The following is a 115,343-nucleotide window of genomic DNA, read 5'->3' as shown; positions in this document are numbered from 1 at the left end:
CGTCGCGGGCTCGTACACCAGCGCGTAGTTCTGGATCTTCACGTTGTCGCCGATCCGCACCCCGGTGCCGATGTACGCGCCGCGGCCGACCACGCAGTCGGTGCCGAGCGTCGCCTCTTCGCGGATCTGCGCGAGATCCCAGACGGCCGAGCGATCGCCGATGGTCGCGCTCGGGTGCACCTGCGCGGATTCCTGGACCCTATAATGCATTGGCTGCTTTCGATGGGTCGGCGACGTGCGCCGAGGCCTGACATGTCCCAGCGATCATACGGAAGGGCCTTCGGGGCCGCCCCGTTCCCGGCGGGCGTACGACGTTTTGCCCGGTCGTATGCGCAGGTGCCGCGGTGCATGACTCCCGAATCGCGGGTGGCTATCATGAGCCCTTCCCCCGATTCATCCTCCAGTGCCCGAAGGAAGAGTGGAACCGATGAAGGACAAGGTGCGGTTGCCCGCCGGTCGCCGGGTCGTGATGCTGGTCGACAACAGCATCGACGGGGACTCCCGGGTGCAGAAGGCCGCGAAGTCGATGGCCGAGGCGGGCTGGGACGTCCACCTCATCGGCCGCGCCGAAGGCAAGCGGGCCTCCCGCTTCGCACTGGGCGGCGCCACCGCCCACCTTCGCGTCGTCGGGCTCTGGCCCGGCCTCAAGCCCCTCCGGCAGCGCCTCGCGATCATGCGCTACCCCTTCGCCCACGTCAGCGTCGTCAAGGCCGAACGCGAATGGGAGCGCAGGCGCTTCCTGCGCACCGACCTCGCGCAGCGCCGCCTGCGCGCCGAGCTGCGCGCGCAGGGCCGCGGTCCTCGCGGGTTCGACCTGCCGGTCCTCTTCCACCGGTTGCGGGTCAAGCTGCAGGTGCGCTGGCTTCGCATGCGCCTCGACCAGACCAAAGCCCTCGGCGAAGCGCAGAAGGTCCGCCCCGACGGCGGCCTGGAGCGGTTCGAGACCGCCTACTGGAAGGCCCTGCTCGGCGACCGCTGCTGGCGCAGGCTCGACCCCTGGCCCCTGCGCTTCGAACTGGGCTTCGGGCCCCTCATCGACCAGCTCAAGCCCGACCTCATCCACGTGCACGACTACTGGATGATCGGGGTCGGCGTCCGAGCGGCCGCCCGCGCCGGCGCCAAGGGCCGCAAGGTCCCGGTGCTCTACGACGCCCATGAGTTCCTGCCCGGCGTCCAGCAGCGGAACCGGAAGTGGCAGGTTGCGAAGATCGCGCACGAGCGCGAGTTCGTGCCGTACGCCGACGCCGTCGTGACCGTCTCGCCGCGCCTGGCCGAACTGCTCGTCGAGAACCACCGCCTCGCCGAGCTCCCCACGGTGGTGCTGAACTCCCCGCCGCGCCCCGACCCGGCCCGCGCGGACTGGACCACCCCGGAGGGCTTCCGCGACGTTCGGCAGGCCTGCGGCCTGGACGCGGGGACGCCGCTCATGGTCTATTGCGGCTCCGCCACGCCGCAGCGCGGCCTGCACCTCATGGTCGAATCGCTCGCTCTGCAGCCCGACGTCCACGCGGCGTTCGTGATCGGCACGCTCACCGGGCCCTACGTCGACTCGCTGCGCGAACTGGCGGACCGGCTCGGGGTCGCCGACCGCGTCCACCTCATGCCGTACGTGCCCTACGACGTCCTCACCGCGTTCCTCGCCACCGCCGACGTCGGCGTGCACCCGCTGGAGACCGGCCTGGTGAACCACGAGGTCGGCCTGAACACCAAGTTCTACGAGTTCATGCACGCCGGCCTGCCGATCGTCATCAGCGACGTGAAGGTCATGTCGGAGGAGACCCGCCGCCTCGGCATCGGGGAGGTCTTCCGGTACGGGGACGTGGAGGGACTGGCGCGGGCCGCGCGGACCGTGATCGACGACCGCCCCCGCTACACCAAGCCCTTCGCCGAACCGGGCTTCCTCGACGAGTTCACGTGGGAGGCGCAGGCGGCCCGCTACGACGCGCTCTACCGCCGGCTCCTCGGCACGGCCCCCTCGGCGGTGCCGCAGCCGCGCTCGGACGAGTCCCCCGTCACCGCCGTCAACGGATCGTGACCCCGGCTCGGCGGCCCGGCCGCTGAAGGCGTCACCCGGGCGGGGGACCGCAGGTCGCAAGACGAGCGGTCCCGGCCGGTCTTTCGCCGTATTCAGTCCCCTTTGGATATCCCGCCTCCATAGCATGGGAGCGCCCGGCCGGGTCACCGCCGGGCTGACGGGGGAGGGAACAGCCGAATGACGGACCAGGAGCGCCCGAAGCAGGACCGCCGCGTCGTGATGCTCGTGCAGAACGACGTCGAAGGCGATTCGCGCGTGCAGAAGGAGGCCGCCTCGGCGGCCGCCGCCGGATTCGAGGTCTTCCTCCTGGGCCGCTCGCCCGACTCCCACCAGCGCGAATGGGACCTCGGCGGCGCCACGGTGCGGCTGCTGCCGGTCACCCGCGGTTTCGCGCGCCGCCCCCACGAACTGCGCCCGGCCTGGCTGCGCGACCCGCTCGCCTACCCGTACGGACCGCTCCAGCCCTACCGCGAACGCCAGCTGCGGGTCCGGTCCGCGCAGCTGCGTCTCGACGGCATGCAGTACGGACTCGACGAGCCCGGGCTCGCACCCGCAGCCCGGCTCCGCCGCCGCGCCGGGCTGCGGGTGCGGGGCGCCCTCCTGCGCGCCAACGAGAACTGGGTCCGGCTGCGCGCCGAGCACACGGTGCGGCTGCGGCTGCGCCGGCGCCAGATGATCTCCCGACTCGACCGGTTCACCACCTGGCTGTCGGGGCTGCTCCCGGGCGGCCCCGGGTGGCGCCGGTTCGACCCGGCCCTGTGGGACCTGGAGCTGGCCTTCGGCCGCGCCGTGCACGACCTCGAACCCGACCTCATCCACGCCAACGACTTCCAGATGCTCGGGGTCGGCGCCCGCGCGAAACTCCGGGCGGCCGCCGAGGGCCGCGAGGTCAGACTGGTGTGGGACGCCCACGAGTACCTGCCCGGCATGAAGCCCTGGAACGCCCACCCGCGCTGGCACCCCGCGCAGCTGGCGCACGAGCGCGAGTTCGCCGCGAGCGCCGACGCGGTCGTCACGGTCTCGGCGGCGCTGGGCGACCTGCTCCAGGACCGCCACCGCCTGGCCGAGCCGCCCGCGGTGGTCATGAACGCCCCCGGCGCGGCCGCCGCGGACGGCGCCGCGCCCGCGCCGAGCCTGCGGGCCGCGTGCGGGATCGGACCCGACGTCCCGCTCATGGTCTACAGCGGCGCGGCCGCGCCCCAGCGGGGTCTGGACCTCATGGTCACGGCACTGCGCTCGCTGCCGGACGTGCACAGCGCGTTCGTGGTCGCCAACCCCGAGGCGCCGTACATCCGCCAGCTGCTCGAACGCGCCGGGAGGCTCGGCGTCGCCGAGCGGGTCCACGCGGTCCCGTACGTGCCGCACACGCAGGTGGTGCCGTTCCTGTCCGAGGCCGACGTCGGCGTGATCCCGCTGCGCCGCTACCTCAACCACGAGATCGCGCTGATCACCAAGTTCTTCGAGTACTCCCACGCGCGGCTGCCGGTGGTGGTCTCCGACGTCAAGGCCATGGCCGAGACGGTCGCCGCGACCGGCCAGGGCGAGGTCTTCGCCGCCGACGACGCCGAGGGCCTGGCCCAGGCGGTCAAGTCCGTGATCACCGCCCCGGAGGCGTACCGGTCGGCCTACACCGCCGACCGCCTCGCCGAATGGAGCTGGGAGGCCCAGGCCGCCCGATTGAACGGGCTGTACCGGCGCCTGCTCGACGAGGTCCCGGCCGTGCCGTCGGCCCGGACCGGCCGGGCCGGCGCCAGTGGACGGAACGCCCCGCACTATCAGGACTTACACAGGCCCCGGATCCACAAGGCCTTGGAAGAAGATGATCCTTCCTATTCTTTGACTTGGTTTCCAATGTTGCGGCGCACGTGTTATGACGCTGTGACCTGATCCGGAACGCCGTGCGGTTACGCTGCACTCATGCTGCGTTCTGTCATCCTCGCCGCCGCCCGGTCATCGAAGATCGAGCGCCTCGTCGGCACCGCGCCGGTCACGCGGTCGCTCGTCCGCCGCTACGTCGCCGGCGAGACCACGGCCCACGCGGTCGCCACGACCCGCACACTCGCCGCCGACGGGCTGCTCGCCACGCTCGACTACCTCGGCGAGGACACCGTCGTCGTCGAGCAGGCCGACGCGACCCGCGACGAGTACCTGAACCTCCTGGCCGCCCTCAAGGGCGAAGGGCTGTCCCGGTCCGCCGAGGTCAGCGTCAAGCTCTCCGCGCTCGGCCAGCGCATCGACGCCGACCTCGCGTACGACCGCGCCCGCGAGATCTGCGAGGCCGCCGCCGACGCCGGGACCACGGTCACCGTCGACATGGAGGACCACACGGTCACCGACTCGACCCTGGAGATCGTCCAGCGCCTGCGCGCCGACTTCGAGTCCACCGGCGCGGTGCTCCAGGCGTACCTGCGCCGCACCGAGGACGACTGCAAGGCCCATGCGACGCCGGGGTCGCGCATCCGCCTGTGCAAGGGCGCCTACAAGGAGCCCGAGTCGGTCGCCTACCAGCGCAGCCTCGACGTCGACCGCTCCTATGTGCGCTGCATCAACGCGCTCATGGCCGGCGAGGGTTTCCCGATGCTCGCGACCCACGACCCGCGCCTGATCGAGATCGGCATCGACCGGGCCCGCTGGTACGACCGCGACAAGGACTCCTTCGAGTTCCAGATGCTCTACGGCATCCGCACCGCCGAGCAGTTGCGGCTCGCGGCCGAGGGCTACCGGATGCGCGTCTACGTGCCCTACGGCGACCAGTGGTACGGCTACCTCATGCGCCGCATGGCCGAGCGCCCCGCGAACCTCGCGGTCTTCGCCCGGTCACTGTGGACGAAGTCTTAGAAAGCTCGCAACGCGGGCCGGAACGCACCCCTGCTCCGGCCCGCGGCCGTGAGCAGCGTCGCAAGGGCCGTCACCGGCTGGACGCCCAGCGCACACGGCCTCCTCGCGTCTCGCGCGGGTAGCGATCGGCGACTACAGTTGCGAACGTGACTCAAGCCCCCGAGGACTTCACCCCGGACTCTTCCGAGCGCGGCCACCCCGGCGAATCCCGGCCCGCCCCGCACGGCCCCGCTCCTCTGGTGCCCGGCCAGCGGCCCGCGCCCGAGGCGCCGCGTCCCGCCTCCCCCGAACCGGTCCTCCCGCAGGCCGCCGAGGGCGGCGCGCCCATGCCCCAGGCGTCCCCGGCCGTGCCGATGCCCGAGCCGACCGCCCCGCCCTCGGCGCTCCCGATCGACATGGCGCCGCCCGGCATGGCCCACCCGGGCATGGCCCACCCCGGGCAGATGGGCCCGCGCGGACCCGTCCCGCCCGGCGCGATGCCGCCGGGCCCCGTCCCGGTCAGCGCGATGCCCCCCTGGCCCGGCCCGCCCCGGCCGCTCGCCTACTACGCGCCGCGCCCCGACCCCAAGCGCTCCCGCCTGGCCACCGTCTTCATCGTGGTCCTCCTGGTCGCCACCTCCGTGTTCGCCGGGGCGCTCGTCAACGGCTGGCGCCCGGCCATGCCCGCCGCCGAGACCGGCAGCATCGAGGGCCTCGCCGTCCAGCCCGGCGAGGGCACGGTCCCCAGCCCCGGACCGAACGCGCCCGAGTCGGAGATCCTCGCCTACCTCAGGGAGCAGGCCCAGCTCACGCTCGACGCCCAGGCCGAGTCGCTGCTCAACGGCAGCCTCGAGGGCTGGCTCGCGGCCTACGACCCGACCCTGCACGAGAAGATGACCGGCCGGTTCGACTCGCTCACGTCCATGCAGGTCTCCCGCTTCGACTACACGATCACCTCGGGCCCCCTGGAGGACGCCTCCGGCGCGGTGCCCCTCTACGACATCTCGGTCGCGCTCTCCTACTGCTTCGTCGAGCCCGCCGACACCTGCAAGGCCGCCGACATCGTCTTCGACACCCGCTGGCGCGCCGGGGACGAGGGCATGACGATGATCGAGGTCGCCGACTCCGAGTACGGGCAGGGCCCGCACCCGTGGGAGGTCACCGACCTGGTCGCGGCCGTCGGCGAGCGCACCGTCACCGCCGTCCCGGCCTCGATGGCCGCCCGCCTCGACGAGGCCCTGGAGGTCTCCGAGGCCGCCGCGGCGAACGCCGACGAGTGGGCCTACTGGGAGAAGCCCGACCGGTACGTCATCTACATCGCCAGCGACGAGGAGTTCGACACCTGGTTCGGCAGCGGCTGGGACTCCGAGGACGTCCTCGGCTTCGCCCTGCCCCTCACCGGCACCAACAACGGCGTGCGCGAGCCGTCGACCTACGCCACCGTCATGGGCGTCGACCGCACCGGCTGGAACGAGGGCCTCACCAGCGTCATCCGCCACGAGCTCGGCCACGCCGTGACCCTGTGGGCCGCGCCGTCCGAGCGCTACGCCGACGACACCTGGTGGATGGTCGAGGGCGTCGCCGAGTACATCGACCACGGCGACCGGGCCCTCGAGGACTACGACCGGATGTGGGACGTGCGCGACTACGTCGACCAGGGCGGCTGCGCGACCGACATCCTCCCGCCGGGCGAAGAGGACGACACCCTCGCCGGCTCGGGCAAGTACGGGTGCGGGTTCCTCGGCGTCCACTACGTCATCGACGAGTACGGGGTCGAGAAGTTCAGCGAGTTCTTCGGGATGACCGCGCGTGAGGGCACGCCTGCGGTCGACGCGGCCGAGACCGTCTACGGCAAGAGCTATGCCGATCTGATGGAGGAGATTACGGCCTTCATTGCCCAGACCGTGTGAGATCGGGTGTTGCCGGGTGGCGCGGACTGCCGTAACATGAGCAACATCCCAATCGAAATACATCAACGTCACGCTTAGTGACGACCGGCTTGTTTCGGTTCATATGGGCATTCGCGTCCACCGCACCTCTAATACATCACACAACCCCACGTCCTTGCATAAGTGCTCGCAACAGCCCTCGACAGAACGGTGAGACACATGAGCGAACCCGGGGACCTCCTCGACGAGGTCAAGTTCTTGACGGTGACGGAAGTGGCCGAGTTGATGCGCGTCTCGAAGATGACGGTGTACCGGCTCGTCCACAACGGTGAGATCGCGGCGGTGCGGGTGGGGCGCTCCTTCCGCGTCCCCGAGAGCGCCGTGAAGACCTACCTCTCCGAGGCCCTCCAGACCGACGAGTGACCTCGCTCGTCCTTCGAGGCCCCGCCACGCGCGAGCTGTGACGGGGCCTTCGGTCGGACTCGCCCGGCGCGGGGGCCGCCGGTAGCGCGAGTTAGGCTTGTCGGGCTCTAAGTATTGTCTAGTGAACATCTGTGAGGAAGCTCTATGGGCTCGGTCATCAAGAAGCGGCGCAAGCGCATGGCGAAGAAGAAGCACCGCAAGCTGCTTCGCAAGACCCGCGTTCAGCGTCGCAAGCTCGGCAAGTAGCCGAGGCGACCGGCTTCCGAGTACCTGCGGGTAGGCTGGCCACATGCCAGAGTTCGCAACTGTCGCGTTCGCCTTCGAGGTCCGTGGCGTGATCTCGCAGATCATCGGTTACGGGGGCGCGCTCCTGTCCCTGATCGCCTGCATCCACTGCGCGGTGCAGAAGCCCGACGCCTTCAGTGCCGTCGGCACCCTGTCGAAGGGCGCCTGGCTCGGGATCCTGGTCATCAGCCTGGTTCTCGCGCTGCTCTTCGGCGGATACGCCCGGTTGAACCTGTTCGCCCTCGTCGCCATCGCGGCCGCCCTGGTCTACCTCCTGGATGTCCGCAGCGGCATCAAGGACATCGGCGGCAGCGCCTACTGACGCGACGTCGCGGCGGACCCGGGTCCGGGCGATTTCTGACTTCAGCGAAAAGCCGCGCCGGCAATTGCCGGCGCGGCTTTCGGTGTGCCCGAACGCATTCGGTCTAGCGGACGACGCCGCGGGCCATCTCCCGCAGGCGCTTGACGCGCTCGGCGGTCGGCGGGTGGGTCGAGAACAGGCTCGTGAGGCCCCGGCCGCGCAGCGGCGACTCGATCATCAGGTGCGACTGCTCGGCGACGCGGCTGTCGGTGCGCGCCGGGAACCGGTCGACGCCCGCGGAGATCTTCTCCAGGGCGCTGGCGAGGGCCAGCGGGTCGCCGGTGAGGCGCGCGCCCGAGGCGTCGGCCTCGTATTCGCGCGAGCGCGAGACGGCCATCTGAATGAGCCCGGCCGCGAGGGGGCCGAGGATCATCGTCAGCAGCAGGACCAGCGGGTTGGGCCGGTCCTCGTCGTCGGAGGCGAAGAACGGCAGGAAGATCGCGAGGTTCGCGAGCATGGTGATGATGCTGGCGAGCGCCCCGGCGACCGAGGAGATGAGGATGTCGCGGTTGTAGACGTGCGACAGCTCGTGCCCGATCACGGCCCGCAGCTCGGCGGGCGTGAGCAGGCGCAGGATGCCCTCGGTGACGGCGACCGCGGCGTTCTCGGGGTTGCGGCCCGTGGCGAACGCGTTCGGCTGCGGCGTCGGTGAGACGTAGAGGCGCGGCATCGGCTGGCCGGCGCGCTGCGCCAGCTCGCGGACCGTCGCGTACAGCTGCGGGGCCTGCGCTTCGGTGACCGGCCGGGCCCGCATGGCGCGCAGGGCGATCTTGTCGGAGTTGAAATAGGCGTAGGCGTTCATGCCGACGGCGATGACCGCGGCGATGAGGATGCCGGTGGAGCCGCCGAGCGCGTAGCCGATCGCGATGACGAGCGCGGACATGGCGCCGAGCAGCACCGCCGTTTTGAGGCCGTTGTGGTGCTTCATGGTGGTTGGGTTTCCCTCCTGGTGGGAAAAGCAACGTCCTGGTTACGGCCAGTATTTCGCCACAAGCTGGGAAATTACTGCAAAACGGACGTGAACTCCAACACGAGCTGCGGCGCGAGGGAGGCCGCGAGGAGGGCGAGGCCGATTGCGGCGACCGCGATGGCGAAGCGGCCCCCGGCGAGGGTGGCGGGGCGGCCGAGGAGGAGGGTGCGCGCGAGCGGCAGGTAGTAGGCGAGCCCGACGACGGCCCCGGCGGCGACTATCACGGCGAGCCAGACGGCCGAGGAGGCGAGCACTTCGAGGATCGCGACCTTGGCGAACGTCCCCGCGAGCGCGGGCGGCAGCCCGGCGAGCCCGATGACGGAGAAGAGGAGGAGCGAGGCGGGCAGCGGCGCGGTGCGCCAGAGCCCGGTCAGCTCGGAGATGCGCCCGCCGTCGCCGAGCCGATCCGGTGCCGCAAGGGTCCGACGGTGCCCGGCGGTAAGACCCGAAACCGGGGCATCAGCCTTCAAATCGGGCACGGGGGGACCCCCGGCTTTCAAGTCTGCCTCGGGGGTACGACCTTCCTCCGAGGCGAGGAAATCTCCGCTTCCCGGGCGGACGGCGGTCAGGGCCGTGAAGGCCCCGGCTTCCAGGAGCACGAAGAGCACCGCGTACGCCAGCGCCGCCGAAGCCGCGGCCCCGGCCTCCTCCCGGCCGTCGGCCGTGGTGATGACCGCGAGCGGTGCGAGCACGTACCCGGCGTGGGCCACGCCCGACCACGCCAGCAGCGGCACCGTGCGGCGCTGCGCCAGCGCGGCGAGGTTCCCGACCGCGATCGAGGCGACGCTCAACGCCGCCAGCACGATCCCGGCGCTGCGTTGCGCGACGGGCGCGCTCGGGAAGCCCTCGGGCGGCGGAAGCAGGTCGCCGAAGGCCCCGGCGCCCGGAGTGAGTCCGAAGTGGACTAGCCAGACGATCGCGAGCGCGCCGCCGAGCTTGGAGGCGCTCGCCAGGTAGGTCGCGATCGGCAGCGGCGCGCGTTCGAGGACCAGCGGCGCCCATGCGTGGAGCGGCGCGGCGGCCAGCTTGAACGCCAGCCCGCCCAGGAGCAGCGCGACCCCGGCGGCCGTCAGGCCCGCGTCCGCGTCGGCCAGCCCCGCCGGGAGTCCGCCGAGGTGCACCGTTCCCGCGGCCGAGTACAGCAGCGCCGCGCCCATGAGCGCGGTCGCGGACGCGGTGATCGAGGAGATCAGGAACGTCACCCCGGCCTCGGCGCCGTCCCGTCCCGGTTTCGTCACCAGCACGTACAGCGGCACGGTCAGCGTCTCCAGCGCCACGATCAGCGAGATCAGGTCGCGAGAACCCGCGAGCGCGATGCCGCCGGACGCCGAGGCGGCCAGGAGGAACCAGTACTCGCCCGCCTGACGGCCGCTGATGCCCGCGACGAGGACCGTGACGGCGGCGAACAGCGCCGCCGCGCCCATCGCCGGGTCGTCGGCCACATAGGAGTGCCATTCGCCGACGTTGAACGCGGCCCGGTCGGGCCCGACGCCGACCCAGACCGCCGCGATTGCCGCGGCCGTGAGCCCGATCATCATGGCGGCCTTGGCGAACCGGCCCGCGAACAGCGCCAGTACCGCGGACGCCGCGGCGAGGTACAGCGGCAGCAGGGCCGCGTGGTCGATCGTCTGCACCTGCATCGCTCACGCCCCCGCGTTCATCGGGCGCGACGTGCAGCCTGGTGCGGGCGGGCCCGCGAGGCGGCCGACCGGCCGGGCAGTGTCCCGTGCCATCGTTTCGCCGTCCATCTACAGCAGCCCTTCCGCGAACAGGGCCAGCAGCGGGCCCGGCATCAGGCCGAGCAGCAGCGTCCCGGCCACGAGCGGGGACCAGACCGCGATCTCGGCCGCCGAGGCGTCGCCGATGCCGGCGATCGCGGGCGCGACCGGGCCGTGGCTGACACGTTTGAGCATCCGCAGCAGGTAGGCGGCGGCCAGGAACGCGCCGAAGGCCGCCACCGCGGCGAGCGCCAGCCAGGCGCCGCCGCGTTCGGCGGCGGCGTAGACGGTGAACGCCTCGCCCCAGAATCCCGCGAGGCCCGGCAGGCCCAGCGACGCGAGCGCCGCGAACCCGAAGAGCCCGGCGAGCATCGGTGCGGCCAGGCGAAGGCCGCCGAGTTCGGCGAGCCTCCCGGTGTGCGTGCGGGACTTGAGGGCTCCGGCGAGGAAGAACAGGAGCGGCGTGACCAGGCCGTGCGCGAGGTTCCCGAACAGGGCCGCCCGCACGCCCGCCTCGGTTCCGGCCGCGAATGCGAGAACCACGAATCCCATGTGGCCCACCGAGGAGTACGCGATGAGGCGTTTGATCTCGGGTAGTCCCAGGCACACGAGTCCGGCGACGATGATGCCGAGCGCGGCGAGCACCGCCAGTACGGGTGCGGCGTCGGCGGCGCCGTCGGGGGCGAGGCCTCCGGCGACGCGGATGAGGCCGTACGTGCCGAGTTTGAGCAGCACGCCCGCGAGGAGGACCGAGCCGACGGTGGGTGCGGCGGTGTGCGCGTCGGGCAGCCACGAGTGGAGCGGCCACAGTGGTGCTTTGACCGCGAATCCGGTGGCGAGCAGGGTGAACACGAGCAGCGAGACGTCGTCGGAGACGCCTCCGGCGGTGATGATCGCGCCGAGGTCGGCGGTCCCGGCGTCGGCGACGGCGACGAACAGGCCGGTGGCCATGAGGAGCGAGCCGGCGACGGTGAACAGCGCGAACTTGGCGGCCGCGTGGCGCCGGGCGGCCGGGTCGCCGTAGCGGTGGATGATCGCCCACATGGGCAGCAGGACCGCTTCGAAGGCGATGAAGAACAGGATGAGGTTGTCCGACAGGAACACCAGCGTTGAGGCGGCCTGCACGGCGAGGAGCAGTGAAGTCAGGGTCGGCGACGGCCGGGCGGTGCCGGGGTCGAAGCGGCCGGGGTGCAAGCGGCCCGATGCGGCGGGCACGCCGCGGGCCTGGTCCGCCGCCGGGAAAGGGCCCCCGGTTTCAACGGTAGCGGCGGGAACCTGAAGGGGAGCTGAAGTGTGATGTTCGGCAGTCGCAGTCGCAGTCGCAGTCGCAGTCGCAGTCGCAGTCGCTTCGCGCGGCTGCGGGGCCGTCTTGCCGCGCTCGATCACCGCCGCGTTGTGGACGCAGCAGAGGAGGCCGAGGAGCGCGGTCAGCAGGATCAGCGGCCAGGAGACGCCGTCCACGGCCAGCGAGAAGTCCAGGTGCAGTGAGGGGGCCCAGGCGGCGTCGAACTCGTGCCACCAGCCGCTGGTGAATCGGCCGCTGTCGAGCATCCGGGTGCCGTCGGCGCGCCCGAGCGGCAGCACCGCGGCCGCCGCGAGGCCGAGTGCGGCGGCCGCGACGCCGATCCAATGCGCGAACGCCTTGTGCTGCCAAGCCCAGACCAGCACCGCCCCGATGAGCGGAACGCCCACGGCCACAACGAGAAGTGCGCTCATGCGAACGCCCCGCTTCCCGCGGCGATCGCGGCATTCGGTCGCTGCTGGGCCCGTTGACTCGGCCCGGATCGGACGCTTGCAGCAGCAGCCGTCGCGACACGCGCAGCGCCGGGCCGACGGAGCGAGGTCTGATCCCGGTGGAGTGCAAGGCCCGCAGCGGACACCGTTGCAGCCGCAGCGCCGTGTCGACCGAGTGCGGTCCGACCTCGATGGAGCGAAGAACCCGCCGTGAATACCGCCGCATGCGATGTGTCGGGGCGGCGGAGCGAAGACCGATTCCGACGAGGTGCAGGGCCCGCGTCGAGTCCTGTCGCATCCGCAACGCTGAGCAGGCGGAATACGGTCCCATCTCGATCGGGGGCAAAGCTCGCGGCGAGTGCTGCTACCGCCGTTTTTGCTGCACCGTGTCGGAGGAGCGCGGGGCGATCCCGACGGGGCGCAGAATCCGCCCTGAATACCACCGCATCCGATGGGCCATGTCGACCGTGCGCGGACCGATTCCGACGGGGCACAAGGCCTTCCGCGAATACCATCGCATCCGCAGCGCCGCGGCGCCGGTCTCGAGCCTGCCCGGCCTCGACCGCGCGCACGGCCGCGCAGACTTCCGCGACTTCCCGCGCGCGAAGCCGTCGACTCGAAGGCAACGCTTCGCTCACCGCCCCCGCTTCACCGATCCTCAGCTCCACAGGCTCACTCCGATCGCCACGGCCGCGACGACCAGTGTCCCGGCCGCGCTCAGCCGCAGGTACCGCACGAGCCCGCCGCGGTGGCCCGCAACGGTCTCACGACCGGCCGCCACCGTCGCCCGCGCCGAACCCTCGACCACGGTCCGGTCGACCAGGCGCTCGTCCAGAGCCCGCGCCCCGGCGCCCGCCGCGCGGGCCATCGCCCGCGTCGCCTTGGCCGCCAACCGCTCCGCGTACAGCCCTTCGGCGAAGGCGGGCCGGGACCGGCCCAGAATGCGGGCCGGGTCGCGGTCGGTCACCCGCGTGCCCGATCGCGGCCGGTCGCGCCACCACGAGTCGCCCACCACGGCGAAGCCGCCGAGCGTCGCCAGCAGCAGCAGCGCCATCAAGTCCCAATGCAGCTCCGGCACCGCGAACGGCCCCGCGTAATACAGCATGCCGACGCCGACCGTGGCCGCCGTCAACGCCCACAGGCTGAACGACTCAGCCCAGGGAACGGCCGCCCGCTCGATGGCGCCCCGGCCGCGCCAGAACAGCAGCAGCCACAGCCTCGCCGCGTAAGCGGCCGTGAGGATGCTCGCGCCGACCCCGGCCCAGAACACGATCACGCCCGCCGGCGTCCCGGCCTCATAGGCCGCGCCGAGCACGGTCTCCTTGCTGTAGAAGCCGCCCAGCGGCGGCAGGCCCGCCATGGAGGCGAGCCCGATCGTCATGGCCCAGAACGCCAGCGGTGAGTCGCCCGGTCGCAGTCGCGTCGCGCGCAGCGACCCGTCCGTCCCGGCCAGCGCGATTACGACCCCGGCCGTCAGGAACAGCAGCCCCTTGAACGCCGCGTGCGAGACCAGGTGGAACAGCGCCGCGTCGCCTGCGGCGACGGCGACGCCCGCGAACATGAATCCGACCTGGCTCACCGTCGACCACGCCAGGACGCCCTTGAGGTCGCGGGCCGCGAGCGCGCACAGGCCCGCCCCGATCATCGTCACCGCCGCGACGAGCGCGACCACGAGCAGCAGCTCCGTCGGCCACAGCGGCAGGAGCCGGGTCAGGACGTACGCCCCGGCCGCGACCATCGTGGCCGCGTGGATGAGCGCGCTGACCGGCGTGGGCCCGGCCATCGCCGGCGGCAGCCAGATCTGGAGCGGGAACTGCGCCGACTTCCCGATGCAGCCGAACAGGATCAGCAGCATCGCCGCTCCGGCGCCCGCCGGCGGGTCCTGGATCTCGCTGAGCCGGAACGTCCCGGCGGACGCGCCGATCCACATCACCCCGAGCACGAACGCGACGTCGCCGAAGCGCGTCACCAGGAACGCCTTCGCGGCCGCGCCCGGCGCCTCGGGCAGTTTCGCGTAGTGGGCGATGAGCAGGTACGAGCAGGCGCCCATGACCTCCCAGCCGATGAGCAGCAGTACCAGGTCGTCGGCCGCGACCACCAGGAGCATCGCGGCGCAGAACAGGTTCACCTGCGCCCCGAACGCCGCATAGCGCGGGTCGTCGCGCAGGTAGGCGACCGAGTAGAGCTGCACGAGGAACGTCACGAACACGGCCGCCAGGGCCACGGTCGCGGCGGTGGGGGAGAGGTCGAGGGCGGCAGCGACGCGGATCGTCCCGAAGTCGGCGAGGACGAAGTCGCCCTTCGGGTTCGCGACGGCGCACGCGGCCGCGAGTCCCAGCGTCAGCGCGGGCGCGGCGACCGCGACGTACCGGGCGGGGCGCCGGTCCCGGATCAGGAGCCCGGCCAGGCCCGCCAGCGCGGGGCAGGCGACAAGAAGGAGCGTGAGCGTCATCGGCCGCCTCCGATGTCCATTTCGGACGATTCTCGTCCGGAATCGCGCTCGGCGGAAGGCTCGTCAGCGGTCTCGGCGGGCAGGTCGTCGGTGTCGATCGTCGCCCGCTCGCGCCACAGGTTGAGGATGAGCGCGAGGCCCACCCCGACCTCGGCGGCGGCGATGACCACGATGAACAGCGCGAAGCTCTGGCCGGTGAGGGCATTGTGGACGAGATCGGCGGTGACCAGCACCAGGTGCACGCCGCCGAGCATGAGCTCGGCGGCGGCCAGCTGCATGACGGCGTTGCGGCGCGTCAGCACGCCGTAGAGGCCGATCGCGAACAGCCCCACGGCGATCAGGAACCCGATCAGTGGATGCACGGGGTCCTCCCCGGAGGGATGAGATCGGTCGATCGGGACCACATGGCCTCATCTTGGACTACGGGGCACCCCGAAGTCCAGCGTCGAGACCGTGTTGATACTCGTCGATCCATATGCGGCCCCGCCTACCGTGGCGACCGCGGGCGGACCGGGCCTTCCGCCGGGCGCGGCCCGGCCCCGCGGCGGCGGGGTCGTTCCCGAAGGCGGTGGTGGGGTCTGCCCCACCCTGTATCCGCCAGGCTTCCTCATTGAGAGAACTCCTGTGTCCCAATACCGTTCAACGCATGAACAAGCCCGCACCCCTTCTGGTCCCGGCCCTGGTCCTGGGGGCCGTGTTCGCCGCCGTGCCCGCCCATGCCCAGGACGAGACCGACGTCGCGGCGGTCGCCGACCTCATCGACACCCGCATCGCCGCGATCCTCGACGAGCACGAGATCCCCGGCGGCGCCGCCGTGCTCGTCGTCGACGGGGAGCCGGTCCTCACCGAGGCGTACGGGGAGGCCGTCGTGGGCGGCGCCCCGTTCGCGACCGACACCGCCTACTACACCGGCTCCGTGGCGAAGCTGTTCACGACGGCGGCCTCGCTCCAGCTCGTCGACGAAGGGGCGCTCGACCTCGACGCCGATGTCAACGACTACCTCGACTTCGACGTTCCCGACACCTTCCCCGGCGACCCGGTCACACTGCGCCACCTGCTCACCCACACCTCCGGTTTCGAGGACCGCATCCTCGGCTGGGGCCGCTGGGCCCCGGAGGACATGCCCTCGCTCGCCGACTTCGCGGCGCAGGAGCAGCCCGAGCGCCTGCGCGAACCGGGGACGCTGATCGCCTACAACAACTACGACATGGTCCTCGCCGGCGTCCTCATCGAGGAAGCCTCCGGTCAGTCCTATGAGGACGTTCTCTCCGAGCGCCTGTTCACGCCGCTGGGCATGGACGACACCCGCGTGGTGCGCGAGGAACCCGCCAAGGGGGCCGACGCCGCCGAAGGCTACCGGTACGCCGATGGGCAGGTCGTCACCGCGGGCCGCATCGCCCCGGGGACCGCGGCCGGCCCCGGCGTCCTCAGCACCGCCGACGACCTGAGCCGGTTCATGGCTGCGCTCGCCCAGCGCGACCCGATCCTCGGGGAGGGCGTGGCGGAGCAGATGACCACCCGCCAGTTCGGCTCGGACGACCGCATGCCCGGCATCGGCTTCAGCCTCCAGGAGTTCGCCGGGCCCGGCGACGGCGTCTGGTTCAAGGCCGGCGACCTGCCCGGTTTCCACACGGCGCTCGCCGTGGTCCCCGACCGGGGCATCAGCGTGCACGTGGCGTTCAACGGCGCCGGCGAGTCGGCGGCCGCGACCTCGTTCGCGGCCGAGGAACTGGTGCGCGACGTCCTTGCCGCGCTCGGCGCCCTGCCCGAACCGCAGGCATTCGAACCGGTTGAGGACGACCTCGACCGCTACACCGGCGAGTACGTCAGCATCCGCACCGCGAGCTCCGACTTCACCGAGCTCGCCCGCGTCGTCGCCCCGGTCACCGTGGAGACCGCGGACGGCGGCCTGACCACGACCGGGCTCTCCTCCGACCCCGCTGCGGGCGAGCAGCGCTGGGTGCCCGTCGGCGACGGGCTGTTCCAGGAGCAGGGCGGCACCGCCACCATCGCCTTCACCGACTACGGCATCCTGCTGAGCAGCGTGGACCCGGCCGTTTCCTTCGCGCCGGTGCCCTGGTACAACGGTGCGCTTCTCCACCAGGTGGGCCTCGGTGCCGGCGGGCTGATCCTCGCCGCAGGCTTCCTCGCGCTCTCGGCGACCGCGGTGGTCCGGCTGGTGCGCCGCGCGCCGCGGCGGCCGGTCCTGCGCTCGCTCAACGCCTGGTCGTCCTGGCTCACGGGCGCCGCCGCGCTCGCGGTCCTGGGGCTCCTGATGTCCGTGGTCAGTGACGCGAACCTGCTGTTGCAGCAGGTCGTCACCGGCTCACCGGGTCTGACGGCCACCATGTGGGCCGCGCTCGCCGCGGTCGGCCTCGCCGCCGTGAACCTCGTCCTCTACGCGGCCGCCGCCGCCAAGCGGCAGTGGAGCATGTGGCCCGCGGTCGGCCAGGGCCTCATGGTCGCCGGGGGAGCGGCGTTCTCCGTGGTCCTCATCGCCCTGAACCTGGCGGTGCTCTGACGCAACGACCTGGGGCCCGGTGACCGCATGCGGTCACCGGGCCCCACGTCGTCTGGTGCAGGTTCGCGCACCCGCCGCCCACACCGCCGCCGGCGTCGCCACCCCGGCCGAACAACATCGGCACGAGAACGAGGTTGCCCCCAGTCGGTCAGCGCCAGCTCTCGCGGTGGCGGTCGAGGCCGTCGATGATGAGGTCGAGGCCGATCGCGAACTCGTCGCCGTAGTCGTACCCCGGTTTGAGGGCGTGCTCGGCGGCCATCGCGGTCAGGTGCGGGAACTCGTCGGCGGGGACCGTCTCCATCATTCCGACGGCGGCCGCTTCGAAGTCGCCCTCGTCGCTGATCGGCAGGGCGTTCTCCTGGATCGCGAACCCGTAGATGTAGCTGTCGAGCATCGAGAACGCATGCGCCGCACCGACAATCGTGAACCCGCCCGCGAGCAGGCACCCGATCACCGTGTCGTGGTGGCGCAGCGTCGCCCCGCCGGGGTCGACTCGGGAGTCCATGAGCCCGACCGCCCACGGATGGCGCTTGAGCGCCTCGCGCATCGACGCACCGCGCCGCCGCATCGCGGTCTGCCAGTCCAGGTCCCCGGTCGGCAGCTCGACCTCGGCGAAGACGAGGTCGACCATGCCGTCGAGCAGCTCGTCCTTGTTCTTGAAGTGGTGGTACAGCGCCATGGCCCGGACGCCGAGCCGGTTCGCGAGCTTGCGCGTGCTCGGCACCTCGCCCTTCGCCTCGTCCGCCATCGCCACCGCCGCGAGCAGGACCTTCTCCCTGCTGAGCGGGTCGCGCCGGACCGGTGGATCGGCTGGCTCGGTCACGCGCGTCTCCTGTTCATCGACTTGTTCAGCATTGTACTTTACACCGTACAGTTTTACTGTACAGTGTAAAGGCAGACTCACCCTTCGAACGAGGAGCACGACATGGAACCGATGGAATTCGTCCCGCAGACCGGCGCCGGCAAGCGCGTCTGCATCGTCGGCGCGTCCGGGAAACTGGGCCGCTACATGGTGCAGCACGCGCTGGACCGCGGCTACGAGGTCGTCGGCGTCTGCCGCGAGAAGAGCGTCCCCAAACTCGACGACTACGCCGACCGGATCACCGTGATCGGCGGCCGGACCAACGACCGCGAGGTCATCGAGCGCGCCGTCGACGGCTGCGACGCGGTCCTCTCAGTGCTCGTCCCCTGGGGCGTGCACGACTACTCCTCGGGCACGGCCCGGGCGGTCATGGACTTCGCGAAGCCCGGAGCGCGCCTCGTCTTCTCCTGCGGCTGGCACATCACCCGCGACGGCCGGGACAAGTACTCGCGGGGCATCAAGGCCGCGATCGCCTTCGCCAAGCTCATGCGGATCACCCGGCTCGTCGACATCGCCGACCAGTACCGCGCCGCCGACCTGATCTTCAACAGCGACACCCGCTGGACCCTGGTGCGCGGCTCGGACCTCGAAGAGGGCCCGGCCCAGGGCCTGCCGGTGTGGAGCCGCCACGTCGGCGACCCGGTCCTGGAGAGCAACATGACCCGGCGCACCGACTTCGCCCGCTTCATGGTCGAGGCGGCCGAGAACGACGAGCTCGTCCACGAGGCGCCCGCCATCAACGGCTGCAAGACCCCGTCGGCGCTCGCCCACGCGAGCGAGTCGGCCTAGCGCAGCAGCAGGTCCGCGAGGGCGAAGGCGAACAGCGCCACGGCCACGAATCCGTTCGCGGTGAAGAACGCCCGGTTGACCTTCGAGAGGTCGCCGGGCTTCACCACCGCGTGCTCGTACGCGAGGGCGACGGCCACGACCGCGAGGCCGATCCAGTACAGGAGGCCGTAACCGGTCAGCGTCCCGAACCACGCGAACGCCGCCCAGGCGAACACGTGGGTCACCGTGGAGGCGTGCAGCGCGGCCTTCACGCCCCAGCGGGCCGGGGTCGAGCGCACGCCGATCTCGCGGTCTACGCGGACGTCCTGGCACGCGTAGATGAGGTCGAAGCCGCCGATCCACAGGCCCACGGCCGCACCGAGGACGATCGACGGGCCCGAGCCCTCGAACGTGCCCGTCACCGCGAGCCACGCGCCGACCGGCGCGACCATCTGGGCCAGGCCCAGGATCGCGTGCGGGTAGTTCGTGAAGCGCTTCGCGTACGGGTAGACGATCAGCGGCGCGACGGCGAGCGGGCTCAGCACCAGGCACAGCGGATTGAGCAGCGCGGCCGAGGCGAGCAGGGCCGCCAGGCTCACCGCGCAGCCGACGTAGGCCGTGCGCAGGGACACCCTGCCGGTGACCAGTTCGCGCTGGGCGGTGCGCGGGTTCCGGGCGTCGATCTTGCGGTCGATGATCCGGTTGGCCGCCATGGCGAGCGTGCGGGCGCTGACCATCGCGATCGTGACCAGGACCAGCACCCGCCAGCTGAAGGCGTCCTCGAGGTGCATCACGGTGAGCGTGGACAGGTACGCGAACGGCAGCGCGAACACCGAGTGCTCGAACGCCACGAGTTTGAGGAAGTCCTTGACGTGATTGGGTTTTGCCGTTGTCGAAGGCACAGTGTTCACTCCGGTTCGGGGAGGCGAGCGGAGCGAGCGGACGGGCGGGGCGACGGGTGCGGGTCAAGGCCGTATTCTTTCCACCTTTTGTCCACTGTGGCTTTCACCGAGGAGCTCATGCGCATCGGCTCGGGCCAGCCCCTGGTGTAGCCCTCCTGGGGCCATTTCGCGGTCGCGTCGATGCCGGCCTTGCCGCCCCAGAACTGGTGGTACGACGCGTGGTCGAGGTGGTCCACCGGGCCCTCGGTGAGCAGCAGGTCCCTTGAGTAGTCCACATTGCCCAGTGCGCGCCAGGCCACCTCGCGGTAGTCGTGCACGTCGCAGTCGGCGTCGACGACCACGATGAGCTTCGTCAGGCTCATCATCTGGAGGCCCCAGATCGCGCTCATGACCTTCTGCGCCTGCTTGGGGAACTTCTTGTCGATCGAGACGATGACGCAGTTGTGGAAGACCCCCGCCGCGGGCATGTCGTAGTCGACGATCTCGGGGATCATGATCTTGACGAGGGGCAGGAACGTCCGCTCGGTGGCCTTGCCCAGCCCGTGGTCCTCCTGGGGCGGGGCCGAGGTCACGATCGTGTGGTAGATCGGGTTCTGGCGCATGGTCATCGCCTCGATCCGCATCACCGGGAACGGCTCCACGGGCGTGTAGAACCCCGTGTGGTCGCCGAAGGGCCCCTCGGGCAGGCGCTCGCCAGGCTCGGCCCAGCCCTCGAGGACGATCTGCGAGTTCGCCGGCACCTGGAGCGGCACGGTCAGGCAGTCGACCATCTCGACGCGCTCGCCGCGCAGGAACCCCGCGAACAGGTATTCGTCGATGTCCGGCGGCAGCGGCGCGGTCGCCGCGTAGGCCATCACCGGGTCGGGGCCGATCGCGATCGCGACCGGCAGCCGCTCGCCGCGACGCTCGGCCTCGGCGTAGTGGCTGGTGGAGTTCTTGTGGATCTGCCAGTGCAGGCCGATCGAGCGCTCGTCGTGCTGCTGGAGCCGGTAGAGGCCGACGTTGCGCTTGCCGGTCTCGGGGTGCTTGGTGTGCGTGAGCCCGAAGTTGTGGAAGACCCCGCCGTCGCCGGGCCACACCTGGAGGCCCGGGAGCATGTTCAGGTCCACGTCGTCGCCGGTGAAGACCACTTCCTGGCACGGGGCCTTGCGGATCTTCTTGGGCGGCACGGACTTGAGCTGCATGAGCTTGCCGAGGCCGTCGCGGATGCCGGCCCACCCGAGCGGGAGCTCGGGCTTGGCCAGCTCGCCGATGCGCTGCCCGATCTCGTCGAGGTCGGCGACCCCGAGGGCCTTGGCCATGCGCTCGGTCGTGCCGAAGAGGTTGATGGCCACGGGGATGGTGCTGCCGGCCGGGTTCTCGAACAGCAGCGCGGGGCCGTCCGCGCGGATCACCCGCTGGGTGATCTCGGAGATCTCCAGGTGCGGGTCGACCGAGGCCGAGATCCGCTTGAGGTCGCCGTCGGCTTCGAGGGCGGCCAGGAACGACTGCAGGTCGTCGTACGGGAACTTGGGTGCCACGAGGCCCATTCAATCACCCGGGGCGAGGGCCGCCCGCCACGGCCGATGCGGAGTGAACACGGTCCTTCGCACGGCGTTCACGGCCTGGTCACCGATACCATCCCAAACCCCCACCCTCCCGGGGGAAAGGTAGGGGCAATCCTTCCCCCGGGGTATGACGGGAACGGGCCGCCGCGGCACCGCTGTCCCCCGAAAGAGCGAGGTCGGGCCGTCTTGTCGGTGCCTCGAGATACGATTCTTGTGACACGTATTACGATACGGTACCGTATCGTTTCGGAATGGCGTAGTCTCGGTGGCGACACCACATCACCGTCGCGGTCGGCGCCGCGACGAGAACACCGCACAGCACGGCCCCCGGCCGGACGGCGCCTCTGCGCGCGCCGCCGCAGACCGGGCCCGGGCTGCCGAGCGGCAGGGACACCCGTCCGCCGCGACCAGCGCACTCGCGCTCTCAACAGAAGTGGAAACCCTGTGAGCGAAACCCGTTCCGTCCCAGCCTTCGAGGCCGAGACCGAGGACCAAGGACACCCCCGCCGGTGGGCGATCCTCAGCGTCCTGGTCATCAGCCTCATCGTCGTCGTCCTCGACAACACCGTCCTCAACGTCGCCATGAAGACCCTCGCCGAACCCGACCCCGTCGGCGTCGGCGCCACCCAGAGCGACCTCGCCTGGATGATCAACTCCTACACCCTGGTCTTCGCCGGCCTCCTGTTCGCCTCCGGCGTCATCGGCGACCGCCTCGGCCGCAAGAGAATGCTCATCGCCGGCCTCGTGGTCTTCGGCATCGCCTCACTGCTGTCGGCCTACGCCACCACCCCCGACCAGCTCATCTGGTACCGGGCCCTCATGGGCGCCGGCGCGGCGATCATGATGCCCTCGACGCTGTCGCTCCTGCGCAACGTCTTCTCCACCAAGGAGTTCCCCAAGGCCCTCGGCATCTGGACCGGCGCGGTCGGCATCGGCGGCGCCATCGGCCCGATCGTCGGCGGCGCGCTCCTGGAGCACTTCTGGTGGGGCTCGGTCTTCCTCATCAACGTGCCGATCGTCGTCTTCGGCCTCATCGCCATCATGATCCTCGCCCCCGAGTCCAAGGGCAGCCAGGCCAAGGCCGACTTCGTCGGCATGGCCCTGTCCATGATCGGCCTCGTCAGCCTCACCTACGGCATCATCGAAGCCGGCGACGCCGGCTCCTGGGCCGGCATCGAGGTCTGGGGCACCATCGCCCTCGGCGTGATCGTCCTGGTCGGCTTCGTCCTCTGGGAGCGGCGCATCCCGCACGCCTCCCTCGACATGAAGCTGTTCAAGAACCGGCGCTTCTCGGCCTCCTCGGCCATCATCACCCTGACGTTCTTCGGGATGATGGGCCTGATGTTCTTCATGACCTTCTACCTCCAGCTGCTCAAGGGCTACTCGCCGCTGGAGACCGGTCTGCTGTTCCTCCCGTTCGGCGCCTCGATGCTCGTCTTCGCACCCATGTCGAACTCCCTGGTGCAGCGCTTCGGCGCCAAGGCCGTCGGCATCGTCGCGATGCTCCTGGTGATCACCAACTTCCTGGTCACCGCGTTCGTCTTCGAGGCCGACACCCCCGTCTGGGTCGTCATCGTCCTGTTCGCCATCACCGGCGCCGGCATGGCCAACCTCATGCCGCCCGCGATGAACACGCTCATGTCCTCGGTCCCGAAGGAGAAGGCCGGAGTCGGCTCGGCGCTGGCCAACACCCTGCGCCAGGTCGGCGGCGCCCTCGGCGTCGCCGTGCTCGGCACGATCATGGCCCAGTCCTACCAGTCCGAGATCACCGAGACCGCGCCGCAGCTGTCGGACGAGGCCCGCGAGTCCTACGCCTCCACGTACGGGGCGCTGGAATCCGGGCTGGTGCCGCAGGAGACGGCCGGCCAGGTCGTCCAGGCCGCCAACGACTCCTTCATCACCGCACTGCACACCACCGCGCTCGCCGCGGTCGCGGTCGGCGTCGTCGGACTCGTCGTCATCGCCCTGTTCTTCCCCGGCCGCCGCCGGGGTGAGACCGACGAGACCTCGCCCGAGCAGGCCGCCGAGCCCGCCCTCGTCGAGGTCTGAGGAACAATGGAGTCATGCCTCCCGAGCTCAGCGCAGTGACGACCGGTCCCGACGAGTCCGCCGGGGCGGCCCCCGCCAAGGGCCGCCCCCGCAGTGAGGCGGTCAGCCAGTCGATCCTGGAAGCCGCCCTGGACCTCATCGCCGAGCACGGGACCATCACCGACGTCAGCGTCGAGGCCATCGCCGAACGGTCGGGCGTCTCGAAGGCCACGATCTACCGGCGCTGGCCCTCGAAGGAGGAGCTCATCGTCACCGCCGTCGAGCGGCTCAAGGCGCCGATACCGACGACCATGCCGCGGACCTCGCTGCGCGACGACCTGACCCACATCGCGAACAACATGCGCAAGACGTTCGGCGCGAGGGACCGCAAGGTCTTCAAGTGCATGATGACCGCGGTGAAGGAACCGGAGTACAAGGAGCACCACGACCGCATGGTCGAGCACCGGCGCCTCTTCGTCCGCGAGACCTTCGCCCACTGGGCCGAGCGCGGCGAGCTGGCCGACGACGTCGACCTCGACCTGGCCGTGGCCATGTTCATCAGCCCGCTCCTGACGATCTTCGTCTACGGGCACTACAGCGAGCTGAACCGGCCCGACACCGTCGAGCAGTTCGTCGGCACCCTGCTGCGCGGCATCGGCGGCCCGCTCTGCGAGTCCAGGGCCTGAAGCACGGGAGACACGCGGCCCCGGCCGGTCTGATGACCGGCCGGGGCCGCTTCCGTTCCCCTGCGGAGACCGGTAAAGACCGGGCCCCGCCGTCCCGCGGGGCCCGGTCACCGGAAGGAACCGAGGATGTGGTCTATGGGGGCCCGGCGATCCGCCTCCCGGAGAGCGCCGGGCCCATTGATATAGCAGCCGTCAGTTGACCGGCGGGTAGGCGTTCTCGAGGAGCTCCTGGAACTGCTCGGAGGACCAGTGGCCCGAGATCGGCATGTCGTCGCGAGCACCGGACGGGTTGTTGCCGTTGCGGATGTTGCCCTGGTAGTCGGGGTCGCACATCTCGTCGAAGCCCTTGCCCTCGTCGTTGTCGATCAGCTCCGAGGAGCCGTCCGACTCACCGGGGGGCTTGATCCACACGTAGGCGTCGATCCAGGGCTCGGGGTCGGCCTGCGGCCGCTCGCCGAGGCCGGCACCGGCCTGGTTGCACCAGTTGCCCTTCTGGAAGCGCTGGTCGAGCCGCGACTCGTCCACGAACGTCACCGGGTCGGTCGAGGTCGAGGTGCCGGTCGGACGGTAGTCGCCGCCCCAGCCGTTGCGGCTGGTGTCGATCAGCATGCCGATGTCCTCGTTGAACCCGTTGTCGATCAGTTCTTCACGCATGGCCTCCGTGAAGTCCTTCTCGTTGTTGAAGTCGTTCCAGTCCACCCACGGGAGGTTGGGGTTCTGGTTCAGCGCCTGGCCGCCGACGTTCTGGTTGACCGCCCAGTAGGGCTCTTCCAGCGCCGAGTAGTTCGCGGTGTTGGAGATGAAGCCGTGGACGTCGTCCGCGGTCATGCCGTTCTCGCCGATGAGCGAACCGAACAGGGCGGCGGACGCGTTGAAGTTGTCGTACTGCGCGTTGGTGTCGGCCCAACCGATCCAGCCGTGGTGGCCGGCGTCGATGTAGTTGTACGTGTTCGCCAGAGCGCCGAGCTCGGCGACCGCGTACGAGACGCCGTCGACGTAGTTGCCGTTGTTCTTCATGGTGTCGCAGTTGGCGGTCGCGGTCTCACGCGGCGACACGTTGGTCACCAGGTTCGGCAGCGAGTCGATCTCGATCACGTTGACGATCTTGAGGTCGGCGTACTTGGCCAGGCCCTGGATCTCCACGATCGGGTCGATGTAGTCGTTCTTGTACTCGTCGATCTCACCCGCGGCCAGTTCGCCGTTGGAGGCGAGCGCGGCGCAGTCGCGACCGGGGAGGTTGTAGATGACGATCTGGATGACGTCGGCGCCCTGCGCCACGGCCTCGTCGAGGTGGTCTTCGAGACCCATCGAGCCCGTGGTCGGGGAGTCGTTGCCGTAGATCGCGCTGGTGCGGTCGAGCCACACGCCCGTGGGCTGGTCGGCGACGGCGTCGCCGCCCGGCTCGGCCGCGGCGCGCTCGGACCACTGCGGGTTCACGTAGACCTGCGACCCGGAGTAGGGGTTGTCGACCTTGTCGCCGCCACCGGGGTTGCCCGGGTCGGTCGGCTCGTCGGTGGTCGGCGGCTGGCTCGGACCGTTGCAGACGTCGCCGTTGATGGTGAACGTCCCGGGGGCCGTGGAGGAGCCGGAGCCGATGAAGCCGAAGATCTCACGGCTCTGGCCGGAGCTGATGGAAGCGTTCCACCCGACGTCGCCGCCGGTGAACGCGGTGCCGCTCTGGCTCCAGTCGACGTTCCACGCGCTGGAGATCGTGGTCCCCGAGGGGAAGTTCCACTTGATCTCCCAGCCGTTGATCGGCTCGTCGGCGGTGACCACGACATTGGCCTGGAATCCTGAGCCCCAGCTGCTGGTGACGTTGTAGTCGACTTCGCAGCCTTCTTCGGCGAGTGCCTGGTTCGCCGAAGCGAAGGTCAGCCCAGTGGCAGCGAGCGCGGCGACGGCCACACCGGTGACGGCCAGTCTCCTTCGTCTTCGAGGTACGTGCATAGTTCGATGTCCTTCAGGGTCGAAGGGCCGCTGTGAATCGGCCCAGAACGGGTGTCCACCGAGGGAAGCGCTCCCAAGGTGTGCATTGATAATCTCCGATATATAGATGGACTGTCAAGAGGTAAGCCGGGATATTTCCAGCGTCGAGCCCGTATTCGCAGTGGATTCGAAGGCGCGGATCTGACCGGCAAGCGCTTGAATCAGTGAAAACGCTCCCGCGGAACCGGACGGTTCCCTTAGAAAAACTTCTTCACCGCAACGGCTTCCGCGTCGCCGGTATCCGCGGCGACCGCTTTCCCGGGCGCACGACGGCGGGGCCGCGCTCTCGCGCGGCCCCGCCGTCCTGTCACGGGCGAAGTGCCGGTTCGCCCTCAGCCTCCCTCAGCCCACCGGGGGATAGGCGTTCTGGAGGAGTTCCTGGAACTGCTCGGAGGACCAGTGGCCCGACAGCGGCATGTCGTCGCGGGCGCCGCTCGGGTTGTTGCCGTTGCGCGGGTTGCCCTGGTAGTCGGGGTCGCACATCTCGTCGAAGCCCTTGCCCTCGTCGTTCGGGATCTCCTCGGAGGCCCCGTCGGACTCGCCCGGAGGCTTGATCCAGACATAGGCGTCGATCCACGGCTCGGGCGAGGCCTGCGGGCGCTCGCCGAGGCCGGCACCGGCCTGGTTGCACCAGTTGCCCTTCTGGATGCGCTGGTCGATACGGGAATCGTCGACGAAGGTCACCGGGTCGGTCGAGGTCGACGGGCCCGTGGGCCGGTAGTCGCCGCCCCAGCCGTTGCGGCTGGTGTCGATGAGCATGCCGATGTCCTCGTTGAACCCGTTGGCGATGAGCTCCTCGCGAAGGGCCTCGGTGAAGTCCTTCTCGTTGTTGAAGTCGTTCCAGTCGACCCAGGGCAGGTTCGGGTTCTGGTTCAGCGGCTGCCCGCCGACGTTCTGGTCGACCGTCCAGTACGGCTCCTCGAGCACCGAGTAGTTCGCGGTGTTGGAGATGAAGCCGTGGATGTGGTCGGCCGTCATGCCGTTCTGGCCGATGAGCGAGCCGAAGAGCGCCGCCGAGGCGTTGAAGTTGTCGTACTCGGGGTTCGTGTCGCCCCAGCCGATCCAGCCGTGGTGGCCGGCGTCGATGTAGTTGTACGTGTTCGGCAGCGCGCCGAGCTCGGCCACGGCGTAGGAGACGCCGTCCTCGTAGTTGCCGTTCGACTTCATCTCGTCGCACTGCGGCGTGGCCGTCGCGCGGGGCGAGACGTTGGTGACCAGGTTCGGGAGCGAGTCGATCTCGATCACGTTGACGATCCTGAGGCCGGCGTACGCCGGGTCGCTCTGGATCGCCACGATCTCGTCGATGTACTCGGACTTGTACCGGTCGATCTCGTCCGCCGCCAGCTCGCCGTTGGAGGCGAGCGCCGCGCAGTCGCGGCCCGGCAGGTTGTAGATGACGACCTGGATGACGTCCGCGCCCTGGGCGACCGCCTCGTCGAGGTGGTCGGCCAGTCCCATCGAACCGGTCGTGGGGGAGTCGTTGCCCTCGATCGCGCTGATGCGGTCGAGCCACACGCCCGTGGGCTCGTCGGCGATCGCCTCGCCGCCGGGCTCGGCGGCCGCGTTGGCCGACCAGGTGGGGTTGACGTAGACCTGTGCGCCCTCGTAGGGGTTGTCGACCTTGGCCTGCGCGGCCCCCACTCCTTCGTCGGGGTTCTCCTCGGCGCCGGCGGTGTTCACCGCGACGGCGCTGACGGTGGCGGCCGCGAGCGTCGCCGCTGCGAGCGCTCCCAGGCGCCGCCCGCGCCTGCTCCTCGTGGTCTGCTTGCTTCGGTTGAGCGTCATGTGCCTTCCCTTGCTCGTGAGGCTGACGAACCGGTGGCGGCTCCGCAGGTACCGGGTGTACAGCGGAAGCGCTCCCAGTTTCACCGGACGCATCCGGATAACATCGAAGTTTGCCTATGTCTCACTGTGATGTCAAGGGTCTCGATACCGGAGAATCCAGAAAATTCCGATTAGCGGCTTAGATATCAACACAGGGTATTGATCCGACTTCGGAGCGTGGACAATTGCCCTAAATGGAACAAATCGGGTCCAAAATGGAGTGACGAAGGCATGACAGAAGCCCGCGCCCCCGATCTGAGGATCGGCGGCGCGGGCGTGCTCGATGGTCGATCGGCGCCGCCTGGCGGGCGGCGCCGAACATGCAAGAAGCCGGTCCCCGGTGCGTCCTGCCCCTGCCGTGTGCGGCTTCGGGGGCGGTGCGGGACCGGCTTGTGCCGGACGGTTTGCGGCTCGCGGTGGTCCTTCGCGAGACCCGATCGGCCTCGCGGTCTCCCGCGCGACCAGTCGATCTACTGTTGGGTGTGCCCTTCGAAAGCGGCCTGTGCTCCAGCGTCGCCTTCCAGCAGCGCGCGGACCTCGGATTCGCGGAACCGACGGTGACCGCCCGGTGTGCGAATGCTCCCGATCCGGCCGGCTGCGGCCCAGCGCGTGACGGTCTTCGGATCGACGCGGAACAGCGAGGCAACTTCGCCGGGTGTGAGTAGGCGGTCCTCGGTCTCCATGATTTCTTCCTCCCCGTGATGAAGACTCACTTCGTGCGTTAAACCCATTACACCACTATTCAGTCAAACCTGCCATGAGTTCTTGGACATACTTTCGGTCGGTAGGTTTTGCCTGAAAGTACCACGCGTATGTCAACGGCGCTCTGAGCCGATTCCGACGCTCTAGGAGTTCCCGGGTATGAGGTAGGCACAGGGCGCAAGTGGCAACTCTGGTTATCCTCAACAGGTGGACGAGATCGACCAGACCATCGTGAACCTCTTGCGCACCGACGGGCGTACCTCCTACGCCGAGCTGGCGCGCAGGGTCGGTCTCACCGCGCCCTCGGTGCAGGACAGGGTGACCAAGCTCGAGAAGAACGGCGTCGTCACCGGCTACCGGGCGGTGGTCGACACCGAGCTGATCGGCCTCGGCATCACCGCGCTCATCGGCATCATCCCCGACAACTCGGCCGACCACCAGGACATCTGCGAACGCCTTCGCGCCATTCCGCAGATCGAGTCCTGCTATTTCCTCGCCGGCGTCGAGTGCTATCAGCTCAAGGTCCGCGTGCCCAAGATGGGCGATCTGGAAAAGCTCATCCACCGCGTCGGCGCGATCCCCGGCGTCGCCCAGACCCGCACCACCATCACGCTGTCGACCAAGTGGGAGGACCGGCCGCAGCCGGTGCCGACGGACGGGGACGGGCATGGAGTCGATTGACCGCACCAGGAGCCGGCTCTGGACCAACTGGGCGATAACCACAGTGGAGGCCGACGCGAACCGGTCGGCCGACACGCACCTGCTCCCGTTCCCACTCCCGCCGGAATGGGGAGTGGACCTTTACCTCAAGGACGAGTCGACCCACCCGACCGGCTCGCTCAAGCACCGGCTCGCGCGATCCCTGTTCCTCTACGCGATCTGCAACGGCTGGGTCGACGAGGGCACGCCGATCATCGAGGCCTCCAGCGGATCGACGGCCGTGAGCGAGGCGTACTTCGCGCGGATGCTCGGCCTGCCGTTCACCGCGGTGATGCCGGAGTCGACCAGCCGTTCGAAGATCGAGCAGATCGAGTTCTACGGCGGCAGGGCGCATCTGGTGCGCGACGCGACGCGGGTGTGCGCCGAGGCCGAGCGGCTCGCGGCCGAGACCGGCGGCCACTTCATGGACCAGTTCACCTACGCCGAGCGGGCCACGGACTGGCGCGGCAACAACAACATCGCCGAATCGGTGTTCGACCAGATGCGCCTGGAGCGCCACCCGGTGCCCGCCTGGGTCGTCGTCGGCGCCGGGACCGGCGGCACCTCGGCCACCATCGGCCGCTATGTGCGCTACCGGAAGTACGCGACGAGCCTGTGCGTGGTCGACCCCGAGCGCTCGGCGTTCTTCGCCGGATGGCGCGACGGCGACCCGGAGGCGACCGCGAGCGGCTCGCGCATCGAGGGCATCGGCAGGCCGAAGGTCGAACCGTCGTTCGTGCCGGCCCTGGTGGACCGCATGGTGAAGGTGGACGACGCCGAGTCGATCGCGTGCCTGCGCTGGGCTTCGGAGCGGCTCGGGCGGCGCCTCGGCGGGTCGACGGGGACGAACCTCGTGGCGGCGCTGGCGATCATCGCGGAGATGCGCGGGAGCGGGCAGGGCGGGAGCATCGTGACGCTGCTGTGCGACTCGGGGATGCGCTACGGCGCCACCTACTTCGACGACGCATGGGTCGCGGCCCAGGGCATCGACCTGGCGGCCGCGGCCGAGAAGCTGGCCCCGCTGCTGCCGGCGTAGCCGGCGGCCGGGCCGTGGCGGCAGCGCGCGGCCGCACTCTTTCGGGTGACAACGCGGCCGCCGCGGCGGGTTCCTGTCGCACCCGCGCGGGAGGATCGGACTACCTTTCCCCGTGGTGGGCGGGGGGTGAGGACGGTATACGCGCGCGACTTCGGCGGGGCTTGTGCGAACGCTTGCAGCGGGTTACGATACTCGCCAAACAAATCGACAACCATCAGTACATCTATTGCTAAGTGCGGTCCCCCGGCAATCCCGGCACGGCCCGGGGAGCGCGCGGCGTCAGCGGTGCGGTCCGCCGCGGAGTTGAATCGTTTCATCTCCGCGGCGGCGAGTCGCCCTGCCGTCCTTCACCTCCCATCGACCGACCCCTCTCCTCACAGAGGCCGCGGCGCCGCTTCGGAACCGCTCGTCGTTTCGCAGCGCGGCGGCGCCGCGGTCTTCTCCTCTGAGCTCTGGAGCACACATGACACCACCCAAGCACCGCCCGAACCCGTTCGGCGCCAAGCTCTCCCGCCGCTCGCTCGGCGTCCTCGCCGGGCTCGGCGCCGGCGCGGCGGCCGGCGGCCTCCTCGGGTCCGGGGCCGCGAGCGCGGCCTTCACCCCCGGCGCCTGGTATCACCTCCAGTCCCGCTACTCCGGCCTCGTCCTGGAGATCGACGGCGCCTCCACGGCCAACGGCGCGCTCCTGGTGCAGCGCAACCGCACCTACGCGACCAACCAGCAGTTCCGCTTCGTCGCGGCCGGCGCCGGGTACTACAAGATCGAGGCCCGCCACTCCGGCCTCGCGCTCGACGTCTACGCCAAGTCGACCGCCAACGGCGCGAACATCGTCCAGTGGACGGCGAACACCGGCGCCAACCAGCAGTGGCAGATCATCGACGACGGCACCTGGCTGCGCTTCGTCAACCGCAACTCCGGCAAGGCCCTCGACGTCTGGGAATGGGCGATCGCCGAAGGCTCGCGCGTCTCCCAGTACGACAACCTCGCCGGGGTCAACCAGCAGTGGAAGCTCGTGCCCGCCGAGGCCGCGCCCGCCTCCGGCGTCCCGACGATCTACGTCGCCTCCGACTCCACCGCCCAGACCTACAACTCCTCGGCCTACCCCATGACCGGCTGGGGCCAGAAGCTCGGCGGCTGGATGGACGCCAACACCCGCATCGCCAACCACGCGATCGGCGGGCGCTCCTCGCGCTCCTTCATCGAGCAGGGCCGCCTGGCCGCGATCCTCGACGCCATCCAGCCCGGCGACTACCTCTACGTCCAGTTCGGGCACAACGACGCCGACTCCTCCAAGCCCGAGCGCTACACCTCTCCGGCGGACTACAAGCGGTACCTGCGCGACGACTACATGGCCGGGGCCGCGGCCAAGGGAGCGATCCCGGTGCTGCTCACCCCGGTCAACCGGCTCGACTACAACAGCTCGACCGGCCAGTTCAACACCTCGTTCGCGACCTACGCGGCGAAGGTCCACGAGCTGGTGAGCGAGACCGGCGTGAACCTGATCGACCTCGGGGCCCGCTCGCGCGCCTACCTCAACGCGATCGGCCCCGACCGCGCCAAGGACGTCTTCATGCACCTCGCGGCGGGGGAGTACCCGAACTACCCCGCCGGCCTGGCCGACTCGACCCACTTCCAGGACTACGGCGGCAACCAGATGGCGCGCCTCGTCGCCGAGGGGACGAGGGCCCTGAGCCGGCCCATCGCCGGCCACGTCCGCTGACACGGCGTTCCCGGATGCGGGGGCCGGTTCGGCCCCCGCACCCGCGGGACTGTCGGTCCCACCTGTCACCCTCGTATCGGGGGCCCCGCGGACCGGCTCCCGGTGCACTGCCCCTGCCCTGGTGACGCAGACATCGACATGTATTGACTTTCAGCGATCCGCTCGGTACCGTCCCTTTGGCAGTAAACGCTTGCCCAGTGATCCGTCGCGATATTGAAACGATTCACTCACGCTTGCCCCCGCAAGCCCCCTCCTCCTCACTACGGAAGTGAACATGAGGCCCATGACTCCTCCTCCACCCCACTCGTGGCGCCGCCCCCTCGCGGCGCTCGCCGCCGGGGCGACCGCGCTCGCGGGCGTCCTCGTCGCAGGCGCCCCCTCCCAGGCCCAGGACGACGACGGCATCACCGTCTACCTCGCCTCCGACTCCACGGTCCAGACCTACGACCCCTACTACGAGCCGCAGGCCGGCTGGGGCCAGGTCGTAGACCGCTACTTCGACGACGAGGTCACGATCGCCAACCACGCGATCGGCGGTCGCTCCTCGCGCTCCTTCATCGAGCAGGGCCGCCTCGACGCGATCCTCGAGCTGATCCAGCCCGGCGACTACCTGTTCGTCCAGTTCGGACACAATGACGCCACCGTCTCGGTCCCCGAGCGCTACACCTCGCCCGAGGACTACAAGACCTACCTGCGCGACCACTACATCGCGGGCGCGATCGAGAAGGGCGCCGTCCCCGTCCTGGTCACCCCGGTCTCGCGCCGCAGCTTCGACGCCGACACCGGGGAGTTCAACACCTCCTTCCCCGAGTACGTGGAGAAGGTCTACGAGCTGCACGAGGAGACCGGCGTCGCGATGGTCGACCTGTCGGCCTCCTCGCGCGCCTATCTGAACGAGATCGGCCCCGAAGAGGCCAAGTCGGTGTTCCTGCACGTCCCGGCCGGGGTCTACCCGAACCGGCCGGCCGGCACCACCGACGACACCCACTTCCAGGAGTACGGCGCCATCCAGATGGCCCGCCTGGTCGCCGAGGAGACCGCCGCGCTCGGACTCCCGTTGTCGGAGCACGTGGTCGACGTCGCGCCGCCGGCCGACGTCCCGCCCGCGCCGACCGGCCTCACCGCCGACACGGTGTCCAACGCGAGCGTCACCCTGACCTGGACCGCGTCCGAGGGCGCCGACGTCTACCGCGTCTACGTCCGCGAAAGCGGCGGTGCATGGCGCCTGGGCACCACCGCCACCGTCGGCGTCGGCCGCGTCTCGGCCCTGACCGAGGACACCGCCTACGAGTTCGCGGTCGCCGCCGTCAACGCCAAGGGCGAGTCGGACCGGTCCGCGACCCTCGCGGTCACGACCGCCAGCGCGGGCTGGAAGTTCGACTTCGGCCCCGCGAGCCAGACCGTCGCGCCGGGCTTCACCGAGGTCAACCGCGCCAGCGCGTACTCCGCCGAGCTCGGCTACGGCTTCACCACGGACATGTCGACGGCGATCGACCGCGACCGCGGCGTCGCCGGCGACCCGGTCGGCAGCGACTTCGTGGCCTGGTTCGGCGGGAGCTACGACTTCGCGGTGGACCTGGCCCCGGGGCTGTACACCGCTCGGGTCTTCACCGGCGACTACTCCGGTTCGGCCCGTTCGAACTTCAAGTTCGAGGGCGTCGACTTCGGGGCGGCGAACGCCGGGTCCAGGTCGATCCTGACGAAGGACTTCGAGGGCGTCGTCGTCGAGGACGGCCAGTTGAACGTGAACGTCTCGGGCCAGACCGGGCACTTGAACGGCCTGGAGCTGACCCGGATCGGCGACGTGCCGGACTCGGGCGGGAACGGCCCCGACGAGCCGTGCGCCGACTGCGCGGCGGCGGTCGAGGACATCGACCGCGCGCCGGTGGCCGTGGCCGTGGAGGACGGGGTCTACGTCGGCTGGCGCAGCCTCGCCACCGACGGCGCGGACCTGGCGTTCAACGTCTACCGCGACGGGACGCTGCTCACCGTGGAGCCGACCGCGACGACGAACCTGACCGACACGGGCGGCTCGCCGAACTCGACGTACTGGATCGCCACGGTCGAGGACGGCGTGGAGACCGGCTACACGGACGCGTTCTCGGTCCTCGGCGAGCAGTTCATCGACGTGGACATGGACCGCCCCGAGGGCGGCACGACCCCTGACGGCGTCGCGTACACCTACAGCCCCAACGACGCCACGGTCGCCGACCTGGACGGCGACGGGGTCTACGAGCTGATCCAGAAGTGGGACCCGTCGAACGCGAAGGACAACTCCAAGAGCGGCTACACCGGGAACGTCTACGTGGACGCGTACACGCTGAGCGGTGAGCGCCTGTGGCGCATCGACCTGGGCGTGAACATCCGCGCCGGGGCGCACTACACCTTCCTCATGGCGTACGACCTCGACGGGGACGGCAGGTCGGAGGTGGCGCTGAAGACCGCCGACGGCACGGTGGACGGCGCGGGGACCGTGATCGGCGACGCCGGTGCGGACCACCGCAACTCGGGCGGGTACATCCTGTCGGGTCCGGAGTTCCTGACGGTGTTCGACGGCGCGACGGGCGCGGCGCTGGACACGGTCGACTTCCAGCCCGACCGCGGCGACGTGGCGGACTGGGGCGACGGCTACGGCAACCGCGTGGACCGGATCATGGCCGCGGTGGCGTATCTCGACGGGAGCACGCCGTCGCTGGTGACCACGCGCGGCATCTACACGAAGATGGAGCTCACCGCCTGGGACTTCTCCGGCGGGAGCCTGTCGGAGCGCTGGGCGTTCCGCTCCACCGAGTGGGGTTCGCAGTATTCGGGCCAGGGCAACCACAACCTGTCGGTGGCCGATGTGGATGCGGACGGGCGCGACGAGATCGTGTACGGGTCGCTGACGCTCAACGACGACGGCACGGTCCTCCAGTCGGCGGGCCTGGGCCACGGCGACGCGCTGCACGTGTCGGACTTCGACCCGTCCCGCGAGGGGTTGGAGGTCTTCAGCCCCTTCGAGAGCATGAGCTCCTCGGGGAACCGGGCGGCGGCCTTCCGCGACGCGGAGACGGGGGAGGTGCTGTGGTCGGTGCCGGGCACGCGCGACACCGGCCGGGGCACGTGCGGGGACATCGACCCGGACCATGCGGGCGCCGAGTGCTGGACCGTGTCGACCACGGGCGCTTGGAACTCGCGGGAAGGGGCGCTGCACGCGGCCGACGGGACGCTGATCGGGACGACGATCCCGTCGGCGAACTCGATGGTGTGGTGGGACGGCGACCTGGGCCGCGAGATCCTGGACCACGAGTTCGACGAGCCGAACTACGTGCCGGTCTATCCGTTCGTCGCCGAGTGGGACCCTGAGACGGGCACGCAGGAGGAGATCTTCACACCCGACGGGGTGCACACGAACAACGGCACGAAGGGGAACGCGGTCCTGACCGCCGACCTGCTCGGGGACTGGCGCGAGGAGGTGGTCCTGCGCAAGGACACGAATGACGGGGTGCGGATCTTCACCACGACGATCGAGACCGAGTACACGATCCCGACGCTGATGCAGGACCCGCAGTACCGCCTGGCGGTCGCGTGGCAGAACATCTCGTACAACCAGCCGCCGTGGCCGAGCTTCTTCATCGGCTACGGCATGGAGGCGCCCGCGTGGCGTCCGATCGCGGCGTCGGCGACCCGGGACGCGGCGGCCGCGCCGTACGCGTCGGCCTCGTGCGAGGTCGACTACCGCGTGGTCGCGGACTGGGGTTCGGGTTTCGTGGTGCAGGTCAAGGTCACGAACACCGGTGACGCGTCGATCGGCGAGTGGGATCTGGAGTGGCGGTCGGGCGGGGTCGAGTCGGTCCTGGTCGACTGGGGCGGCGCGATCGCGATCGACGGGGAGGCCGTGCGCGCGGACCCGGCGTTCTGGAACTTCCCGCTCAAGCCCGGGCACACGAGGCAGATCGGCTTCCAGGGCACCGGCGACCCGGACGATCCGGGCATGTTCCTGATGAACGGCCAGGTCTGCGCCGTCGCTTAGCGACTGCTCCGAGGTGCGGCCCGGGCGCTCACGCGTCCGGGCCGCTGCGCGTCTCCTCCGCTTCGGCGTCGGCGTCGGCGTCGGCGTCGACCTCGGCCTTCGCTTCGGCCTTGACCTTCTTCTTCTCCTTGTCGAACTTGAAGAGCCGGCCGACGCCGTTGGGGATCGCGGCCCGCTCGTACAGGTCGATGGCCCTGCCGCGCAGGGACGTCGCGGTCCACGCGGCGGCGAGCAGCAGCATCAGGTTGAAGAGGTAGAGGAACACCAGGAGGCCGACGGCGGTGGTCACCGCCTGGTAGGCGGGCCGGTCGGAGACGTGGAGGACGTAGATGCGGCCGACGGTCTTGAGGATCTCCGTGCCGACCGCGACCGCGACGGACGCCCAGAAGACCCGCCGCAGCGGCATGACGACCCGCGGCAGGGCCTGGAGGAGCACGATCGCGAGGACCGTGTTCGCGATGAGGCCCACGACGACCGAGACCCCCCGCACCAGGAACGCGAGGTTCCCGGTGACCTCGTCCCAGTCGAGCCAGGCCAGGACCACTTCGGCCCCGGCGGTCGCGCCGATGGTGATCAGGAGCAGCACGGACAGGCCGATGAGGATGCCGAAGTCGATGGCCCACCGCAGGAACGGGTTGCCCGGCTGCGCCTCGATGTCCCATACCTGGCGGATGGCCGCGCGCACCGACTGGACCCAGGCGACCCCGGCGACCACCAGCGCGACGGCCGCGAAGATCGTCACGGACTGGCGCGAGCTCTCCAGGACGCCGATGTCGATGACCGGGAGGTTCGTCTCCAGCCACTGCTCGACCGAGTTGTACACCTCGGGCACGTTGAGCATGAACCCGAAGATCGCGAGGGCCAGGAGCGACATGGAGAACGCCGCGAAGAAGGCGTAGTAGGAGATCGCGGCGGCCAGCTGGCCGCCGTGGACCTCGAAGTAGCGCTCCTGGGCGCGCCAGGCGTGGTCGACCAGGTTGGACCGCCTGCGGGAGGCCAGGAGCACCCGGTCCCACCAGGCGCCCAGGTCAGGGAACTTCACGCGTTGATTCTGGCAGAGGCCGGGGCGGCGCGAGAGCCCGACGCGTCAGGCGCCGCGGATGACCCAGGCGTCGGGGTCTTCCAGGAGCTTGGTGACCGAGGTCGGGAGGTCGTCGCTCGCGACCGCGGCGAGGGACACCGATTCGAGGATGTTGCGCTCGGAGACGCGCAGGGCGATCCACACGTTCGTCAGCGCGGTCGCGGTCCCGGAGTAGGAGACCTGCTCGGGCCGTTCGCCGCGGACGCCCACGAGCGGGCCGTCGACGGCGCGGATGACGTCGGCGAGGCTGATCTCCCCGCCGGGCCGGGCGAGCTGGTGGCCGCCCTCGGAGCCGCGCTTGGAGGCGGCGATGCCGCCGCGGCGCAGCTGGAGCAGGATCGACTCCAGGAACTTGCGCGGGATGCCCTGGTCCTCGGCTATCTGCTCGGCCGAGACCCACCGGTCGCCGTAGCCGGCGAGGGCCACGGCGGCTCGCAGTGCGTAGTCGACGCGGGCGGACAGGCGCATGAGGACTCCCTACTGGTTCTTCGTCGCGTGGGCGACGTCTCCGACTCTATCTCCCGAAAGCGCCTGCCCCGGCGGCGAGCGAACGGACGGCGGTCGGATCGTGCGGCGCGGCCGGTCAGTCGTCGATGAGCAGGCGCAGGTACATGGCGGTCTCGGCGGCGGCGAGGTCCGGGTCGCCGGCGATGATCGCCTCGATCGCGCGCGTGTGGTCTATGTGCGGCTCTTCGGCCAGGACCGGGCCGAGTCCGGCCCGGACGGTCTCGCGCAGCGACTCGGCCAGCTCGGAGTACAGCTCGGCGAGGAGCTTGTTGTGGCTGGCCTCGGCCACGGCCTGGTGCAGGGCGATGTCGGCCGCGACGAACGACTCGGTGTCGCCGACCTCGTGGGTCGCCTCGCGCTCGGCCAGGAGGATGCGCAGCCTGGTGATGTCGGCCTCGTCGCGGCGGTGGGCGGCCAGGCGCGCGGCCTCGACCTCCAGGCCCCGGCGGACCTCCATCGCGTCCGAGGCGGGGCTGGCGGCGATGCGGCGGCGCACGGCCGCGGTGACCTCGGAGCGCCCGACGACGAACGTGCCGGCGCCCTGGCGGATCTCCAGGAGTCCGGCGTGTGCCAGGGCCCGGACGCCTTCGCGGATGGTGTTGCGGCCGACGCCGAGGAGCTCGGCGAGCTCGCTCTCGGTGGGGATGCGCGAGCCGAGGCCCCATTCGCCGTCGCTGATCTGCCGGCGCAGCTGATCGATCACCTGATCGACGAGGGCGGACTTGCGTGTCGACTGCAATGCCACTGGCGGACCTGGCCTCTCCGGAGCGCTTCCACGGTCAGCGGGGGGCTGCCGGGGGGTGCGTGTTTCCCAACACTAGAAGGATTAAAGCAGACAGCCGTCGCGATACCGTTGACAGGCCGTTAATTCATCCCATGAATTGACTCGATTCTATCCTGGCTGCTCACGACGCACCAATGCGCCCGCGAACCAGTTGGACAACGGTTTCCACCCCGCCGGACCATTGCCCGCCTCCCGATCCCGGTAGGAGCCACGTGACGACCGATGCCGCCCGCGCCCACGGCGCCGCCGACGAGTCCGCCGCGCCCGCCCAGCGGTCCGGGCCCGACGCGCGCCACCCCGACGAGCACCCGGCCCCCGCGCCCCGCGCCGAACTCGCCGACCCCCCGGCCGGGAGCGCCGCCGCAGCCGCCGGCTGGATGCTCGTCGCCGGGATCATCCTCGCCGCCTTCAACTTCCGCACCGCCGTGACCAGCGTCGGCGCGATCCTCGCCGAACTGCGCACGGGACTGGGCATGTCCGAGACCGTCGCCGGGCTCCTCACCACCCTGCCCGTCCTCGCCTTCGCCGGCCTCGGCGCCTTCGCGCCCCGCCTCGCCCGCCGCTTCGGCCCGCGCCCGCTCCTGACCGGCGCGCTCCTGACCATGAGCCTGGGGCTCATCGCCCGCGCCTGGGCCCCCAACACCGCCGTCTTCCTGCTGTGCAGCCTCCTGGCGCTCGCCGCCGGCGCCATCGGCAACGTCGCGGTCCCGGTCATCGTCAAGCGCTACTTCCCCCACCGCATCGGCGTCATGACCACCGCCTACTCCACGACGCTCGCCGTCGGGACCGCCGTCGCCGCCGCGACCACCGCCCCCGTCGACCACCTCACCGGCGACTGGCGCATCGCGCTGGCCGTCTGGGCCCTCCCGGCGCTCATCGCGATCGTCCCGTGGCTGCTGTGGCGCCCGTCCGCGGCGGCCGCCGCCGCGAACCCGATCGGGCGCCTGCGCGGCGTCAGCCGCTCGCGCCTGGCCTGGATGATGCTGGTGGCCTTCGGCTGCCAGTCGGCCATCGCCTACATCCTCATGGGCTGGACCACCACGATCCTCGCCGACGACGGCATGGACGCGGCCGCCGCCGGGTCGATGCTCGGCCTGCTCACGATCGTGCAGATCCCCGTCTCGGTCGTCGTCCCGATCCTCACCGTCCGCTGGGGCCCCAGGCCGGTCTTCCTCATCCTCATGGCCTGCTACCCGCCCGCCCTCGCCGCGCTCTGGATCGACGGCGGCGGCCCGCTCACCTGGACCGCCATGGTCCTGTTCGGCATCGGCACCTCGGTGTTCCCCCTGATCCTGACCCTGTTCGGGCTCCGGGCCCGCACGCCCGCCGGCACCAGCGCCCTGTCCTCGTTCGCCCAGTCCGGCGGCTACCTCATCGCCGGGTCCGGCCCGCTCGCGGTCGGCTGGGTCTTCGGCCTCACCGGCTCCTGGACCGTCCCGTTCACGGTCGTCGGCGCCCTCGCCGCGGTCCTGTTCTTCGCCGGCCTGTACGTCACGCGCGAGCGCTTCATCGAGGACGAGCTCCACCCCGCATAGCACTGGCGCCCACCAGACCTCCTGGATAGCGGACGAAAAGGGGCAAACGATCCCCCGCTCCCAGGCGCGAACCTGAGGCGTGCCACGATAGTGCTGTGGACCACACTGTCGTGGAAATCGGGAGGCGATCGTGACCGACGGGGAACTGTGGCTGCCGCGGCCTGACGCGGTGGAGACGACCAACATCGGGCGCTTCGGCCAGTGGCTGTCGCGCCGCGAGGAGCGCGACCTCACCTCTTATCCGGCGCTGTGGCAGTACTCGGTGGAGCACCTGCGCCCGTTCTGGGGCGCGGTGTGGGAGCACTTCGGCCTCGGCGGCACCGTCCCCGAGCACCGCGTCCTCGCCGACGAGGCCATGCCCGACACCGTGTGGTTCCCCGACGAGACCTTCAACTACGCGCGAGCCGTCCTCACCGCGCCCGGCGTGGGGGAGGAGGACGTCATCGTGCGCGCCTACTCCGACACCCGCGAACCGGTCGAATGGACCCTCTCGGACCTGCGCGAGGCCGTCGCCCGCGCCCGCGCCGGCCTGGTCGCCCACGGGGTGCGCCGCGGCGACCGCGTCGCGGCCTGGATGCCGAACATCCCCGAGACCTTCGCGCTCATGCTCGCCTCGGCGAGCCTCGGCGCGGTGTTCTCCAGCTGCGCCCCCGAGTTCGGCGCGAAGGCCGTCCTCGACCGCTTCGCGCAGATCGAACCCAAGGTCCTGGTCGCCGTCGACGGCTACAAGTACGGCCCCAAGTCGATCGACCGCACCGCCGACCTCAAGCGCGTCGTGCGCGGCCTCGAGGGCCTCAGCGCCTCCGTCACCCTGCCCTACCTGGGCTCGGGCGAGATCGAGGGCGAGACCTGGGACCGCTTCTGCTCCTACGACGAGGGCGTCGCGTTCGAGCCGCTCACCTTCGACCACCCGCTCTACATCCTCTACTCCTCCGGCACCACGGGCCTGCCGAAGGCGATCGTCCACTCGCACGGCGGCATGGCCATCGAGCACGCCAAGATGCACTCGCTGCACCACGACCTCGGCGTCGGCGACCGCTTCTTCTGGTACTCCACCACCGGCTGGATGATGTGGAACTACCTCATGTCCGCGCCGATCGTGGGCGCCGGCATCGTCATGTTCGACGGGATGCCCGACCCGGCCGGCATGTGGCGCCTCGCCGAGGAGTCCGGCACCACCTTCTTCGGCACCAGCGCGCCCTTCCTCATGGCCTGCCGCTCCCGCGGTATCAAGCCCCGCGAAGAGGCCGACCTGTCCAAGATCCACGGGATCGGCTCGACCGGGGCCCCGCTCCCCGCCGTCGGCTTCGACTACGTCTACGAGCAGATCAGCGCGACCGCGCAGCTCCAGTCCCTCTCGGGCGGCACCGACCTGTGCACCGGCTTCATCGGCGGCGCCCCCACCGTCCCGGTCTGGCGCGGCGAGCTCTCGTGCCGGTGCCTGGGCGCCGACGTCCAGTCCTTCGATCCCGAAGGGCACCCCGGGATCGGCCGCGAAGGCGAGCTGGTGATCGCCTCGCCGATGCCCTCGATGCCCGTGGGCCTGTGGGGCGACCCGCTCAAGCACCGCTACCGCGACACCTACCTCACCGACTTCCCCGGGATCTGGCGCCACGGCGACTGGATCACCATCACCGAGCGGGGTTCGGCGGTCATCTCCGGGCGCAGCGACGCCACCCTCAACCGCGGCGGCGTGCGCATGGGCACCTCGGAGTTCTACGCCGTCGTCGAGGCGGTCGAGGGCGTCGCCGACTCCCTCGTCGTGCACCTGGACGACCCCGGCCAGGACCGCCTGCTCCTCTACGTGGCCTGCGCCGACGGCGTCGAGCTCGACGAGGCGCTGCGGGGGCGCATCACCGCCGCGCTCCGACAGCAGCTCTCGCCCCGCCACGTGCCCGACGAGGTGCGCCAGGTCCCCGCGATCCCCCGCACGCTCAGCGGCAAGAAGGTCGAGGTCCCGGTCAAGAAGATCCTCAAAGGCGTCAAGCCCGAGGAGGCCATCGCCCGCGACGCCCTGGCCAATCCGGAGGCGCTCAAGTCGTTCCTGCGGTGAACGCCGTGCGGGAGGTGCCAGTGTGGACCGCAGTGCCGGTGCGCTTCTTGCGAAACCTGAGTGACACGGGACGGTTTAAGACCCGATTTCCTTCTGCGGCAAGGGAATTCAATTGGGTGTGTGCCCGCTCGCAGCTGTCGGGTAGTTAGTATGTTTCGTGTCGCCCCGGTCGGTTTCCCCCGTAGCCGCCGGGGCGGCGCTATGCCCGGCCCCGAGCGCGCAAACCGCCGCCGGCGCCTGTGCTCCAATGGTCGGCGTGACTGACGAGGAACCGGGTGCCGCAGACCTTCCCGCCGCAGACCCGGCCGCCGAGGACCGGGCCGCCGACGACGTGGGCGTCGGCCCCTGGACGGGCCCCTGGCCCGAGGGCCCGCAGTACGACCCCGACCTCCTGCGCCTGGGCGACCGCCGCAACGTGGTCGACCGCTACCGCTACTGGAGCCGCGAGGCCGTCGTCGCCGACCTCGACGACCGGCGCCACGACTTCCACGTCGCCATCGAGAACTGGCAGCACGACTTCAACATCGGCACCGTCGTGCGCAACGCGAACGCGTTCCTCGCCAAGACCGTCCACATCGTCGGCAAGCGCCGCTGGAACCGCCGCGGCGCGATGGTCACCGACCGCTACCAGCACGTCGAGCACCACGCCACGGTCGAGGACTTCGTCGCCTGGGCCCGCGCGGAGGGCCTCGAGGTCGTCGGCGTCGACAACCTGCCCGGCTCGGTCCCGATCGAGACCGCCTCCCTGCCGCGCAACGCGGTCCTGGTCTTCGGCCAGGAGGGCCCCGGACTGTCCGAACCGGTGCGGGAGGTCTGCTCGATGATCTGCTCGATCACCCAGTTCGGATCGACCCGCTCGATCAACGCCGGCGTCGCCAGCGGCATCGCCATGCACGCGTGGGTGAGGGAACACGTGTTCGCACAAGCCCCCCGGGACTAGAGCGTCCGGAATCCGACCCTCCCGAGACCCCCGATCGTCACACGGCGGTGGCACCCTTGAGAGGTGCGCATCGTCCCGTGCCGGATCCGAAGGCGGCGCCGGTTCGCCGCTTCGCACCCGCAGGGCGCGTTCGTGAACGACCGGTGTCGGATACCTGACGCTTCCCTACGGTAACGGGGGGCGATGCGCCCACATTGAGCCAACGGGAGATTACTTGGGGTAAGCTCCCGGAGGTACAAACGAATAGGTCATTCCGCTGGTAGACAGGCGGAGCCGGGCATTTGTTGCTTCGCCGGGCTACCCTGGCTCCCGGCATCGGCCGCGCGGCTCACACCGATGTGGTCCAACAGAAAACTGAAAGCCGAGTCATGCTCGTACGCTAGACTCGTGCCAGCCTGCGCCAGACGAAGGATCGGCCAGGACCCTTGACGGGAGGGGTGAGGAAGTTGAAGAAGTTTCTGACTTGGGGCGGACTTGCGTTCCTGGTGTTCTTTATTGCCTTCAGACCAGGCGAAGCCAGCGATGTGGTCGGGAACCTCGCAGGCGGAATCCTCGATGCCGCGAACGGATTCGCGGCGTTCTTCACGAACCTCGTGACCTGATAGCGACGGCAGCATGACCGATTCCGGTGCAGGCGGCTCGGGGGACAACAAGAACACCGAGCCGCTGGAACCCCCCAGTCCGCGCCCCCCTTCCGACGGTCCCGCCCCGGGCGCCGAGTCCCCCACGCGCGAATACTCCTTCCCCGCCGGCACCGCGCCCGCCGCCGCCGCGAGCGACATCGACGGCGTCCGCTTCGACGACGGCCTCGGCGTCGGCCTCCTCGCCGGCGTCCGCGCCCCCACCGTTCCCGACGTCCCCTCCCCGATCTCCGCCCGGTACCTCTTCCCGACCGAGAAGTACCGCGGCGAATGGCGCCGGCACTGGGTCCACCTCATGCCCTGGTACATCATCGGCACGCTCTCGACCTTCATCATGGGCCTCGCCTCCGGCATGATGACCAGGATGGGCGACGGCCGCGACACCGCGCTCACGGTCACCATCGTCCTGTGGCTGCTCATCCTCGGCTTCGTCGGCTGGAAGATCCTCGACTGGTACATGGACCGCTTCATCCTCACCAACAAGCGGATCATGCTCATCCAAGGGGTCATCACCCGCTCGGTCGCCATGATGCCGCTCGGCCGCGTCACCGACATGAAGTACGCGCAGACCCCCATGGGCCGCATGCTCAACTACGGCGAGTTCATCATCGAGTCCGCGGGCCAGGACCAGGCGCTGCGCAACATCCCGCACCTGCCGAACCCCAACGAGCTCTACCTCCAGATGTGCGAGGAGATGTACGAGCCCGAGGCCGTCGACGAGCGCGAGGCCGAGCCCGAAGAGGACCTCATCCCCGAGGAGCCGGTGCGCAAGGACGCGGAGGCCTAGAAGGGCCGCCGCAGCGCCCCGATCCCGACACCGTCGGACACCCGCCGATCACTCGGCGGGTGTTTCGCGCCCTCGGCGTCCGCGCCGCCGTGACGTCCGCTGCGCCCTGCGATGCCGGGACCCACCCGGTTGCACCTACTTCGTATACTCACCTTCTATACGACCCTCGGTTGCCGACCACACCCATCTTTTGGCAGAATTCCGCCCTACGGGGCAACTTTCCACCGGGGGTATGTCGTCTGTTGTTCGACCCCCCCAGGGAGACGCGTGAGCGAGGCCAAATCGTCCCAGGACGAGGAGTTCCGCGAGTACGTGGCGGCGCGCTCGGCTGCGCTGCACCGTGCGGCGTATCTCCTGACGGGGAACTGGGCGACAGCGGAGGACCTGGTGCAGACGACCTTGACGAAGACCTATTTGGCGTGGGGGCGGATCAGAACCACTGATTCGATCGACGCCTACGCCCGTCGCATCCTCTACAACACCAACGCCTCCTGGTGGCGCAAGCGCTCCAACCGCGAGAAGCCCACCGAGGTCTTCGAGGACCGCCCCGACCACTCCCGCGACTTCACCGAGCACTCGGCGATGCGCGACGCCATGTGGCGCCACATCGCCGCGCTCCCCAAGCGCCAGCGCGCGGTCCTGGTACTGCGCTACTACGAGAACCGCTCGGACCCGCAGATCGCCGAGATCCTCAGCATCTCGGTCGGCACCGTGAAGAGCCAGGCCTCCCGCGCGCTCGCGGGCCTGCGCAAGCGCCTGGGCACCCCCGCCGCGGCGCTCGGCCTCGCGATGGACTCGAGGGAGGCCGCGTGAGCGGGGACATCGAATCCCTCCTGCGCAGCGAGATGGCCCAGAGGGTCGACGCCGCGCCCGCCGCCACCGAGGATCCCGGCCTGGCCGACCTGGCGATCGCCGGGGCCGGCCGCATCCGCCACCGCAGGCGCGTCGCCGCCGCGGCGAGCGGCGCGGGCCTGCTCGTGCTCGGCGCGGCCACGTTCGTGTGGCAGCCCTGGGTCGCGCCCGACCCGCAGGAGGGCACGCTCGCCGCCGACACCAGCACGACCGAAGTGCAGAACGAGTTCGCCATGGAGTTCGTCGTCGAGGACGGCGACGGCCGCTACTCGGTGCTCAACAGCGAGGGCACCTCGGTGGCGATCGACGTGGCGAGTCCCGACTACGGCGTCTTCCGACTCGACGGCGCCTACATGGCCGAGACCGAGTCCCAGGTGGCCTTCACCGGCTTCGACGGCGCGGCGGGCGAGGTCTACGAGAAGCCGACCATGGAGACGTACACGCGTGTCAATTACGGCGGCACCCAGTTCGCGATGGTCACGCCGGACGCCGCGTACACCGTGGAGGAGCACCGGCTGCAGGACGTCACCCTCGCCGACAGCGCCGGGCAGGCCGTGGACGCGACCTTCACCACCGCCTACGCGCTCACCCTCATGGACTGGAGCGCCAGCACCGCCGTGTTCACGGCCGACCTGCAAGGGGTCAACGGCGGGGGCATCGGCGAATACCACTTCGACGAGCAGTTCAAATGGGGCCTGGAGTCGGTCGGCGCGGCCGGGTTCGAATCGGTGGCCGTCACCGACCTCGAGGACCCCGGCTACGTCTGCGTCGCCGACCTGGAGGCCGGCGTCGGCCTCGCCGACGACGGTGAGCAGTGCGGATCGCTCGACTCCGCGGTCATCCAGGACGAACTGGTCGCGACCGCGTCCGACGACGCCGCGCCCGAGCTGGTCCGCGAGTACGTCGAGTACAGCCAGGCGACGTACACGTTCCCGATGATCGAGGACTTCGACTTCGGCGAGTACCAGGAGCGGTACTTCGAAACCGGCCTGTACTGGACCGATCCGTACGGCCGCTGGGAGCTGACCGGGAACCTGGGCGACGAGACCTGGCTGCTCCTGGACGCGAGCACCGAAGAGGGGTCCCTGTCCGAGCTCACCCCGCCCGCGGGGGCCGTCATGCCGGTGCTCGACTACACCCGCTTATCCCGTCCGCGGCCCCGCTGAGCCGCACCTAACACGAGTGTCCGAATGCGGGGCTGTGACCTGGCGGACTTGACATACTCGCTGCGTGGGTGGACTCGAGTATTTTCTGACCGTCGCGGTGACGCTGTTCGTCATCATGGACCCGCCCGGCATCGTGCCGATCTACCTGGCCCTGACCGGGACCATGGATCAGCGCGAGCGCAACCGGGCCGCGCTCCAGGCGACGTGCCTGTCCCTGGGCGTGATCACGCTGTTCGCGCTCCTGGGGCAGCAGATCATCAGCTACCTGCACATCGACCTCGCCGCGCTCCAGGGCGCGGGCGGACTGCTGCTGCTCCTGGTCGCCCTGCAGCTGCTCACCGGCAAGGCCGACGACCCGAACGAGGCGGCCACGTCGAACATCGCGCTCGTGCCGCTGGGCACCCCGCTGCTGGCCGGGCCCGGCGCGATCGTCGCGGTCATCCTGTTCGTGAAGCAGGCGCCGTCCCATATGGACTACCTGTGGATCGCGCTGGCGATCGTCATCATCCACGTCGCGATCTTCCTGGTGATGCGCTTCTCGGGGTTCCTGGTGAAGATCCTGCGGCGCGGGGGCATCGAGGTGCTGACGCGGATCGCGGGCGTCCTGCTGGCCGCGATCGCGGTGCAGCTCATCGCCGATGCGGTGATGGGATACGTCGAACTCTTCGAAAGTTCTGCTGGAGCTGTCGGTTGGTGATCACTTTAGGGTTCAATTAACCCTATGACGACGATTCTCGATCTGCCCCTCCACCCGCTGGCGGTGCACGCGCCGATCATCCTGGTCGCCCTGCTGGTGCTGCTCGGCATCGCCTACCTCCTCATCCCCCCGCTGCGGCGTCTGCTCGGCTGGGCGGTGGCGGTCCTGGTGCTGGTCACCCCGGCCGCCGCGTACGGTTCGATCTTCAGCGGGCAGCAGCTCGCCGACTACACCTACCCCGACGGCTGGCCCGACGCCGTCCAAGCGCACCACGACAACGGCTACTGGCTCCTGTGGACGCTGATCGCCCTGATCCCGGTGTGGTTCCTGTTCGCCGGGCTCGACCGGGGGCGCCGGGCCGCGCTGCTGCGCAACGCCGACGCGCCGGCGCCGGCCGCGACCGAGGACGGCGAGGCCAAGGGCTCGGACGACCCGGCCGCGACCGGACGCAAGATCATCATGTTCGTCATCGGGCTGGTCGCGTTCGCGCTGCTGGTGCTGGCGGCCTGGTGGGTCTACAAGACCGGGCACACCGGCGCCGAGATGGTCTGGGGCGGAGCGGTCCAGTAGCGGCCTGCGACGAAGCGGCCCCGGCCGGGCGGATGCCCGGCCGGGGCCGCGGTGCGTCGCGGTCAGGCGCTGACGAGCCCGATGATGAGGACGGTGAACATGAGCGCCACCGTGACGAGCGTGACCCAGTGGGTGACGAGGCGGGCCCGCTGCTCGGCGGCGTTGATCGCCTCATGGTCCTGGGGCGGGAGCCGCCGGGGCTCGCCGGGCAGGGCCACGGCCTCGACCCGCCAGCCGGGAGGAGGGGGCACGTTCACGGGCGGGCCCTGATAGCCGCCGTCCGACCGGTCGCTCATGGGGAGAGCCTAACGCCGGGCAGGGCCGGGGCCTCAAGGAGCCGGATCGCGGGGCCCCCGAATCGAGGGTGCCCGAGCGGTGCGACGGTTCCGCCTCGGTGCGGAGGGCAGCGCTGACACCGCAGGGAGCCGGATCGCGGGGCCCCGGTTCTAAGGGTGCTCGTGGGGTACGACAGGACGGCGGTGGCCGGGTGTCCCTCGATCGAGGGACACCCGGCCACCGCCGTTCGTTGCTCGCTAGCCTTCGGTCGACTGGCGGTCGCTGCCGCCCGTCGGGCGACGGCGGCGGCGGCGCCTGCGGGCCGGGGCGTCGCCTTCGGCGCCGCCCTCGTCCTGCGGGGCGCGCTGCTCGGGCGCGGGCTTCGACTCGCTCGCGGCCGCGACCGCTTCGCCCTCACCGCGGATGCGGCGGCGCTGGCGCGTACGCGGCTCCTGCGGCGTGCTCTCGGCGCTCTCGCCGGCGGAGGACTCGCGGCCCGCGCCGCGGCTGTCGCCGCTGCGCCCGCCGCCTCGCCGGTCGCTCTCGCCGCGGCCCTTGCCGCGCGGAGCGCGGCTGCTGCGGGACTTCTTGCGGCTGTCGCCCTCGACGTTCTCCTCGCGCTCGGCGCTGAGGCCGTCGCGCTTGCGCATCTCGCTCGGCAGCGACGACGGCGCTCCCTCGGGGATGTCCAGGTCGGAGTAGAGGTGGTCGGAGGTGTGGTACGTCTCCGGCGGCGCGATGGCCAGGTCGAGGTTGTTGACCTTGACGATGATCTTCCAGCGCGGCAGGTCCTCCCACGTCAGGAAGGTGACGGCGATGCCGGTCGCGCCCGCGCGGCCGGTGCGGCCGACGCGGTGGATGTACGTCTCCGCCTCTTCGGGCGCGTCGTAGTTGATGACGTGCGTGATGTCGGGGACGTCGATGCCGCGCGCGGCCACGTCCGTCGCCACGAGCACGTCGATCTTGCCCGAGCGGAAGGCCCGCAGGGCCCGCTCGCGGGCGTTCTGGCCCAGGTCGCCGTGGACCGAGCCGACCGCGAAGCCGCGGAAGTCCAGTTCGTCGGCGAGCTTCTGCGCCGCGCGCTTGGTGCGGCAGAACATGATCGTCAGGCCCCGGCCGTTGGCCTGGAGGATCCGGGCCGCGACCTCGACCTTGTTCATCGCGTGGGTCATGTAGACGAGCTGGCGGGTGTTGTTCGCGGCCTCGAGGTCGGGCGCGGACACGTCGGCGGCCACGGTCATGGGCCGGTTCATGTGGCGGCGCGACAGCGACATGATCGTGTCGGGCATCGTCGCCGAGAACAGCATCGTCTGGCGCTCGGTGGGGAGGAGCTTGAGGATCTTCTCGACGTCCTCGGAGAAGCCGAGGTCGAGCATGCGGTCGGCCTCGTCCAGGACGCAGTGCGCGATCCGGTCGAGCTTGATGTGCTTGGACTTGTGCAGGTCGAGCAGGCGCCCGGGGGTGCCGACGATGATCTCGACGCCCGCCTTGAGCGCGTCGACCTGGGGCTCGTAGGCGCGGCCGCCGTAGATCGGCAGGACCCGGATGCCGCGGGTCTTGCCCGCGTCCTCGAGGTCCCGCGAGACCTGGAGGCCGAGCTCGCGCGTCGGGACCAGGATCAGCGCCTGCGGTCTGCCGTCGGCGCCCTCCTCGGCGGAGGTGATCTGGTCGATGATCGGCAGGCCGAACCCGAAGGTCTTGCCGGTGCCGGTGGGGGCGCGGCCGATGATGTCGGAACCGCGCAATGCGATCGGAATCGCGTACTCCTGGATCGCGAAGGCCCGTTCGATACCAAGCGCCGCAAGCGCTTCGACGGTTTCTTCGCGAACGCCTAGAGCCGCGAACGTGGGCCCGTCGTTCTTGGGCCGGTCATTGTTCACTTCGTTCACTCTGTTCACCTCGTGGCGGAGGACGTCACCAGATCCGGGGAACTCGGCGCCACATATAGTCTCGTTACACAGCGGCGACGACCGCCGGATTCGGAGAGTCGCCGCTTCGCAGGAGCGGTCCGGCGCTTCACGCCGGAGCCGCGTTGAGGACCGTTCGCACTGTGCTGATGCCCGGCTTGCAAGCATCGTCAAGGGGAATGCCCTGTGAAAGGCCGCGGTCGCTCCTGTCCATCGTACGCTCTCCGTGCGCCTTCGTCTCGGAGCGCCGCTCTGGACCCCCCTCGGGGGTGGCTGTTCTCACCCGAATGTGGCACTCCTGGCCTGCGAAGACGTGTCGAACCGTCCGGTTCGCGACAACCCGCGAAGGCGAAGGGCGCTCCGGGCCAGTGATAACCTGCCCCCGTGTCCGAGACAACTGATCCCGCCGCCGGAGCCGACGACCCCGTCCCCGTCGCCGCGGCCCCCAGTCGCGAATCCGTCATCGATCTCCTTGGGCTGCTTGCCCTCGGCGAGCTGCTCGCGTTCGAGCGGATGGTCTACGACGCGCGGCTGGCCCCCGACCTGGGGCGCAGGGCCGCCCTCTCCGAGGCGGCCGTCGGTGAGATTCGCAACTACCGGCTCCTCGCCGACCGCCTCGCCGAGCTCGGCGCCGACCCGGCCGCGGCGATGGCCCCGTTCAAGGAGGCCTTCCGCTCCTTTGACGCCTCCACCTCGCCGCGCGACTGGCTCGAAGCGCTCGTGAAGGTCTACCTCGGCGACGCCGTCGCCGACGACTTCTTCCGCGCCGTCTCCACCGGGCTGGAACCGGGCGACCGCACCCTCATCGAGACCGTGCTCGCCGAGACGACCGCCGCCGACTTCGCCGCCGAGGAGATCCGCGCCGCCGTCGAGGCCGACCCCTCCGTCACCGGGCGCCTGTCGCTGTGGGCCCGCCGCCTCGTCGGCGAGGGCATCAACCGCGCACAGGGCGTGGCCGCCGCCAACGCACGCCTCACCGGACTCATCGTCGGCGACGGCGGCACCCTCGACACGCTGCTGCGACGCCTCACCCGGGCGCACCAGGACCGCATGAAGTCGGTCGGCCTGAACAACTGACGGCGGGCCCCGCAAGGGGTGTTACCGAATTGAGACGGTTCGGCCGCAACGAAGCCGTTCTTCTCCCGCGTCTTGGGGGCGGAGGAGGACACAAACATGCGGCTCACGAAAAGCCATGTCGTCAGCGGGGTGCTCGCCCTGGCACTGCTGGGTGCGACCGGTACCGCCTGGTACTTCGCCGCGCAGGCGCGCACGCCGGCGCAGCGCGCGGAGGAGACATCCGAACCGGACGACAGTGTGATCACCGTCCGGGTCGACCAGGACCAGCTCATCGACACGATCGAATTCGACGCGGTGCTCGACCGGACCGGGGACTTCAGCGTCCAGGCCCCCGCCGCGCCCGAGGGGATCGAGACCGCGCTGGCCTCGGACATCCCCCTGAAGGTCGGCGACGAGGTCAAGGCCGGAACGGTCCTCTTGGAGGTCTCCGGCCGCCCCATGATCGCCCTCGAAGGCGACGTCCCGGCCTACCGGGACCTCCAGGAGGGCGACACCGGACCGGACGTCGAACAGCTCCAGCTCGCGCTGCAGCAGCTGTACGGGACCCCCAAGACCGGCACGTTCGACTCGCGCACGGCCTCGGACCTGAAGAAGCTCTACGACCACGCCGGCTACGACCACGCGACCACCAGTGAAGAGGTCATCACCGAAGAGGACGAGGGCGACGCCGGGACCGAAGGCGACGCCGGCGAGGAGGACGCCGAGGGCGGCGAGGAGAACACCGGCGGCGCCCAGACCGAGACGGTCGAGCGCGTCGCCCTGCCCGCCTCGGAGATCGTGTTCCTGCCGAACCTGCCCATGCAGGTCAGCAAGATCAACGCGGAGCAGTCCGCGCCGGTCACTGCCGAGGAGCCCGTGATGGTCCTCGCCTCGGGCGACTGGAAGCTCGAGGCCGAACTCGACGAGGAGACCGCCGCCGAGCTGACCGCTCTCGGCGGGGACGCCGAGCTCGAGTACGGCTCGGGCCCCCTCGAGGGCCAGGAGGTCGGCAACTTCGAGCTCGACGTCCGCGAAGAGGCCGGCGAGACCGACGAGTTCACCGGCGAGGAGGGCGAGGCGGTCGAGAAGACGTTCGCCGTCTTCGAGTTCGACGCCGACAAGGTGGAGGGCATCGACGACCTCGCCCCCGGCGAGGAGCAGGAGGTGACCCTCATCAGGGCCCGCTCCGCCGAGGACGCGCTCATCGTGCCGCTCTCCGCACTGTGGACGGACGCCGAGGACCGCACCATGCTCACCGTCCTCGAAGGCGAGGAGGGGAAGGAGCGCCACATCGAGGTCGACGTGACCCTGCGCCACGAGGGCCGCGGCGTGGTCGTCCCCGTGGAGGACGAGCTGAGCGAGGGCGACAAGGTCGTGATCGCCTGGCGCGACCGGGGCAACGGCTGATGGCCCGCAGGCGCCGCAAGCCCGAGACCGACACCGAGATGCTCGACTACGTTCCCGCCGAGGGAACCCCGGGCACCGTCCCCGACGGCGAGGGCGGCCCCGAGCCAGGGGGCCGCGCGGCCCGCAAGGAGGCCAAGCGCGCCGCCAAGGCCGAGCGGCGGGCCGCGAAGGAGGAGGCCGCGAGCCTTCCGAAGGCGAAGGGCCGCTTCGGAGTCCGCACCATGGGCATCGCCTACGAGGCGGTCCAGTCGATGCGCGGGCGCTCGATGCGCACCTGGATGACCGCGATCGGCATCGCCCTGGGCATCGCCGCCACGGTCGCCACCGTCGGCCTCTCGTCCACCTCGGCCAACGCCATCGCCGAGCGCTTCGACTCGACCGAGGCCACCCAGGTCACGGTCTCGTTCTCCGACAACATGAGGGACGCCGGATACGCGCCCACGTTGGAGTCCTCCGAGCGCGTGCGCGCCATCAACGGCGTTCTCGACGCAGGGATCTACTGCGCCGCAGGTGAAGAGCGCGCCGCTTCGCGCACCGAGGACCAGGACTACCTCCGCGAGGTGCCGGTCTTCGGCATGGAACCGGGCGCGATGGACGCGTTCGGCTTCGTCTTCACCCACGGAGCGGCCTTCGACGCCGGGCACGTCGCCCGCGACGACCGCGTCGCCATCATGGACGAATCGGCCGCCCGCGACCTCGGCTTCTCCTCCCTCGAAGGCGGGCCCATGGTCTACCTCGACGGCGAGGAGTACGCCCTCGTCGGCATCTACCAGGCGCCCGAAGGCGAAGCCAAGCTCACCGGCGCCGTCATCGTCCCGCCGACCCCGTGCACGGCGGCCGACGCGGACTACGACGCCGCCCAGGTCTTCATCCGCACCGACCTCGGCGCGGCCGACAAGGTCGCCGACACCGCGCCCACCGCGGTCTTCCCCGAAGGCGCCGAGAACCTCTCGGTGTCCAAGCCCTCGGACCTGCGCAGCTTCCGCAAGGGCGTCGAGAACGAGATGCAGGCACTCCTGCTCGGCCTCGCGGCCGTCTCGCTCGTGATCGGCGCGGTCTCGGTCTCCAACACCGCGCTCGTCTCCGTCATGGAGCGGCGCACCGAGATCGGCCTGCGCCGCGCCGTCGGCGCCGCCCGAAGGGCCGTCGCCATGCAGTTCGTGTGGGAGTCGACGTTCATCGGCCTCATCGGCGGCCTGTTCGGCACCGTCCTGGGCGTGAACGTGACCGCGTTCGTCTCGCTCTACCGCGACTGGCAGATCGTCTTCGACCCCGCCCTGTTCGCGGCCGGACCCGTCATCGGGGCCGTCGTCGGCGTGGTCGCCGGCGTCTACCCCGCCTGGCGCGCCAGCCGCATCCCCCCGGCGGTCACCCTGAGGGCCTGACGCTCGTTAGACCCGCGTGAACCTCGCCGAGGACGCCCGGGACCTGTTCCTGCCCGCCGCCTGCGCCTCCTGCCGGAGCGCGCCGGCGGCGGGCAGCGGCCTGTGCCCCGACTGCGCCGCCGAACTGACCGCGCTCCGGCCCCTGCTCGCCGCGCCGCTGCACGACGCCGTGCCCGTGGTCGCCGCCGGGCCCTACGAGGGGACGCTCGCCCACGCCCTCAACGAGTACAAGGAACGCGCCCGCCGCGAACTCGCCCCCGCCTTCGGCGCACTCCTGGGCCGCGCCCTCGCCGTCGTCGCCGAGGAGGTCCCCGGCGCCGTGCTCGTCCCCATCCCGCCCACCCGGGCCGCACTCCGCGCCCGCGGCTTCGACCACGTCGCCGCCGCCTGCGCGGGCATCCCCGGGAACGCGGCGGAGATCCGCCCCTGCCTGAGGGCCCTTCCCCGGCCCGACTCGGTCGGCCTGACCCCGCGCCAGCGGGCGCTGGCCGCGAAGCGGAGCCTGCGGGCCGCTCCCCGCCGCACCGCGGCCCTGGCCGCCGCCGGCAGGCCCGTGGTCCTCGTCGACGACGTCGTTACGACCGGGGCCACGCTCGCGGCCGCCGCCGCGGCCCTGCGGGAGGCGGGCCTGCGCGTCCCGGCCGCGATCAGTGTCGCCGCCGCATGAGAGCGACGAACGAGGTTCATGAGGCGGGGTCCGGGTACTCCCGCGAGTGTCGTCAAGACGACAGGCGTCGAGACGCCCATTCGACCGTGAATGCGAATGGTTATCCCGAGTCCGGTGAATACCGCGCGCACGCGCCCCCGGGCATTGGAGAATTCCGGTAGCCGAAGGGTCGACTTTCGGTGACCGAAGGGATAGTCTCGAAATCTCAGATCGGTAACGAGACGACAGAGGCCAGATGGCCCAGAGGTGAACGCCCCCTTGTCGAGAGGGGTTGCACTGCAGGTCGTCCCATCCGTGAGGGGAGGTAGCTCCATCCGCCGTACCGGAACTTCGGCTCCGGACCCAGCACACAACTTCGACAGCCTTTCCGCCTGGCAGGGCGAGAGGCACCTGGGAGGTTCAGAGGTGGACATCGTCGTCAAGGGCCGTAACGTGGAGGTTCCCGACCACTACCGCGAGCTCGTCGCGGAGAAGATCGAATCGAAGATCGCCAAATACCTCGCCCGTTACGACGGGGAGGCCATAGCGATCGACGTCGAGCTCTATCACGAGCCCAATCCCCGTCAGGCCGACCACGCCCAGCGCGTCGAGATCACATGCCGTCCCAAGGGAGCGGTCATCCGCGCCGAAGCCTGCGCCGGCGACTTCCGGTCGGCGTTCGAACTGGCGGTCACCAAGCTCGGCCACCAGCTCCGCAAGACCTCCGACCGCAAGCGCATCCACCGCGGCGGCACCAAGACGCCCATGTCGGTCGCCGAGGCGACCTCCAACGGCAACGGCAGCCGCGTCTCGCAGGAGGCGGGAACGCTCCTCGCCGAGCCCGACGGGCAGCACCCGCGGACCGAGGCCCGCTTCGTCTCCGAGGACGTGGACCACTACGAGGGCCTGGTCGAAGAGCACCTGCCCGGGCGCATCGTCCGCGAGAAGGTCCACCCCGGCGAGCCGATGACCGTCGACGACGCCCTCCAGAACATGGAGCTCGTCGGCCACGACTTCTACCTCTTCCACGACAAGGAGAGCGGCCGCCCCTCAGTGGTCTACCGCCGCAGGGCCTTCGACTACGGCCTCCTGCGCCTCGACCTCTGAGCAGACGCGAACGCCGAGCCGAACCGACTCCGCCGCGGCACCGAGCCCGCGGCAGCGAAAAAGGGGGAACTTGATTCCGCGGTCCGGATGCATTGAGGGGTGGTATTCGGACCAGCACTGAGGCCCCGGGCGCAAGCCCGGGGCCTCGGCCTGTGTTCGCGCTAGAGGGCCGAGCCCTCTTTCCACTCGTCGAAGGACAGGATCCAGTAGCCCCAGCCGTTGTTCCACGGCATCTCGCGCGGGGAGCCGACGACCTCGACCGGGTCGCCGCGCTGGGCGATCTCGTAGAACCACTTCGCGTCCGAGTCGCTGGCGTTCAGGCAGCCGTGCGAGAGGTTCGCCGAGCCCAGGCTCCCGTTCCACGGGGCGCCGTGGACGAACTCGCCCGAGGAGTTGATGCGGGTGGCCCACTTGACGTCCGTCGAGTAGTAGCCCTCGTCGCCCTCCTCCTTGCCGGGGGAGACCATCGTCTTGTCGGCGAACTTCTCCATCACCAGGTGCACGCCCGTGGCGGTGTAGTACTCCCACTCCTCGCCGTTGCCCCCGCTGATCGGGATGTTCTTGGCGACCTCGCCGTCGATCTCGACCGTCATGGTGTGGGTGTCCAGGTCCGCGTAGGAGATCTGCGACTCGCCGATGACCATCTCGGCGGTGTAGTCCTCGCCGCCCCACGTGTCGTCGCCGAGGAACTCGCCCTCGAAGCCGGCCGTGAACGTGACGGTCTGGTGCGGCTCCCAGTACTCCTTGGTCCGGTAGATCACCTGGTTGTCGCTGATCCAGTTCCAGGCGCCCTCGTGCTCCTTCTCCGACTCGACGGTGAGCAGGCCCTCCACGGCCGCCCGGTCGGGTGCGTCCTCGGTGAACGTGACGATGATCGGCGCTCCGACGCCGACCTCCTCGCCCTCGGCGACCGGGGTGACGTCGGCGACCTCGAAGCCCGAGCTCTCGCGCGCCTCAGTCGTGAACTGCTGCTCGAACTCGGTCACCGTGCCGTCGGAGCTGACCGCCTTCGCCACGACCGTGTGGGTCGAGCCGGCGTCGAGCACGCCGTCGGAGGTCCAGGTCGTCAAGTCCTCGGAGAAGGCGCCGTCGATCGTCTCGGCGCGGTCGGAGGTGACGTTGACCTCCTCGAGGATGCCGTCGACCACCGAGAGGGTGAACGGCGCGGTCGGGTCCTGCGCTTCGAGGACGGCGTCCAGCGAGACCACGGGGACGATCGGCGCGGGCGTGAACGTCCCGGTCTCGGGCGCAGCGCAGGCACCCGCCATGAGCAGCAGGGACAGCACCGCCAAGGCGCGCGCGGGCATGAGCTTCAAAGGGGGTTCCTCCACAAGGCGAAATGACGCAATCACTATATCCTCGACGCGTAGCGCTACCCGTTGGGTTGCACGTCAGTCGCTGGATAGTGCAGCCCACAGCAATGTGTCGCGCCGTTCGCCTACCAGCGTGGGCAATCCGCCCCTTTCGACCCCTTCCAACCGGAATCCAGCGCGACGCAGCACCGCCTGCGACGCCGCGTTGTGCACGTCCGTCCCGGCCCAGATCCGGTCGAGCCCGACCTCCCGGAACGCCCACCGCCGCACCAGCGACACCGCCCGCGTCGCGTACCCCCGGCCGCGCACCTGCGCGCGCAGGTCGTAGCCGACCATCCCGGTCCCGACCACGCGCGCCACGTCGTAGAGCCCGATCGTCCCCTGGTACCCCTCGCCGTCGTCGATCACCATCAGGGCGCTGCGCCCCCGCAGCCAGTCGACCGCGGCCCGCCACTCGCAGAACTCCCGCGCCTCGTCGACGCTCGGCGGCAGCGGCAGGGCCGCCCCCGCGTACACGTCCGGATTCGAACGGTGCCGCAGATGCGCCTCGAAGTCATCGGGCGCCAAGGGCCGCAGCGAGACCACGCCATCGCTGAGCGTCCCGCCCGGCAGGTCCGGCAGGACCCTCGGCGCCGGTCCGGGGCCGTCCCCGGGCACGAACCCGAGCGTCAGCGCCGCCGTGCCGTCCCACGCCCCGCACCGGGCGATCCCGCCGTCGGGCCGAAAGCCCGCGCGCATCGCCGACCGGATCGCCGCCTGGTCGCGCACCGGCGCGCGCACCTCGACCCGCCGCGCGCCCGCGGCGAAGAGGCCCGGTACGGCCGCCCGCAGCATCTCCGAGGCCAGCCGCTTGCCGCGCCGTTCGGGCGCGACCCAGAACCGGACGGACACGACGGCCGAACCCTCGAAGCCCAGCGCTCCCCAGGCCGGTTCGTCCTCCGGCCCGACGGCGACCGCGTCCGGCTCGAACCCGCAGTCGACCTTCTCGCCTTCGGCGGCCGGACGCAGCGCGAACGCCGTCGGCTCGACGGGTTCGAAGAAATTCACGAACCCAGACAAGCAGGTCGGCAGCGGTGCGTCAAGGTTTCGGATGCCTGGTTTGCGAGAGATGCCCGTCCCGGCCCGCGCCGCCGGGGCCCGGGCCGGCGCGGTCAGTGCAGCTCTTCGGGGAACAGGCTCCCGAACCACGAGTCGAGCCGGCCGTCCGCGCCGTGGCGGATGCGCCGCCTGACCCCCTCGACGGTGAACCCCGTCTTCTCGGCGACCCGGCGCGACGCCTCGTTCCCCACGACCGCGCGCCACTCGATCCGCTCCAGGCCCAGCTGCTCGAAGCCCAGGCGGCAGACCCGCTTCGCCGCGGCGGTCATCCAGCCGCGCCCCCGCGCCCACGGCGCGCAGAAGTAGCCCAGCTCGGCCTCGCCCGGCTCGCCCAGGAGGAGCTCGACCGAACCCGAGTAGCGGTCGTGCTCGTCGGCCAGCGCGAACAGCATCGAGTCGCCCCGGTCCCAGCGCTGCCGGGACTCGGGGAGCCAGCTCTCGGCGCTGGCGCGGGTGTACGGGTTCGGCAGGCTCACCCAGCGCTGGGTCTGCTCGTCCGCGCAGGTCGCGGCGAGGTCGTCCAGGTCGTGCTCCATGAGCGGCCGCAGCCGCAGCCCGGCCGCGTCGGTCGCCATCGGCCGGCGCTCGGCCATGAGGAACCGGGCCTGGCGCTTGAGGACGCCGTAGTGCTCGGGCGGGTCGTCGGCGCCGCGCAGCTCGCCGGGGAGGATGCCGCCGACCCAGCAGTCGCGGGAGGCGCCGCGCTGGTTGACGCCCGAGCGCGCGACGCCCTCGACGGTGAACCCGGTGCGGATCGCGGCCAGTCGCGAGGCGTGGTTGCCGACGATGGCGTCCCAGGCGATGCGCTTGGCGCCGAGGTTCTGGAACCCGAACTTCACGGCGGCCCGGATGGCCCGCTGGGCGACGCCGCGGCCTCGGGCCCACGGCGCGGTCACGTAGGTGATGGTCATTTCGGAGGGGAACGACTTGGTGAGCGCCATCGATCCGACGAGGGAGCCGTCGGCCTCCACGACCGCCCAGCGGGGGTTGCCGCCGTGCCAGTGGCGCACCTGCGTCCCGACGAACCGGTCGCGCGCCGGACCCGCCCACGGCAGGGGCATGACGAGGTACCGCTCGATGAGCGGGTCGGCGTAGATCCGGGCCAGATCGGGCATGTGCCGCTGCTCCCAGGCCACGAGGCGCAGGCCCTCGGCCTGGAGGGTGACGGGTTCCATAGGCAACGATTGTGCCGCACCGGCGGCGTCCGGGCCAGTCACCGCCTACGCGTACTATTGAGCGGGAAATCCACCCGATTTGGTCAAGACGTTGCTGGGGGCTGATCTTCCGTGTCGATGTTCGAGAAGGTGCTGCGAGCCGGTGAGGGCCGCGCGCTCAAACGACTCAATGCGATCGCCGACGCGGTCGACTCCCTTGAGGACGAGTACGAGGCGATGACGGACGCGGAGCTCCGCGCGCTCACCGACGAGTACAAGGAACGATTGAAGGACGGCGAGACCGTCGACGACCTCATGCCCGAGGCGTTCGCGACGGTCCGCGAGGCGGCCAAGCGCGTCCGCGGGATGCGCCACTACCACGTGCAGATCATGGGCGGCGCCGCCTTGCACCAGGGCAACATCGCCGAGATGAAGACCGGTGAGGGCAAGACCCTGGTCTCGACGCTCCCGGTCTATCTGAACGGGTTGACCGGCAACGGCGTCCACCAGGTCACCGTCAACGACTACCTGGTGCGACGCGACGCGGAGTGGATGGGCGAGATCCACCGCTTCCTGGGCCTGTCGGTCGGCATCGTGCTCCCGGGCGAGGGCTCGGAGAAGCACCGCGAGGCCTACCAGGCCGACATCACCTACTCGACGAACAACGAGCTCGCGTTCGACTACCTGCGCGACAACATGACCAGCTCGGCCGACAACCTGGTGCAGCGCGGTCACCACTTCGCGCTCGTCGACGAAGTGGACTCGATCCTCGTCGACGAGGCCCGGACCCCGATCATCATCTCCGGCCCCGCCGACCACACCCCGCGGTGGTACAAGGAGTTCGCGGAGATCGTGCGCGGCATGAAGCGCGACGAGCATTACGAGGTGGACGAGGGCAAGCGGACCATCGCGATCTCGGAGTCGGGCGTCGCCCGCGTCGAGGACCGCCTGGGCATCGAGAACCTCTACGACTCGGTGAACACCCCGCTGGTCGGCTACCTCAACAACGCGATCAAGGCGCAGGAGCTGTTCGAGCGCAACCGCGAGTACATCGTCTCGGAGGGCGACGAGGTCCTCATCGTGGACGAGTTCACCGGCCGCGTACTGCCGGGCCGGCGCTTCAACGAGGGGATCCACCAGGCCATCGAGGCCAAGGAGAAGGTGGACATCAAGCAGGAGAACCAGACCTTCGCGACCACCACCCTCCAGAACTACTTCCGCATGTACGACAAGATCGCGGGCATCACGGGTACGGCCCAGACCGAGGCCTCCGAGTTCAACAACGTCTACGGCATGGGCGTCATCCCGATCCCCACGAACAAGCCGATGGTCCGCAAGGACCAGTCCGACGTCATCTACAAGACCGAAGAGGCGAAGTTCCAGGCGGTCGTCGACGACATCGCCGAGCGCCACGAGACCGGCCAGCCGGTCCTCGTCGGCACCGTCTCGGTCGAGAAGTCGGAGATGCTCGGCCGCTTCCTGAAGAAGCGCGGCATCCCGCACAACGTCCTGAACGCGAAGAACCACGCCCGCGAGGCCGACATCATCGCCCAGGCGGGCCAGCGGGGCGCGGTCACCGTCGCCACGAACATGGCCGGCCGAGGCACGGACATCATGCTCGGCGGCAACCCCGAGTACCTGGCCGCGACCGACCTGCGCAGCCGCGGCGTCGACGAGGCCGACGAGGAGACCTACTCGGCCGCCTGGCAGGAGGCCCTCGAGAAGTTCGAGGAGACCACCAAGGCCGAGGCGGAGGACGTCAAGGACGCGGGCGGGCTCTACGTGCTGGGCACCGAGCGCCACGAGTCGCGCCGCATCGACAACCAGCTGCGTGGCCGCGCCGGGCGCCAGGGCGACCCGGGCGAGTCCCGGTTCTACCTGTCGCTGTCCGACGACCTGATGAAGCGGTTCAACGCCGACGCCGTGCGCGCCATGATGAACCGCCTGCGCGTGCCCGACGACGTCCCGATCATCTCCAAGATGGTGACCAAGCAGATCGAGTCGGCCCAGTCGCAGATCGAGGGTCACAACGCGGAGATCCGCAAGAACGTCCTCAAGTACGACGAGGTCATGAACAAGCAGCGCACGGTCATCTACGACGAGCGCCGCAAGGTGCTCAACGGCGAGGACGTGTCGGAGCAGATCGAGCACTTCATGGACGACGTCCTGGAGGCCTACGTCGCGGGCGCGACCAGCACCGGCTACGCCGAGGACTGGGACCTGGACGAGCTGTGGAGCGCGTTCAAGCAGCTCTACCCGATCGGCCTGAACCACAAGGAGTTCGTCAAGGACGCCGGCGGCATCGACGAGGTCGACCCCGAGTCGCTCCTGAAGGCCGTGAAGAAGGACGCGCGCGCCGTCTACGCCGCCCGCGAGGAGGAGTTCGGCGAGGAGATCCTGCGCAAGCTGGAGCGCCGCGTGCTGCTCCAGACGATCGACCGCAAGTGGCGCGAGCACCTGTACGAGGTGGACTACCTCAAGCAGGGCATCAGCCTGCGCGCCTACGCGCAGCGCGACCCGGTCATCGAGTACCAGCGCGAGGCCTTCGAGATGTTCCAGACGATGCTCGACGGCATCAAGGAGGACACCGTCAGGTTCCTCATGAACGCCGAGCTCAAGGCCAAGCCGGGCGAGGGCGGCACCGCTGAGCCCGAGGCCCAGATCCGGGGCCTGGAGCCGCTGCGCAAGCCCGAGATGCTGCTCCAGTCGGCCCCGTCGATCGACGGCGCCGACGGTACCGGTGCGGTGCACCAGCAGGCCACGACCGACGAGGGCACGGTGTTCAAGCGCCCGCCCAAGCCGGTCCCCGGTCAGAAGCGCGACGTCAAGCGCACCCCGGGCGCGGGCTCGAAGGGCGCCGCCAAGGTCGCCTCGAAGTCGGCGCGCTCGGCCGGCCCCCGCAAGGCCGCGACCGCCCCGCCCGCGCAGCAGGCGAACCCGGGCCAGCGCCACTCCGAGAAGGTCGGGCCCAACGAGCAGTGCCCGTGCGGTTCGGGCAAGAAGTACAAGCGCTGCCACGGCGCTCCCGGCGGGGCCGCACAATAAGCGGCATGGCGCGCATCTACATTCCAGCGGACGTCGCGATGCTGGCGCACCTCGCCGAGGCCGGCGAGGTGCGGCCGGTGGCGACGGTGCACGCGGTCACGGCCTGGCTCACCGGCGCGGCGCCGGGCGCCGACGTCGAGGACCTGGAGTACACGGCGTTCGCCGACGCCGCGACGGCGTCGGTGGGGCTGCTGGCCGGCCAGGTCCCGCGGCGGGTCGTGATCTCGGCGGACGTGCCCGAGGCGCTGGTGATCGAGCGGGCCGAGGGCACCGAGGCGGACTTCGAGGGCGGCGTGAGCCTGAAGCAGGTCGCGGCGATCCACGTGGACGACGCGGCCGCCGCCGAGGAGATCGCCGCCGAGCTGGCGTCGGGCTCCCCGGACCTGGGGCTGATCGAGGCGAACGTCCTGGACTGGTACGCCCCGGAGGAACTTCAGGAGCTCTTGGCGGCCTTGGCCTTAGGGGCCTTCGGCATGAGCAGGCCGTAGGCCAGCACCGCGCAGAACGCCCCGGCGAACATCGCGGTCATCGAGCCGTTGTACTGCCACTGGAAGCTCAGCGCGAGGAACGCCGTGTCGAGCGCCGAGACCTCCTCGAGCCCGATGTTGAGGACCGCCTCGACGCCGATCTGCGCGAGCACGGTCGAGACCAGCCAGATCGCGCCGGGGATCGCGCCGGCGAGCAGGTGCCCGAGGAGCTTCACGCCGGCCTTCTTGCGGCGCAGGTACAGGAACGCGCACAGGCCGCAGGCGAGCCCGGTGATGAACGGGACGGCGCTGCCGAGCGCGCCGTACTCGTCGAGCGGGTCGGAGAACAGGCTCACCGTCGAGGTCCGCTGGAGCACGCCGCGCGCGTACATCGACAGCAGGAGCAGCAGGGTCGCGCTCAGGCCGGCGACGACGGTGACGCTGCGCGCCGGGAGTGCGAAGAGCCCGCCGACGAGCGCCGAGCCGAACAGGACGAGCGCCAGGGCGAGCGCGATGTCGGCGTCGACGCTGAAGCTCAGGTAGGCGACGACGGCCGCGATGATGCCGACGACGGTGAAGCCGAGCGCGGCGACCGCCCGCCGCGGGCCCTTACTGCGCCTTTTAAGGATGAGGCGCGGGGCGACGGCGCCGCCGACCGCGCCGGCGAAGGCGGTGACGATGATGGGGCTGAACAGGTTGTTCGCCAGGAGCATGACGCCGGTGTCGTCGAGTCCTTCGGCCATGCCGAGGACGCGGTAGAGGGAGTAGACGACGCCGCCGAGCGAGAGGGCGGCGGCGAGGCCGAGCACCCACAGCGCGGGCCGGCCGGGCCGGGGGGCCTCGTGCACCGGGTCGGCGGACTCGCCGGCGCTCGCGGCCGGCGCCTCCTGCGGCTCGGGCTCCGGCGACGGCACGTCCTTCGCCCGCTCGGACCGTGCTTCCTGCGACGGTGCCTTCTCCGACCGTGCTTCCTGCGACCGTGTTTCCTGCGAGTTCGTCACCAGCCCAGCGTACGGACCGCCCGCCTCCGGGCCGCCCGCGGAGGCGCGAATGTGGTCGGGACCCGCCCTGGGCGCTCCCACAGTCCGCCGGGCCCGTATTTGTTCGCATCGCACCAGGTCGCGAGGGAGGAACTGTGCGAGGATGGCGATAGCGATGCGCGTCTTGTAACCTACAGATCAAAGACATGAAATCGTAGTTGCCATCGAATCAATGGGAGGGTGCGATGGACGCCTTGTTTACGGTACCGACGCCCGAGAACGAACCGATCAACTCGTACGCACCGGGCACCCCCGAGCGCGAGAGCCTCCAGAAGAAGCTCGCCGAGCTCGCGGGGGAGCAGCTGGAACTGGACCTGCACGTCTCGGGCGAGTGGCGCCGCGGCGCGGGCGCCGAGATCCAGGTCGTCCAGCCGCACAACCGCGCGCACGTCCTCGGCACCGCCCGCGAGGCCACGCGCGAGGAATGGGCCGCCGCGGTGGCCGCGGCCAAGGCCGCCCGCCACGACTGGATCCGCACCGACTTCGCCGACCGCGCCGCGATCTTCCTGCGCGCGGCCGAGCTCATCTCCGGGCCCTACCGCGACGTGCTCAACGGCGCGACCATGCTCGGCCAGTCCAAGACCGCGGCCCAGGCCGAGATCGACGCGGCCTGCGAGCTCATCGACTTCCTGCGCTTCAACGTCAGCTTCGCGGAGGGCATCTACCGGCAGCAGCCGAACTCCTCCAAGGGCCTGTGGAACCGCACGGACCACCGCCCGCTCGACGGGTTCGTCCTGGCGATCACCCCGTTCAACTTCACCGCGATCGCGGGCAACCTCCCGACCGCTCCGGCGCTCATGGGCAACACCGTGGTGTGGAAGCCCTCGCCGACCCAGCAGTTCGCGGCGCACTTCGTGATGCGGGTGCTCGAGGAGGCGGGCCTGCCGCCGGGCGTCGTCAACATGGTCACCGGCTTCGGCGAGCACTCCGAGGCCGCGCTGCTCGACCCCGAGCTCGGCGGCATCCACTTCACCGGCTCCACCAGGACCTTCCAGCACCTGTGGGCCACGGTCGGCCAGAACATCGCCGGCTACCGCACGTACCCGCGCCTGGTCGGCGAGACCGGCGGCAAGGACTTCATCATCGCCCACCCGAGCGCCGACCTCCAGCAGCTCGCGGTCGGCATGGTGCGCGGCGCGTACGAGTACCAGGGCCAGAAGTGCTCGGCGCTCTCGCGGACCTACGTGCCGGCGTCGCTGTGGCGGGGCGGCCTCAAGGACGCCGTCGTCGGGATGACCGAGGACATCACGTACGGCGACGTCACCGACTTCGCGAACTTCGGCGGCGCGGTCATCGACGAGCGGGCGTTCGCCAAGCACACCGCGCTCTTCGAACGCCTGCAAGGGGACCCGAAGGCCACCGTGGTCACCGGCGGCACCGCCGACGACTCGCAGGGCTTCTTCGTGCAGCCGACGCTCGTGGAGTCGACCGACCCGACGCACGAGCTGTTCAGCGAGGAGTACTTCGGGCCGATCAACGGCGTGTACGTCTACGACGACGCCGACTTCGACGCCGTGGTGCGCCAGGCCGCCGACATCGCCCCGTACGCGCTGACCGGCGCGGTCTTCGCGACCGACCGGGCCGCGATCAGCCGCGCGAGCGAGGAGCTGCGCTTCGCGGCCGGCAACTACTACATCAACGACAAGCCGACGGGCGCGGTCGTGGGCCAGCAGCCGTTCGGCGGCTCGCGCGGCTCGGGCACGAACGACAAGGCCGGGTCGTGGCAGAACCTCGTCCGCTGGGTGAGCCCGCGGTCGATCAAGGAGAACTTCGTCCCGCCGACGGAGTACCGCTACCCGCACCAGGGTTAGTAGAACCGCACGAGGGGCCCGGACCGCGCGGTCCGGGCCCTTTTATGCTTGGGCCATGACGAAGCGTGAGCACCCGCTCAAGGGCGAGTTCGACACCGCCGCGGCCCGCTGGGAACGCACCACCCACGAGGACGGCACGCCGGCGGCACTGGAGATCGGCTACGCCGACAACGGCCTGGTGGCCCTGCGCATGGCCGAGGACCCCGAGGGCGACGTCCTCATCTACACCCCGTCCGAGTGGGAGGCCTTCGTCGAGGGCGTCCGCGACGGCGAGTTCGACCTCGAGAGCTGGGACGACGAGCCCATCGTCGAGATCATCGAGGACGACGACGAGGACGAGCCCGTGAAGCGCTAGGGCCACAACCGAACCCGAGGTCAAACGGCCGCGCCGGCCACCCAGGTGGTCGGCGCGGCCGTTCGCGCGCGGGGGAGTTTTCCACCTTGGAGTGAACGTGCCAAGTTCAAAAACGGGAACGCGGGATGTATCCCATCGAACGCGGAGGTCTCTTCCCAGGTGATTGTCGCGATACCCGCCCAGCCCGTGGCGTTCACGGCATTCCGGGCCTGAGTGCCTCCCGACCTATCGGAGCTCGCGTGTACCCCGCGCGTTGCGACTGGCGAGGAGAATGGATCTCGAAGGATCCCCCTCCTCGACACATAACCGCATACCCCCCCGAGAGACGACCAGAGGAGCTCCCATGCGATTGGTGTTCGCCGATAACGAACCCCATCTGAAGCCCAATCCGCGCCGCGACCACATGAGCGGCGTGCCCGAGCTGTCGTATTCCACACTGGACCGCCACGGCGGTCGAGTCCTGGCCCCCGGCCAGGTCGTCCGCACCGCCGGCCAGTCCTCGCCGGTGGGCACCATCTACCGCTACGACCGCCTGCTGGTGGACGAGTCGGTCATCAACGACGCCGAGACCCGCGAGAAGCTCGAAGCGGCGATCCGCCCGACCGGCATGCTCCTGGAGAGCCAGTCCGCGACTTCGATCGTCTCCGGCCAGGGCTCGTACCGAGTCCCGGTCACGAGCACCCACGGCGACCAGGCCGCCGTCGACGCGTGGTCGCTGCTCCAGCGGCTGCGCACCGACTCGAGCGACGCGAGCCTGCCGAGCGAACTGCTCGACAAGGTCCGCCTCGAGCACCTGATGATCTGCTCGAAGACGGGCGGCGGCGGGATCGGCAGCGGTGAGCCGCCGATCGGCGACGGTCACTCGCATTCGCTCGGACGCATCCCGGTCGACATGGTGAACCCCATGCCCAAGCGCTCGCGGCTGGACAAGCGCCTGCGCGTCGCTGTCCTGGACACCGGCGTCCCCTCGCGGCACCCGGCCTTCGACGTGTCCGACCGGACCGAGCACGAGGACACCTTCGTGGTGGTCGACCACGCCTTCCAGACCAAGCTCGGGCAGCATTCCGACTCGCCCGCGCCGCCGCTGGACGACCCGTGGGAGGGCCCGGTACACGAGCCCACCCTCATCGGCGAGGTCGCCAGCCACTTCGGGCACGGCACGTTCATGACCGGCCTGCTTCGGCAGATGTCGCCGAACGTCCAGATCTATTCGCTCCGAGTGATCCACAACGACGGACTCGCTTATGAGCACGAGGTCATCGCCGCCATCCACCATGTGGCCGACCAGGTCGAGGCCGCCCGCCGCGGAGACGCGGAGGCGATCGCGGTCGACGTGGTCGTCCTGGCCATGGGCTATGTCGACGAGGACCCGGACGACCAGCCCGGCGGCTGGATCGGCGACGCTCTGCAGCGCCTTGTCGCCCTTGGCATCCCTGTGGTGGCCGCGGCCGGAAACCAGTCCTCGGACCGGCCCTTCTACCCGGCGGCGTTCGCGGCGCACTCCCCGGTGGAGAACGCCGCGCCGATCCTGAGCGTCGGGGCCCTGAACCCCAACCGCCACATCGCGATGTTCTCCAACGAGGGCCCCTGGGTCTCGTGCTACGCCACCGGGGCCGGGTTGGTGAGCACGTACCCGTGCGAGGCGAAGGGCTCGCGTATGCCCGATCGCCGTTCCAAGTCCACAAGCCTCAACCGCCACAGGGAAAGCCATGACCCCGACGACTTCTCGTCCGGGTTCGCGGTCTGGAGCGGCACCTCGTTCGCCGCGCCCTTGGCGGCATCGTTCCTGGTGAACGCGATGGCGGAGGCCGAGGCCGGCGAGGTGAATGACGCCGTTCAAGCGTCAGCGCGCGCACACGAAGCGTTGAGGCGATTGAAGAAGCAGCTAGCCTGAAATCATGAACGCGATTTCGGCTCATTCGGTGGCTGCCGTCGATTACGACCGGCGCGCGCGGCTCTATCTCGCCGCGCGCGCCGGCGACGGCACCGCGCAGCAGGTCCTCGTCGGCGAGCTCAACGAGCTCCTGTGGCGAGCGGCCCGTCGCACGGGCCTCGATCGGGAGAGCGCCTCGGACGTCGTGCAGACGGCCTGGCTTCGACTGTGGCACATCGATAAAGAGCTGGAGCAACCTCGGGCGCTGACCAAGTGGCTGCTCACCACGGTCAGCCGGGAGGCCTGGAAGCAGATCGGGCACATGCGGCGGGAGATCGTCGCCGATCCCATCGACATCCAGGAGGAAAAGGCCGCCGAAGGCATCGAGGACGACCTGGTCCGCGATGTCGAGCGAGAAGCCGTGCGCCGTGCCTTCCTTGCCCAGCCTGAACGGTGCCGGAGACTGCTCGCCTTCGTGGCGACGGTCGCCCGGCCCGATTACGACGTCATCGCCGGGGCACTCGGGATGAAGAGGGGGAGCATCGGTCCCACCCGGGGCCGTTGCCTGGACAAACTGAGGAAAACGCTCCTGGACGATCCGTCCTGGAGTGGAGGTGAGGAGCGGGATGAACATGCGGCCTGAACTCGAAGATCAGGGTGAATACGAGCCTTTGGACTCCTGCGACGAGCGGATTCTCTCGGTGATCAACGAACTGCACCACCGGGACGATCCACTGCCGGAGGACCTCAACGAGCGGGTGCAGTTCGTGCTCGAACTCGAAGCGGAACTCGATGCGCGAGTGGCCAGGGTGTCACGCTCAAGTGAACTCGTGCCGACCAGAGGCGACGCCGACCTGGTCGTCGGCCAAGGTGATCCGGCCTCGGTCACCTTCGACTGCGAGTCGGTGACCGTGATGGTGACCCCGCGCCCATCCGCACTGCGAGAACTTCGCCTAGACGGATGGATAGGGCCCGAAGGCACCTACGAGGTCGAACTCAGAAGTCCCGAGGGCTCTCGAAGGGCCTCAACCGATGAGTCCGGCCGGTTCGCGCTCGAAGGCTTGCCCGACGGGCAGATGTTCCAACTGGTGATCCGGCCCGATGAAGCGCTTCAGCGAGAAGGACTGCCAGCGGTTGTCGTCACGCCCGCAGTGCGGCTGTAGCATATGAAGAATGCTCCACGGCGCTTGGCGTTTGTTCACACGTGGTCAGCGCCTCAACCGTCGCGGCCGAATCGCAGAATCGGCAGCGGTTCTGGAGGAGGCGTTGGCACTCCTCGATTGGAGTGAAGAACGACTCCCGGAAGTGGGGACCGCGCGGGCGCGCCTGACCACCAAGATCCTGATGGTGATGGCTTTCAACCGGGCGAGTCTCGGCGCTTCGGCGGAAGGGCAGCGGCTTCTCGACTTCGCCGATACCCTCGCATTCCCTGAAGACCGAGGAATTCTGCTGCATCAGCGCGCGCTGATCCTCTGGCAGAACGGTCGCCTCACCGACGCACTGCACTGGTTCGAGATGGCTGAGCCGCTACTGGCGCAATACGGTCCCGGCAATTTCTATGCGGCATCGTTCTACAACCGCGCGATGGTGTGGAGAGATCTAGGCGAACTGCGCAAGGGAATGGAGAGCATCCAGCGCGCAATCGAGCTCTACAACACCGTCGATGTCCCCGTCAACCGGGCGAGGGCGATCCACGCCGAGGCCTTGCTTCTGCTCGACCTGGGCGAGGTCACCAAGGCGCTCACGGCATTCGATGTGGCCCGTGAGCAGTTCCGAAAGCTCGCTCCGGACCTCGAGTCCTTTGTCGATGCCTCCTACGCCCACGCACTGCTGAGCGTCGGCATGTATCGGCAGGCCGCCGAGCGGTGGGAGCACGCCATTGCCGCGCAACGACTCGCGGGCGACCAGCGGAATGCAGCGATGGCCGAATACTGGCGGGCACTCGCCGCCTTCGAGGACAACCGATCCGAACAGGCCGACCAATGGGCCAGACAGGCGATGGATTCGCTTTACAGCCAGGGGAACGAGCCGATGGCCTTCCTGGCCCGCCTGCTCATTCTTCAGGGACAGTTCGACTCGGGTCAGCAGGGCTCGGACTTCGCGAACAAGGTGCAGCGGCTGTGCGATGCCCTGGAACAGCGCGGCTGGACCCTCAGGCTCAAGCAGGCCAAGATCCTCGCCGCCCGCGCCAAGATCAATGCCGGCGAGCTCGACGGCGTCGAGGAAATGCTCCAGGGCGAACACGACGGACCGGGCCACGACGTGCTGGCCGAGGAGTTGGCACGGTATCTCGCCAAGGCGGAACTCGCGGTGGCGCAGGATCGCGATCCCCTTCCTGAGCTGCTCGCCGGACTCAACCTGCTCGATGAGTATCGGATGGCCTTCGGCTCGGTCGAGTTCCAGGCCGGGGTCTCCGCCCTCGGGACCCAGCTCGCGTTCATGGGGCTCGGTCACGTGGCCAGGCACAGCGGCCCTAAGGACATGCTCTGGTGGGTCGAACGCAGTCGCGCCCAAGCGCTTCGAATTCCGCCGGTCAAGCCCAGCACCGATCCCGCGGCCCGGGAAGCCCTCGGTCAGCTTCGCCAAGCACGTCAACGACTCTGGGATCTGCAGGTCGAAGGCGGCGACGACGCCGAGGCGCTCGGCCGAGTCCACGAGCTGGAGGAGGAGATCCGCGCTCACGAGCGCGCGCAGCCCGGCTCGGGAAAACGGGCCGACCGCATCGCTCCCCATGCCATTCATGATCTCGCCGAATCGCGAAACACCGTCGTGGTCAACATGTTCGAGATCGCCAACAAGGTATGCGCGGTGCTCGCCGGGGGCGACGGGCTGCAGTTCACGTGGATGATGCCGCTCCAGGATGCGGCAGAGCTCGAACGTCGTCTGGGCGCGGACCTCGACGCCCTCGGCAGCCGCCGGAGGCTCCACCCCCGCATTCAGGCGAGCGTCGAAGGCGCGATTCGGCGCAGCGCGACCGCACTTGCCGATGGCATTTGGAAGCCGATTGCCGACTACGTCGGGGACCGGCAGGTGGTCATCGTTCCGCACAGCCGACTCAACTGGGTGCCGTGGCCGCTGTTGCCGCCCCTTCGCGGTCGGGCTGTCACCGTCTCACCCTCGGCCGAGGCCTGGTGGCGTGCGGTGCAGCGTCCCGCCGCGACCGGCCGCGCACTGGTCGTCGCAGGGCCGAACCTCACCCGGGCCGACAGCGAAGTGGATTCCATCGCGGAACTCTATGCGGACCCGCTCCGCATCTCCGCGAAGGAATCCGACCCCGATGCCGTGCTCAGCGCGCTCGACGGCGCCTCGATCGCGCACATCGCAGCGCACGGCCACCACGAGCCGAACAACGTCCTGTTCTCCCGACTCGACTTCGGCAAGGGCTCGCTGAACGCGTATGAGCTCCTCGGTCTCGACCAGCCGCCGAGCCATGTCGTCCTCTCCTCGTGCGACCTCGGCAGGTCGACGGTCGCCGTCGGGAATGAGACGCTCGGCTTCACCGCGGCGCTGCTGCACGCCGGTGCCTCCACCGTCGTATCGAGTCTCGGCCAGGTGCCCGATGACATGGCCGCCGAGATGATGATCGAGTTCCACCGCCACTGCGCTGCGGGTGCCAGCCCCGCCGAAGCACTTGCGGCCGTTGGCGAGCACCGGCCGTGGCACCCGTTTGTCGCGTTCGGCGCCTAAGCTCGGACCCATACCCCCCGGTGAAAGGTCCGCCCCGATGAACGACACCCCCGGTCCGAGCTGATGTTCCGACACCCCGACCACCGCCTCCTCCTCATCTCGGTCGCCTCCAGCCAGGTCGCCCTTCAGATCGCGTACTTCTCGGTCTCGATCATCGCCGTCGTCGTGCTCAAGCTCGGCGAGGCGCAGATCGGCATCCTCAACGCCATGGACCAGATCGCCCTGGTCGTGTTCGGCCTCCTGGCCGGCGCCTGGGTCGACCGGGTGCGGCGCAAACCGGTCATCGTCGTCAGCGAGACGATCCGGGCCCTGCTGATGCTGAGCGTCCCGGTCGCCTGGATGTTCGACGCGCTCTCCCTGTGGCACATGTACGCCGTGATGTTCCTGCTCGGCCTCGCCTCGGTGTTCTTCGACGTCGCGCAGGCCAGCTACGTGCCGATGCTCATCGACAACGATCGCCTCACCGGCGCGAACTCCCGCATCCAGGGGATCAGGTCCGCGTCCGACACCGGCGGGCCGCTCGCCGCCGGGCCGCTCGTCTCGCTGCTCACCGCCCCGATCAGCGTCGCGGTCGCCGTCGCGGGCTTCGCGGTCTCGGCGTTCAGCTTCTCCCGCATCCGCTTCCAGGAGGCCGACCCGGTCCGGCCCGAGAAGCCGAACCTCAGGGCCGAGATCGCGCAGGGCGTCAAGTTCATCCTCAAGGACCCGATCATCAGGACCGTGGCGTTCTCGAGCGCCTGGTGCAACCTGTCGGTCGGCGCGTTCCAGGCCATGCTCGTCGTGTTCCTGATCCGCGACACCGGCCAGACCAGCGCGGTCGTCGGCCTCATCCTCGCCGGGTCCGGCGTCGGCGGCGTGCTCGGCGCGATGCTGGTCGGGAAGATCTCGGCGAAGGCCGGCATGGGTCCGACGGCGCTGGTCGCGCTGGCGGTCTCGGGGCCGGGCATGGCGGTCGTCGCGATGTCCGGGCCGGGCTGGGGCGCGGTCTGCGCCTTCCTCGGGCAGGTCGTGTACATCGCCGCGATCGTGATGTTCAACGTGAACGTCGTCAGCTACCGCCAGGCGGTGACCCCCGACCCGATCCAGGGCCGCGTCAACGCGACGCAGCGAGTCATCACCTGGGGGTCGATGGCCGTCGGCTCGATCCTGGGCGGCTTCGCCGGCGAGGCCATCGGGGCCCGGTACGTGCTCTTCATCGCCGCCGGGATGCTGTTCGCCGGATGCCTGGTGCTCCTGAAGACCCCGATCCGCACCCTCCGCGACCTCCCCGAAGAGGGCACCGGGCTGTCCGACGCCTTCGCGGGCCCCGATCCGCACCCTCCGGAAACTCCCGAGGGAAAGCACCGGGCCGACTGAGGTGCGGAGAAGTGCCTGTGCCGCAGTAGAGTCGGACGATGACTTGGGAACATGGCGCGCCCGGCGTGCTCCGGCTGCCTTCGGGGCGGCTCGTGCGCGGTCGGGGCCTGGGCAGGCCCCGACCTGAGGGGCCGGTCCCGTCGTTCGCGCTCTACCTCCTCGGCCACGAGCCGCCCGAGGTCGAGTGGGAGTCCCGCTGGATCCCCTGGCACGACTTCCGGCTGCCGCTGGACAAGCCCGCGTTCGGGGTCGCGCTGCGCGAGGCCTGGAAGCGAGCCGAGGCCGAGCGCGTGGAGCTCGCCTGCCACGGCGGCCACGGGCGCACCGGCACCGCGCTGGCCTGCATGGCGATCCTCGACGGCGTGCCGGCGGACAAGGCGGTGTCGTACGTCCGCGCCAACTACGCGAAGCGAGCGGTGGAGACCCCCTGGCAGCACCGCTTCGTCAAGCGCTTCCACTGAGCCGGCACCACCCGGCCGCCGAAGGGCGCGGGTTCATCCCGCTCTGAGCGCGGCGGTCGCCTCGACCGGCCCCGTCCGGGGTGGTAGGCGGTTGCACGGCCGTTGGCATAGGGTGGGCCGGTAACCCCAGACGTATCGCTCCCCTTGAGGTCCCCTATGGCGCACCCCGATCCGCAGCCGCGTTCCGCTGCGGCGCGCCGGCGATGGCTGCCCGTGCTCGTCATCGCGGCCGCGCTGCTCGTCGCCGGGATCGCCGCCCAGGGCGCCGGGCTCTCCTGGCAGGAGGGCGAGCTGCCGACGTCGACGGGCGAGGCGCCGACCCTGGGGCCGCTCCAGCCCGAGAGCCAGTCGACCCTGCCGAGCGAGCTGCCCACCGGCGAGCCCCGCGACGGCTTCACCCTGCCCGCCTGGGTCACCTGGCTGATCCTCGGCGTCCTCCTGGGCATCCCGGTGGCCCTCGTCCTCACCCTCCTGGCCCGGCGCCTCATCGACTGGCTCGTCCACGCCCCCGAATCCGACGGCGAGCCCGAACCCGAGACGCAGTACCTGCACCGCGACTTCTCCCTGGTCGAGGACGCCGTCGCCGCCGCGCTCGCCGAGATGGACCTCGGCAACGACCCGCGCTCGGCGATCATGGCCTGCTGGGTGCACTTCGAACGCGCCTCCGAAGCGGTCGGCATCGAGCGGGACGGCTCCGACACGCCCGCCGACCTCGTCGGTCGCCTGCTCGAGCGCCACCGCCTCGACGGCGCCGCCCTCGCGCGGCTCACCGAGGCCTACCTCCGCGCCCGCTACTCGCCGCACGACGTGGTCGAGGCCGATCGCGACCAGGCCCGCGACGCGCTCGTCGCGCTCCAGTCGCAGCTCGGCGTCAGGGGGACCCGATGAGGGAGTTCCTCGCGCCGTTCGGACGCGTCAGGCTCTGGCCCGCGGTCGCTGCCGTGGCCGCCGCCGTGCTCCTGTGGGCCGCCGCCCTGGTCTCGGGCGTCGACTTCGCCCTGTGGCAGCTGATCCTGCTCGCCCTCGCCGCGCTGCTCGCCCTGTCGGTGGTCGACGGGATGCGCGCCGACACCGAACCGTCCCCGGAACTCCACGTGCGCAGCGTGAACGAACCGAGCTGGCGGCCCTTCGCGGACGTCAGCCGCTGGGAGGACCGGCTCATCTTCGCCGAGAACAAGCCCGGCCGCTTCGAAGACTCCAACGCGAAGAAGCAGCTCGTCGAACTCGCCTCCGAGCGCCTGCGGCTGCGCCGCGGCCTGTCGCTGGAGCACCAGCCCGACCAGTGCCGGGCGCTCCTGGGCGACCGCACCTTCCTGTTCCTGACGCAGCCCGCACCCGACTGCCCCACCCCGCGCGAACTGGGCGAGCACCTGACCGCCATCGAGGAGATCCAATGACCGACCACCCGACCATCAGCCTCGACCAGGTCGCCGACCACGCCGACGCGGTCCTGAAGTCCGTCCAGTCGGTCATCGTCGGCAAGGAGCAGCCGCTGAAGCTGGTGCTCGCCGGCATCCTCGCGGGCGGGCACATCCTCCTGGAGGACCTCCCCGGCCTCGGCAAGACCCTCACGGCCCGGTGCTTCGCCCAGAGCCTCGGCCTGGACTTCCGGCGCCTCCAGTTCACCCCCGACCTGCTGCCCGCCGACGTCACCGGCTCCTTCCTCTACAACCAGAAGACCGGCGACTTCGTCTACCGCAAGGGCCCGGTCCACACGAACCTGCTGCTCGCCGACGAGATCAACCGGACGCCCCCCAAGACCCAGTCCGCGCTCCTGGAGGCCATGCAGGAGCGCCAGGTCTCGGTCGAGGGCGAGACCCACCCGCTCCCCGAGCCCTTCACCGTCCTCGCCACCTCGAACCCCGTCGAGTTCGAGGGCACCTACCAGCTCCCCGAGGCGCAGCTCGACCGCTTCCTCCTGCGGGTCTCCTTCGGCTACCCCACGCCCGACGAGGAGTGGGAGGTGCTCCAGCGCCGCCTCTCCCGCCGGGTGGAGACCGTCGACCTCGACCCCGTCATCGACGCGGCCACCCTGGTCGGCATGCAGCGCGCCCTGGAGAACGTCACCGTCGAGGACTCGGTCGGGCGCTACATGGTCGCCATCACCACCGCCACCCGCGGCCACGCCCAGGTCCAGGTCGGCGCCTCGCCGCGCGGCTCGCTCGCGCTCCTGCTCGCCTCCCGCGCCGTCGCCGTCCTCTCCGGACGCGACTTCGTGACCCCCGACGACGTCAAGGGCGTCGCCGGGGCCGCGCTCGCGCACCGCATCACCCTCAAACCCGAGCTGTGGATGCGCCGCATCGACCCGGCCTCCGTGGTCGCCGACATCTGCCGCGGCGTCCTGGCGCCCCAGACCGCCCAGTCCCCGAGCTACAGCACTCAGCCCCAATGACGCTCGCCGGCGACCCCGCGCTGAACCTGCGCACCGACAACGCCCGGCCCCTCCGCCGGGCCGTCGCCGAGCCGCCGGTCACCTGGCGCCGCACCCCGGCCCTGACGCGGGCCGTCGTCCTCGTCGCGGTGTGCCTGCTCCTCGGCGTCGCGTTCGGCCGGGTCGACCTGGTGCTCATCGGTGCGCCCTTCGCGATCGGCACCGCCGTGCTGCTCCAGCGCCGGCCCGTGAAGCCGCCCGAAGCGCGCATCACCGCCATGGACGACGAGTCCTGCGCCGAAGGCGCCACCGCCGCGGCGAGCCTCGTCGTCGTCAATCCCGAGCCGGTCGCGATCACCACGCTCGTGACCGCCGCCGCCGACCCGTGGATCGCCCTGCACACCGGCAAGGGCGACTTCGCCGAGTCGCTCGCGCCCTCGTCGGGGCGCGACATGGTCGTCGCCGGGCACGCCCGCCGCTGGGGCGGCCACCACCTCGGGCCCGTCCACGTGCGCTCCGTCGCCTGCGGGGGACTGCTGGAGACCACCGTGCAGCGCCTGCCCGGCACGACCGTGTGGGTCCTGCCGGTGCCCGACTGGTTCGAGTCGGCCCAGTCCCTGCCGTTCGCCGAGGGCGTCACCGGCGTCCACCGCTCGCGCCGCGGCGGCGACTCCGGCGAGCTCGCCGAGGTCCGCCTCTACCAGCCCGGCGACCGGCTCCGGCGCATCGACTGGCGCACCTCCATGCGCTCGCAGGACCTCTACGTCAACGCCACACTGTCCGAAAGGGACACCGACGTCACGCTGATACTCGACCTCCAGGTGGAGGCCGGGGTCTCCGGCGGCGTCATGCCGATTGACGGCTCGCAGGCGTCGCCGAAGTACGGCTCGGCCTCGATCGCCGACCTCACCGTCCGCGCCGCGGGCGCCGTCGCCTCCCACTACGCGCTCCAGGGCGACCGCGTCTCCTGCGTCGAGTTCGGGGCCCGCGGCCGCAAGATGCGCCCCGGCGCCGGCAGGCGCCACGCCGCCGCCACCCTGCGCTGGCTCGCCTCGATCGACCTCCCGGCCGATCCGCTCCCGCCTTCGCCGGAGATGATGCGGCGCCAGCTCTCCGGGCAGCGCGGCCTCAACGTCGTCTTCACACCCCTGCTGACCGACCGGGCCCTGCAGCTCATCGCCTCGCTCGCCCGCGCCGGCCGCCCCGTGCTGTGCGTCGACACGCTCCCGCCCGGCGTCGCCCCGCCCGCCAGGACACATTGGACGCCGTACGCCGACCGGCTCTGGCGGCTGGGCCGCGAGAACACCGTCATGGAGCTGCGCGACCTCGGCGTCGCCGTCGAGCCCTGGCAGGGCGCGGCCTCCCTGGACAACGTGCTCGCCGAACTCAACCGGAGGCGCTACCGATGAGCCCCCTCGACGAAGCTTGCGAGTCATAGATGAGTGATGTCCAGCGCGGCCTGGTCCAAGCGCTCAGGGAAGGCGCCCGCGAACGGCTCAAGGCCGCCCGCGGCGGTGGCATCACCTGGGCCCGCCGGATCGCGCCCGCCCCGGTCCTGCTGCGGCTCACCGTCGCCCTGACGCTGTTCGTCGCCGCCGAACTCGCGGTCCCGCCCGAATGGGGCGCCTCCGGGTTCCACATCGCCGCCGCCTCGCTCTTCGCCCTGGCCGCGGCCCTGCGCCCGGCCGGGGTCGCGCCGCTGCTCGCGATCGCGTTCGTCCTCGTCTCCTGGCTCCTCGGCGGCGTCCTCGACCGGGAGTCGGACGGCGACCCTTCCCTGTGGACGGCCGCCGCCCTCGCCTGCCTGCTGTACACGGCCCACGCCACGGCGGCCGTCACCCAGCGTCTGCGGACCACTACCGCAGTGGACGGTGAGATCATCCTCACCTGGGTGCGCCACCTGGGACTGGTCCTGGCGTCGACTGTGGCCGCCGCCGGCACCTTGGCCCTGTTCACCGCCTTCTTCACCGGTCTGACCGCCGGATTCGCCGTCGCGGCGGGCATCGTGGCAGCGGTTACCGTGATCTACCTCCTTGCGCGTTCACTACACAAGAACCCCTGAGCAAGGCCAGAATTGAACACGTGAAACGTATAGTCGTGATAGGTGCCGGTCACGTCGGTTTTTACGTTGCCGAACGCTTGAGCAAGTTGCTGAAGGGCGACATCAAGCGCGGTCAAGTTGAACTGATGGTCATCGACCCCAACCAGCACATGACCTACCAGCCGTTCCTGCCCGAGGCGGCTGCTGGATCCATCTCCCCGCGACACGGTGTTGTGCCGCTCCGTCAGGCCCTCAAGTACTGCACCATCCTCACCGGTGCCGTCACCGAGATCAAGCACGCCGAGCGCAAGCTCACCGTGCAGCCTTTCGCCGGTCCCACCCGCGAGGTCGAGTACGACGAGGTCATCGTCGCCCCCGGCTCCGTTTCCCGGCCCCTGCCCATCCCCGGACTGGCCGACACGGCCATCGGCATCAAGTCGATGGGCGAGGCGATCTGGCTGCGCAACCACGTGCTCCAGCGCTTCGACATCGCCGCCACCACCGAGGACCCCGACGTGCGCCGCAAGGCGCTCACGTTCCTGACCGTCGGCGGCGGCTTCGCCGGCGCGGAGACCCTCGGCGAGCTCGAGGACCTCACGGCGAACATCGTCAAGAACTACCCGATGCTCGACGCCTCCGAGATCAAGTGGTACCTCGTCGAGTACGCCAACAAGATCATGCCCGAAGTGGGCCCGGAGATGGGCGCCTACGCCGCCCGCGAGCTCACCAAGCGCGGCGTCGACATCCGCCTGGGCACGACCCTCAAGTCCTGCGAGGGCGGCCACGTCGTCCTCACCGACGGCGAGGAGTTCGACTCCGACACCATCATCTGGACAGCCGGCGTCATGCCCCACCCGCTCATCAAGCAGTCGGACCTGCCGATCGGCCCCCGTGGCCACCTCGAGTGCAACACCCGGCTCCAGGTCGCGACCGGCGTCGAGGCCGGCACGAACACCGTCGGCGAGGTCGTCGAGGACGCGTGGGGCGCGGGCGACTCCGCCCAGGTCCCCGACACCTCGGACTTCCCGATGGACTGGTGCACGCCCTCGGCGCAGCACGCCGTCCGCCAGGCCCGCATCCTGGCCGACAACGTGTACGCCGAGCACGTCGGGCGCGCGCTCAAGCCGTACGAGCACAAGTACCTCGGCTCGGTCGCCGGCCTCGGCCTGTACAAGGGCGTCGCCAACACCTACGGCTTCAAGGCCAAGGGCCTGCTGGCCTGGCTCATGCACCGCGGCTACCACCTGTCGCGCGTGCCCGGGACCGGCCGCAAGGGCCGCATCCTCGCGGACTGGATCGTCGGCTTCTTCACGAAGCGCGAAATGGTACAGCTCGGTGAAATCCAGGCAGGGCGCGAGCCCTTCGAGGCCATCGCCGCAGGCACCGACCCCGCACGAGCCGTCAAGGCCGCCGGTTAGTCGTTACAGTTAGAGCACCACGGGTAGACACCCGTGGTGCTCTAGCCTTTTGCGAGGTGGAAAACTGGTGTCCATGAGAGCACGTGTACTCGTCGTTGACGACGACCCGGCCCTGGCGGAGATGCTCGGCATCATCCTCCGGACCGAAGGCTTCACCCCCACGTTCGTCACCGACGGCGAGAAGGCGCTCGCCGCGTTCAAGGAGCACCGCCCCGACATCGTCCTGCTCGACCTCATGCTCCCGGGCATGAGCGGCATAGACGTCGCGAAGGCGATCCGCGGCGAGTCCGGCGTGCCCATCGTCATGCTCACCGCCAAGTCGGACACCGTCGACATCGTGCTCGGCCTCGAGTCCGGCGCCGACGACTACATCGTCAAGCCGTTCAAGCCCAAGGAGCTGGTCGCCCGCATCCGCGCGCGCCTGCGCCGCGGCGACGACGTCACCCCCGAGCGCCTGGAGATAGGCAAACCCGGCCTCCAGGTCCAGATCGACGTCCCGGCCCACCAGGTCACGCTCAACGGCGCGGAAGTCAAGCTCACGCCGCTGGAGTTCGACCTGCTCGTGGCCCTGGCCCGCAAGCCCCGGCAGGTCTTCACCCGCCAGGTCCTGCTGGAGCAGGTGTGGGGCTACCGCCACTCGGCCGACACGCGACTGGTGAACGTCCACGTGCAGCGCCTGCGCGCCAAGATCGAGCCCGACCCCGAGCGCCCCAGCTCATCCAGACCGTCCGCGGCGTCGGCTACAAGGCCGGACTGGGCTAGCGGCGGCGAATGCTCGCGGAGACGTAAGTGGCGGACAACCGGAACCGGCCTCGTGAGAGGCCGGTGTGGCTTCGACGGTTCGGCAGCGCCGCGGCACGCTGGGCCGGCCGCGCGGCCACGCCCGTCGTCGCCCGCTTCCGCGCCTCCCTCCAGCTCCGCGTCGTCGCCTCCACCCTGATCGCCTCCACGATCCTCGTGCTCATCTTCAGCTTCGTGGTGGCCGGATCGGTCACCTCAGGGCTCCTCAGCGAAGGCCGGAACACGGCCGTCGACGAGACCGAGAACGCCGTCGAGCGGGTGGCCGAGCAGCTCGCCCCCTACGGCACCACCTCCGACTCCGCGCTCGCCACGACGATGCAGCGAATCGTCAACGAGCTCGCCGAGGACCCGGTCTACGCGCCGGTGATCGTGCTGCGCACCGCCGACGGCGCCGTCACCAAGACCCACCCGGTCGCCGGGGGCGCCCTGCCCTCCGAGGCGCTTCAGGCGAATGTGGCCGAAGGCAAGATCGCCGTCCAGTACGGCGACTTCACCCTCGACGGCGAGTCGATGCCCTATCTCGTCGTGGGCTCCTTCATCGACCTGCCCATCGACTACGAGCTGTACGCGTTCTACCCGCTGGAGTCCCAGCAGGACACCATCAGCCTCCTGCGCACCAACCTCGCCCTCGCGGGCGTCGCGCTCGTGCTGCTCCTCGGGGTCATCGCCGCGCTGGTGACGCGTCTGGTCGTCACCCCCGTGCGCGAGGCCGCCCGCACCTCCCAGCGCCTGGCCGCCGGGCTCCTGCACGAGCGCATGGAAGTGCGCGGCTCGGACGACCTCGCACGGCTGGCCGGGTCGTTCAACCTCATGGCCGAGAACCTCCAGAGCCAGATCAGGCGCCTGGAGGAGATGTCGATGATGCAGCGGCGCTTCACCTCCGACGTGTCCCACGAGCTGCGCACCCCCCTCGCCACGATCCGCATGGCCGCCGACCTGCTCTTCGACAACCGCGACGACTTCGACCCCGTGACCAAGCGCTCGACCGAGCTGCTCCAGGACCAGATCGACCGCTTCGAGGACCTGCTCCAGGAGCTGCTGGAGATCTCCCGCTTCGACTCCGGGTTCGCCTCGCTCGAAGTGGACGCGGTCGACGTGGGACGCATCGCCGAGGAGGTCGTCGAGGGCCTGTCGCACCTCGCGGGCGAATGCGGCGTCGAGGTCTCGGTGTCCAAGCCCGCGCGCCGCGTCATCGCCGAGGTCGACCCGCGCCGCGTCCAGCGCATCCTGCGCAACCTCGTCTCCAACGCCATCGAGCACGCCGAGGGCAAGCCCGTGGAGATCACCGTCGCCGAATCCGAGACGGCCATGGCGGTCTCGGTGCGCGACCACGGCGTGGGCCTGCGCCCCGGCCACGCCGACCGCGTCTTCGACCGCTTCTGGCGCGCCGACCCCTCGCGCAACCGCAAGACCGGCGGCACCGGTCTGGGCCTGGCGATCAGCCTGGAGGATGCGAAACTGCACTCCGGGACCCTCCAGGCCGCCGGCGAGCCCGGCAAGGGCACGCTGTTCGTGCTCACGCTGCCGCTCCAGGCCGGGAACCGGGTCATCGCCTCGCCGATTCCGCTGCGGTTCGAGGCCCGTCCGCCGACCGATTCGGAGGTACCGCATGCGACGCAGGACTAGCCTCGCCGCCGCGCTCGCGCTCGGCGTCACCTGGGTCGCGTCCGCCTGCGGCATCCCCTCCGACAAGGCCCCCGAGGTCGTCGGCGACGCCCCCAGCGACTTCGACCAGTCCTCGGGCACGAGCGCCGAGGCGTTCGGCCCGGAGCTGGACGCCGTGCCGACAGTCGAGAACTACCTCAAGGCCGCCGGCGGCAACGCGGAGGGACGCGACGACCGCCTCAACGCGTTCACCGCGAGCGAGAAGCAGTTCTCCGAGCCTTCCATCGGCATCGACCTGCTCGACAACATCAGCGTGGTCACCGCGAGCGCCACCGGCGTCACCTCGGCCACGGTCACCGTGACCGGCTCGGTCGTCGGCACCTACCTGCCCGACGGCTCGGTGCGCATGAACGCCGCGCCCCGCGACTACGACGAGACCTTCACGCTCCAGCGCGAGACGCTCCAGGACCTGTGGAGCATCTCGGTGCTGCCGTCCCAGGCGATGCTCGACTACGACCAGTTCACCGCCGTCTACGAGCAGGCGCCCCTGTACTTCGAGGCCGCGCAGAGCGAACTGCTCGTCCCCGACCTGCGCTGGATCTACCGCGACCTCGACGCCGACGCCGAACTGCGCCTGCGCCTGGGCTGGCTGCTCGGGGGCCCCTTGGAGTTCGCGCGCTTCTCGGCGCGCAACGCCATCCCCGAGGGCACCTCCGGGAAGCCCGTCGCCGACGACGGCGTCCTGCGCATCGAGCTCTCCCTGGGCGAGGCGGTCGAGCCCGACACCCACGCCGCCATGGCCGCGCAGGTCGCCTGGAGCCTCGGACTCGACAACCGGTTCGTCCTGATCGCCGACGGCGAAGAGGTCTTCGACGGCTCCCTGAGCGACTGGCGCGGCTGGAACGCCATCCCCGCCGACCTGCCCGAGACCGGCTACTTCGTCGCCGACGACACCGTCTGGGAGTACGACAGCGAGAACGTGACCACCGAGTCGCCCGACCACCCGTGGGTCGGCTACCAGGTCGCCGGACTCCGCCAGGTCGCCGTCTCGCCGGAGGACCAGATCGCCGCGGTCGTGCGGACCGCCGGCGTCGACACCCTCCAGACCGGGACCAGCTCCTCGGCGATGCGCGTCATCACCGACCTCAGCGGCAACCTGGCCGATCCGCAGTGGCTCTCCGCCGGCACGGTCATCGTCGTGGACGACGGCGTGCCGACCGCGATCGCCTCCAGCGGCGGCACGGTGCAGACCCTCGCGGTGGGCACCGACGTCACCGACCTCGCGCTCGCCGCCGACGGCCGGCGCCTGGCCTACGTCGAGGACGGCTCCGCGTGGGTCGCCCCGCTGAGCATCGACGCCGACGGGAACATCCAGGTCGGCGACCCCCGCCGCATCGGCCACGACATCACCGACGTGACCGGGGTGGCCTGGAGCTCGGAGAACTACCTCTGGGTGGCCGGGGTGCGCGGGGACGACCGGCTCTTCCGGGTCGCCCTCGACAACTCGCGCACCGACGTCCAGAGCTGGACGCTCGGGCTGGAGATCGCGCAGATCGCGGCCAACCCGGCCGACCCGGTCGAGTCGAACCCGCTCAACCGCGGCGAGCCGGTGCTCGTGGTCGCGAACGCGACCCTGTACAGGGTCCAGTCGTCCGGTCCCGAAGAGGTCAGGAACGGCGAGCAGGCCGTGGCGGGCACGGCCCCCTTCACGGTGCTGCAGTAGCGGACGCCCGGCACGAGGAGAAGGCCCGGAGCAGGTGCTCCGGGCCTCCGACGTTTCCTCATCGCTCGCGCGCGGGGCTCACGCACCGGCGGCGCCGCGCCGCCCGTCCGCGGTTCCCCGCGAGCTCAGGCGTCGACCGTGAAGCCGACCGAGCGCAGGTTGCTCGCGACGACCTCGACGTACGCGATCTTCTCGACGGGGATGAACAGCTGCCGGCCCTTGTCGTCCTCGAGTCGCAGGATCCCGCCGTCGCTGACGGCCTGCTCGATCTTCTCGGACAGGTCCTTCGGCGACAGCTTGCTCTCCAACACCAGTTCGCGTGGGGCGTACTGGACACCGATCTTGACCTCCACGGGCCCTCCTCAATCGAAACACTCTGACGTCTAGACGTTGCAAGACTACTCGTGGGGCGGTGCCGGGCAGGGGACCGAGGAGTGCGCCGAGAGCGAACTAATCGCGCAGGGCCGGCCGTCGCTGCGCGGGCTCGCCTTCGGCTCCGCGCGGACCGGGCCCTCGCTACCCGGGTTCGCCTTCCCTCGGGAAGTGCGAGATCCCGCGCCAGGCGAGGCTGCTCATGAGCTGGATGGCCTCGTCCTTGGGGATCACGCGGCCCGAGGCGATCCACTTCCGCGCCGCGATCTCCGCGGCCCCGACCAGGCCGGTCGCGAGCAGTTCGGCGCGGGCCTTGTCGACGTGGGCGTCGGCCATGATCGTGTCGGCCATCGCCTCCACGCACTCGGTCTCCATGCGCAGCACCCGCTCGGCGACCTCGGGGTCGTTGCGCTGGTCGGACTCGAAGACGAGCCGGAACGCCTCGCCCTGGGCGTCCACGAAGTCGAAGTAGGCCCGCATGGCGCGGTAGACCCGCTCCTTGTTGTCCTCAGTGGATTCGATGGCGTCCCTGACCTGGCCCACCAGCTCGGCGGCCCGCCCGTCCAGCAGCGCCAGGTACAGCTCCAGTTTCGAGGTGAAGTGCTGGTACAGGACCGGTTTGGAGACCCCGGCGTTCTCGGCGATGTCGTCCATCGAGGTGTTGTGGTAGCCCTTGGACACGAAGACGTCCTGGGCGGCCCGCAGCAGCTGTGCGCGTCGTTCGCTCCTGGGCAGTCGGATCCGGCCCTCACCAGCGCTGTTCACCAGGGCACCTCTCCTCGCGTCATGTCGCCCATCCGTCAGTCGCGAGATCTTGCGACCTGAAGGAAGTTTACGGAAACCTGAATACAGTCTCCCAGCGTACGGGGGCGACAAACGCGGGTTCGAGTCACTGGGCGCGCCACGGTACCTTGAGACCGGGAATATGAAGGAGTTGTCTAGTGGTGTATGACCAGAACCGACCGGATGAGCCGTCGCGTCCGAGCGGGGAGGAGCGGACCTCCCGCAGGCGCATCGGCAGGTCCTGGGGCCCGCCCGCCGAGGAGGCCCCCGAGGCCGCCGAGGAGGCGCGCCAGGGGATGGCCCAGGCGCCCGAGCAGTACCGGTTCGACCCGGACCGCGGACGCCGCCACCGCTACAGCGAGGACCCGACCGGACAGGTCCCGAACGTGGAGATCGCCGAGACCGGGCCGATGGTCCCGGCCACCAGGCGCCCCTCGCCCGGCGAGCAGTTCGCCCCCCTCCCGGCGGCTCCGGAGACACCCCAAGGCCCCCAAGGATTCCCGAACGACCAGCAACCCCAGCAGCCGCAGTCGCCGTTCGCGCCGCCGGGTGCGAACCATGAGTACAGTGCGCCGCCGGGCGTGAACCATGAGTACGGCGTGCCGGGAGCGAACAACGCGCAGCCGGGTGCGAACCACGAGTTCGGGGCGCAGCCGGGCGTGAACCACGGCGCGCCGCAGCCGGGCGTGAGCCAGGAGTTCGCACCGCCGGGCGCGAACCAGACGCCGGGGGCGAACCCGGAGTTCGGCGCTCCGCAAGGCGCGAACCACGAGTTCGGCGCGACGCCCGGTGCGCACCAAGGCGGACCGTCGGCCCCGCCCGAGTACACGGCCCCGCCGGCGCCTCCCGTTCCGCCGCAGCAGCACTTGAGCGCGCCGCAGGACTTCGGCGCCCCGCAGCAGCACCCCGGCTACAGCGCCCCGCCGATGCCCGGCGACTACGCCCCGCAGCAGCACCCGCAGGGCCCGGCGCAGCCGGGGCCGAACCAGGATTTCGCGCCCGGCGGCGCGAGCCACGAGTACAGCGCGCCGGCCCCGAACTCCAGCGCCCCGCAGCACTTCAGTGCGCCCCAGGCCAACGCGATGCCGAGCGCGCCGCCCGCCAACCCGGCGTTCGCCACGCCCGCCCCGAACCGCGAGCGCACCGCCCCGCCGACGCCGCAGGAACCGCCCGCGCCCCCCGCCGCGCCCGAGCCGCAGGGGTACTCGCAGCCCGCGCCTCCCGCGCCGCCGCAGCACACCGGGCCCATCGAGGTCCCGCAGCCGCCCGCGCAGCAGGCCCCGCCGCCGCAGCCGACGCCGGCCGCTCCCGCCCCGATCCCCGTCGGCGAGCAGCAGACCGACCAGTTCCCGCTCGTCCAGCAGCAGCCGCTCACCGAGGTCTCGCCCGCGGCCGTCCCGAGCCCGCCGGTCACCGAGCAGGCGCCGCTGCGCACGGCCCCCGCGAACCGGCCGCCCTTCCCCGAGCCCACCCCGCCCGCGACCGTGGAGCAGCCCGGACACATGCCGCCCAGCCCCGCCGCAGTGAACGAGACCGAATCCGAGCGCCTGGTGGACGCGGTCCGCCAGGTTCCCGGCGTGCGCGACGCCTTCCACGTGACCGCCCCCGACGGCGCCTCCAGCCTCCGGCTCGAACTCGAGGAGGGCGTCGACCCCGACGAGGTCCACGCCGTCGTCTCCGCCGTCGTCGCCGAGCAGCGCGCGGTCGAACCCGGCCCGCAGTCCGCCGACGAACCCCGCCGGGACCTCAGCGGCCAGGTCGAGACCCCCTCCTCCGAGATCGACGTCGCCCAGGTCGGCCCCGTCGTGCTCCGCCGCGTCGACATCGAGTCCGCGGGACTCGAGGCCGAAGTCAGCGTCACGCTCTCGCTCGGCCGCGAGGAGTCCACCGGCAAGGTGGCCGTCCCGCCGATCGACTGGCACATCCAGCACGCCGCCGCCGCGGCCACTGTGGAGGCCCTGCGCCCGCGCCTCGGCGCGAGCGACGTGCGCGTCGAGGTCGAGCACGCCTCGATCGTCCCCACCGGCCCGGTCAAGACCGCCGTCGTCGTCATCCTCTGGCTCGACGGCCACTCCGTGCGGCGCCTCTCCGGCGCGGCCGTGGTCACCGCCGAACGTTCACGCGCCGTCGTTTCGGCTACTTTGGGTGCATTGGCAGCCGAAGTGTCACACTAGGACCCATGAAACGGGCACGGCTGGTGGACGTCGACGGGGTACGCGACCCCCAGCGTCCGCACCCGCCGTGGCCGGGCATCGAGCACCAGCTCAGCCGCCGCCGGCTCTTCATCCGCCACACCCCGCCGACGGCCCCGGGCGCCGAGCCCGCGGTGTTCGTGCACGGCCTCGGCGGCTCCGCCCAGAACTGGACCGACCTCGCCGACGCCCTCTCCGACCGCGTCGCGGCCGACGCGATCGACCTGCCCGGCTTCGGCCACTCGGCCCCCGCCCCGCGCGTCACCGTCCCGCTCCTCGCCCGGGACGTCGCCGCCTGGATCGTCGAGTCCGGCCGCGGCCCCGTCCACCTCGCGGGCCACTCCCTCGGCGGTGCCGTCTCCGTCTACCTCGCCGCGACCCGCCCCGGCCTGGTCCGCACCCTCACGCTCATCTCGCCGGCCATGCCCTTCGCCAACCCCCGGCGCTCCCACCAGGCCCGCTACCTGCCGATGCTCGCCGTGCCGAACATGGCCTGGTTCGCCGACCGCGCCATGCGCTCGCGCACCCCCGAGCAGGTCGTCGACGACATCATCCTCGGCACCTGGGCCGACCCCAGCCTCATCCACCCCCAGCGCCGCCGGGAGGCCATCGCCGAGGCCCGCCACCGGCTCGCCGTCCCCTGGAACTCCCGCGCGTACATCCAGACCTACCGGGGCCTGATGGCCTCCTTCTTCCAGGCGTTCGTCCCCGGCACGCACTCGCTGTGGCGCCTCGCCACCGAGATCCAGTGCCCGACCCTCGTCGTCTGGGGCAAGCAGGACCGCGTCATCGACGTGCGCCAGGCGCCGCCCGCGGCGCTGGCGATCCCCGACTCGCGCCTGCTCATCCTCGACCAGACCGGCCACGTCGCGATGATGGAGCGCCCGCAGGCGACCGCCCGCGCGATGGCCGCGATGCTCGACGAGTTCCGGGCCTCCGAGGAGTCCGAGCCGTCCGCGCAACCCGAGACGGCCGTACCGTGATTTCCGCCGCGGACGCGGATGCGACCGCCAGGAATGTCGGACCCGCAAGGCACCCTTGGAATCGGGGGGCCCGGGCGGGCCCTGTGACCTCGGCGTGCCCGCATGGTGAACTCGAATCGGACCACACAAAAACCGCGGGTCGGCCAATCGGGGCCCCGTCTGTCTTAGACTCGCCGGTGTGACTGAGGGACGGCTGGATCGCAACCGCAGGCTCCGCAGACGGCGGCGCCTCGTGCTGTTCGCCGTCCTCCTCCTGATGGCGGGCGCGGGCGCCTACTTCGCCCTCGGCGCCGCCGTCACCGAGAAGCCGCAGGCCCTGAACGAGGACGAGCAGGTCGCCCCGACCATCGTCGCGCCGTCCCCCGACGACCCGACCCTCTCGGCCCCGCAGACGCAGGCCACGCCGCCGCTGTACTACTCCGGCACCGGCACCTGGACCTACGCGAACCCGGCGGACGCCTCCGTCGCGGGCACCGCCGGCACGCTCCTGAAGTACGACGTGGCCGTCGAGAACGGCCTCGGCCTGGACGCGGACGGCTTCAGCGAGTTCGTCCGCGCGACGCTCGCCGACTCCCGCTCCTGGACCGCCGGCGGCGCCTGGCGCCTCCAGCAGGTCGGCCAGGGCGGCGGCGCGGACTTCACCGTCTACCTTGCCAGCCCCGAGCAGCGCGCGATCCTGTGCGGCTCGACCAACACCACGGTCTCGTGCCGCAACGGCGACAGCGTCGTCATCAACTCGGCCCGCTGGATCACCGGCGTCGGCCACTGGGACGGCACCCTGGAGACCTACCGCCAGTACGCCGTCAACCACGAGGTCGGCCACCGCCTCGGCCACGGCCACGAGGTCTGCCCGGCCGACGGCGAGACCTCCCCGGTGATGGCCCAGCAGACCTACCAGCTGGGCGGCTGCGTCGGCAACGCCTGGCCCTACCCCGACGGCAGGACCTACATCTCCGGCCCCGCGGGGGACTACAACGGCCCTGAGCTCCCGCCGGACGACTTCGTCGACCGGTGACCGGCTCGAACCATCCGTTCCACGGAATGGGACGATCCGTCCCACAGGCGTGAAGCTCCGCACATCGCGCTTCCCGGTGGAATATCCAAGGCGTGAACATGCATTATTGGACATATGAGTTTGCCGCCGCTGGTCGAACCAGCCTCTGAGCTGTCGGTCGACGAGGTGCGCCGCTATTCGCGCCACCTCATCATCCCCGACGTCGCCATGGACGGTCAGAAACGACTCAAGAACGCCAAGGTGCTCTGCGTGGGCGCGGGCGGCCTCGGGTCCCCCGCCCTCATGTACCTGGCCGCCGCCGGGGTCGGCACGATCGGCATCGCCGAGTTCGACACCGTCGACGAATCCAACCTCCAGCGCCAGATCATCCACGGCCAGTCCGACATCGGCCGCCCCAAGTCCGAGTCGGCCGCCGCCTCGATCCGCGAGATCAACCCGTACGTCGAAGTCGTCATCCACAACACGGTGCTCGACAACGACAACGTCTTCGAGATCTTCGAGCCGTACGACCTCATCATCGACGGCACCGACAACTTCGCGACCCGCTACATGGTCAACGACGCGGCCGTCCTCTCCGGCAAGCCCTACGTGTGGGGCTCGATCTACCGCTTCGACGGCCAGGCCAGCGTCTTCTGGGCCGACCAGGGCCCCTGCTACCGCTGCCTCTACCCCGAGCCCCCGCCGCCCGGCATGGTCCCGAGCTGCGCCGAGGGCGGCGTCCTCGGCGTGCTGTGCGCCTCGATCGGCTCGATCCAGGTCACCGAGGCCATCAAGCTGCTCACCGGCATCGGCGACCCGCTCGTGGGCTCGCTCATGGTCTACGACGCGCTCGAGATGACCTACCGCAAGATCAAGGTCCGCAAGGACCCGAACTGCGCGGTCTGCGGTCCCAACGCCACCGTCACCGAGCTCATCGACTACGAGGACTTCTGCGGCTCGGTCACCGACGAGGCGGCCGAGGCCGTCGTCGGCTCCACCATCACCGCCCGCGAACTCGCCGAGTGGATCAAGGAGGGCCGCGACATCGACCTCATCGACGTGCGCGAGCCCGCCGAGTACGAGATCGTGCGCATCCCCGGCTCGCGGCTGATCCCCAAGGGCGACATCGTCTCCGGTGCCGCGCTCTCGGATCTGCCGACCGAGCGGCAGGCGGTGTTCTACTGCAAGGCGGGCGTGCGCTCCGCCGAGGCGCTGGCCGCGGCGAAGGCCGCCGGCCTGAAGAACGCCGTCCACGTCCAGGGCGGCGTGCTCGGCTGGATCAACCAGGTCGACCCGAGCCTGCCGGCCTACTAGCGAACGCGATTCGAGGGGCGTACGGCCACCGGCCGTACGCCCCTCGTCGCGCTTTGCGTTGCTTCGGCAGGATATGAGATTTCCGACGGGGTTCATCAACGGATTCCCGTCCTGGGGCATTGACTCCCCCTTGACCGATTACCTAGCCTGGGCACCATGATCCGCAAAAGCGAACGAAATTCCAGTCGCCTGCGTCCCTCCCGCCGCACACTCCTGCGATTCGGCGTGCCCGCCGCGGCCGTCCTCGTCGGCGGCGGCGCCGTGGCCACGGTGGCCGCGAACGCGTCCGAGAACGGACTCGACTCGGTGTTCGGCCCGTCCCGCGAGGACCTCGAAGCCGACCTGAAGGCCCGGATCGACGACTACCTCGCCTCCACGGACACCCAGGTCGAGGCCTCGATCGCCGTCGAGAAGGGCGACATGCACCTTGACTACAACCCCGACCAGACGCACATCACCGCCTCGATCGTCAAGGTCGAGATCCTCGCGATGGTCCAGCAGTACTGGGGCTCGGTCGACGTCATTCCCGAGGACCACCGGGAACTGCTCGAGCGCATGATCACCGAGTCCGACAACAGCGCGACCACCACCCTCTACAACTACCTCGGCGGCGTCGAGGCGCTCCAGGCCGCCCACGACCGCTACGGCCTCCAGAACACGACCGTCGACGCCCAGGGCCGCTGGGGCGTGGGCTGGTCCAGCGCCCCCGACCAGCTCGTCCTGACCGAGATCGACCTCTTCGAGGGCGTCCTCGACGCCGAGCAGGTCGCCCTGAGCCGCGAGCTCATGGGCGCCGTGATCGAGGAGCAGGCGTGGGGGATCTCGGCCGCGGCCGCCGAGGGCGAGACCGTCTGGCTCAAGAACGGCTGGGACGTCGAGTCGCAGCTCGGCGGCCTGTGGGTGGTGAACTCGATCGGCGTGATCGACGGCGAGGGCGAGGAGCCGATCTCGATGGCCGTCCTCACCAGCGGCGCCGTCGACGACATCGAGGGCATCCCGATCGTCGAGGAGATCGCGGCGATCACCCGCGAGGTCATCGACGAGGTCTGAACCGCATCGGCGTGAGCGGACGTCGGTCATACGTCCGTTCACGCCGAAGCCGTTGCCTCGCAAAAGGACGGAATAATCCGACCGTGATCGGCCGTGCGGCCTATTGTGAGATTCAGTCCGATTCCATAGCCTTGCGGGATGATTCGGCAAGACCACGACAACACCATCGCGCGGCGCCCGCGACCCTCACGGCGCACCGTCCTGCGAGCGGCCGTCCCCGCGGCCGTCGCACTCGCCGGCGGCACCGCCTGGATCGGCACCAACGCCTGGGCCGCCGGCCCCACCGACACTGAGCTGGCGATCGAGCTCACGAACCGCGTCAAGACCTATCTGGCGACGACCGGCACGCAGACCGAGGCCTCGGTCGCGGTCTCGCGCGGCTCCCGGTTCATAAGCACCAACGGGCGCAAGACCCACGACACGGCCTCCATCGTGAAGATGGAGATCCTGCTGATGCTGCTGGAGGAGTACGACGGCGTCGCCTCCATTCCCGCGCAGCAGAAGGAGTGGGCCGGGCAGATGATCAGGGCGTCGAACAACGACGCCGCCACGAGCCTCTACAACCACCTCGGCGGCTGCGACGCCCTCTCAGCGGCCCACGAACGGTACGGCCTGAACTACACGGAGGCCTCTTCGGACTGCCGCTGGGGCCTGACCAAGACCAACGTGGGCGACCAGATCAAACTCCTGAACCTGCTGCTGTACCAGGGCCTGCTCGTGCAGGACGAGGTGCTCTACGCCCGCTCGCTGATGGGCTCCGTCAACGCGGATCAGGACTGGGGCGTCAGCGCCGCCAAGAAGTCCGGCGAGACGGTCTGGCTCAAGAACGGCTGGGACACCCGCTCCTCACTCGGTGGTCTGTGGGTCGTCAACTCCGTCGGCATGATCCACCGCCCGAACCTGGCGGCGATCCGCATGGCGATCCTGACCAGCAAGGCCCCCAACCAGTCCAAGGGCGTCGCGATCGTCGAGGAGATCGCCGAGATCTCCCGCTCGGTGATCGACAAGGCGGTGTAGCGCCCCGGTCCCAAGCCAAGGCGAACGGCCCGGTCCGCAATGGACCGGGCCGTTCGCCGTATTCATCCTTTGGGAACCGGCTTCGCTCGGTACCGGCTGTGCCGCTGCTATCGTTCCTTCGCTCCGCTCAGTACCGGCTGTACCGCCGCTACCGTCCCCTCGCTCCGCTCAGTACCGGTAGTGGTCGGGCTTGTACGGTCCCTCGACCTTGACGCCGATGTAGTCGGCCTGCTTCTTGCTCAGCTCGGTGAGCTTGACGCCGAGGGCGTCCAGGTGCAGCCGGGCGACCTCCTCGTCCAGGTGCTTGGGCAGCGTGTACACGCCGACCGGGTACTGGTCGAGCTTGGTGTGCAGCTCGATCTGCGCGAGGACCTGGTTGGTGAAGCTGTTGCTCATCACGAAGCTCGGGTGCCCGGTCGCGTTGCCCAGGTTGAGCAGCCGGCCCTCGCTCAGCACGATGATCGAGTGCCCGTCGGCGAACTGCCACTCGTGGACCTGCGGCTTGACCTCGAGCTTCTTGATCCCCGGCTCGGCGGCGAGGCCGGCCATGTCGATCTCGTTGTCGAAGTGGCCGATGTTGCCGACGATCGCCTGGTGCTTCATCCGGCGCATGTGGTCGACCGAGATGATGTCGCGGTTGCCGGTGGTGGTGATGAAGATGTCGGCGTACTCGACCGCGTCCTCGAGGGTCAGCACCTGGTAGCCGTCCATGGCCGCCTGGAGCGCGCAGATCGGGTCGATCTCGGTGACGATCACGCGGGCGCCCTGGCCGCGCAGCGCCTCGGCCGAGCCCTTGCCGACGTCGCCGTAGCCGCACACGAGCGCGACCTTGCCGCCGATGAGGACGTCGGTGGCCCGGTTGATGCCGTCCGGCAGCGAGTGCCGCACGCCGTACTTGTTGTCGAACTTCGACTTGGTCACCGAGTCGTTCACGTTGATCGCCGGGAACGGCAGGCGCCCTTCGCGCTCGAGCTCGTAGAGCCGGTGCACGCCGGTGGTGGTCTCCTCGGTGACGCCCTTGATCTCGGCGGCCTGGCGGCTGAAGCGGGTCGGGTCCTCCTTGAGCGAGCGGGCCAGCAGCGCGAGCACCACGGCCTCCTCCTCGCTGTCGGCGGACTCCGGGGCGGGGACGGACCCGGAGGCCTCGAACTTGGCGCCGTTGACCACGAGCATCGTGGCGTCGCCGCCGTCGTCGAGGATCAGGTTCGGCTCCTCGTCGCCCCAGTCGAGGGCGCGCTCGGTGCACCACCAGTACTCCTCGAGCGACTCGCCCTTCCAGGCGAAGACCGGGACGCCCTGGGGCTGGTCCGGGGTGCCCTGGCCGACGGCGATCGCGGCGGCCGCGTGGTCCTGGGTGGAGAAGATGTTGCACGAGGCCCACCGGACGCGGGCGCCGAGCGCCGTGAGCGTCTCGATGAGGACGGCGGTCTGGATCGTCATGTGGAGCGACCCGGTGATGCGGGCGCCCTCCAGCGGACGGGACGCGCCGTAGCGCTCGCGCAGGGCCATGAGGCCGGGCATCTCGTGTTCGGCCAGTCGGATCTCGTGCCGGCCGTAGTCGGCCAGCTTGAGGTCGGCGACCTTGTAGTCGTCGGCTCGCAGCGTGTTCGTCATGCCTGAAATGCTACGCGGTGCGCTGCGCGGCCCCGCTGAACGGCACCGTGGCGGAAGCCACCGAAGAGGCTGCGGCGGGAGCCGCCGAAGGGGCGTCGCGGGGGCCTCCGAGGGAACGGCGGCGGCTCCGCGGCGTGGGGCTGCTGGGGCTGCCGTCACCGGTCGTGGCGGGAGCCACGGAAAAAATATCTGTGGCAACTCGAGTTTCTGCTTGACACTGGAGAGGCTGTGGGTAATATTGCAGATACGCAGCGTCACGGGGATGCGGGGATCCACAGGGTCCCGGACCATCACCGGCGGCGCGGCGGAGATACCAAACCGGGGGGAGTGCCGGGCAGTCTGGGGTGGCTGCCCGGCACATTAATTTTTGCGCCGGATCACAGGCCCGGGTCGCGATGCGACCCGGGTTTTCTGTCGTACCCGGCGACTACTCTTAAAATCAGGGGCCCCCTAGGACTACCCGCTTTCGCGTGCGCGGCGTCCGGATCGCTAATTCGATTGCGCGTCCTCGCGATCCGCGAGAAGGTCGCTACGTGAGCAACCCTGACATCGACATCGTTCCGATCGATCCGCTCGACCGCGACCTGGTCAACGGCTGGATCCGCGCGCAGCGCGCCGTCACCGAGCACGACCTGCCGGGCGAGCCCCTGCCCAGTCCCGCGTTCCAGCGCCTGCGGCTCCTGCTGTGGCCCGACGCCCTGAACGTCGAGCGCTACGTGGCGCGCAGGGGCGGCGACGTCATCGGCTCGATCCAGTTCTCCATGCCGAACAAGGACAACCAGCACCTCCTCGAGCTCGAACTCGACGTGCGTCCCGAGCACCGCCGCCAGGGCGTCGGCACCGCGCTCCTGGAGTTCACCGAGCGCCGCGCGCGCGAACTGGGCCGCGACACGATCCTCGCCTTCGCCGTCGACTCCCTGGAGGACGGTCCGCGCTTCGACCACTCCGGGCAGGAGTTCGCGAAGGCCCGCGGTTTCAAGGTCGTCGACCAGGAGATCCACCGCCGCAACGACCTCACCCTCGTCGGCGACGACGAACTCGGCAAGCTCTACGCCGACGCCTGGGAGAAGGCCGCCGGCTACGAACTCGTGCAGTGGATCGACGACTGCCCCGACGAGATCATCGAGGGCTACGCGGGCCTCAACGAGCGCATGTACACCGACCCGCCGATGGGCGAGGAGTTGGACATCCGCCCCGCCGTCTACGACGCGGCCCGCGTCCGCAACAACGAGTGGACCTCGAAGGAGCGCGGCCAGACCCAGTTCGCGTCCGCCGTCGTCCACGTCGAGACCGGCGAGGTCGCGGGCATGTCGGTCGTCGGCCTCGTCCCCGGCGAAGAGCTGCACGCTTGGCAGGAGGACACGATCGTCGACGAGAAGCACCGCGGGCACCGCCTCGGCATGGTCCTCAAGATCGCCAACCAGCGGCTCCTGCGCCGGTACCGGCCCCAGATCCGCTACGTGCACACCTGGAACGCCGAGGTCAACGACCACATGATCGCCATCAACGAGGCCATGGGCTACCGGGCCCTGTGCCGCGACTTCGACGTCCAGAAGAAGCTCGCCTGATCCGAGGCGCACGACCACGGATTCCCGCGTTGCAGAGGGAGACGGCCCGACCGCTCGGCGGTCGGGCCGTTCGTTCTCCGCCAATTCGGTTGCGCGCTCCCGGGCGAGTCCGGGATCGTCGAAGGCATGTCCGCCCCTGAACTCGAAATCCTCCCGATCGACCCGCTCGACCAGGCCCTGGTCGACGACTGGATCGGACTCCAGCACACCGTCGCGCGCCACGACAGGCCCGGAGATCCGCTCCCGTCGCCTGCGCTCGCGCGGCTGAGCCTCCTGATGAGCGGCGAATACCACCGCACCGAGCGCTACGTCGCCCGCGCCGCCGGCGCGGTCGTCGCCGCGCTCGGCCTGGAGACGGCGCTCCAGGACAACCGGCACCTGGTCGAGGTCAAGCTCGAGGTCCACCCGGACCACCGCCGCGCGGGCGTCGGCACCGCACTCCTCGCGTTCACCGAGCGGCGCACCGCCGAACTCGGCCGCGGCACGATCCTCGGCTCCGCCCACGAGGACGTCGAGGGCGGGCCCGCATGGGACCGGTCCGGGCGGGACTTCGCGAACGCCCGCGGCTACACGGTCGTCGACCGGGACGTCCACGGCCGGTGCGACCTCGCCCTCGTCGGCGACGACGAACTCGACAAGCTCTACGCCGAAGCCTGGAACAGGGCCGCCGGATACGAACTGCTCCAGTGCGCCGAACCCGCCGTGTCCGACGACCTGGTCGCCGGCATCGCCTACCTGTGCGAGCGCATGTACACCGACATGCCGATCGCCGAGGCCCTCGACCTGCGGCCCGCCGACGTCGACACCGCCCGCATCCGCGAGTACGAGCGGTCCCGCGTGCGGCTGGGGCAGCGGCAGTTCATCAGCGCCGTCCGCCACATCGAGACCGGCGTGGTCGCCGGGTACACCTTCATATGGGTCGACCCCGGCGAAGACGAGCACGCCTGGCAGGACGACACGATCGTCCTGCCCGAGCACCGCGGCCGGCGCCTGGGCACGATCCTCAAGATCGCCAACCACCGGCTGCTGCGCGAACACCGGCCCCGGATGCGCTACGTCCACACCTGGAACGCCGAAGTGAACGGCCCGATGCTCGACATCAACACCGCCGTCGGCTACCGGCCGCACGGCCGCGACCTGATCGTCCAGAAGAAGCTCGCCTGATCCGAGGCGCACGACCACGGATTCCCGCGTTGCAGAGGGAGACGGCCCGACCGCCGAGCGGTCGGGCCGTTCGTTCGTCTTTCAGGCGCTCGCGATGAACAGTTCGCCCTCACCCGAGGCCGTGAGCGGTCCGGCGGTGCCCGGCGAGAACGCGGCGCGGCCCGGGGACAGCGCCACCTCGCCCTGGCCGTCGGCCACCGTGACGCTTCCGCCGGTGGACAGGCAGATCCGCGGGCCGTCGACCTCCACGGTCACCGGCTCGCCCGTCAGCTCGACGCGCTTGAGCGCGAAGTCGTCGATCGGGACCGGCCACGAGCGCACCGGGCCCTCGTCCTCGGCGGCGGTCCGCGGGTCGGCCATCGCCTGGAAGTCCAGGACGCGGAGCAGCTCGGGCACGTCCACGCGCTTGTTCGTGAGGCCGCCGCGCAGCACGTTGTCGCTCGCGGCCATGAGTTCCACGCCGAAGCCGTGCAGGTACGCGTGCAGGTTGCCCGCGGGCATGTACACGGCCTCGCCCGGCTGGAGCGTGATGTGGTTGAGCAGCAGGCTCACCAGGACGCCCGGGTCGTCGGGGTAGTGGCGCGCCAGCGACACCAGGTCCGCGCCGTCCGCGGTCTCCAGCTCGCTGGCGGCCTTGGCGGCGGCGTCGATGATCCCGCGGCACTCCTCGCGGCCGAGCCCGAGCAGGTCCGGCACGGCCCTGCGCAGCCCGGCCTTCTTGTCGCGCAACGTGGCGACGAGGTGTTCGAGCTCGGTGACGCCGAGCGCCGCGATGTCGTCGGCCGCGGCCAGCGGGTCGCGGAAGCCGCACATGGCCCGGAACTCGGTGAGCGCCACCAGCATCTCGGGCTTGTGGTTGTCGTCCACGTAGTTGCGGTAGGCCGCGTCGATGCCGATGCGCAGCTCGCGCTGGTGGCCCGAGTGGGCCTGGCGCGAGTTCGGGTGCGCCTGGAGCGAGAGCGGCTTGCCCGCGGCGAGGAGCTTGAGCAGGAACGGCAGCTTCGCCCCGAACCGCTCGTTCACGCGGTCGCCCAGCAGCGCGGCCGGCGCCGACGCGATCGCGTCGTCCAGGGGACGCCCGTCGTGGAGGGTCGAGGGCGCGCTCGGATGGGCACCGAACCACTCCTCGGCCTCTGGCAGGTCCGCGGGGACCTCGCGGCCCTGAAGCCTGGCGAGGTCGACCTGCGATCCCCAGGCGTAGTTGCGGATGACGCCGTACAGCCCCTGCACCGCCGCTCCTCTACTGTTCGGGTCCGGAGGTCTCAACTGTATCGGTACGGCCCGTGCGCCCCGAGACCCCGGCCCGTCTCCGGGGAAGACCGGGGTATCGATACCAGGGGCCGTGAGGAGCGATGCTCCCCGCAGCCCCCGGTCGGCGTTGCGGCGCTTGGAAAACGCTCGCCTACTCGGCGCCGAGCGTCAGGTCCTTCATCTCCGAGACCGCCGGGACGCGCATCGGATCGAGCCCGTGGGCGAGCGCGAGGTACACCGACGCGAAGTCGGGCACCGAGATGAGCGAGGCCAGCCGCTCCAGCGCGCAGCCGCCCTCGGCCGGGAGCACGTCGCAGCGGACGCCGCGGCGGGAGGCCAGGTCGGCCACCGCGTCGGCGCGGCGGGTGTCGGGCTTGGGGGAGGAGTCGTCGCCGTCGAGGCCGTCGTCGCGCATGAGCACGATCCGCAGGCGCGTCAGCTCGTCGTCCTCGGGGTCGGCGAAGATGTCGGTCTGCCCTTCGGCGAGCGAGCCGAACACGCCGTCGAGGAGGCCCACGCGCCCGCGCCCGACCTCGCCGAGTTCGCCGGAGACGACCGGGTAGCGGGAGTTCGCGGCGAGCATGTCGCCGAAGCGCCGGGCGGCGACGCCCGCGAGCGGGCTGGAGCCCCACACGACCGGGATGGACCCGGCCAGGTTCATCGCCAGCTCCTTGGCGGGGTTCACGTACGCGTCGGCGTCGGGGCGGCAGCGCTCGGCGTCCTCGTCGAGGCGCCTCGCGGTCTCGGCGATGTCGGCCTCGACCAGGCTCACGAGCCCGAGTTCCCTGGCGGCCATGAGCACCGGCACGGCGAGCGCCCACAGGCTGAGCCGGGCGGGGGCCCGGCGCGGGACGGCCACGAACGAGGCGCGGGCGCGCTCGGCGAGGGCCTGGAGCTCGGAGTCGGGGGCGCCGATGGCGACCAGGCGCGCGCCGCGGCGGGCGGCGGCCTCGGCGGCGGCGAGCGCCTCGGGGCTGCGTCCGGACGCGGACACGGCGATGACCACGTCGGCGGCGCCGACCCAGCCGGGGACGCCGGCGGAGCGGTGCGCGAGGATCGGCACGGGGCAGCGGGGCCCGGCGACGGTGGCGAGGATGTCGCCCGTCCGGGCGGCGGTGCCGACGCCCGCGACGACGACCGCGCGGGGGCGGCCCTCCTCGGCGAGGGCGGCGAGCCCGGCGTCGGCGGCGAGCGCGGCGGACTCGCGCAGCTGCGGTCCGGCCGAGGCGAGCGCCCACAGGGCGCTGCCGGGGCGGATCGAGTCGCTCAGGTCGCCTTCGATGCGGCGCTCGTCGGGGAGCCGGTCGCCGGTGATCCCGGCGAGGCCGTCGTCCTCAAGACCCATGCTGTGTTCCTCCTTGGCCTGTGGCCTGTGGGGTCGCATTTCGGTGCGCCCCTTGGCGGTTCGCTTCGGTTGCCGGGGGATCGGTGGCCGCTGCGCGGCGTCTGCGGGTGGGGGTTACTCGCCGTTGACACCGTAGCTCGAGGAGGCGCCGTCGAGGAGCATCACGGGGATGCCGTCCTCGACCCGGAAGACCTTCGCGCACTCGGAGCACGTGAGCGCGTTCTCCTCGCGGTCGTAGGCGAGCGGCGCGTGGTGGGGCTCGGGGCAGCGCAGCAGTTCCAGGAGCACGGGTTTGGGCGCGGTGGCGGGCATGGGCTAGTTCCTTACGATGCGGAGGAGGTCGTCGCGCAGCCGTTCCATCGAGGCCTGGTCGCGGTGCTCGACGTTGAGCCGCAGCAGCGGTTCGGTGTTGGAGGGGCGCAGGTTGAACCAAGAGCCGTCTTTGAACGAGACGGTAATGCCGTCGAGCAGGTCGGTGCCGACATCGTTTTGGCCGGCGAATTGCTCAGCGATTTCGTCTATCTTGCCGTGGGGGTCCGTGACCTTGGTATTGATCTCGCCGGAGGGCGTGTAGCGGACGAACTCCTCCGCCAGGTCCGACAGGGGCCGATCCGTCTCGCCGGCTGCTGCCAAGACGTGCATCGCGGCGAGCATGCCGGTGTCGGCGAACCAGAAATTCCGGAAGTAGTAGTGCCCGGAGTGCTCGCCGCCGAAGACCGCGTTCTGCTCGGCCATAGCAGCCTTGACGAACGAATGTCCGACTCGGGTGCGCAGGGGCCGCCCGCCGCGCTCGGCGATGATCTCGGGGACCGCCTTGGAGCAGATCAGGTTATGGCATACGGCGCTGCCGGGGTCCTTGGCGAGTTCGCGGGTGGCGATGAGCGCGGTAATGGCGGAGGGCGTGACGGGATTGCCGTCGGCGTCGACCACGAAGCAGCGGTCGGCGTCGCCGTCGAAGGCCAGACCGAGATCGGCGCCGACCTCCTTGACGCGGGCCTGGAGGTCGACGAGGTTCGAAGGCTCCAGCGGGTCCGCCGGGTGGTTGGGGAAGGTGCCGTCGAGCTCGAAGTAGAGCGGGTCGATCTCCAGCGGGAGGGCGGCCAGGAGCTGGTCGCCGAGGACGGCGGGGACGGTGTGGCCGCCCATGCCGTTGCCCGCGTCCACGACGATCTTGAGCGGGCGGATGCCGGAGAGGTCGACGAGTCCGCGCATGTAGTCGGCGTACGCGGCGAGGAAGTCCTCGCTGGTGACGGTGCCGGGCTTGGGGGCTTCGGGGGCGGGCTCGCCGTCGAGGATCGCCTGGGCCTTGTCGCGGATGTCGGCCAGGCCCGTGTCGAGGCCGATGGGCCGCGCGGCGGGCAGGCACATCTTCAGGCCGTTGTACTCGGCCGGGTTGTGGCTGGCGGTGAACATCGCGCCGGCGACGCTGCGCTGCCCGGCGATGAAGTAGAGCATGTCGGTCGAGCACAGGCCGGCCTCGACGACGTCGGCGCCGGCCCGCGTGGCGCCGCGCGCGAAGGCGGCGGCGAAGTCGGGGCCCGAGTCGCGCATGTCGTGCCCGACGGCCCACTTCAGCTCGCCGGTGACGGCGACGGCGGCAGCGCCGATCGCCTCCATGACCTCGGTGGTGAGCTGCGAGCCGACGAGTCCGCGGACGTCGTAGGCCTTCACGAATTCACTGAGCTGGGGAGCCACGGGTCAGATGCCGCCTTTCCGGGTTACGGGGCCGGTGGGAGGCGGCATGGCCGACGGCGCGGGCGCCGCGGCGGATGGGGCCGCCTCCGTGACGAGACTAGCGCTGTTGGTCCTCGTCGCCGGACACCACCCGGAGGTGACGCCGGGCACCGAACTGGGGCGCCGCGGGGCGGTGCCCTTGGCGCTGAGCGGGTTCGACCTCGGCCAGGCGGCGGCTCGCGAGCGTGGCCGCGTCCGACGGCTCGGCCTCCGGTTCGTGCCGTTCGCCGACGGCCGCCTCGCGGACGGCGTTGGCCAGTGCGACCAGGTCGTCGTCCGTGGGCATGGGCACGGCGTAGTCGCCCTGATGGCGGACCAGGTCCCAGCCGTGGGGGACGGTGAGGCGCCGGGCGTGCGCGTCACACAGGTCGTAGCTGTGGGGTTCCCGCGTCGTGGAGAGCGGGCCGACCACAGCGGTCGAATCCGAGTAGATGTATGTCAAAGTGGCCACCGCAGGCTGGCGGCAGCCGTTCCGGGAGCAACGCCGATCCGACCTCACCCCACGAAACTACCACTCGCGGTGGCGAAGTCAGCGGCGCTGAGCAGTGGCCCCTCACCGATTCGTGTCGCCGGGCATCGCGGGGACCGATTTCGTCGGACCCGGACGCTATGGTTTCTCCATGCGCAGAGATCGACACGGACGGGGGATGCGGGGTCCGCTCGCACCCAGCGCCCTGCCGCTGCGGCGCACGGCCGTGGAGGAGTTCGACGCGCTGGTGATGGACTCGGTGGTGGTGCTCGAACGGCGCCTGACCGAGGCCCTGGGCTCGAAGTTCACCGATCTGCGGCATATCGAGTTCGCCGTCGACGAGGTCCCGCCGGACTCGCAGGACTACGACGCCGACATCGTCGAGGACCGCGGGGTGCCGCTGTCGAAGCTGTACCCGGCGCAGCCGGGCACGGTCGCGGCCGCGCCGCGGATCGTGCTCTACCGCAGGCCGATCGAGCTGCGGGCCGAGTCGAAGGGCGAGGCCGAGTCGCTGGTGCGCTCGGTCCTGGCCGAGCAGCTCGCGTCGCTGCTCAACCTCCCGCCCGACGATCTGGAGTTCTGAAGCCTCCGGGTACGGCGGAAGGGCGGGACGTCGCTGTCCCGCCCCCTCGCCGTCGTGGTTCGCTCGTAGGGTCGTTCTCTTATGCGGCGACCGGAACGCGCTCGTGCACCGCGGGTTCCTCGACGGGCGTCTCCTCCGGCGCGCCCAGGTGCGCGCCGACGAGTTCGTCCATCAGCCCGAGCCGGCCCTGCCCTTCGGCGACCAGTACCGGTTCGGCGTGGCGCAGCTGCTGCGCGAACGCCAGTTCCGCGGCCACCGCGGGGTTGATCATCGGGGTCGGCAGGCACACCACCACGGGCAGGCGCTCGGTGCGCCGTCGTGCCGCTTCGCGCGCCTGGCGCTTGATCTTGCGGCGCTCGCGCTCGGAGAGCCCGCCCCAGATCCCGAACCGCTCGTCGTGGTCGAGCGCGTAATTCAGACAGTTCTCTTTGACCTCGCACCGCGCGCAGATGCGTTTCGCATCGCGCGTGGAACCCCCTTTTTCGGGGAAGAACGCCTCCGGATCGGTCTGCGCGCACAATGCGCGAGCCTGCCACTCCGGAACGTTACCCAGCAGGTCGGCCAAGTAGTCACGGCCGTCCATATACGTCCGCCTCCTCGTTCGCGCACCGGTCGAACCGGTGCTCCCCCCTTGCAATCACTTGCGCGGCATCGGTATGCGGACTGGGCGCGAACGCGTTCCCTCCCCTGAAACGCGTACGGCCCTGCTGCGGGCCACATAGTGGTCCGCTTGTTTCTCAGTCCTGCATGTCTGTGCTTCTCTAGAAGCTCCGGTGCCCGCGGGCGGCCTGTAGATGGGGCCGCACCGCCTTGCTCATCTCTATGGACGATGAGACTTCATCGCTGATTCGATAACGGTTCGATGTCAGACGATAGCGCACAGTGATCTGGTTGATGGAAGGACCCCTCAGACTCACGCTTGTGGGGGACTGGTCTTGACAGGACTGTCTAGTCTTCGTCGTGGCCCTCTGGAGTGGAGGATCGCTCGCGAGTCCTTTGCCAACGGGCGAAGACCAGGCCGATGCCGGCCAATGTCAGCCACACCGCGTCGAGCAGCAGTCGTTCCACCGCCGCGCGGGTGTCGATGAAGACCTGTCCTTCCTCAGCCAGCTGCCTGGCATCGTCGAATCCGTACCGAGCCGCCGACAACGCCAGCAGCACTCCGATAACGAGGTAGGCGACGTAGAGGAGACGGGTAAGGCGGCCGATCACCCGTCCGGGTCGCGTGTCGGGGGCCAGGAACGCCGCCAGCGCCGGCAGGACGACGGGGACGACGGAGAAGAGGGTGTCGCGCGCGGTGTCGGTGAAGCCGATCCCGGCGGCGCGCCGGAGCGTGTCGTCGCGCGGGTCGAGGCCGACCCCGAAGAGCCACTGGGAGAGGGCGACGGCGATGAACACCGCGGCGCCGGCCAGCAGGACGACGGCGACGGTGGTGCGGTGGCGCGAGGCGAGCTGCATGGGCGCCATTACACCAGATCGGTTCGCTTCGCCTGCTTCAGTTCCTCGACCAGGGCCTTGACCTCCTGGGCGCGGTCCCTGGGGCAGACCAGGAGCGCGTCGGGGGTGTCGACGATGATCATGTCGTCGACGCCGATGGCGGCCACGAGGCGGCCTCCGGCGGGGACGACCACGTTGCGCTTCGACTCGGTCAGCAGCGCCTCGCCCGAGCCGTGCGGCTCGACCACGACGTTGCCGACCTTGTCGGCGGCCTTGAGGACCTGGCCGAGGGTGTCGTAGTCGCCCACGTCGTGCCAGTCGAAGTCGCCGGGGACCACGCCGACCTTGCCCGCGGCGGCGGCCGGCTCCATGACGGCGTAGTCGATCGAGATCTTCTCCAGCGTCGGCCACAGCTGCGAGAACAGGGCCTCGCGGCCGGTGGAGTCCCAGGCGGCGGCGAGGGTGCGGACGGCGTCGTGGAGGGCGGGGCGGTGGCGGGCCAGCTCGGCGAGGAAGACGTCGACGCGCCAGACGAACATGCCGGCGTTCCACAGGTAGTTCCCGGCCGAGACGTACTCGACGGCCGAGACCTGGTCGGGCTTCTCGACGAAGGCCTCCAGCTGGTACCCGGGGCCGACCGGCGCACCGAGGCGCAGGTAGCCCAGGCCGGTGTCGGGGCCGGTCGGGTTGATGCCGATGGTCATGAGCAGGCCGGTCTCGGCCAGTTCCATGGCGCGCTCGACGGTCTTGGCGAAGGCCTCGCCGTCCCGCACCAGGTGGTCGGCGGCGAAGGAGCCCATGACGGCGTCCGGTTCGCGCTCGGCGATGACGGCCGCGGCCAGGCTGATCGCGGCCGCGGAGTCCCTCGGCGAGGGCTCGACGAGGATGTTGTCGCCGGGGACCTCGGGAAGCTGGCGGGCCACGTCGACGGCATGGGCCGCACCGGTGACGACGTACACGCGGTCGGGGTCGGACAGGAGCCGGACCCGTTCCACGGTCGATTGCAGCAGCGACGAGTCCGTGCCGGTCAACGGCAGCAGGAACTTGGGTCGTTGCGCGCGAGACAGGGGCCAGAGCCGGGTTCCGGAACCGCCTGCGGGGACCACCGCGTGAAGCATGCCAATAGTCTTGCACGCCGCTCCCACGTGCTCGTTCACCCCTTGGGCCGGGCGGGCGGCGTGACGCGGCCGTTGCCGCCGCGTGAAGAATGCACCAATTCCGGCGGGTCCGCACCGGGAGACACCGGTTGCCGACGGGAGTCCGCGGGGGACTCACGTCGGATCGGTCTGGAGCCGCTGTCCTAGACTCACCGCTGTTCCGCCCGTTCCCTTTGTTCATCGCAACCCATAGGAGTCTCTTCGTGGCCTACCCGCCCGCCCCGGCGCCCGCCCCCTACCCCGCCGCCCCTGTCAAGCAGGGCAACGGCTTCGGCGTGACCGCACTCGTGCTCGGTCTCGTCGGCCTCATTGTCTTCTCCTGGATCCCCGGGATCAACCTCTTCACCGCGATCCCGCTCGCCGTTCTCGCGATCATCTTCGGCATCGTCGCGCTGGCCAAGGCCGGCAGCCGCGGCGGCAAGGGCAAGGGCACGGGTGGAACCGGCCTGATCACGGGTCTGCTCGCGGTGATCGTCGCGATCGCCGTGAACGTCTGGATCGTCAACTTCTTCGAAGAAGAGGGCGACCAGATCATGCAGGACACCGTCGAGGAGTGTGCCGCGGACGGACTCATGACCGAGGAAGAGTGCCAGCAGATCTGGGACGACGCCGAGGACGACGTCTACGGCGGATAGCCGTATCGAACACCTGGGGCCGCGGCGATGCCGCGGCCCTTCTTCGTTGCGGCAGAACGGTTCCGGCGCTGCCGTCCAGGTCCGGCGGCCCCGTCCGGGATGCCATGATCCGTGAGGGCCTGACAGCGGCGGCGGCGATGGCATACACTCGCCGCAGTTCTGCCCGGACCGAAATCGAACATTGGAGTACTCCGTGTCCTACCCGCCCGCACCGGCTCCCGCCCCCGAACCCGTGCCCGTCAAGCAGGGCAACGGCTTCGCCGTCACCGCCCTCGTGCTCGGCCTCATCGGCCTCATCATCTTCTCCTGGATCCCCGGGATCAACCTCTTCACCGGGATCCCGCTCGGCCTGCTCGCCATCGTCTTCGGCATCATCGCGGCCGTCAAGGCCGGCAGCCGCGGCGGCAAGGGCAAGGGCATGGGGATCACCGGCGTGATCCTCGGCGTCCTGACGATCGTCGCCTCGATCGCCGTCTACTTCGTCCTCCTCGGCATCGTCGAGGACCAGTGCGCCGACCCCGACTCGGCGATCTACGGCACCCAGGAATGCGCCGACATCGAGAACATGTGACGCAGTGAGAAAAAGGGCCGCGGCGGATGCCGCGGCCCTTTCTCGTTGCGCTAGAACAGCCTCGGCTGGCTCTCGTCCACCGCGCCGCGCAGGTCGTCGTAGTCGAGGACGACGCAGCGGATGCCGCGGTCCTCGGCCAGGACGCGGGCCTGCGGCTTGATGGTCTGGGCCGCGAAGACGCCGTCGACCGGCGCGAGCAGCGGGTCGCGGTTGAGTAGCTCCAGGTACCGGGTCAGCTGCTCGACGCCGTCGATGCCGCCCTGGCGCTTGATCTCCACGGCGACGTTCTTGCCGTCGGCGTTGCGGCACATCAGGTCCACCGGGCCGATCGCCGTCGGGTACTCGCGGCGCACGAGGCTCCAGCCCTTGCCCAGAGGCGCGGGGTCGGCCGCGAGCAGCTCCTGGAGGTGCGCCTCGACCCCGTCCTTCTGAAGCCCGGGGTCCACGCCCAGCTCATGGCTGGAGTCGTGGAAGACCTCCTCGATGGTGATCTTGAGCTGGTCGCCGGACTTCTTGGAGGTGACGGTCCACTCCGTGGCACCCTCGACGACCGTGCACGGCGGCGTCATCCAGTTCAACGGCTTGTACGACCCGCCGTCGGCGTGCACCAGCACGCTCCCGTCCGCCTTCCATATGAGCAGGCGGGTAGCCATGGGCAGATGGGCGGAGAGCCGCCCCGTGTAATCGACCTGGCACCGTGCCACCAACAAACGCATGCCGAGCACCCTACCGCCGCCCCGGCACCGGGCCCCCGCGTGCTCGTGCCGCTGAGAGGTGCGGCCGGCCGGTATAGCTCATCGGGCGCTCGAGCGCAATCCCGTGGGCCCTCGCAACGGCACGGGGGCGCAGCGCAATGCGTTGTGGCCACGCCGTTCATAGCCTTGGAGGCGACCTCCCGCCTCAGCCACTTAGGAGCCTGTCGTGACCACCGCGGCTCAGCACGCACCCGGCCCTCCCGGCCTCCGTCCTCCAACGCCCATGCCGCGCGCCGAGCGCTCGCTCGCGCCCGACATCGCCCGCGGCGCGATGCTGCTGTTCATCGCCGTCGCCAACGTCGGCGGATACCTGTACGGCCGCTCGGTCGACGCCTACGGTCACCTCGCGGACGCCGGCACCGCCGACCACGTCGCGCTGTTCCTGGAGCAGCTGTTCATGGCCGAGCGCTCGCGCCCCATGTTCGCGATCCTCTACGGCTTCGGCATCGCCGTCATGGCCTCGCGCATGTTCGACCGCGGGCTCGGCGCCAAGGCCGTGCGCAAGGTCCTGCGCCGCCGGTCGCTGTGGCTGCTGGCCTTCGGGATGCTCCACGCCACGCTGCTGTTCCTCGGCGACATCCTCGCCGCGTACGGCGCCGCCGGCCTCGTCGCGCTCGGCCTCGTCCACCTCTCCGACAAGGCGCTGCGCCGCTGGCTGTGGGCCTCCTCGGCCTTCTTCGTCCTCGTCACGATCCCCGCCATGATCTTCTTCATGACCCAGGTCGGCGGCCCGCCCTCCCCGGACATGGCGCCCTACCTCGAGCAGATCATCGGCGGCTTCGTCGGCGGATCGGTCAACGCGGCGGCGACGATCGTCCTCTCGATGTACCTCCCGATGCTCGTCATCGGCATGATGATGCAGCGCGCCGGATGGTTCGACCACGCCGAACGCCACCTCGCCCGCCTGCGCCGAGTGTTCCTCTCGGGCATGGCCGTCAACCTCGCCAGCGCACTCCCGGTCGCCCTCATCGCACTCGGCGCCTGGCACCCGAGCGGCCCGGTCCACCAGGTCGCGCTCGGCGTGACGCTGCTCGGCGGCGTGTACGCCGGCCTCGGCTACATCTGCGGCTTCGCGCTGCTGGCCCACCGCTGGCGCTCGCGCGGCCGACGCGGCCTGCCGGGCGCGCTCGCCGCCGTCGGCGAGCGCTCGCTGACGAGCTACCTGACGCAGTCGATCATCATGGCGTCGCTGCTGTCGCCCTGGGGCTTCGCCCTCGGCGAGGACCTGGGCTACCTGGGCGCCTACGGCGTGGCCGTCGGCACGTGGGCGGTGACCGTGGTCCTGGCCGTGCTCATGGCGAGGGCCGGCAAACGCGGCCCGTTCGAAGTGCTGCTGCGCCGGCTCACCTACGGGCGCGAGCGGTAGTGAACGCGGCGCCCGGACTTCGGTCCGGGCGCCGCCGCGGTCAGTCCATGTTGTGGCCGCCGTTGACGGTGAGGCGCTGGCCGGTGATGAACGCGGCGTCCTCCGAGGCGAGGTAGGCGACCGCGGCCGCGACGTCCGAGGGGACGCCGATGCGCCCCAGCGGCAGGTCGGTCAGGTAGCCCACCAGGTCCGCGTCGGTCAGCTCGCCGTGGCGCTCCACCGGGATCCAGCCGGGCGCGACCAGGTTCACGGTGATCCCGTCCGGCCCGAACTCGCGGGCCCACACGCGGGTCAGGCCCCATTGCGCGCCTTTGGCGGCCGTGTACGCCGACATGCCGGCGAGCGAGCGTTCGAAGACGTCCGAGCCGATCTGGATCACCCGGCCCCCGCGCGCCGCGCGCATGTCGGGCAGGGCGGCCTGGACCAGCAGGGTGGGGCTCTTGACGAAGAACTCCAGCTGGTCGAGGTGGTCGCGCCAGGTCACCTCGTCGGCGGGCATCGTAGGCTGCGGGCCGGTGGCGTTCGCCACGACCACGGTCACGGGGCCGAGCGCGCCGCGGACGGTCGCGAACAGCTCCGGCACGGCCTCCTCGTCGGTGACGTCGGCCCTGAAGGCCTCGGCGGTGCCGCCCGCCTCGCGGATCTCGGCCACGACCTGCTCGGCGCCGGCCTTGCTGGACGCGTAGTTCACGGCCACGGCGAGGCCGTCGGCGGCGAGGCGCTTGGCGATGGCGGCCCCCAGGCCGCGGGAGGCGCCGGTGACCAGTGCGGTTCTCATGGGATTCCTCGGGTGTCGTAGGCGGTTCCTATGCTCTTCCCGTGAACCTAACTGACTCCTCACCGATCGCCGAAGACCGCGTCGACTTTCCCGACGCCTGGCGGGCGTACACCCTCGCCTGGCGCTCACGCGGGAATCCGCGTCCTGTCGACATCGACCCTGAAGCCCCCCAGCGGCTCGCGGCGCTCTTTCGCGACTCCCGCGAGTCGATCGAGGCGCCCATCAAGGCGCTGGCCGATCCCGCCTACGAGCCGGTGATCCGCGACGGGATCGCCGGGAAGGCCGATCCGACCGGTGCCGCCGTCGCCCTTGTACTGCTGACCCGCGTGCGGTCCGAGGCGAGCGCGGAGCTCGTGCGCATCGGCTTGGACGCCTGGGTCACCGCGCACGGCCCCGCCTTCGCGGCCGAGGCCGTCATGGAGATGCTGGGCCTCGCCGTCTACTGGAACGAAGGCTGGTCGGGCCGGGACCCGTTCTCGCGCATCAGCGACATCACGGTCTCGTCGGCGCTCCGTTTCAACGACTTCATCGGGAGGGCCGCCCGGGTGCGTTCGCTGCTGGCGGGCCTGCCCGAGGCCGAGTACGTCGTGGCCCGCGACGCGATCGCATCGCGGCGCACCACCGAAGCGAAGCGCTTCATCGGCGCGATCCTCATGCCCGAGCAGGAGGAGTGGGCCGCGGATGCCTGCGAGCTCGCCGCCGCCACCCAATGGAACACGACGGATGGCGAGAACATCTGGGCCGTCGTCTCGAACCCGGCGCTCCTCGCCAAGAGCGGTGCGATCCGGCTGCCGGGCGGCCGCGGCGAACTCAAGGACGTCGCCCGGGTGGTGGACGCCCTCGGCGTCGACGCCCTGCCGGTCCTGGTGAACACCCTTGAGCACGACCCGAACGCGGACCTCCGCCGGGCCGTCTTCGACGCGATCGGGCGCCTGCCCTCGGACGAGGCCCTGTCGTACCTCGTCGCTCGGTTGACCGTCCCTTCCGCGTTCGCCGCCGCCCGTGAAGCCGCGCAGCGGTTCCCGACGCGGGGCCTGCGCGCCGTCGCAGCGGCCGCCGCCTCGGCCGCCGCCGCCGAGCAGGCCCGCCTGGCCGGGTTCGTCCGGGCGAACGGCCTGCTGGACCGGGTCGACGCGCTCGACGCGGCCGAGCGCGAACACCTGGACGCACTCCTGGCCGCGGCCCGGCGCCACCCCGAGGCCGCCGAGGTCCCGGCGGTGTTCACGACGCCGCCGTGGCTCCCGTTCGCCAAGGCCGCCAAGCAGAAGCCCGTGGTGGGCCTCGAGCCGCCGAAGACCGACGAGCTCCGCTGGGCACCGGGGGAGCAGGAGGAGTGGGTCGTTCCCACCGACGGCGACCATTACTGGACCAGACCCGGCGTGTGGGACCGCCTCATGCCGGACGGGCCCGACCCGGACCATTACCTCTTCCCCGAGTACCTGGTCCGCGCCGACGAGGACGTGGCCCGCCCGGTGGTGGCGAAGTGGATCGGCACGATCCCCACGGGCCGGGTCGGCACGGCCCGTTCGCTGCTGGCCCGGTTCGGCCCGGAGGTCGCTCCGGGAGTGCTCGAGGTCATCAGGAAGAAGCCCTCGTTCCGGCCGGTCATGATGCCGTTCGTGAATCTCGACGCCGCCCGCATGGCCGCCGACTGGCTCTCGCGGTCGAAGGGGGACCGCGCCCTCGGCAGGGCCTGGCTCGACCGGCACGCCGCCGACGCCGCGTCGCTGCTCATTCCCGACGCGGTCGGCAAGGACGCCAAGCGCCGCCACGCGGCCGCCGACGCCCTCAGGCATCTCGCTTCCAAGAACAGGTCCGATGTGGAGGAACGGGCCGCCGCGTACGGTCCCGAGGCCGCTGCGGCCGTCGCCGGGCTGCTGGACGCCGACCCGCTCGACCCCCGGGTCGCGCGCGTCCCCAAGCCGGGCGCCTGGGCCGACCCGACGCTGCTCCCGCAGATCCTGGTCGGAGAGGCCGCGCTGCCCGAGGCCGCGGTCCGCACCTTCATGACCGCGCTCGCGCTCGACGACGCCGAGCGCCTCTACCCCGGCGCCGACCTCCTTGCGGCCGAGTGCGAACCCGAGTCGCTCACCGCGTTCTCCTGGGGCCTGTTCGAGCTGTGGCTCGCCGAGGGCGCGCCCTCGAAGGACGCCTGGGCGATGGACCAGCTGCGGCGCTTCGCCGACGACGACACGGTGCGGCGCCTGACCGCGCTCGTGCAGGAGTGGCCGGGCCAGAGCCAGAGCCGCAAGGCCGTGCGGGGCTTGGAGATCCTCGGCTGGATCGGCACCGAGGCGTCCCTGCGCGCCGTCCACCGGTTCTCGCAGAAGGCGAAGTTCAAGGCGCTCAAGAAGACCGCGACCGAGCAGATCGAGGTCATCGCCGAGCGGCTGGAACTGAGCCTCGACCAGCTCGCCGACCGCCTCGTGCCCGACTTCGGCCTGGACGCCGAGGACGCCATGGTCCTCGAGTACGGCCCGCGCCGGTTCACGATCCGCTTCGACGAGAGCCTCAAGCCGTACGTGCTCGACGAGGACGGCAAGCGCCGCGCCGCGGCGCCCAAGCCCAGCGCGAAGGACGACCCCGAGATCGCCCAGGCCTCGTACGAGCGGTTCGCGCTGCTGCGCAAGGACCTCAAGGCCACCTCGGCCGACCAGGTCAAGCGCCTCGAAGCCGCCATGGTCGCCGGCCGCACGTGGACCGCCGCCGAGTTCCGCACCTACCTCGTGGAGCATCCGCTGGTGTGGCACCTCTCCAGCCGCCTGGTGTGGCAGGCCGCGACTGCCGAAGGCGTGCAGTCGTTCCGCCTCGCCGAGGACCGCACGCTCGCGGACGCCGAGGACGAGCCGTTCGAGCTGCCCGAGGACGCGGCGGTGCGCATCGCCCACCCGCTCACCCTGGGGTCCGAAGTGGAGGACTGGGCCACGGTCCTGGCCGACTACGAGATCCTCCAGCCGTTCGACCAGCTCGCGCGCCCGGTGTACACGCTGAGCGAGGAGGAGCGCGCGACCGGGCGCCTCACCAGGTTCGAGCACGGCACGGTCGGCGCGGGGCCGATCGTCGGCCTGCTCAAGCGCGGCTGGAAGTACGGGAGCCCGCCGGGCGCGAACGCGTACGGCGACGTCTTCCTGGAGTTCCCCGACGGCGGGTTCCTGTCGCTGCACCCTTCGCCCGGCGTCTACCCCGGCTACGACCCGGGCGGCGACCAGACCCTGGAGATCGCGATCGCGCTGCCCGAGGGCGGCGTGGACCCGGTTGTGCTCTCGGAGTCGATCAACGTCGTGGCGAGGCTCACCCGCACGGCCTGAGGCGAGGCCCGGCGGGAATGTCGCACCCGCCGGGCACCATTGCAGACCGGGGGCCCAACCCCGAGGCCCCGAGGAGCTTGCGTGGTGCCCGGCGGAAGCCGAATGTCCTGCGGAGGCCGACCGCCCCGCGCCTCAGATCCGCGCGTCGGGCACCAGGGTCTCCAGTTCCTCCCACAGCGACTCGGGGATCTGGACCTCGAGGAGGTCGAGCGTCTGCCCGACGCGCTCGGGGCGCGAGACGCCGACCACGGTGGAGTCGACCAGCGGCGAGCGCACCGAGAACTGGAGGGCCGCCGCGATGAGCGGCACGCCCGCCCGCTTGCAGGCCTCGGCCATGGCGAACGCGGCGTCTGCGAAGGCGTCGTCGCGCTCGTCGTAGCAGTACTTCGGCTGCTGCTCGGGGCCCTTGGCGAGCATCCCGCCGCCGTAGGGCGCGGCGTTGAGGACGCCGAGGCCCGCGGCGCGGGCGCGCTCGAACAGGCCCTGGGCCTCGCGGTTGAGCAGCGTGAAGCGGTTGTGGTTGAGCACCACGTCGAACTCGCCGGTGTCCAGGTAGCGCTGCGAGACCTCGACCGAGCCCGAGGCGACGGCGAGGTGGTCGGCGATGCCGGCGTCGCGGATCGCCACGAGCGCTTCGAGGGCCCCGCCGGGCGCGAAGCCGTCCTGCTCCATGAACTCGGGGTCGTGCAGCGCGAGGATCGGCAGGTGCTCGATGCCCAGGCGGTCCAGGCTCTCCTCGACCGAGGCGCGCACGCGGGCCCCGGAGTAGTCGCGCGTCTCCGGATCGGGGTCCACTTTGGTCTGGAGGATGAAGTCGTCGGGCAGGCCGCCGTTCTCGCGGATCGCCATGCCCACGCGCCGCTCGGCGATGCCGTCCTCGCCGTAGCCGTTCGAGGTGTCCAGGAAGTTGATCCCGCTGTCGAAGACCGACCGGATGGTGGCCACGGCCCTCGCGTCGGTGACTTCGTAGCCGTAGAGGCTCCCCATGTTCGCCAGCGGGCTGGTGCCGATGCACAGCGGGCTGACTTCGATGCCGGTCTTGCCGAGCGTGTTGCGCTGCATGATCATCCGTTCGTTCAGAGAAGTGGGCCCGAAGCGGCGTCGAGTCGGGCGGGGTCCAGGGCGTGCTCGATGACCATGACGCCCGCGCCGATCGCGCCGCTGCTCTCGCCCGTGCGGGCGGCGGCGATGCGCAGGTGCCTGGTCGCCAGCGGGAGCGAGCGCTGGTAGATGACTTCGCGCACGCCCGCGATGAGGTGGTCGCCGGCGAGGGCGAGCGAGCCGCCGATGACGATGATGGACGGGTTGAAGAAGTTCACGGCCCCGGCGAGGACTTCGCCGATGTCCCTGCCGGCCTGGCGGACCAGGCGCAGCGCCGGGACCGATCCCGAGCGGGCGAGTTCGACCACGTCGAGCGAGCCTCCCGCCGGGATGCCCCTGCCGGTGAGCTTCGCGGCGATGGCCGCGCCGGAGGCGACCGCTTCGAGGCAGCCGGTGTTGCCGCAGCGGCAGTGGGTGTCGCCGGCGCCGGCGACCTGGATGTGCCCCATGTCCCCGGCCGCGCCCTGCGCTCCCCTGTAGACCTGGCCGGAGGCGATGATGCCGCAGCCGATGCCGGTGGCGGCCTTGATGAAGAGCAGGTGCTCGTATTCGGGCCAGGCGGTGAAGTGCTCGCCGAGGGCCATGATGTTCACGTCGTTGTCCACCAGGACGGGCACCGGGAGCCGCTCGCTCACGTAGTCGGGGACGTCGAAGCCGTCCCAGCCGGGCATGATCGGCGGGTTGACGGCCCGGCCGGTGGAGTGCTCGACGGGCCCGGGCAGGCCGATGCCGATGCCGATGAGGTCGGCGAGGGGCCGGTCGACCTCGTCGAGGAGCTTTCGGCCGTGCTCGACGGTCCAGTCCAGGACCGCCTTGGGGCCCAAGGCGATGTCGAGGTCGGCGTTGACGGCGGCGAGGACGTTCCCGGCGAGGTCGCAGGCCGCCAGGCGCGCGTGCGTGGCGCCGAGGTCGGCGCCGATGACGATGCGCGCGGCCGGGTTGAACGCGAACGTGGCGGGGGGCCGCCCGCCGGTGGAGGCGGTCTCGCCGCTGGGGGCGATGAGCCCGGCGGCCAGGAGCGCGTCGATGCGGGCGGTGACGGTGGAGCGGGCGAGGCCGGTGATCGCGGAGAGCTCGGAACGGGTGCGCGGCACGCCGTCGCGGAGCCGTTGCAGCAGCGTCCCGGCGCCGGTCGCGGCCGCGGCGACCGGTTTGCGCCTCGCCTCAGGATCATCCGTCACGCCAACTAGTGAAGCACATCAGTTTTGTTGACTCGGTGACATAACTGTTTCATAACACGAACAACTTTTGCTTGTGCTCCGACATAAGTCTGTCATACCGTCGTCATATGGCTTACGTCACGGACACTCGGTCGACGACCTATCGGGCCGCGATCATCGGCACCGGCTTCATGGGGCGGGTGCACTCCCACGCCATCGCCGTCGCCGGAGGATCGGTCGCGGGGATCGTCGGCTCGTCGCCCGAGCGGGCCCGCGCCGCCGCCGCCTCGCTGCGGGCCGAAGCGGTCTACGAGGACGTCGAGGCGGTCATCGAGGCCGCCGACGTCGTCCACGTCTGCGTCCCCAACCATCTGCACGCCCCGATCGCCTTGGCCGCCATCGCCGCCGGGAAGCACGTCGTCTGCGAGAAGCCCCTCGCGACCGACGTCGACGCCGCCCGCGCGATGACCGAGGCCGCGCTCGACGCGGGCGTGGTCGCCGCGGTCCCCTTCGTCTACCGCTTCCACCCGATGGTCCGCGAGGCCCGCGCCCGCGTCGCCGCCGGGAAGCTCGGCCGACTCACCCTCGCGCACGGCTCCTACCTCCAGGACTGGCTGCTGCACCCCGGCGACGACAACTGGCGCGTCGACGCGGACAAGGGCGGGGCGCTGCGGGCCTTCGGCGACATCGGCTCCCACTGGTGCGACCTCCTCGAGTTCGTCACCGGCGACCGCATCACCGCCGTCTCCGCGCAGCTGTCGACGGCGAACCGCCGCCGCTCCGGCCGCGAAGTATCCACTGAGGACATCGTGACGCTCCAGTTCGCCACGGGCGGCGGCATGATCGGCTCCACCGTCATCAGCCAGGTCTCGGCCGGGCGCAAGAACCGGCTCCTGCTGGAGATCTCCGGGTCCGAGGCCTCGGTGGCCTTCGACCAGGAGCGATCCGAGACGCTGTGGGTCGGCGGCCGGGCCCAGAACGCCGAGCTCATGCGCGACCCCGAGACGCTGACCCCCGAGGCCGCCCGCTACGTCACGCTCCCCGGCGGCCACGCCCAGGGCTACCAGGACTGCTTCAACGGGTTCGTCGCCGACACCCGCGCCGCCATCGCGGGGGAGGCCCCCGACGGCCTGCCGGTCTTCGCCGACGGCCTCCGCGCGGCCCGCATCGCCGAGGCCGTCGCCGCGTCGGCGCACAGCCGCACCTGGGTGGAGGTCCCGCGATGACCGAGACGCCACTGCTGTCCATGCGCGGCATCGGGAAGTCGTTCCTCGGCGTCTCCGTGCTGTCCGACGTGGACCTCACCATTGAGCAGGGAGAGGTCCACGCCCTGGTGGGGGAGAACGGCGCCGGCAAGTCCACCTTGATGAAGATCCTCGCGGGCGTCCACAGCGCCGACGCCGGCACCGTCGAGCTGAACGGCCGCGCCGTCTCCTTCACCCACCCGCTCCAGGCCCAGAACGCCGGGGTCGCCTCGGTCTTCCAGGAGTTCAACCTCCTGCCCGAGCTCACCGTGGCCGAGAACGTCCACCTCGGACGCGAGCCGCGCCGCCGCGGCCTCATCGACCGCCGGGCCATGACCGCGCAGACCGCCGAGACCCTCGCCGACCTCGGCGTCGAGGACCTGTCCCCGACCGCCAAGGTCGGCT

General features: G+C 70.5%; 97 protein-coding genes and 2 pseudogenes (1 of these 99 running past the window's edge). 63 read left to right on the top strand and 36 right to left on the bottom strand.

Annotation, left to right across the window (positions count from 1 at the left end):
* On the bottom strand, positions 1–210 hold the start of the coding sequence (locus BLQ63_RS08755; protein ID WP_091031918.1) for an acyltransferase. It extends 399 nt beyond the left edge of the window; 210 of the gene's 609 nt are visible here — the first part of the coding sequence; it begins with the start codon at positions 208–210; its stop codon lies off the left edge, out of view.
* A 217-nt stretch (positions 211–427) separates the two neighbouring features.
* Here BLQ63_RS08755 and BLQ63_RS08750 point away from each other — a divergent pair, with 217 nt between their 5' ends.
* The 7 genes from BLQ63_RS08750 (at position 428) to BLQ63_RS08720 (ending at position 7,771) form a co-directional block, all read left to right on the top strand.
* Complete coding sequence (locus BLQ63_RS08750; protein ID WP_091031916.1) at positions 428–2,035, top strand: glycosyltransferase family 4 protein; 1,608 nt, start codon at positions 428–430, stop codon at positions 2,033–2,035.
* A gap of 177 nt (positions 2,036–2,212) precedes the next feature.
* Positions 2,213–3,922 carry a glycosyltransferase family 4 protein gene (locus BLQ63_RS08745; protein ID WP_218125159.1) on the top strand — a complete coding sequence of 570 codons (1,710 nt, stop codon included), beginning with the start codon at positions 2,213–2,215 and terminating at the stop codon, positions 3,920–3,922.
* A 30-nt stretch (positions 3,923–3,952) separates the two neighbouring features.
* On the top strand, positions 3,953–4,873 hold the full coding sequence (locus BLQ63_RS08740; protein ID WP_091031912.1) for a proline dehydrogenase family protein: 921 nt from the start codon (positions 3,953–3,955) through the stop codon (positions 4,871–4,873).
* 146 nt (positions 4,874–5,019) lie between these two features.
* A complete protein-coding gene (locus BLQ63_RS08735; RefSeq protein ID WP_143014816.1) occupies positions 5,020–6,762 on the top strand; it encodes a hypothetical protein in 1,743 nt (580 codons plus the stop codon).
* Between the two features lie 198 nt (positions 6,763–6,960).
* Entirely contained in the window at positions 6,961–7,164 is a 204-nt protein-coding gene (locus BLQ63_RS08730) for a helix-turn-helix domain-containing protein (RefSeq protein ID WP_091031906.1), read from the top strand.
* 144 nt (positions 7,165–7,308) lie between these two features.
* Positions 7,309–7,410 carry a 30S ribosomal protein bS22 gene (locus BLQ63_RS08725; RefSeq protein WP_081687713.1) on the top strand — a complete coding sequence of 34 codons (102 nt, stop codon included), beginning with the start codon at positions 7,309–7,311 and terminating at the stop codon, positions 7,408–7,410.
* A 43-nt stretch (positions 7,411–7,453) separates the two neighbouring features.
* A complete protein-coding gene (locus BLQ63_RS08720) occupies positions 7,454–7,771 on the top strand; it encodes a DUF2516 family protein (protein ID WP_091031901.1) in 318 nt (105 codons plus the stop codon).
* A gap of 103 nt (positions 7,772–7,874) precedes the next feature.
* Here BLQ63_RS08720 and htpX read toward each other — a convergent pair whose 3' ends face one another.
* The 5 genes from htpX to nuoK all read right to left on the bottom strand — a co-directional run bounded on the left by htpX (position 7,875) and on the right by nuoK (position 15,046).
* On the bottom strand, positions 7,875–8,738 hold the full coding sequence (htpX, locus tag BLQ63_RS08715; protein WP_091031899.1) for a zinc metalloprotease HtpX: 864 nt from the start codon (positions 8,736–8,738) through the stop codon (positions 7,875–7,877).
* A gap of 74 nt (positions 8,739–8,812) precedes the next feature.
* Positions 8,813–10,420 carry an NADH-quinone oxidoreductase subunit N gene (locus tag BLQ63_RS08710; protein ID WP_091031894.1) on the bottom strand — a complete coding sequence of 536 codons (1,608 nt, stop codon included), beginning with the start codon at positions 10,418–10,420 and terminating at the stop codon, positions 8,813–8,815.
* 108 nt (positions 10,421–10,528) lie between these two features.
* The gene (locus BLQ63_RS08705) at positions 10,529–12,214 is read right to left on the bottom strand and encodes a complex I subunit 4 family protein (protein ID WP_245680910.1); all 1,686 of its coding nucleotides are present in this window, start codon (positions 12,212–12,214) and stop codon (positions 10,529–10,531) included.
* 676 nt (positions 12,215–12,890) lie between these two features.
* On the bottom strand, positions 12,891–14,684 hold the full coding sequence (locus BLQ63_RS08700) for an NADH-quinone oxidoreductase subunit 5 family protein (RefSeq protein ID WP_091031889.1): 1,794 nt from the start codon (positions 14,682–14,684) through the stop codon (positions 12,891–12,893).
* Positions 14,681–15,046, bottom strand: coding sequence for an NADH-quinone oxidoreductase subunit NuoK (gene nuoK / locus BLQ63_RS08695; protein ID WP_091032710.1), 366 nt, complete (start codon positions 15,044–15,046; stop codon positions 14,681–14,683). Before nuoK ends, BLQ63_RS08700 begins: the two co-directional genes overlap by 4 nt.
* Before the next feature lie 284 nt (positions 15,047–15,330).
* Here nuoK and BLQ63_RS08690 point away from each other — a divergent pair, with 284 nt between their 5' ends.
* Entirely contained in the window at positions 15,331–17,205 is a 1,875-nt protein-coding gene (locus BLQ63_RS08690; protein ID WP_177154848.1) for a serine hydrolase domain-containing protein, read from the top strand.
* 148 nt (positions 17,206–17,353) lie between these two features.
* Here the strand turns inward: BLQ63_RS08690 and BLQ63_RS08685 are convergent, their stop codons facing one another.
* Positions 17,354–18,028, bottom strand: coding sequence for a TetR/AcrR family transcriptional regulator (locus tag BLQ63_RS08685; RefSeq protein WP_245680909.1), 675 nt, complete (start codon positions 18,026–18,028; stop codon positions 17,354–17,356).
* A gap of 102 nt (positions 18,029–18,130) precedes the next feature.
* Here BLQ63_RS08685 and BLQ63_RS08680 point away from each other — a divergent pair, with 102 nt between their 5' ends.
* On the top strand, positions 18,131–18,856 hold the full coding sequence (locus BLQ63_RS08680; protein WP_218125158.1) for an NAD(P)-dependent oxidoreductase: 726 nt from the start codon (positions 18,131–18,133) through the stop codon (positions 18,854–18,856).
* Here the strand turns inward: BLQ63_RS08680 and mqnP are convergent.
* The gene (mqnP, locus tag BLQ63_RS08675) at positions 18,853–19,746 is read right to left on the bottom strand and encodes a menaquinone biosynthesis prenyltransferase MqnP (RefSeq protein ID WP_177154847.1); all 894 of its coding nucleotides are present in this window, start codon (positions 19,744–19,746) and stop codon (positions 18,853–18,855) included. The genes BLQ63_RS08680 and mqnP overlap by 4 nt on opposite strands.
* On the bottom strand, positions 19,743–21,266 hold the full coding sequence (locus BLQ63_RS08670) for a menaquinone biosynthesis decarboxylase (protein WP_091031881.1): 1,524 nt from the start codon (positions 21,264–21,266) through the stop codon (positions 19,743–19,745). The genes mqnP and BLQ63_RS08670 overlap by 4 nt, the downstream gene beginning before the upstream one ends.
* 462 nt (positions 21,267–21,728) lie before the next feature.
* Between BLQ63_RS08670 and BLQ63_RS08665 the strand changes: the two genes are divergently transcribed.
* Positions 21,729–23,333 (top strand): MFS transporter, encoded by a 1,605-nt coding sequence (locus BLQ63_RS08665; protein WP_245680908.1) that lies wholly within the window; start codon positions 21,729–21,731, stop codon positions 23,331–23,333.
* Positions 23,334–23,347: 14 nt separating this feature from the next.
* Complete coding sequence (locus tag BLQ63_RS08660) at positions 23,348–23,998, top strand: TetR/AcrR family transcriptional regulator (RefSeq protein ID WP_091031875.1); 651 nt, start codon at positions 23,348–23,350, stop codon at positions 23,996–23,998.
* A gap of 192 nt (positions 23,999–24,190) precedes the next feature.
* Here BLQ63_RS08660 and BLQ63_RS08655 read toward each other — a convergent pair whose 3' ends face one another.
* The 3 genes from BLQ63_RS08655 to BLQ63_RS08645 all read right to left on the bottom strand — a co-directional run bounded on the left by BLQ63_RS08655 (position 24,191) and on the right by BLQ63_RS08645 (position 28,491).
* The gene (locus BLQ63_RS08655) at positions 24,191–25,945 is read right to left on the bottom strand and encodes a glycoside hydrolase family 6 protein (protein ID WP_091031873.1); all 1,755 of its coding nucleotides are present in this window, start codon (positions 25,943–25,945) and stop codon (positions 24,191–24,193) included.
* 381 nt (positions 25,946–26,326) lie between these two features.
* On the bottom strand, positions 26,327–27,769 hold the full coding sequence (locus BLQ63_RS08650) for a glycoside hydrolase family 6 protein (protein WP_281187693.1): 1,443 nt from the start codon (positions 27,767–27,769) through the stop codon (positions 26,327–26,329).
* Positions 27,770–28,278: 509 nt separating this feature from the next.
* Positions 28,279–28,491, bottom strand: a complete 213-nt coding sequence (locus BLQ63_RS08645) for a BldC family transcriptional regulator (RefSeq protein WP_091031866.1) — start codon at positions 28,489–28,491, stop codon at positions 28,279–28,281.
* A gap of 226 nt (positions 28,492–28,717) precedes the next feature.
* On the opposite strand from BLQ63_RS08645, the gene BLQ63_RS08640 reads away from it, so the two are divergent.
* The 4 genes from BLQ63_RS08640 (at position 28,718) to BLQ63_RS08625 (ending at position 35,977) form a co-directional block, all read left to right on the top strand.
* Positions 28,718–29,191, top strand: coding sequence for an Lrp/AsnC family transcriptional regulator (locus tag BLQ63_RS08640; RefSeq protein WP_091031863.1), 474 nt, complete (start codon positions 28,718–28,720; stop codon positions 29,189–29,191).
* Positions 29,178–30,245, top strand: coding sequence for an L-cysteine desulfhydrase Cds1 (cds1, locus tag BLQ63_RS08635; RefSeq protein WP_091031858.1), 1,068 nt, complete (start codon positions 29,178–29,180; stop codon positions 30,243–30,245). The genes BLQ63_RS08640 and cds1 overlap by 14 nt, the downstream gene beginning before the upstream one ends.
* 463 nt (positions 30,246–30,708) lie before the next feature.
* The gene (locus tag BLQ63_RS08630) at positions 30,709–31,965 is read left to right on the top strand and encodes an RICIN domain-containing protein (RefSeq protein ID WP_091031855.1); all 1,257 of its coding nucleotides are present in this window, start codon (positions 30,709–30,711) and stop codon (positions 31,963–31,965) included.
* 283 nt (positions 31,966–32,248) lie between these two features.
* Entirely contained in the window at positions 32,249–35,977 is a 3,729-nt protein-coding gene (locus tag BLQ63_RS08625) for a rhamnogalacturonan lyase family protein (protein WP_177154846.1), read from the top strand.
* A gap of 28 nt (positions 35,978–36,005) precedes the next feature.
* On the opposite strand, the gene BLQ63_RS08620 is transcribed toward BLQ63_RS08625, so the two are convergent.
* From BLQ63_RS08620 to BLQ63_RS08610, 3 genes are all read right to left on the bottom strand, one after another.
* The gene (locus tag BLQ63_RS08620) at positions 36,006–37,019 is read right to left on the bottom strand and encodes a YihY/virulence factor BrkB family protein (protein ID WP_091031849.1); all 1,014 of its coding nucleotides are present in this window, start codon (positions 37,017–37,019) and stop codon (positions 36,006–36,008) included.
* A gap of 45 nt (positions 37,020–37,064) precedes the next feature.
* The gene (locus BLQ63_RS08615; RefSeq protein WP_091031846.1) at positions 37,065–37,526 is read right to left on the bottom strand and encodes an RrF2 family transcriptional regulator; all 462 of its coding nucleotides are present in this window, start codon (positions 37,524–37,526) and stop codon (positions 37,065–37,067) included.
* 115 nt (positions 37,527–37,641) lie between these two features.
* Complete coding sequence (locus BLQ63_RS08610; RefSeq protein WP_091031842.1) at positions 37,642–38,310, bottom strand: FadR/GntR family transcriptional regulator; 669 nt, start codon at positions 38,308–38,310, stop codon at positions 37,642–37,644.
* Between the two features lie 251 nt (positions 38,311–38,561).
* Here BLQ63_RS08610 and BLQ63_RS08605 point away from each other — a divergent pair, with 251 nt between their 5' ends.
* The 9 genes from BLQ63_RS08605 (at position 38,562) to BLQ63_RS08570 (ending at position 47,590) form a co-directional block, all read left to right on the top strand.
* Positions 38,562–39,884, top strand: coding sequence for an MFS transporter (locus BLQ63_RS08605; RefSeq protein ID WP_245680907.1), 1,323 nt, complete (start codon positions 38,562–38,564; stop codon positions 39,882–39,884).
* Positions 39,885–40,014: 130 nt separating this feature from the next.
* The gene (locus BLQ63_RS08600; RefSeq protein WP_091031839.1) at positions 40,015–41,937 is read left to right on the top strand and encodes an acetoacetate--CoA ligase; all 1,923 of its coding nucleotides are present in this window, start codon (positions 40,015–40,017) and stop codon (positions 41,935–41,937) included.
* A 247-nt stretch (positions 41,938–42,184) separates the two neighbouring features.
* The gene (locus tag BLQ63_RS08595; protein ID WP_091031835.1) at positions 42,185–42,877 is read left to right on the top strand and encodes a TrmH family RNA methyltransferase; all 693 of its coding nucleotides are present in this window, start codon (positions 42,185–42,187) and stop codon (positions 42,875–42,877) included.
* 446 nt (positions 42,878–43,323) lie between these two features.
* Entirely contained in the window at positions 43,324–43,479 is a 156-nt protein-coding gene (locus BLQ63_RS28305) for a hypothetical protein (RefSeq protein ID WP_177154845.1), read from the top strand.
* Positions 43,480–43,492: 13 nt separating this feature from the next.
* Positions 43,493–44,305: a PH domain-containing protein gene (locus tag BLQ63_RS08590; RefSeq protein WP_091031831.1), complete on the top strand. Its 813-nt coding sequence runs from the start codon at positions 43,493–43,495 to the stop codon at positions 44,303–44,305.
* Positions 44,306–44,572: 267 nt separating this feature from the next.
* Positions 44,573–45,118, top strand: a complete 546-nt coding sequence (locus BLQ63_RS08585) for a SigE family RNA polymerase sigma factor (RefSeq protein WP_245680905.1) — start codon at positions 44,573–44,575, stop codon at positions 45,116–45,118.
* The gene (locus BLQ63_RS08580; RefSeq protein ID WP_091031824.1) at positions 45,115–46,323 is read left to right on the top strand and encodes a hypothetical protein; all 1,209 of its coding nucleotides are present in this window, start codon (positions 45,115–45,117) and stop codon (positions 46,321–46,323) included. The genes BLQ63_RS08585 and BLQ63_RS08580 overlap by 4 nt, the downstream gene beginning before the upstream one ends.
* Positions 46,324–46,387: 64 nt before the next feature.
* The gene (locus tag BLQ63_RS08575; RefSeq protein WP_245680904.1) at positions 46,388–47,020 is read left to right on the top strand and encodes a MarC family protein; all 633 of its coding nucleotides are present in this window, start codon (positions 46,388–46,390) and stop codon (positions 47,018–47,020) included.
* 24 nt (positions 47,021–47,044) lie between these two features.
* A complete protein-coding gene (locus tag BLQ63_RS08570) occupies positions 47,045–47,590 on the top strand; it encodes a hypothetical protein (protein ID WP_091031820.1) in 546 nt (181 codons plus the stop codon).
* A gap of 62 nt (positions 47,591–47,652) precedes the next feature.
* Here the strand turns inward: BLQ63_RS08570 and BLQ63_RS08565 are convergent, their stop codons facing one another.
* Positions 47,653–47,886: a hypothetical protein gene (locus tag BLQ63_RS08565; RefSeq protein WP_091031816.1), complete on the bottom strand. Its 234-nt coding sequence runs from the start codon at positions 47,884–47,886 to the stop codon at positions 47,653–47,655.
* 237 nt (positions 47,887–48,123) lie between these two features.
* Positions 48,124–49,755, bottom strand: a complete 1,632-nt coding sequence (locus BLQ63_RS08560; RefSeq protein ID WP_245680903.1) for a DEAD/DEAH box helicase — start codon at positions 49,753–49,755, stop codon at positions 48,124–48,126.
* 402 nt (positions 49,756–50,157) lie between these two features.
* Between BLQ63_RS08560 and BLQ63_RS08555 the strand changes: the two genes are divergently transcribed.
* The 5 genes from BLQ63_RS08555 to hpf all read left to right on the top strand — a co-directional run bounded on the left by BLQ63_RS08555 (position 50,158) and on the right by hpf (position 55,374).
* Complete coding sequence (locus BLQ63_RS08555) at positions 50,158–50,850, top strand: ferritin-like fold-containing protein (protein ID WP_177154844.1); 693 nt, start codon at positions 50,158–50,160, stop codon at positions 50,848–50,850.
* A 96-nt stretch (positions 50,851–50,946) separates the two neighbouring features.
* Complete coding sequence (locus BLQ63_RS08550) at positions 50,947–52,236, top strand: efflux RND transporter periplasmic adaptor subunit (protein WP_091031813.1); 1,290 nt, start codon at positions 50,947–50,949, stop codon at positions 52,234–52,236.
* Positions 52,236–53,621, top strand: coding sequence for an ABC transporter permease (locus BLQ63_RS08545; RefSeq protein WP_091031810.1), 1,386 nt, complete (start codon positions 52,236–52,238; stop codon positions 53,619–53,621). The genes BLQ63_RS08550 and BLQ63_RS08545 overlap by 1 nt, the downstream gene beginning before the upstream one ends.
* A gap of 16 nt (positions 53,622–53,637) precedes the next feature.
* Positions 53,638–54,288, top strand: a complete 651-nt coding sequence (locus tag BLQ63_RS08540) for a ComF family protein (RefSeq protein WP_091031806.1) — start codon at positions 53,638–53,640, stop codon at positions 54,286–54,288.
* Between the two features lie 405 nt (positions 54,289–54,693).
* Positions 54,694–55,374 carry a ribosome hibernation-promoting factor, HPF/YfiA family gene (gene hpf, locus BLQ63_RS08535; protein ID WP_091031802.1) on the top strand — a complete coding sequence of 227 codons (681 nt, stop codon included), beginning with the start codon at positions 54,694–54,696 and terminating at the stop codon, positions 55,372–55,374.
* A 161-nt stretch (positions 55,375–55,535) separates the two neighbouring features.
* Here the strand turns inward: hpf and BLQ63_RS08530 are convergent, their stop codons facing one another.
* The 3 genes from BLQ63_RS08530 to BLQ63_RS08520 all read right to left on the bottom strand — a co-directional run bounded on the left by BLQ63_RS08530 (position 55,536) and on the right by BLQ63_RS08520 (position 58,960).
* On the bottom strand, positions 55,536–56,681 hold the full coding sequence (locus BLQ63_RS08530) for an Ig-like domain-containing protein (RefSeq protein ID WP_245680924.1): 1,146 nt from the start codon (positions 56,679–56,681) through the stop codon (positions 55,536–55,538).
* Positions 56,682–56,765: 84 nt separating this feature from the next.
* Positions 56,766–57,734 (bottom strand): GNAT family N-acetyltransferase, encoded by a 969-nt coding sequence (locus BLQ63_RS08525; protein ID WP_143014815.1) that lies wholly within the window; start codon positions 57,732–57,734, stop codon positions 56,766–56,768.
* Between the two features lie 104 nt (positions 57,735–57,838).
* Complete coding sequence (locus BLQ63_RS08520; protein ID WP_091031791.1) at positions 57,839–58,960, bottom strand: GNAT family N-acetyltransferase; 1,122 nt, start codon at positions 58,958–58,960, stop codon at positions 57,839–57,841.
* Between the two features lie 111 nt (positions 58,961–59,071).
* Here BLQ63_RS08520 and secA point away from each other — a divergent pair, with 111 nt between their 5' ends.
* Positions 59,072–61,984: a preprotein translocase subunit SecA gene (secA, locus tag BLQ63_RS08515; RefSeq protein ID WP_091031788.1), complete on the top strand. Its 2,913-nt coding sequence runs from the start codon at positions 59,072–59,074 to the stop codon at positions 61,982–61,984.
* Positions 61,985–61,989: 5 nt separating this feature from the next.
* Entirely contained in the window at positions 61,990–62,472 is a 483-nt protein-coding gene (locus BLQ63_RS08510; RefSeq protein WP_091031785.1) for a DUF6912 family protein, read from the top strand.
* Here BLQ63_RS08510 and BLQ63_RS08505 read toward each other — a convergent pair.
* A complete protein-coding gene (locus BLQ63_RS08505; protein ID WP_091031783.1) occupies positions 62,418–63,365 on the bottom strand; it encodes a hypothetical protein in 948 nt (315 codons plus the stop codon). The two genes, BLQ63_RS08510 and BLQ63_RS08505, sit on opposite strands and share 55 nt — an antisense overlap.
* Positions 63,366–63,676: 311 nt before the next feature.
* Here BLQ63_RS08505 and pruA point away from each other — a divergent pair, with 311 nt between their 5' ends.
* From pruA to BLQ63_RS08420, 17 genes and pseudogenes are all read left to right on the top strand, one after another.
* A complete protein-coding gene (gene pruA / locus BLQ63_RS08500) occupies positions 63,677–65,302 on the top strand; it encodes an L-glutamate gamma-semialdehyde dehydrogenase (protein ID WP_091031780.1) in 1,626 nt (541 codons plus the stop codon).
* A 55-nt stretch (positions 65,303–65,357) separates the two neighbouring features.
* A complete protein-coding gene (locus BLQ63_RS08495; RefSeq protein WP_091031777.1) occupies positions 65,358–65,657 on the top strand; it encodes a DUF397 domain-containing protein in 300 nt (99 codons plus the stop codon).
* 343 nt (positions 65,658–66,000) lie between these two features.
* Positions 66,001–67,551, top strand: coding sequence for a S8 family peptidase (locus BLQ63_RS08490; RefSeq protein WP_177154843.1), 1,551 nt, complete (start codon positions 66,001–66,003; stop codon positions 67,549–67,551).
* A 4-nt stretch (positions 67,552–67,555) separates the two neighbouring features.
* Positions 67,556–68,173: an RNA polymerase sigma factor gene (locus tag BLQ63_RS08485; RefSeq protein ID WP_091031772.1), complete on the top strand. Its 618-nt coding sequence runs from the start codon at positions 67,556–67,558 to the stop codon at positions 68,171–68,173.
* Positions 68,163–68,693, top strand: coding sequence for a hypothetical protein (locus BLQ63_RS08480; RefSeq protein ID WP_091031770.1), 531 nt, complete (start codon positions 68,163–68,165; stop codon positions 68,691–68,693). Before BLQ63_RS08485 ends, BLQ63_RS08480 begins: the two co-directional genes overlap by 11 nt.
* Before the next feature lie 10 nt (positions 68,694–68,703).
* A complete protein-coding gene (locus BLQ63_RS08475; RefSeq protein ID WP_091031766.1) occupies positions 68,704–71,217 on the top strand; it encodes a CHAT domain-containing protein in 2,514 nt (837 codons plus the stop codon).
* A gap of 63 nt (positions 71,218–71,280) precedes the next feature.
* A complete protein-coding gene (locus BLQ63_RS08470; RefSeq protein ID WP_091031762.1) occupies positions 71,281–72,573 on the top strand; it encodes an MFS transporter in 1,293 nt (430 codons plus the stop codon).
* 38 nt (positions 72,574–72,611) lie between these two features.
* The gene (locus BLQ63_RS08465) at positions 72,612–73,034 is read left to right on the top strand and encodes a protein-tyrosine phosphatase family protein (RefSeq protein ID WP_091031759.1); all 423 of its coding nucleotides are present in this window, start codon (positions 72,612–72,614) and stop codon (positions 73,032–73,034) included.
* Between the two features lie 156 nt (positions 73,035–73,190).
* Positions 73,191–73,922 carry a DUF4129 domain-containing protein gene (locus BLQ63_RS08460; RefSeq protein WP_091031756.1) on the top strand — a complete coding sequence of 244 codons (732 nt, stop codon included), beginning with the start codon at positions 73,191–73,193 and terminating at the stop codon, positions 73,920–73,922.
* Positions 73,919–74,431, top strand: coding sequence for a hypothetical protein (locus BLQ63_RS08455; RefSeq protein WP_091031754.1), 513 nt, complete (start codon positions 73,919–73,921; stop codon positions 74,429–74,431). The genes BLQ63_RS08460 and BLQ63_RS08455 overlap by 4 nt, the downstream gene beginning before the upstream one ends.
* The gene (locus tag BLQ63_RS08450) at positions 74,428–75,426 is read left to right on the top strand and encodes an AAA family ATPase (protein ID WP_091031751.1); all 999 of its coding nucleotides are present in this window, start codon (positions 74,428–74,430) and stop codon (positions 75,424–75,426) included. Before BLQ63_RS08455 ends, BLQ63_RS08450 begins: the two co-directional genes overlap by 4 nt.
* Positions 75,423–76,814 carry a DUF58 domain-containing protein gene (locus BLQ63_RS08445; RefSeq protein WP_091031748.1) on the top strand — a complete coding sequence of 464 codons (1,392 nt, stop codon included), beginning with the start codon at positions 75,423–75,425 and terminating at the stop codon, positions 76,812–76,814. The genes BLQ63_RS08450 and BLQ63_RS08445 overlap by 4 nt, the downstream gene beginning before the upstream one ends.
* 29 nt (positions 76,815–76,843) lie before the next feature.
* Positions 76,844–77,467, top strand: a complete 624-nt coding sequence (locus tag BLQ63_RS08440) for a hypothetical protein (protein WP_091031744.1) — start codon at positions 76,844–76,846, stop codon at positions 77,465–77,467.
* 20 nt (positions 77,468–77,487) lie between these two features.
* Positions 77,488–78,864, top strand: coding sequence for an NAD(P)/FAD-dependent oxidoreductase (locus BLQ63_RS08435; protein ID WP_091031740.1), 1,377 nt, complete (start codon positions 77,488–77,490; stop codon positions 78,862–78,864).
* A gap of 73 nt (positions 78,865–78,937) precedes the next feature.
* Positions 78,938–79,626: pseudogene (mtrA, locus tag BLQ63_RS08430) on the top strand (MtrAB system response regulator MtrA).
* Between the two features lie 63 nt (positions 79,627–79,689).
* The gene (gene mtrB / locus BLQ63_RS08425; protein WP_091031737.1) at positions 79,690–81,291 is read left to right on the top strand and encodes an MtrAB system histidine kinase MtrB; all 1,602 of its coding nucleotides are present in this window, start codon (positions 79,690–79,692) and stop codon (positions 81,289–81,291) included.
* Entirely contained in the window at positions 81,275–82,993 is a 1,719-nt protein-coding gene (locus BLQ63_RS08420) for an LpqB family beta-propeller domain-containing protein (RefSeq protein WP_091031734.1), read from the top strand. The genes mtrB and BLQ63_RS08420 overlap by 17 nt, the downstream gene beginning before the upstream one ends.
* Positions 82,994–83,118: 125 nt before the next feature.
* Here BLQ63_RS08420 and BLQ63_RS08415 read toward each other — a convergent pair whose 3' ends face one another.
* Positions 83,119–83,346, bottom strand: coding sequence for a DUF3107 domain-containing protein (locus tag BLQ63_RS08415; protein ID WP_091031732.1), 228 nt, complete (start codon positions 83,344–83,346; stop codon positions 83,119–83,121).
* Positions 83,347–83,509: 163 nt separating this feature from the next.
* Positions 83,510–84,130 carry a TetR/AcrR family transcriptional regulator gene (locus BLQ63_RS08410; RefSeq protein WP_218125156.1) on the bottom strand — a complete coding sequence of 207 codons (621 nt, stop codon included), beginning with the start codon at positions 84,128–84,130 and terminating at the stop codon, positions 83,510–83,512.
* A 176-nt stretch (positions 84,131–84,306) separates the two neighbouring features.
* Between BLQ63_RS08410 and BLQ63_RS08405 the strand changes: the two genes are divergently transcribed.
* The 6 genes from BLQ63_RS08405 (at position 84,307) to BLQ63_RS08380 (ending at position 91,698) form a co-directional block, all read left to right on the top strand.
* A complete protein-coding gene (locus BLQ63_RS08405) occupies positions 84,307–86,322 on the top strand; it encodes a hypothetical protein (RefSeq protein WP_091031730.1) in 2,016 nt (671 codons plus the stop codon).
* A 5-nt stretch (positions 86,323–86,327) separates the two neighbouring features.
* Entirely contained in the window at positions 86,328–87,323 is a 996-nt protein-coding gene (locus BLQ63_RS08400; RefSeq protein ID WP_091031727.1) for an alpha/beta fold hydrolase, read from the top strand.
* A gap of 178 nt (positions 87,324–87,501) precedes the next feature.
* Positions 87,502–88,338 carry a DUF3152 domain-containing protein gene (locus BLQ63_RS08395; protein ID WP_143014814.1) on the top strand — a complete coding sequence of 279 codons (837 nt, stop codon included), beginning with the start codon at positions 87,502–87,504 and terminating at the stop codon, positions 88,336–88,338.
* Positions 88,339–88,452: 114 nt separating this feature from the next.
* On the top strand, positions 88,453–89,631 hold the full coding sequence (moeZ, locus tag BLQ63_RS08390) for an adenylyltransferase/sulfurtransferase MoeZ (protein ID WP_091031721.1): 1,179 nt from the start codon (positions 88,453–88,455) through the stop codon (positions 89,629–89,631).
* Between the two features lie 156 nt (positions 89,632–89,787).
* A complete protein-coding gene (locus BLQ63_RS08385; RefSeq protein WP_091031719.1) occupies positions 89,788–90,681 on the top strand; it encodes a serine hydrolase in 894 nt (297 codons plus the stop codon).
* 138 nt (positions 90,682–90,819) lie between these two features.
* Positions 90,820–91,698: a hypothetical protein gene (locus BLQ63_RS08380; RefSeq protein ID WP_091031714.1), complete on the top strand. Its 879-nt coding sequence runs from the start codon at positions 90,820–90,822 to the stop codon at positions 91,696–91,698.
* 168 nt (positions 91,699–91,866) lie between these two features.
* Here the strand turns inward: BLQ63_RS08380 and ahcY are convergent, their stop codons facing one another.
* Positions 91,867–93,312, bottom strand: coding sequence for an adenosylhomocysteinase (gene ahcY / locus BLQ63_RS08375; protein ID WP_091031711.1), 1,446 nt, complete (start codon positions 93,310–93,312; stop codon positions 91,867–91,869).
* A gap of 533 nt (positions 93,313–93,845) precedes the next feature.
* On the opposite strand from ahcY, the gene BLQ63_RS08370 reads away from it, so the two are divergent.
* Together BLQ63_RS08370 and BLQ63_RS08365 are read left to right on the top strand one after the other, a co-directional pair.
* Complete coding sequence (locus tag BLQ63_RS08370) at positions 93,846–94,880, top strand: GNAT family N-acetyltransferase (protein WP_177154842.1); 1,035 nt, start codon at positions 93,846–93,848, stop codon at positions 94,878–94,880.
* Between the two features lie 126 nt (positions 94,881–95,006).
* Entirely contained in the window at positions 95,007–96,044 is a 1,038-nt protein-coding gene (locus BLQ63_RS08365) for a GNAT family N-acetyltransferase (protein WP_091031705.1), read from the top strand.
* Positions 96,045–96,125: 81 nt separating this feature from the next.
* Here the strand turns inward: BLQ63_RS08365 and manA are convergent, their stop codons facing one another.
* From manA to BLQ63_RS08340, 5 genes are all read right to left on the bottom strand, one after another.
* Positions 96,126–97,274, bottom strand: coding sequence for a mannose-6-phosphate isomerase, class I (gene manA / locus BLQ63_RS08360; RefSeq protein ID WP_091031701.1), 1,149 nt, complete (start codon positions 97,272–97,274; stop codon positions 96,126–96,128).
* Positions 97,275–97,446: 172 nt separating this feature from the next.
* The gene (locus BLQ63_RS08355; protein WP_091031697.1) at positions 97,447–98,640 is read right to left on the bottom strand and encodes an SIS domain-containing protein; all 1,194 of its coding nucleotides are present in this window, start codon (positions 98,638–98,640) and stop codon (positions 97,447–97,449) included.
* Between the two features lie 114 nt (positions 98,641–98,754).
* Entirely contained in the window at positions 98,755–98,952 is a 198-nt protein-coding gene (locus tag BLQ63_RS08350; protein WP_091031693.1) for a Trm112 family protein, read from the bottom strand.
* Between the two features lie 3 nt (positions 98,953–98,955).
* Complete coding sequence (locus BLQ63_RS08345) at positions 98,956–100,335, bottom strand: phosphomannomutase/phosphoglucomutase (RefSeq protein WP_245680900.1); 1,380 nt, start codon at positions 100,333–100,335, stop codon at positions 98,956–98,958.
* A gap of 97 nt (positions 100,336–100,432) precedes the next feature.
* Positions 100,433–100,873: a DUF3499 domain-containing protein gene (locus BLQ63_RS08340; protein ID WP_091031690.1), complete on the bottom strand. Its 441-nt coding sequence runs from the start codon at positions 100,871–100,873 to the stop codon at positions 100,433–100,435.
* A 121-nt stretch (positions 100,874–100,994) separates the two neighbouring features.
* Between BLQ63_RS08340 and BLQ63_RS08335 the strand changes: the two genes are divergently transcribed.
* Positions 100,995–101,426: a metallopeptidase family protein gene (locus tag BLQ63_RS08335; RefSeq protein WP_091031686.1), complete on the top strand. Its 432-nt coding sequence runs from the start codon at positions 100,995–100,997 to the stop codon at positions 101,424–101,426.
* 331 nt (positions 101,427–101,757) lie between these two features.
* Here BLQ63_RS08335 and BLQ63_RS29810 read toward each other — a convergent pair.
* The 3 genes and pseudogenes from BLQ63_RS29810 to BLQ63_RS08320 all read right to left on the bottom strand — a co-directional run.
* Positions 101,758–102,009, bottom strand: a pseudogene (locus BLQ63_RS29810) (WhiB family transcriptional regulator); the annotation flags it as partial.
* 365 nt (positions 102,010–102,374) lie between these two features.
* Positions 102,375–102,884 (bottom strand): hypothetical protein, encoded by a 510-nt coding sequence (locus BLQ63_RS08325; protein ID WP_143014813.1) that lies wholly within the window; start codon positions 102,882–102,884, stop codon positions 102,375–102,377.
* Between the two features lie 8 nt (positions 102,885–102,892).
* The gene (locus tag BLQ63_RS08320; RefSeq protein ID WP_091031680.1) at positions 102,893–103,981 is read right to left on the bottom strand and encodes a mannose-1-phosphate guanylyltransferase; all 1,089 of its coding nucleotides are present in this window, start codon (positions 103,979–103,981) and stop codon (positions 102,893–102,895) included.
* 242 nt (positions 103,982–104,223) lie between these two features.
* On the opposite strand from BLQ63_RS08320, the gene BLQ63_RS08315 reads away from it, so the two are divergent.
* Positions 104,224–104,655, top strand: a complete 432-nt coding sequence (locus tag BLQ63_RS08315) for a hypothetical protein (RefSeq protein ID WP_091031677.1) — start codon at positions 104,224–104,226, stop codon at positions 104,653–104,655.
* Positions 104,656–104,848: 193 nt separating this feature from the next.
* On the top strand, positions 104,849–105,226 hold the full coding sequence (locus tag BLQ63_RS08310; protein ID WP_143014812.1) for a DUF4190 domain-containing protein: 378 nt from the start codon (positions 104,849–104,851) through the stop codon (positions 105,224–105,226).
* A gap of 50 nt (positions 105,227–105,276) precedes the next feature.
* On the opposite strand, the gene nucS is transcribed toward BLQ63_RS08310, so the two are convergent.
* Positions 105,277–105,942, bottom strand: coding sequence for an endonuclease NucS (gene nucS / locus BLQ63_RS08305; protein WP_091032670.1), 666 nt, complete (start codon positions 105,940–105,942; stop codon positions 105,277–105,279).
* Positions 105,943–106,147: 205 nt separating this feature from the next.
* On the opposite strand from nucS, the gene BLQ63_RS08300 reads away from it, so the two are divergent.
* A complete protein-coding gene (locus BLQ63_RS08300; RefSeq protein ID WP_143014811.1) occupies positions 106,148–107,347 on the top strand; it encodes a DUF418 domain-containing protein in 1,200 nt (399 codons plus the stop codon).
* A 40-nt stretch (positions 107,348–107,387) separates the two neighbouring features.
* Here BLQ63_RS08300 and BLQ63_RS08295 read toward each other — a convergent pair whose 3' ends face one another.
* Positions 107,388–108,125, bottom strand: coding sequence for an SDR family oxidoreductase (locus tag BLQ63_RS08295; RefSeq protein ID WP_091031669.1), 738 nt, complete (start codon positions 108,123–108,125; stop codon positions 107,388–107,390).
* A gap of 41 nt (positions 108,126–108,166) precedes the next feature.
* On the opposite strand from BLQ63_RS08295, the gene BLQ63_RS08290 reads away from it, so the two are divergent.
* Entirely contained in the window at positions 108,167–111,433 is a 3,267-nt protein-coding gene (locus BLQ63_RS08290) for a DUF4132 domain-containing protein (RefSeq protein WP_091031665.1), read from the top strand.
* Positions 111,434–111,565: 132 nt separating this feature from the next.
* Here the strand turns inward: BLQ63_RS08290 and BLQ63_RS08285 are convergent, their stop codons facing one another.
* Complete coding sequence (locus tag BLQ63_RS08285; protein WP_091032667.1) at positions 111,566–112,495, bottom strand: aldo/keto reductase; 930 nt, start codon at positions 112,493–112,495, stop codon at positions 111,566–111,568.
* A gap of 14 nt (positions 112,496–112,509) precedes the next feature.
* Positions 112,510–113,715, bottom strand: a complete 1,206-nt coding sequence (locus tag BLQ63_RS08280; RefSeq protein WP_091031662.1) for an ROK family transcriptional regulator — start codon at positions 113,713–113,715, stop codon at positions 112,510–112,512.
* Positions 113,716–113,822: 107 nt separating this feature from the next.
* Between BLQ63_RS08280 and BLQ63_RS08275 the strand changes: the two genes are divergently transcribed.
* Positions 113,823–114,920: a Gfo/Idh/MocA family protein gene (locus BLQ63_RS08275; RefSeq protein ID WP_091031659.1), complete on the top strand. Its 1,098-nt coding sequence runs from the start codon at positions 113,823–113,825 to the stop codon at positions 114,918–114,920.
* On the top strand, positions 114,917–115,343 hold a 427-nt coding region (locus BLQ63_RS08270; RefSeq protein WP_143014810.1), incomplete at its 3' end, for an ATP-binding cassette domain-containing protein. The genes BLQ63_RS08275 and BLQ63_RS08270, both read left to right, overlap by 4 nt.

It is taken from the genome of Glycomyces harbinensis (assembly GCF_900101745.1).
GTDB classification, from domain to species: domain Bacteria; phylum Actinomycetota; class Actinomycetes; order Mycobacteriales; family Micromonosporaceae; genus Glycomyces; species Glycomyces harbinensis.
Note: the sequence above shows the minus strand (reverse complement) of the source record. Positions and strands in the feature narration are given on the sequence as shown.

Bases quoted from the DNA above. Each gene is read 5' to 3' on its own strand.
- BLQ63_RS08295 (WP_091031669.1), bottom strand. From the start codon at position 108,125: ATGAGAACCGCACTGGTCACCGGCGCCTCCCGCGGCCTGGGGGCCGCC.
- BLQ63_RS08645 (WP_091031866.1), bottom strand. From the start codon at position 28,491: ATGGAGACCGAGGACCGCCTACTCACACCCGGCGAAGTTGCCTCGCTG.
- BLQ63_RS08680 (WP_218125158.1), top strand. From the start codon at position 18,131: ATGGAACCGATGGAATTCGTCCCGCAGACCGGCGCCGGCAAGCGCGTC.
- BLQ63_RS08660 (WP_091031875.1), top strand. From the start codon at position 23,348: ATGCCTCCCGAGCTCAGCGCAGTGACGACCGGTCCCGACGAGTCCGCC.
- BLQ63_RS08530 (WP_245680924.1), bottom strand. From the start codon at position 56,681: ATGCCCGCGCGCGCCTTGGCGGTGCTGTCCCTGCTGCTCATGGCGGGT.
- BLQ63_RS08455 (WP_091031754.1), top strand. From the start codon at position 73,919: ATGAGGGAGTTCCTCGCGCCGTTCGGACGCGTCAGGCTCTGGCCCGCG.
- BLQ63_RS08470 (WP_091031762.1), top strand. From the start codon at position 71,281: ATGTTCCGACACCCCGACCACCGCCTCCTCCTCATCTCGGTCGCCTCC.
- ahcY (WP_091031711.1), bottom strand. From the start codon at position 93,312: ATGACGAACACGCTGCGAGCCGACGACTACAAGGTCGCCGACCTCAAG.
- BLQ63_RS08570 (WP_091031820.1), top strand. From the start codon at position 47,045: ATGACGACGATTCTCGATCTGCCCCTCCACCCGCTGGCGGTGCACGCG.
- BLQ63_RS08670 (WP_091031881.1), bottom strand. From the start codon at position 21,266: ATGGGCCTCGTGGCACCCAAGTTCCCGTACGACGACCTGCAGTCGTTC.
- BLQ63_RS08490 (WP_177154843.1), top strand. From the start codon at position 66,001: ATGCGATTGGTGTTCGCCGATAACGAACCCCATCTGAAGCCCAATCCG.
- BLQ63_RS08420 (WP_091031734.1), top strand. From the start codon at position 81,275: ATGCGACGCAGGACTAGCCTCGCCGCCGCGCTCGCGCTCGGCGTCACC.
- BLQ63_RS08520 (WP_091031791.1), bottom strand. From the start codon at position 58,960: ATGGAACCCGTCACCCTCCAGGCCGAGGGCCTGCGCCTCGTGGCCTGG.
- BLQ63_RS08550 (WP_091031813.1), top strand. From the start codon at position 50,947: ATGCGGCTCACGAAAAGCCATGTCGTCAGCGGGGTGCTCGCCCTGGCA.
- BLQ63_RS08320 (WP_091031680.1), bottom strand. From the start codon at position 103,981: ATGCTTCACGCGGTGGTCCCCGCAGGCGGTTCCGGAACCCGGCTCTGG.
- BLQ63_RS08725 (WP_081687713.1), top strand. From the start codon at position 7,309: ATGGGCTCGGTCATCAAGAAGCGGCGCAAGCGCATGGCGAAGAAGAAG.
- BLQ63_RS08285 (WP_091032667.1), bottom strand. From the start codon at position 112,495: ATGCAGCGCAACACGCTCGGCAAGACCGGCATCGAAGTCAGCCCGCTG.
- nucS (WP_091032670.1), bottom strand. From the start codon at position 105,942: ATGCGTTTGTTGGTGGCACGGTGCCAGGTCGATTACACGGGGCGGCTC.
- BLQ63_RS08615 (WP_091031846.1), bottom strand. From the start codon at position 37,526: ATGCGCCTGTCCGCCCGCGTCGACTACGCACTGCGAGCCGCCGTGGCC.
- BLQ63_RS08655 (WP_091031873.1), bottom strand. From the start codon at position 25,945: ATGCACGTACCTCGAAGACGAAGGAGACTGGCCGTCACCGGTGTGGCC.
- BLQ63_RS08365 (WP_091031705.1), top strand. From the start codon at position 95,007: ATGTCCGCCCCTGAACTCGAAATCCTCCCGATCGACCCGCTCGACCAG.
- BLQ63_RS08480 (WP_091031770.1), top strand. From the start codon at position 68,163: ATGCGGCCTGAACTCGAAGATCAGGGTGAATACGAGCCTTTGGACTCC.
- BLQ63_RS08630 (WP_091031855.1), top strand. From the start codon at position 30,709: ATGACACCACCCAAGCACCGCCCGAACCCGTTCGGCGCCAAGCTCTCC.
- BLQ63_RS08475 (WP_091031766.1), top strand. From the start codon at position 68,704: ATGCTCCACGGCGCTTGGCGTTTGTTCACACGTGGTCAGCGCCTCAAC.
- BLQ63_RS08485 (WP_091031772.1), top strand. From the start codon at position 67,556: ATGAACGCGATTTCGGCTCATTCGGTGGCTGCCGTCGATTACGACCGG.
- BLQ63_RS08400 (WP_091031727.1), top strand. From the start codon at position 86,328: ATGAAACGGGCACGGCTGGTGGACGTCGACGGGGTACGCGACCCCCAG.
- BLQ63_RS08590 (WP_091031831.1), top strand. From the start codon at position 43,493: ATGACCGATTCCGGTGCAGGCGGCTCGGGGGACAACAAGAACACCGAG.
- BLQ63_RS08380 (WP_091031714.1), top strand. From the start codon at position 90,820: ATGATTCGGCAAGACCACGACAACACCATCGCGCGGCGCCCGCGACCC.
- BLQ63_RS08650 (WP_281187693.1), bottom strand. From the start codon at position 27,769: ATGACGCTCAACCGAAGCAAGCAGACCACGAGGAGCAGGCGCGGGCGG.
- moeZ (WP_091031721.1), top strand. From the start codon at position 88,453: ATGAGTTTGCCGCCGCTGGTCGAACCAGCCTCTGAGCTGTCGGTCGAC.
- BLQ63_RS08690 (WP_177154848.1), top strand. From the start codon at position 15,331: ATGAACAAGCCCGCACCCCTTCTGGTCCCGGCCCTGGTCCTGGGGGCC.
- BLQ63_RS08595 (WP_091031835.1), top strand. From the start codon at position 42,185: ATGGTCGGCGTGACTGACGAGGAACCGGGTGCCGCAGACCTTCCCGCC.
- BLQ63_RS08445 (WP_091031748.1), top strand. From the start codon at position 75,423: ATGACGCTCGCCGGCGACCCCGCGCTGAACCTGCGCACCGACAACGCC.
- BLQ63_RS08335 (WP_091031686.1), top strand. From the start codon at position 100,995: ATGCGCAGAGATCGACACGGACGGGGGATGCGGGGTCCGCTCGCACCC.
- BLQ63_RS08700 (WP_091031889.1), bottom strand. From the start codon at position 14,684: ATGACGCTCACGCTCCTTCTTGTCGCCTGCCCCGCGCTGGCGGGCCTG.
- BLQ63_RS08745 (WP_218125159.1), top strand. From the start codon at position 2,213: ATGACGGACCAGGAGCGCCCGAAGCAGGACCGCCGCGTCGTGATGCTC.
- BLQ63_RS08440 (WP_091031744.1), top strand. From the start codon at position 76,844: ATGAGTGATGTCCAGCGCGGCCTGGTCCAAGCGCTCAGGGAAGGCGCC.
- BLQ63_RS08460 (WP_091031756.1), top strand. From the start codon at position 73,191: ATGGCGCACCCCGATCCGCAGCCGCGTTCCGCTGCGGCGCGCCGGCGA.
- BLQ63_RS08355 (WP_091031697.1), bottom strand. From the start codon at position 98,640: ATGGGTCTTGAGGACGACGGCCTCGCCGGGATCACCGGCGACCGGCTC.
- BLQ63_RS08705 (WP_245680910.1), bottom strand. From the start codon at position 12,214: ATGAGCGCACTTCTCGTTGTGGCCGTGGGCGTTCCGCTCATCGGGGCG.
- BLQ63_RS08465 (WP_091031759.1), top strand. From the start codon at position 72,612: ATGACTTGGGAACATGGCGCGCCCGGCGTGCTCCGGCTGCCTTCGGGG.
- BLQ63_RS08720 (WP_091031901.1), top strand. From the start codon at position 7,454: ATGCCAGAGTTCGCAACTGTCGCGTTCGCCTTCGAGGTCCGTGGCGTG.
- BLQ63_RS08750 (WP_091031916.1), top strand. From the start codon at position 428: ATGAAGGACAAGGTGCGGTTGCCCGCCGGTCGCCGGGTCGTGATGCTG.
- cds1 (WP_091031858.1), top strand. From the start codon at position 29,178: ATGGAGTCGATTGACCGCACCAGGAGCCGGCTCTGGACCAACTGGGCG.
- BLQ63_RS08510 (WP_091031785.1), top strand. From the start codon at position 61,990: ATGGCGCGCATCTACATTCCAGCGGACGTCGCGATGCTGGCGCACCTC.
- BLQ63_RS08710 (WP_091031894.1), bottom strand. From the start codon at position 10,420: ATGCAGGTGCAGACGATCGACCACGCGGCCCTGCTGCCGCTGTACCTC.
- BLQ63_RS08275 (WP_091031659.1), top strand. From the start codon at position 113,823: ATGGCTTACGTCACGGACACTCGGTCGACGACCTATCGGGCCGCGATC.
- BLQ63_RS08730 (WP_091031906.1), top strand. From the start codon at position 6,961: ATGAGCGAACCCGGGGACCTCCTCGACGAGGTCAAGTTCTTGACGGTG.
- BLQ63_RS08325 (WP_143014813.1), bottom strand. From the start codon at position 102,884: ATGCAGCTCGCCTCGCGCCACCGCACCACCGTCGCCGTCGTCCTGCTG.
- BLQ63_RS08565 (WP_091031816.1), bottom strand. From the start codon at position 47,886: ATGAGCGACCGGTCGGACGGCGGCTATCAGGGCCCGCCCGTGAACGTG.
- BLQ63_RS08450 (WP_091031751.1), top strand. From the start codon at position 74,428: ATGACCGACCACCCGACCATCAGCCTCGACCAGGTCGCCGACCACGCC.
- BLQ63_RS08625 (WP_177154846.1), top strand. From the start codon at position 32,249: ATGACTCCTCCTCCACCCCACTCGTGGCGCCGCCCCCTCGCGGCGCTC.
- BLQ63_RS08495 (WP_091031777.1), top strand. From the start codon at position 65,358: ATGACGAAGCGTGAGCACCCGCTCAAGGGCGAGTTCGACACCGCCGCG.
- pruA (WP_091031780.1), top strand. From the start codon at position 63,677: ATGGACGCCTTGTTTACGGTACCGACGCCCGAGAACGAACCGATCAAC.
- htpX (WP_091031899.1), bottom strand. From the start codon at position 8,738: ATGAAGCACCACAACGGCCTCAAAACGGCGGTGCTGCTCGGCGCCATG.
- BLQ63_RS08350 (WP_091031693.1), bottom strand. From the start codon at position 98,952: ATGCCCGCCACCGCGCCCAAACCCGTGCTCCTGGAACTGCTGCGCTGC.
- BLQ63_RS08740 (WP_091031912.1), top strand. From the start codon at position 3,953: ATGCTGCGTTCTGTCATCCTCGCCGCCGCCCGGTCATCGAAGATCGAG.
- BLQ63_RS08385 (WP_091031719.1), top strand. From the start codon at position 89,788: ATGATCCGCAAAAGCGAACGAAATTCCAGTCGCCTGCGTCCCTCCCGC.
- BLQ63_RS08545 (WP_091031810.1), top strand. From the start codon at position 52,236: ATGGCCCGCAGGCGCCGCAAGCCCGAGACCGACACCGAGATGCTCGAC.